The organism is Enterobacter sp. Ag1, from assembly GCA_000277545.1.
Classification (GTDB): domain Bacteria; phylum Pseudomonadota; class Gammaproteobacteria; order Enterobacterales; family Enterobacteriaceae; genus Cedecea.
Genome location: AKXM01000010.1, coordinates 1 through 86,290 on the forward strand (window position 1 = coordinate 1; position 86,290 = coordinate 86,290).

General features: G+C 53.7%; 78 protein-coding genes, 6 tRNA genes, 1 rRNA gene and 1 other RNA gene. 20 read left to right on the forward strand and 66 right to left on the reverse strand.

Translation table 11 applies throughout. The features are described 5' to 3' along the window. From A936_RS05460 to pepQ, 5 genes are all read right to left on the reverse strand, one after another. Nucleotides 1–1,447 (reverse strand): 16S ribosomal RNA (locus A936_RS05460); the annotation flags it as partial. Nucleotides 1,448–1,811: 364 nt separating this feature from the next. Further along, complete coding sequence (gene hemG / locus A936_RS05465) at nt 1,812–2,345, reverse strand: menaquinone-dependent protoporphyrinogen IX dehydrogenase (protein WP_008455436.1); 534 nt, start codon at nt 2,343–2,345, stop codon at nt 1,812–1,814. An 11-nt stretch (nt 2,346–2,356) separates the two neighbouring features. Beyond that, entirely contained in the window at nt 2,357–3,808 is a 1,452-nt protein-coding gene (trkH, locus tag A936_RS05470; protein WP_008455438.1) for a Trk system potassium transporter TrkH, read from the reverse strand. 41 nt (nt 3,809–3,849) lie between these two features. Then, nucleotides 3,850–4,464 (reverse strand): IMPACT family protein, encoded by a 615-nt coding sequence (locus A936_RS05475; protein WP_008455441.1) that lies wholly within the window; start codon nt 4,462–4,464, stop codon nt 3,850–3,852. Next, on the reverse strand, nt 4,464–5,795 hold the full coding sequence (gene pepQ / locus A936_RS05480; protein WP_008455443.1) for a Xaa-Pro dipeptidase: 1,332 nt from the start codon (nt 5,793–5,795) through the stop codon (nt 4,464–4,466). Before pepQ ends, A936_RS05475 begins: the two co-directional genes overlap by 1 nt. Nucleotides 5,796–5,985: 190 nt before the next feature. Here pepQ and fadB point away from each other — a divergent pair, with 190 nt between their 5' ends. Then, nucleotides 5,986–8,175: a fatty acid oxidation complex subunit alpha FadB gene (gene fadB / locus A936_RS05485; RefSeq protein WP_008455445.1), complete on the forward strand. Its 2,190-nt coding sequence runs from the start codon at nt 5,986–5,988 to the stop codon at nt 8,173–8,175. 9 nt (nt 8,176–8,184) lie between these two features. Continuing rightward, nucleotides 8,185–9,348, forward strand: a complete 1,164-nt coding sequence (gene fadA, locus A936_RS05490) for an acetyl-CoA C-acyltransferase FadA (protein ID WP_008455446.1) — start codon at nt 8,185–8,187, stop codon at nt 9,346–9,348. A gap of 119 nt (nt 9,349–9,467) precedes the next feature. Here the strand turns inward: fadA and fre are convergent, their stop codons facing one another. Together fre and ubiD are read right to left on the reverse strand one after the other, a co-directional pair. Continuing rightward, complete coding sequence (gene fre, locus A936_RS05495; protein ID WP_008455448.1) at nt 9,468–10,169, reverse strand: NAD(P)H-flavin reductase; 702 nt, start codon at nt 10,167–10,169, stop codon at nt 9,468–9,470. 47 nt (nt 10,170–10,216) lie between these two features. Then, the gene (ubiD, locus tag A936_RS05500) at nt 10,217–11,710 is read right to left on the reverse strand and encodes a 4-hydroxy-3-polyprenylbenzoate decarboxylase (protein WP_085938888.1); all 1,494 of its coding nucleotides are present in this window, start codon (nt 11,708–11,710) and stop codon (nt 10,217–10,219) included. A 180-nt stretch (nt 11,711–11,890) separates the two neighbouring features. On the opposite strand from ubiD, the gene rfaH reads away from it, so the two are divergent. Beyond that, nucleotides 11,891–12,379, forward strand: a complete 489-nt coding sequence (rfaH, locus tag A936_RS05505) for a transcription/translation regulatory transformer protein RfaH (protein WP_008455452.1) — start codon at nt 11,891–11,893, stop codon at nt 12,377–12,379. A 46-nt stretch (nt 12,380–12,425) separates the two neighbouring features. Here rfaH and hemB read toward each other — a convergent pair whose 3' ends face one another. The 10 genes from hemB to udp all read right to left on the reverse strand — a co-directional run bounded on the left by hemB (nt 12,426) and on the right by udp (nt 21,420). Beyond that, the gene (gene hemB, locus A936_RS05510) at nt 12,426–13,448 is read right to left on the reverse strand and encodes a porphobilinogen synthase (protein WP_008455454.1); all 1,023 of its coding nucleotides are present in this window, start codon (nt 13,446–13,448) and stop codon (nt 12,426–12,428) included. Beyond that, nucleotides 13,445–14,245, reverse strand: a complete 801-nt coding sequence (gene tatD, locus A936_RS05515; protein ID WP_008455455.1) for a 3'-5' ssDNA/RNA exonuclease TatD — start codon at nt 14,243–14,245, stop codon at nt 13,445–13,447. Before tatD ends, hemB begins: the two co-directional genes overlap by 4 nt. Before the next feature lie 43 nt (nt 14,246–14,288). After that, nucleotides 14,289–15,071 (reverse strand): Sec-independent protein translocase subunit TatC, encoded by a 783-nt coding sequence (gene tatC / locus A936_RS05520; RefSeq protein WP_008455457.1) that lies wholly within the window; start codon nt 15,069–15,071, stop codon nt 14,289–14,291. A 2-nt stretch (nt 15,072–15,073) separates the two neighbouring features. Further along, nucleotides 15,074–15,631: a Sec-independent protein translocase protein TatB gene (gene tatB / locus A936_RS05525; RefSeq protein WP_008455460.1), complete on the reverse strand. Its 558-nt coding sequence runs from the start codon at nt 15,629–15,631 to the stop codon at nt 15,074–15,076. Between the two features lie 3 nt (nt 15,632–15,634). Next, complete coding sequence (tatA, locus tag A936_RS05530) at nt 15,635–15,889, reverse strand: twin-arginine translocase TatA/TatE family subunit (protein ID WP_008455463.1); 255 nt, start codon at nt 15,887–15,889, stop codon at nt 15,635–15,637. A gap of 77 nt (nt 15,890–15,966) precedes the next feature. Beyond that, entirely contained in the window at nt 15,967–17,607 is a 1,641-nt protein-coding gene (ubiB, locus tag A936_RS05535) for a ubiquinone biosynthesis regulatory protein kinase UbiB (RefSeq protein ID WP_008455465.1), read from the reverse strand. Next, nucleotides 17,604–18,209 carry a ubiquinone biosynthesis protein UbiJ gene (gene ubiJ, locus A936_RS05540; RefSeq protein WP_008455467.1) on the reverse strand — a complete coding sequence of 202 codons (606 nt, stop codon included), beginning with the start codon at nt 18,207–18,209 and terminating at the stop codon, nt 17,604–17,606. The genes ubiB and ubiJ overlap by 4 nt, the downstream gene beginning before the upstream one ends. Before the next feature lie 12 nt (nt 18,210–18,221). Then, on the reverse strand, nt 18,222–18,992 hold the full coding sequence (gene ubiE, locus A936_RS05545; protein ID WP_008455469.1) for a bifunctional demethylmenaquinone methyltransferase/2-methoxy-6-polyprenyl-1,4-benzoquinol methylase UbiE: 771 nt from the start codon (nt 18,990–18,992) through the stop codon (nt 18,222–18,224). Between the two features lie 91 nt (nt 18,993–19,083). Then, a complete protein-coding gene (gene rmuC / locus A936_RS05550) occupies nt 19,084–20,517 on the reverse strand; it encodes a DNA recombination protein RmuC (protein WP_008455472.1) in 1,434 nt (477 codons plus the stop codon). Nucleotides 20,518–20,658: 141 nt separating this feature from the next. Continuing rightward, nucleotides 20,659–21,420, reverse strand: coding sequence for a uridine phosphorylase (gene udp, locus A936_RS05555; protein WP_008455474.1), 762 nt, complete (start codon nt 21,418–21,420; stop codon nt 20,659–20,661). A gap of 254 nt (nt 21,421–21,674) precedes the next feature. Here udp and A936_RS05560 point away from each other — a divergent pair, with 254 nt between their 5' ends. Then, nucleotides 21,675–22,502, forward strand: coding sequence for a dienelactone hydrolase family protein (locus A936_RS05560; protein ID WP_008455475.1), 828 nt, complete (start codon nt 21,675–21,677; stop codon nt 22,500–22,502). 69 nt (nt 22,503–22,571) lie between these two features. Here A936_RS05560 and A936_RS05565 read toward each other — a convergent pair whose 3' ends face one another. From A936_RS05565 to metE, 3 genes are all read right to left on the reverse strand, one after another. Continuing rightward, nucleotides 22,572–22,853, reverse strand: a complete 282-nt coding sequence (locus tag A936_RS05565) for a hypothetical protein (protein WP_157141381.1) — start codon at nt 22,851–22,853, stop codon at nt 22,572–22,574. A gap of 1 nt (nt 22,854) precedes the next feature. Further along, a complete protein-coding gene (locus A936_RS05570; protein ID WP_034807956.1) occupies nt 22,855–23,433 on the reverse strand; it encodes a hypothetical protein in 579 nt (192 codons plus the stop codon). A 209-nt stretch (nt 23,434–23,642) separates the two neighbouring features. Beyond that, nucleotides 23,643–25,904 (reverse strand): 5-methyltetrahydropteroyltriglutamate--homocysteine S-methyltransferase, encoded by a 2,262-nt coding sequence (metE, locus tag A936_RS05575; protein WP_008455483.1) that lies wholly within the window; start codon nt 25,902–25,904, stop codon nt 23,643–23,645. 117 nt (nt 25,905–26,021) lie between these two features. On the opposite strand from metE, the gene metR reads away from it, so the two are divergent. After that, nucleotides 26,022–26,975 (forward strand): HTH-type transcriptional regulator MetR, encoded by a 954-nt coding sequence (metR, locus tag A936_RS22615; RefSeq protein ID WP_008455485.1) that lies wholly within the window; start codon nt 26,022–26,024, stop codon nt 26,973–26,975. On the opposite strand, the gene A936_RS05590 is transcribed toward metR, so the two are convergent. The 3 genes from A936_RS05590 to pldB all read right to left on the reverse strand — a co-directional run bounded on the left by A936_RS05590 (nt 26,863) and on the right by pldB (nt 29,706). Continuing rightward, the gene (locus A936_RS05590; protein WP_008455487.1) at nt 26,863–27,762 is read right to left on the reverse strand and encodes a carboxylate/amino acid/amine transporter; all 900 of its coding nucleotides are present in this window, start codon (nt 27,760–27,762) and stop codon (nt 26,863–26,865) included. The genes metR and A936_RS05590 overlap by 113 nt on opposite strands. 111 nt (nt 27,763–27,873) lie before the next feature. Continuing rightward, nucleotides 27,874–28,680: a sugar/pyridoxal phosphate phosphatase YigL gene (gene yigL, locus A936_RS05595; protein ID WP_008455489.1), complete on the reverse strand. Its 807-nt coding sequence runs from the start codon at nt 28,678–28,680 to the stop codon at nt 27,874–27,876. A 33-nt stretch (nt 28,681–28,713) separates the two neighbouring features. After that, complete coding sequence (pldB, locus tag A936_RS05600; RefSeq protein ID WP_008455491.1) at nt 28,714–29,706, reverse strand: lysophospholipase L2; 993 nt, start codon at nt 29,704–29,706, stop codon at nt 28,714–28,716. A gap of 100 nt (nt 29,707–29,806) precedes the next feature. Between pldB and rhtB the strand changes: the two genes are divergently transcribed. Continuing rightward, on the forward strand, nt 29,807–30,427 hold the full coding sequence (rhtB, locus tag A936_RS05605) for a homoserine/homoserine lactone efflux protein (RefSeq protein ID WP_008455495.1): 621 nt from the start codon (nt 29,807–29,809) through the stop codon (nt 30,425–30,427). On the opposite strand, the gene rhtC is transcribed toward rhtB, so the two are convergent. The 3 genes from rhtC to pldA form a co-directional block, all read right to left on the reverse strand. After that, the gene (gene rhtC, locus A936_RS05610; RefSeq protein ID WP_008455497.1) at nt 30,428–31,048 is read right to left on the reverse strand and encodes a threonine export protein RhtC; all 621 of its coding nucleotides are present in this window, start codon (nt 31,046–31,048) and stop codon (nt 30,428–30,430) included. It lies immediately after the preceding gene. A gap of 64 nt (nt 31,049–31,112) precedes the next feature. Beyond that, complete coding sequence (gene recQ / locus A936_RS05615; protein WP_008455499.1) at nt 31,113–32,942, reverse strand: ATP-dependent DNA helicase RecQ; 1,830 nt, start codon at nt 32,940–32,942, stop codon at nt 31,113–31,115. Between the two features lie 63 nt (nt 32,943–33,005). Continuing rightward, complete coding sequence (pldA, locus tag A936_RS05620) at nt 33,006–33,872, reverse strand: phospholipase A (protein ID WP_034807964.1); 867 nt, start codon at nt 33,870–33,872, stop codon at nt 33,006–33,008. 167 nt (nt 33,873–34,039) lie between these two features. Between pldA and yigI the strand changes: the two genes are divergently transcribed. The 3 genes from yigI (at nt 34,040) to A936_RS05635 (ending at nt 36,881) form a co-directional block, all read left to right on the forward strand. Next, the gene (gene yigI / locus A936_RS05625) at nt 34,040–34,510 is read left to right on the forward strand and encodes an acyl-CoA thioesterase YigI (RefSeq protein ID WP_008455502.1); all 471 of its coding nucleotides are present in this window, start codon (nt 34,040–34,042) and stop codon (nt 34,508–34,510) included. A 52-nt stretch (nt 34,511–34,562) separates the two neighbouring features. Beyond that, entirely contained in the window at nt 34,563–35,456 is an 894-nt protein-coding gene (rarD, locus tag A936_RS05630; RefSeq protein ID WP_008455504.1) for an EamA family transporter RarD, read from the forward strand. A 633-nt stretch (nt 35,457–36,089) separates the two neighbouring features. Next, complete coding sequence (locus A936_RS05635) at nt 36,090–36,881, forward strand: hypothetical protein (RefSeq protein WP_157141382.1); 792 nt, start codon at nt 36,090–36,092, stop codon at nt 36,879–36,881. Nucleotides 36,882–36,946: 65 nt separating this feature from the next. On the opposite strand, the gene corA is transcribed toward A936_RS05635, so the two are convergent. The 8 genes from corA to lptM all read right to left on the reverse strand — a co-directional run bounded on the left by corA (nt 36,947) and on the right by lptM (nt 43,889). After that, on the reverse strand, nt 36,947–37,897 hold the full coding sequence (corA, locus tag A936_RS05640; protein ID WP_008455508.1) for a magnesium/cobalt transporter CorA: 951 nt from the start codon (nt 37,895–37,897) through the stop codon (nt 36,947–36,949). Nucleotides 37,898–38,062: 165 nt separating this feature from the next. Then, nucleotides 38,063–38,119 (reverse strand): YsgD/CorL family protein, encoded by a 57-nt coding sequence (gene ysgD / locus A936_RS23950; RefSeq protein WP_353591484.1) that lies wholly within the window; start codon nt 38,117–38,119, stop codon nt 38,063–38,065. A gap of 149 nt (nt 38,120–38,268) precedes the next feature. After that, nucleotides 38,269–40,431, reverse strand: a complete 2,163-nt coding sequence (uvrD, locus tag A936_RS05645) for a DNA helicase II (RefSeq protein WP_008455510.1) — start codon at nt 40,429–40,431, stop codon at nt 38,269–38,271. A gap of 69 nt (nt 40,432–40,500) precedes the next feature. Then, nucleotides 40,501–41,217 (reverse strand): 5-amino-6-(5-phospho-D-ribitylamino)uracil phosphatase YigB, encoded by a 717-nt coding sequence (gene yigB / locus A936_RS05650; RefSeq protein ID WP_008455513.1) that lies wholly within the window; start codon nt 41,215–41,217, stop codon nt 40,501–40,503. Next, nucleotides 41,217–42,122 carry a tyrosine recombinase XerC gene (xerC, locus tag A936_RS05655; RefSeq protein WP_008455515.1) on the reverse strand — a complete coding sequence of 302 codons (906 nt, stop codon included), beginning with the start codon at nt 42,120–42,122 and terminating at the stop codon, nt 41,217–41,219. The genes yigB and xerC overlap by 1 nt, the downstream gene beginning before the upstream one ends. Then, nucleotides 42,119–42,823 carry a DUF484 domain-containing protein gene (locus A936_RS05660; protein ID WP_008455517.1) on the reverse strand — a complete coding sequence of 235 codons (705 nt, stop codon included), beginning with the start codon at nt 42,821–42,823 and terminating at the stop codon, nt 42,119–42,121. Before A936_RS05660 ends, xerC begins: the two co-directional genes overlap by 4 nt. After that, nucleotides 42,820–43,644 carry a diaminopimelate epimerase gene (dapF, locus tag A936_RS05665; protein WP_008455518.1) on the reverse strand — a complete coding sequence of 275 codons (825 nt, stop codon included), beginning with the start codon at nt 43,642–43,644 and terminating at the stop codon, nt 42,820–42,822. Before dapF ends, A936_RS05660 begins: the two co-directional genes overlap by 4 nt. A gap of 38 nt (nt 43,645–43,682) precedes the next feature. Then, nucleotides 43,683–43,889, reverse strand: coding sequence for an LPS translocon maturation chaperone LptM (lptM, locus tag A936_RS05670; protein WP_008455520.1), 207 nt, complete (start codon nt 43,887–43,889; stop codon nt 43,683–43,685). A 284-nt stretch (nt 43,890–44,173) separates the two neighbouring features. On the opposite strand from lptM, the gene cyaY reads away from it, so the two are divergent. Continuing rightward, on the forward strand, nt 44,174–44,494 hold the full coding sequence (gene cyaY, locus A936_RS05675) for an iron donor protein CyaY (protein WP_008455522.1): 321 nt from the start codon (nt 44,174–44,176) through the stop codon (nt 44,492–44,494). On the opposite strand, the gene cyaA is transcribed toward cyaY, so the two are convergent. Then, nucleotides 44,495–47,044 (reverse strand): class I adenylate cyclase, encoded by a 2,550-nt coding sequence (gene cyaA / locus A936_RS05680; RefSeq protein WP_008455525.1) that lies wholly within the window; start codon nt 47,042–47,044, stop codon nt 44,495–44,497. It lies immediately after the preceding gene. Between the two features lie 287 nt (nt 47,045–47,331). Here cyaA and hemC point away from each other — a divergent pair, with 287 nt between their 5' ends. Genes hemC through hemY form a run of 4 tightly spaced genes read left to right on the forward strand, consistent with a single transcriptional unit; the run spans nt 47,332 to nt 51,418 of the window. Next, entirely contained in the window at nt 47,332–48,273 is a 942-nt protein-coding gene (gene hemC, locus A936_RS05685) for a hydroxymethylbilane synthase (protein WP_008455526.1), read from the forward strand. Continuing rightward, nucleotides 48,270–49,016, forward strand: a complete 747-nt coding sequence (hemD, locus tag A936_RS05690; RefSeq protein ID WP_008455527.1) for a uroporphyrinogen-III synthase — start codon at nt 48,270–48,272, stop codon at nt 49,014–49,016. The genes hemC and hemD overlap by 4 nt, the downstream gene beginning before the upstream one ends. A gap of 18 nt (nt 49,017–49,034) precedes the next feature. Next, nucleotides 49,035–50,219, forward strand: coding sequence for a uroporphyrinogen-III C-methyltransferase (gene hemX / locus A936_RS05695; RefSeq protein ID WP_008455529.1), 1,185 nt, complete (start codon nt 49,035–49,037; stop codon nt 50,217–50,219). Between the two features lie 2 nt (nt 50,220–50,221). After that, the gene (hemY, locus tag A936_RS05700) at nt 50,222–51,418 is read left to right on the forward strand and encodes a protoheme IX biogenesis protein HemY (RefSeq protein ID WP_008455532.1); all 1,197 of its coding nucleotides are present in this window, start codon (nt 50,222–50,224) and stop codon (nt 51,416–51,418) included. A gap of 686 nt (nt 51,419–52,104) precedes the next feature. Here hemY and A936_RS22620 read toward each other — a convergent pair. The 18 genes from A936_RS22620 to trxA form a co-directional block, all read right to left on the reverse strand. Then, a non-coding RNA gene (locus A936_RS22620) (RtT sRNA) lies at nt 52,105–52,218 on the reverse strand. Between the two features lie 34 nt (nt 52,219–52,252). Beyond that, a tRNA-Pro gene (locus tag A936_RS05705) sits at nt 52,253–52,329 on the reverse strand. 33 nt (nt 52,330–52,362) lie between these two features. After that, nucleotides 52,363–52,449: transfer RNA gene (locus A936_RS05710), tRNA-Leu, on the reverse strand. A gap of 15 nt (nt 52,450–52,464) precedes the next feature. Continuing rightward, a tRNA-His gene (locus A936_RS05715) sits at nt 52,465–52,540 on the reverse strand. Between the two features lie 60 nt (nt 52,541–52,600). After that, nucleotides 52,601–52,677: transfer RNA gene (locus tag A936_RS05720), tRNA-Arg, on the reverse strand. A gap of 114 nt (nt 52,678–52,791) precedes the next feature. Next, on the reverse strand, nt 52,792–54,177 hold the full coding sequence (gene thrP / locus A936_RS05725) for a bifunctional threonine/serine APC transporter ThrP (RefSeq protein WP_008455535.1): 1,386 nt from the start codon (nt 54,175–54,177) through the stop codon (nt 52,792–52,794). Between the two features lie 256 nt (nt 54,178–54,433). Continuing rightward, nucleotides 54,434–55,174 carry a lipopolysaccharide N-acetylmannosaminouronosyltransferase gene (wecG, locus tag A936_RS05730; protein ID WP_008455538.1) on the reverse strand — a complete coding sequence of 247 codons (741 nt, stop codon included), beginning with the start codon at nt 55,172–55,174 and terminating at the stop codon, nt 54,434–54,436. 11 nt (nt 55,175–55,185) lie between these two features. After that, nucleotides 55,186–56,541, reverse strand: a complete 1,356-nt coding sequence (gene wzyE / locus A936_RS05735) for an ECA oligosaccharide polymerase (protein WP_008455540.1) — start codon at nt 56,539–56,541, stop codon at nt 55,186–55,188. Further along, on the reverse strand, nt 56,538–57,617 hold the full coding sequence (locus A936_RS05740) for a TDP-N-acetylfucosamine:lipid II N-acetylfucosaminyltransferase (protein ID WP_008455542.1): 1,080 nt from the start codon (nt 57,615–57,617) through the stop codon (nt 56,538–56,540). Before A936_RS05740 ends, wzyE begins: the two co-directional genes overlap by 4 nt. Then, complete coding sequence (wzxE, locus tag A936_RS05745; RefSeq protein ID WP_008455544.1) at nt 57,614–58,864, reverse strand: lipid III flippase WzxE; 1,251 nt, start codon at nt 58,862–58,864, stop codon at nt 57,614–57,616. The genes A936_RS05740 and wzxE overlap by 4 nt, the downstream gene beginning before the upstream one ends. Nucleotide 58,865: 1 nt before the next feature. Next, nucleotides 58,866–59,996, reverse strand: coding sequence for a dTDP-4-amino-4,6-dideoxygalactose transaminase (gene rffA, locus A936_RS05750; RefSeq protein WP_008455546.1), 1,131 nt, complete (start codon nt 59,994–59,996; stop codon nt 58,866–58,868). A 4-nt stretch (nt 59,997–60,000) separates the two neighbouring features. Beyond that, nucleotides 60,001–60,678, reverse strand: a complete 678-nt coding sequence (gene rffC, locus A936_RS05755; protein WP_008455548.1) for a dTDP-4-amino-4,6-dideoxy-D-galactose acyltransferase — start codon at nt 60,676–60,678, stop codon at nt 60,001–60,003. Nucleotides 60,679–60,684: 6 nt separating this feature from the next. Continuing rightward, entirely contained in the window at nt 60,685–61,947 is a 1,263-nt protein-coding gene (wecC, locus tag A936_RS05760; RefSeq protein WP_008455550.1) for a UDP-N-acetyl-D-mannosamine dehydrogenase, read from the reverse strand. After that, nucleotides 61,944–63,074, reverse strand: coding sequence for a non-hydrolyzing UDP-N-acetylglucosamine 2-epimerase (wecB, locus tag A936_RS05765; RefSeq protein WP_008455552.1), 1,131 nt, complete (start codon nt 63,072–63,074; stop codon nt 61,944–61,946). Before wecB ends, wecC begins: the two co-directional genes overlap by 4 nt. A gap of 62 nt (nt 63,075–63,136) precedes the next feature. After that, nucleotides 63,137–64,183, reverse strand: a complete 1,047-nt coding sequence (gene wzzE / locus A936_RS05770) for an ECA polysaccharide chain length modulation protein (protein WP_008455554.1) — start codon at nt 64,181–64,183, stop codon at nt 63,137–63,139. 22 nt (nt 64,184–64,205) lie between these two features. Beyond that, nucleotides 64,206–65,294 carry a UDP-N-acetylglucosamine--undecaprenyl-phosphate N-acetylglucosaminephosphotransferase gene (wecA, locus tag A936_RS05775; RefSeq protein WP_008455556.1) on the reverse strand — a complete coding sequence of 363 codons (1,089 nt, stop codon included), beginning with the start codon at nt 65,292–65,294 and terminating at the stop codon, nt 64,206–64,208. Nucleotides 65,295–65,546: 252 nt separating this feature from the next. After that, entirely contained in the window at nt 65,547–66,806 is a 1,260-nt protein-coding gene (gene rho / locus A936_RS05780; protein WP_008455558.1) for a transcription termination factor Rho, read from the reverse strand. A 361-nt stretch (nt 66,807–67,167) separates the two neighbouring features. Beyond that, a complete protein-coding gene (gene trxA / locus A936_RS05785) occupies nt 67,168–67,497 on the reverse strand; it encodes a thioredoxin TrxA (RefSeq protein ID WP_008455560.1) in 330 nt (109 codons plus the stop codon). A gap of 131 nt (nt 67,498–67,628) precedes the next feature. Between trxA and rhlB the strand changes: the two genes are divergently transcribed. After that, on the forward strand, nt 67,629–68,897 hold the full coding sequence (gene rhlB / locus A936_RS05790) for an ATP-dependent RNA helicase RhlB (RefSeq protein WP_008455563.1): 1,269 nt from the start codon (nt 67,629–67,631) through the stop codon (nt 68,895–68,897). Between the two features lie 6 nt (nt 68,898–68,903). Continuing rightward, a complete protein-coding gene (gene gppA / locus A936_RS05795; protein ID WP_008455565.1) occupies nt 68,904–70,388 on the forward strand; it encodes a guanosine-5'-triphosphate,3'-diphosphate diphosphatase in 1,485 nt (494 codons plus the stop codon). A 1-nt stretch (nt 70,389) separates the two neighbouring features. On the opposite strand, the gene rep is transcribed toward gppA, so the two are convergent. Continuing rightward, the gene (gene rep, locus A936_RS05800) at nt 70,390–72,411 is read right to left on the reverse strand and encodes a DNA helicase Rep (RefSeq protein WP_008455567.1); all 2,022 of its coding nucleotides are present in this window, start codon (nt 72,409–72,411) and stop codon (nt 70,390–70,392) included. A gap of 83 nt (nt 72,412–72,494) precedes the next feature. On the opposite strand from rep, the gene ppiC reads away from it, so the two are divergent. Continuing rightward, on the forward strand, nt 72,495–72,776 hold the full coding sequence (ppiC, locus tag A936_RS05805) for a peptidylprolyl isomerase PpiC (protein WP_008455569.1): 282 nt from the start codon (nt 72,495–72,497) through the stop codon (nt 72,774–72,776). 29 nt (nt 72,777–72,805) lie between these two features. Here ppiC and A936_RS05810 read toward each other — a convergent pair whose 3' ends face one another. The 3 genes from A936_RS05810 to ilvC all read right to left on the reverse strand — a co-directional run bounded on the left by A936_RS05810 (nt 72,806) and on the right by ilvC (nt 75,185). Further along, nucleotides 72,806–73,183, reverse strand: a complete 378-nt coding sequence (locus tag A936_RS05810) for a hypothetical protein (RefSeq protein ID WP_008455572.1) — start codon at nt 73,181–73,183, stop codon at nt 72,806–72,808. Next, on the reverse strand, nt 73,180–73,620 hold the full coding sequence (locus A936_RS05815) for an Rrf2 family transcriptional regulator (protein ID WP_034807977.1): 441 nt from the start codon (nt 73,618–73,620) through the stop codon (nt 73,180–73,182). Before A936_RS05815 ends, A936_RS05810 begins: the two co-directional genes overlap by 4 nt. Before the next feature lie 89 nt (nt 73,621–73,709). Beyond that, entirely contained in the window at nt 73,710–75,185 is a 1,476-nt protein-coding gene (ilvC, locus tag A936_RS05820; protein WP_008455576.1) for a ketol-acid reductoisomerase, read from the reverse strand. A 165-nt stretch (nt 75,186–75,350) separates the two neighbouring features. On the opposite strand from ilvC, the gene ilvY reads away from it, so the two are divergent. Then, nucleotides 75,351–76,244 (forward strand): HTH-type transcriptional activator IlvY, encoded by an 894-nt coding sequence (gene ilvY, locus A936_RS05825; protein ID WP_008455578.1) that lies wholly within the window; start codon nt 75,351–75,353, stop codon nt 76,242–76,244. Here the strand turns inward: ilvY and ilvA are convergent. The 6 genes from ilvA to ilvL all read right to left on the reverse strand — a co-directional run bounded on the left by ilvA (nt 76,241) and on the right by ilvL (nt 82,800). Then, nucleotides 76,241–77,785: a threonine ammonia-lyase, biosynthetic gene (gene ilvA, locus A936_RS05830; RefSeq protein ID WP_008455579.1), complete on the reverse strand. Its 1,545-nt coding sequence runs from the start codon at nt 77,783–77,785 to the stop codon at nt 76,241–76,243. The genes ilvY and ilvA overlap by 4 nt on opposite strands. Before the next feature lie 2 nt (nt 77,786–77,787). Beyond that, nucleotides 77,788–79,638, reverse strand: a complete 1,851-nt coding sequence (ilvD, locus tag A936_RS05835) for a dihydroxy-acid dehydratase (protein ID WP_008455582.1) — start codon at nt 79,636–79,638, stop codon at nt 77,788–77,790. A 73-nt stretch (nt 79,639–79,711) separates the two neighbouring features. After that, the gene (locus tag A936_RS05840; RefSeq protein ID WP_008455584.1) at nt 79,712–80,641 is read right to left on the reverse strand and encodes a branched-chain amino acid transaminase; all 930 of its coding nucleotides are present in this window, start codon (nt 80,639–80,641) and stop codon (nt 79,712–79,714) included. Between the two features lie 19 nt (nt 80,642–80,660). Further along, nucleotides 80,661–80,918, reverse strand: coding sequence for an acetolactate synthase 2 small subunit (gene ilvM, locus A936_RS05845; RefSeq protein ID WP_008455586.1), 258 nt, complete (start codon nt 80,916–80,918; stop codon nt 80,661–80,663). Then, nucleotides 80,915–82,561 carry an acetolactate synthase 2 catalytic subunit gene (ilvG, locus tag A936_RS05850; protein ID WP_008455587.1) on the reverse strand — a complete coding sequence of 549 codons (1,647 nt, stop codon included), beginning with the start codon at nt 82,559–82,561 and terminating at the stop codon, nt 80,915–80,917. Before ilvG ends, ilvM begins: the two co-directional genes overlap by 4 nt. Nucleotides 82,562–82,701: 140 nt before the next feature. Continuing rightward, on the reverse strand, nt 82,702–82,800 hold the full coding sequence (gene ilvL, locus A936_RS22625) for an ilv operon leader peptide (protein ID WP_071530467.1): 99 nt from the start codon (nt 82,798–82,800) through the stop codon (nt 82,702–82,704). 353 nt (nt 82,801–83,153) lie between these two features. Here ilvL and A936_RS05855 point away from each other — a divergent pair, with 353 nt between their 5' ends. Beyond that, nucleotides 83,154–84,674, forward strand: a complete 1,521-nt coding sequence (locus A936_RS05855; RefSeq protein ID WP_008455589.1) for a YifB family Mg chelatase-like AAA ATPase — start codon at nt 83,154–83,156, stop codon at nt 84,672–84,674. Nucleotides 84,675–84,698: 24 nt separating this feature from the next. Here the strand turns inward: A936_RS05855 and A936_RS05860 are convergent, their stop codons facing one another. Continuing rightward, nucleotides 84,699–85,037, reverse strand: coding sequence for a MaoP family protein (locus tag A936_RS05860; protein WP_008455591.1), 339 nt, complete (start codon nt 85,035–85,037; stop codon nt 84,699–84,701). Between the two features lie 119 nt (nt 85,038–85,156). Here A936_RS05860 and hdfR point away from each other — a divergent pair, with 119 nt between their 5' ends. Beyond that, complete coding sequence (gene hdfR / locus A936_RS05865; protein ID WP_008455597.1) at nt 85,157–85,981, forward strand: HTH-type transcriptional regulator HdfR; 825 nt, start codon at nt 85,157–85,159, stop codon at nt 85,979–85,981. Between the two features lie 79 nt (nt 85,982–86,060). On the opposite strand, the gene A936_RS05870 is transcribed toward hdfR, so the two are convergent. Both A936_RS05870 and A936_RS05875 read right to left on the reverse strand, forming a co-directional pair. Then, a tRNA-Trp gene (locus tag A936_RS05870) sits at nt 86,061–86,136 on the reverse strand. A gap of 51 nt (nt 86,137–86,187) precedes the next feature. After that, nucleotides 86,188–86,264 (reverse strand) — tRNA-Asp (locus A936_RS05875). Nucleotides 86,265–86,290: the final 26 nt, after the last annotated feature.

Here is an 86,290-nt window from a genome sequence, read left to right on the forward strand (position 1 = left end):
GGTTAAGCTACCTACTTCTTTTGCAACCCACTCCCATGGTGTGACGGGCGGTGTGTACAAGGCCCGGGAACGTATTCACCGTAGCATTCTGATCTACGATTACTAGCGATTCCGACTTCATGGAGTCGAGTTGCAGACTCCAATCCGGACTACGACGCACTTTATGAGGTCCGCTTGCTCTCGCGAGGTCGCTTCTCTTTGTATGCGCCATTGTAGCACGTGTGTAGCCCTACTCGTAAGGGCCATGATGACTTGACGTCATCCCCACCTTCCTCCAGTTTATCACTGGCAGTCTCCTTTGAGTTCCCGGCCGAACCGCTGGCAACAAAGGATAAGGGTTGCGCTCGTTGCGGGACTTAACCCAACATTTCACAACACGAGCTGACGACAGCCATGCAGCACCTGTCTCAGAGTTCCCGAAGGCACCAATCCATCTCTGGAAAGTTCTCTGGATGTCAAGAGTAGGTAAGGTTCTTCGCGTTGCATCGAATTAAACCACATGCTCCACCGCTTGTGCGGGCCCCCGTCAATTCATTTGAGTTTTAACCTTGCGGCCGTACTCCCCAGGCGGTCGACTTAACGCGTTAGCTCCGGAAGCCACGCCTCAAGGGCACAACCTCCAAGTCGACATCGTTTACGGCGTGGACTACCAGGGTATCTAATCCTGTTTGCTCCCCACGCTTTCGCACCTGAGCGTCAGTCTTTGTCCAGGGGGCCGCCTTCGCCACCGGTATTCCTCCAGATCTCTACGCATTTCACCGCTACACCTGGAATTCTACCCCCCTCTACAAGACTCAAGCTTGCCAGTTTCGAATGCAGTTCCCAGGTTGAGCCCGGGGATTTCACATCCGACTTAACAAACCGCCTGCGTGCGCTTTACGCCCAGTAATTCCGATTAACGCTTGCACCCTCCGTATTACCGCGGCTGCTGGCACGGAGTTAGCCGGTGCTTCTTCTGCGAGTAACGTCAATCACCAAGGTTATTAACCTTAATGCCTTCCTCCTCGCTGAAAGTACTTTACAACCCGAAGGCCTTCTTCATACACGCGGCATGGCTGCATCAGGCTTGCGCCCATTGTGCAATATTCCCCACTGCTGCCTCCCGTAGGAGTCTGGACCGTGTCTCAGTTCCAGTGTGGCTGGTCATCCTCTCAGACCAGCTAGGGATCGTCGCCTAGGTGAGCCATTACCCCACCTACTAGCTAATCCCATCTGGGTTCATCTGATGGCAAGAGGCCCGAAGGTCCCCCTCTTTGGTCTTGCGACGTTATGCGGTATTAGCTACCGTTTCCAGTAGTTATCCCCCTCCATCAGGCAGATCCCCAGACATTACTCACCCGTCCGCCGCTCGTCACCCAGGAGCAAGCTCCCTGTGCTACCGCTCGACTTGCATGTGTTAGGCCTGCCGCCAGCGTTCAATCTGAGCCATGATCAAACTCTTCAATTTAAAAGTGTTTGATGCTCAAAGAATTAAAACTGTTTATAAAATCAGTAGTCACTCTTCAAGACTTGATATTTGTTTGCATCCGGAGATGCTGAGATATCAATCCTGCGAGTGCCCACACAGATTGTCTGATAAATTGTTAAAGAGCAGTGCTACTTTCTCAGTAGCGCGGGCTGTGCATATTACGCTTTCCCGCTGCGTAGTCAAGCATTTATTTTTCGCTTCACTCCGCCTGACGCGCCGCTTTGCAAGCCGTTGTTCCGTGTCAGTGGAGGCGCATTATAGGGAGTTCTTCGGCGGTGACAAGCGTTTATTTAAAAAAACTTTCTGACCGCATTCTTTTTCGCCAACCCGCTTATTTACAACGCTATTTGGTGCTTAACTGTGCAGTTTCACGGGCAAATCGGGCTACCTGCGGCCAATCGGTATAAACCACTTCTTTACTTGTATCCGTTTCACCGCCGGTCATTTTCATAATTAAGCGGATCATGAAGCGGTCCAGCCAGCCATAACGCGGGTAACGCAATGCACCGGCAAACACGGCACAATGATCGGGCTGCCAAACCGAGTTAAGCAAAAACTTGCGGGTATAAAGATTCGTCTGCGGTGAACGCTTCTCTGGTTTACGGGCAACAAGATTGACCGCGAAAAATGCACTCGCGCGCTCCTTCAGCTGCAGCTGATACTTTTTCACGAACGCCTCAACAGAGGCATGGAAATGTCCGTAGCGAATAGAAGCACCAATGATCACCCGGTCGTAATTAGCCCAGGCAAGTTCCTCGCAGCGATGGAGATTGACCACATCGCTCTCCACGCCCAGCTCTTTCAGTTCAGAAGAGATATAAGAAGCAATCTCACGAGTTTGACCATCTCGGGTCGAAAACAGAATTAAGGTTTTCACACAGGCTCCGGTTACTCGCGCCAGAAAGTAGGCGTGAACAGTACTAGCAGGGTAAATACTTCAAGGCGGCCAAACAGCATATTCACGATCAGGATCCATTTAGCCACGGGATTCATGCTGGCAAAGTTATCGGCAACGACGCCAAGGCCCGGGCCCAGGTTATTAAGCGTTGCAGCAACAGAGGCAAAAGCAGAGAAGTCATCGACGCCGGTCGCGATGATAGCCAGCATACTGACGATAAACACCAGCGCATAAGCAGAGAAGAATCCCCATACGGCTTCAAGAATTCGTTCCGGCAAGGCCCGGTTCCCAAGCTTGATGCTGTAAACGGCATTCGGGTGTACCAGGCGTTTCAGCTCGCGGTTACCTTGTTTAAACAGCAGCAGGATACGAATCACTTTCAGGCCACCGCCGGTAGACCCGGCGCAGCCGCCGATGAAGGCAGAGCAGAGCAGCAAAACCGGCAAGAATAGCGGCCAGCGAGCGATGCTGTCCGTGGTAAAGCCCGCGGTGGTCGCCATCGACACGACCTGGAAGAAAGCCTGGTTCAAAGTCTGCCAGGCTGACTGGTAGGTATTATGGAACCAAAGCACCAGAGTACAGACCAGAACCAGCGAGAGCTGTACACCGATAAACATCCGAAATTCCGGATCGCGCCAGTACACTTTGAGGCTACGCCCGCTCAGCAGGGAGAAGTGCAGACTGTAGTTACAGCCAGAGATCAGCAGGAAGATAGCAATAATGGTATTGATGGTTGGGCTATTGAAGTAACCCACGCTCGCATCATGTGTCGAGAAGCCACCAATCGCAATAGTAGAGAAGCTATGTCCGATAGCATCAAACGCCGGCATCCCCGCGAACCAAAGCGCCAGCGCGCAAGCAATCGTCAGCAGGACATAAATGAGCCACAGCGTCTTTGCCGTTTCGGCGATACGCGGGCGCATTTTATTATCTTTAAGCGGCCCCGGCATTTCTGCCCGATACAGCTGCAACCCACCGACGCCAAGAATAGGCAAGATGGCCACAGCCAGGACGATGATCCCCATCCCGCCGAACCATTGCAGCATTTGCCGATAGAAAAGAATCGCATGAGGTAAAGAGTCCAGCCCCACCAGCGTTGTCGCGCCGGTCGTTGTCAGGCCAGAAAAGGATTCAAAAAAGGCGTCTGTTACCGTCAGATTCGGCCGCTCGGCAAAGACAAACGGCAGCGCACCCACGCTGCCCAGCACAGTCCAGAACAGCACAACGATCAGGAAGCCTTCCTTCGGTTTGAGATCCCTTTTCTCACGGCGATTTGGCCACCACAGTAAAGAACCTATCGCCAACGCAACAAAAAAGGTTTGCGTAAAGGCGCGGCCGGCACCGTCTCGATAGATTAGAGCCACTAAGCCGGGGAGTATCATGGTTCCGGAAAAGAGGATAACCAACAGGCCAACGATTCGGGTAATGGCGCGAAAATGCATTTCAGCCGCTTCCTTAAATATCTATAAATAACGAGGTGGGATTATTGTTCAAACGGCAATAAATGCAACGCACCGCGGCTAAAGTCACTCAGCCTGGCGTTGAAGGCAGCCACCTGGGTTTGCGGCAACGCTACGCGCATAGCAACAATGGCCTGGAAGTCGCTTTCCACAATAAGACCATCGCTTTGCTTGAGTAGCGCTTCCACACCCGCCAGCTGCGAATAGTCGCAATGCAAAGTATATTCGGTTAACGGCACTTTGAGCACTGTAGAAAGCTGGTTTAACGCCAGCTGTACGCCGCCGCCATAGGCTTTCACCAGGCCACCAGTACCCAGCTTCACCCCACCGTAGTAGCGCACCACCACCGCAGTGATTTCACCAATACCTTTTCCCATCAGTTGGGCAAGCATAGGTTTCCCTGCGGTGCCTGCAGGCTCACCATCATCCGAGAAACCTAGCTGCTGCGAGTCATCCGGCGCGCCAGCAACCCACGCCCAGCAATGGTGACGAGCGTCCGGGTGTTCAGCCCGGATTTTCTCAACAAATGCTTTAGCCGCTATTACCCCATCCGTATGGGCGACAAAGGTAATAAAGCGGCTTTTCTTGATCTCCTCGCTGACCGTGACGGGCTCGGCAGGGATTGGCCAACTTTCCATTACGCGAGCTTCAGGTTACGCGTCATGTTTTCGATGCTGTTTTCATAGATAACGACGTTATCTTCAATGCGGATGCCGCCAAACGGCTTCAGCGCCTCAATACGCTTCCAGTCGAAGTGTTTGCTGTACTGCCCTTCACGCCACGGTGCCAGCAGCGATTCGATAAAGTACAAACCGGGCTCAATGGTCAGCACCATGCGAGGTTCCAGCACGCGGGTACAGCGCAGATAAGGATGCTGCGAAGGTGCAGCCAGATGCGTCCCGGTATCGTCCTGCATAAACCCGGCTACATCGTGAACCTGCAACCCAAGCGGATGCCCGATGCCGTGCGGCATGAACGGGGTAGTGATCCCGGCTTCCAGCATCGCCTCTTCACTGATGTCGTTCACCAGCTTGTGGCGACGCAGCAGCTTAGCCAGACGCTGATGGAACTGGATGTGGTAATCGGTATAGCGCACACCGGACTTCATAGTGTCGATCAGCGCCAGTTGCTCTTCGTTCACGTCTTTAATCAGATGAGCGAAATCGCTGTCGCTTTGGGTCGTCCAGGTCCGCGTCAGGTCGGCGGCATAGCCGTTATATTCAGCGCCAGCGTCCAGCAGGAAGCTCCGAATTTCGGCAGGGACGCGATGATCCAGCTTAGTGTAGTGCAGCACCGAAGCATGCTCATTGAGCGCCACGATATTGCCATACGGCACATCGGTATCGCGGTGTCCGGTCGCCGTCAGGTAAGCGATGTTAATATCGAATTCGCTCATGCCGGACAGGAACGCTTCGTGCGCAGCGCGATGGCCGACGACTGCCGTTTTCTGTGCTTCGCGCATGCAGGACAGCTCGTAGTCCGTTTTATAAGCGCGATAATAATGCAGATAGTCGATAACCCCTTTCGGGTTGATGTTGGCTGGCGTGATATCCAACTGTAATGCACGCTCTGGCACCGGGCCAATGTAGCCAATATTGCTGCGTGCGGCAGGCAGTTGGCTGCCGATACCGTCGGCTTTTGGCAGCGCAATCACTTCAATATCGTCGGTCCAGAAGGATTCCGGCAGCGGCTCCACGTTGTGCCAGTAATCCACCGGCAGATAGAACCACAGCTTCGGCTTATTCACGCCATCCACCAGCAGCCAGCAGTTAGGTACCTGGGTCACCGGCACCCAGGCTTTGAACTGCGGGTTTACTTTAAACGGATAGGCATGATCATCGAGGAAGACATTGAACAGCTCCCCGGAGTGAATAAGTAATGCATCAAGGTTAAAACGCGCCAGAACGTTGCGGGTACGCTCCTGTAGCGTTACCACATGATCTTTATACAGCGCGGCCAGTGATTCCATAATTTATCCTTCTGTTTTTGTCTCTGTTCGCATCGCATCTTAGCATACCGGACAAACCGCCGAGTTATTTCCGCCGCCTGTGATCGAGTTTGCAAATATTTAAAGAGAAATTTGCATTTCATTAACATCAATTCCACACTCCGCTTGATCTGGTACGACCAGATCCCATTGCTGGATTCAGGAGACTGACATGCTCTACCAAGGTGAAACCCTACATCTCGACTGGCTGGAAGACGGCATCGCCGAACTGGTTTTTGATGCCCCCGGCTCCGTCAACAAGCTGGATACAGCGACCGTCGCCAGCCTCGGCGAAGCGCTGGCCGTACTTGAAAAACAGCCTAACCTCAAAGGCCTGCTGCTGAGTTCCAGCAAATCCGCCTTCATCGTTGGCGCCGACATTACCGAATTCCTGTCGCTGTTCCTGGTCCCTGCCGAACAGCTGACCCACTGGCTGCAATTTGCCAACAGCGTGTTTAACCGCCTGGAGGACTTGCCCGTCCCAACCATCGCCGCGGTGAATGGTTACGCGTTGGGCGGCGGATGCGAATGTGTACTGGCAACCGATTACCGTCTGGCAACGCCGGATACCCGTATTGGCCTGCCGGAAACTAAGCTAGGCATTATGCCGGGCTTTGGCGGTTCCGTTCGTCTGCCGCGTTTATTGGGTGCCGATAGCGCGCTTGAAATTATCACCGCGGGCAAAGACGTTGGCGCAGCAGAAGCGCAAAAACTTGGCCTGGTTGATGGTGTGGTAAAAACCGAAAAACTGCGTGACGGCGCACTGGCAGTCCTCCGCCAGGCGATCAAAGGCGAGCTTGACTGGCAGGCAAAACGCGCCCCGAAACTTGAGCCGTTACGTTTAAGCAAAATCGAAGCCGGTATGAGCTTCACCATTGCTAAAGGCATGGTGGCGCAGATCGCCGGGAAGCATTACCCAGCGCCAATGACTGCGGTAAAAACCATTGAAGCTGCCGCCGGTCTTGGCCGCGATGAAGCCCTGAAGCTGGAAACCCAAAGCTTTGTGCCACTGGCTCGCTCCAATGAAGCCCGCGCGCTGGTCGGCATCTTCCTGAACGATCAGTTTGTCAAAGGCAAAGCGAAAAAACTCACCAAAGATATCGAAACGCCTAAACACGCGGCCGTACTCGGCGCGGGTATTATGGGCGGCGGCATTGCTTATCAGTCCGCCTGGAAAGGCGTGCCGGTCCTAATGAAAGACATTAACGAGAAGTCGCTGGCGCTGGGCATTAATGAAGCCAGCAAGCTGCTGAACAAACAGCTTGAGCGCGGCAAAATTGACGGCATGAAGCTGGCACAGGTGATTTCAACCATTCAGCCAACGCTGGAATACGCAGGGTTCGATCGTGTAGACGTTGTCGTTGAAGCCGTAGTTGAAAATCCGAAAGTGAAAAAAGCGGTGCTGGCAGAAACCGAAGATAAGGTTCGCCCTGATGCCGTGCTGGCTTCCAACACCTCAACCATCCCGATTAGCGAACTGGCAAGCGGGCTGAAACGCCCGGAAAACTTCTGTGGGATGCACTTCTTCAACCCGGTGCATCGCATGCCGCTGGTTGAAGTCATTCGCGGAGAAAAAACCTCAGACGCCACCCTCGCCAGAGTGGTGGCATGGGCAAGCAAAATGGGTAAAACCCCTATCGTGGTCAATGACTGCCCGGGCTTCTTCGTCAACCGCGTGCTGTTCCCCTACTTTGCAGGCTTTAGCCAGTTGCTGCGCGACGGCGCGGATTTCCGCCAGATAGACAAAGTGATGGAAAAACAGTTCGGCTGGCCGATGGGCCCGGCTTACCTGCTGGACGTGGTCGGAATTGATACCGCCCATCACGCACAGGCGGTCATGGCCGCAGGCTTCCCGCAGCGTATGAACAAAGATTACCGCGACGCAATCGACGTTCTGTTTGATGCCGGACGCTACGGCCAAAAAACCCAGCAGGGCTTCTATCGTTTTAAAGAAGACAGCAAAGGCAAACCGCGCAAAGACCAGGACGAAGCTGTTGATGGCCTGCTGGCAGACGTGAGCCAGCCTAAGCGCAGCTTCAGCGACGAAGAAATTATCGCCCGCATGATGATCCCAATGGTCAACGAAGTGGTTCGCTGCCTCGAAGAAGGCGTGATTGCCAGCCCGGCAGAAGCCGATATGGCGCTGGTTTACGGCCTCGGTTTCCCTCCGTTCCACGGCGGCGCGTTCCGCTGGCTGGACACCCTGGGCAGCGCGAAGTATTTCGACATGGCGCAGCAGTACCAAAACCTCGGCCCGCTGTACGTCGTGCCTGAAGGCCTTCAGGCCAAAGCATCACGCAACGAGCCGTACTATCCCCCGGTCGAGCCAGCCCGCCCGACCAGTGACCTGAAAAGCGCCTGAGGAGTGAACATGGAAAAGGTTGTTATTGTTGATGCCATCCGTACGCCGATGGGCCGCTCGAAAGGCGGCGCGTTCCGCAACGTTCGCGCTGAGGATCTGTCGGCGCATCTGATGCGCAGTATCCTGTCCCGTAACCCGGCACTCGAAGCCGCAGCACTGGACGATATCTACTGGGGCTGCGTCCAGCAGACGCTTGAGCAGGGTTTCAATATTGCCCGCAATGCATCGCTTCTGGCGGAAATTCCTCATTCAGTGCCAGCCACCACGGTGAACCGCCTGTGCGGTTCCTCCATGCAGGCGCTGCACGATGCAGCACGCATGATTCAAACCGGCGACGCGCATGCTTGCCTGATCGGCGGCGTGGAACACATGGGCCACGTACCGATGACCCACGGGATTGATTTCCACCCTGGCCTCAGCCGCAACGTGGCAAAAGCTGCGGGCATGATGGGCCTGACGGCTGAAATGCTTTCCCGCTTACACGGCATCAGCCGTGAAATGCAGGATCAGTTTGCCGCGCGTTCCCATCAGCGCGCCTGGGCTGCCACAGAAGCCGGGCACTTCAAAGCGGAAATTATGCCGACCAGCGGTCACGATGCCGACGGCGTTCTGAAGCGTTACGACTACGATGAAGTGATTCGCCCGGAAACCACGGTTGAAGGGCTGGCGGCGCTGAAACCTGCTTTTGATCCGGTCAATGGCACCGTCACCGCAGGCACATCTTCGGCGCTGTCCGATGGGGCATCCGCGATGCTGCTGATGAGCGAAACTCGCGCCAAAGAGCTGGGCCTGAAAATTCGCGCACGCGTTCGCTCGATGGCCGTCGTCGGCTGCGACCCGTCCATTATGGGTTACGGCCCGGTGCCTGCATCCCGACTAGCGCTGAAAAAAGCGGGCCTGACCGCTCAGGATATAGACCTGTTTGAGATGAACGAAGCGTTTGCCGCCCAGATCCTGCCGTGCATTAAAGATCTGGGGCTGATGGATAAGATCGACGAAAAGATCAACCTGAACGGTGGCGCGATCGCGCTTGGCCACCCGTTGGGCTGCTCCGGCTCGCGTATCAGCACCACGCTTATCAACCTGATGGAGCGTCGCGACGCGCAGTTTGGCCTGGCTACCATGTGTATTGGCCTGGGTCAGGGCATCGCGACCGTATTTGAACGCGTTTAATAAAAAACGAAACTGAGTTTAGTTGCCGTGTTTCCCGCCTGTCAGGGGCGGGTTTTTTATATCTGAAAGATAAAAAAAACCACCGACGATGCGGTGGCTTATTCTGACGACGAACGGCCTTAAATAAAGGAGAAAGCGTCGCCGAACATATGTTCAACCAGCGCCCCGCGCTCGTTGCAGAACAGTTCACGGGCAATTTTCGCCATTTCGAAACGACCTGCGATATAGATATCGTGCCCGCTCAGTGAAGCGTGATCCTGCATAACGGCGGTGAGTACAGTCCCGCTCCGGCCACGCCAGCCTTCTTCCGGCTGCTCAACCACGGCTTCAACACGCAGATTAGGATGCTGCAGGGTCAGCCCTTCCAGCTCGGCCAGGTCGTAAAGATGCTTCTCTTCACGGCCGCCCCAATAGATTGCAATTTCACGCTCTGGGTTACGCGCCAGCGCCGTCAGCAGAATAGAACGAACGTAAGAGAACCCCGTGCCGCCGGCAATCAGGATAAGAGGACGGTCTTCATCTTCGCGCAGCCACGCATCACCGTGTGGCATATCAACCACAATTTCCTGCCCTTTCAGAATACGGTCCATTACCGCCATGGCATAGAGGTTGAGCTCAGAGGCACCAATATGTAACTCAATGAACTCACGCTCGCTCGGCGTGGAAGCCATAGAGAACGGGCGCTTATCCCGCTCATCCATCACCACCATCAAATACTGCCCGGCCTGGAATGAGAAATCGCCTTCCGGCAGCAATCGAACGCGATATACCGTGTCGGTTATCGCTTCTACCGAGGTCACTTTACAGCTTAAGGTTGTCATGCGTCCCCTCTGTCGGGTCAATAATGCTAAACCGTAAAGGTCGCCACTCAGGCGCCTTTGTCGTTATCAAAAATAGCCAGTTCATCCCAGATTGCATCAATACGCGCGCATACCTCAACATCTTTCTTGATTGGGCGCCCCCATTCACGCTGGGTTTCGCCCGGCCATTTATTGGTGGCGTCCAGTCCCATTTTAGAGCCTAGCCCGGAAACCGGGGAGGCAAAATCCAGATAGTCTATCGGCGTGTTATCCACCAGCACCGTATCACGGGACGGATCCATACGCGTAGTGATCGCCCAGATGACATCGTTCCAGTCGCGTGCATTGACGTCGTCATCACACACAATAACAAACTTGGTGTACATGAACTGACGCAGGAACGACCAAACCCCCATCATGACTCGCTTGGCATGTCCGGCATACTGTTTTTTAATCGTCACTACCGCGAGTCGGTATGAACACCCTTCCGGCGGGAGATAGAAATCAATAATCTCCGGAAATTGCTTTTGCAGGATGGGTACCAGCACTTCATTAAGCGCCACACCCAGCACCGCAGGCTCATCCGGCGGGCGGCCAGTGTAGGTGGAATGGTAAATCGCATCCTGCCGCTGGGTGACGTGGGTTACGGTGAATACCGGGAAGCTATCCACTTCGTTGTAGTACCCCGTATGGTCGCCATACGGGCCTTCCGGTGCCATTTCACCAGGCTCAATGTAACCTTCCAGCACAATTTCTGCACCTGCAGGAACTTCAAGATCGTTGGAGATACATTTCACGACCTCGGTTTTGGTCCCGCGCAGCAGCCCGGCAAAAGCATATTCGGAAAGCGTATCCGGCACCGGCGTCACCGCCCCAAGAATGGTTGCGGGATCTGCGCCAAGCGCGACGGAGACAGGGAAGCGCTCACCCGGGTGAGCCTCACACCATTCCTGGAAGTCCAGCGCACCGCCGCGATGAGACAACCAGCGCATAATCAGCTTGTTTTTGCCGATCAGCTGCTGGCGGTAAATCCCCAGATTCTGGCGCTCTTTATGCGGACCACGGGTGACCGTTAACCCCCAGGTAATCAGCGGGGCGACGTCTTCCGGCCAGCAGCGCATGATCGGAATGCGATTAAGATCGACCTCATCCCCTTCCCAAACCTGCTCCTGGCAAGGTGCATTACGCAGACGTTTAGTCGGCATATTCAGAACTTGTTTGAACTGCGGCAGCTTATCAAACAGGTCGCGGAAGCCTTTTGGCGGCTCCGGTTCTTTAAGGAAAGCCAGCAGTTTCCCGACTTCACGCAGGGCAGTAACGTCCTCCTGCCCCATGCCCATCGCTACGCGTTTCGGCGTTCCAAACAGGTTACATAGCACCGGCATGGTGTAGCCTTTCGGGTTTTCAAACAGCAAAGCCGGGCCACCGGCTCGCAGCGTGCGGTCGGCAATTTCGGTCATTTCCAGATTCGGATCGACAGGCAATGCGATACGTTTGAGTTCGCCCTGCTGCTCAAGCAGCGCAAGAAATTCGCGTAGGTCGTGGTATTTCATGCAATTTATCGTGACGTCGGATTTGGCCGTCATTATACGGACTTCACCGCCACCATGCTGTATTTTTGTTAAATTAGCGTGAAACTGGCCGCCTGCTGGCCGCCCCCGGACAGGTTATACTGAAGCTGTGTATCTCTGCGAAGGACGTTTTGTTATTCTGACGCGCTGAAGCGGGCGAAAAGAGAAATTATGCAATCCTGGTATCTTCTTTACTGTAAACGTGGTCAATTACTGCGCGCCAAAGAGCATCTTGAGCGCCAGGAAGTTAATTGTCTTACACCAATGATCACGCTGGAAAAAATGGTGCGTGGTAAAAGAGCTGCGGTCAGCGAGCCTCTGTTCCCTAATTACCTGTTTGTCGAGTTCGATCCAGAATCCATCCATACCACCACGGTGAATTCCACCCGTGGCGTCAGCCATTTTGTTCGCTTCGGCGCGCAGCCGGCAACGGTTCCGGAAACAGTGATTCATGAACTGATGCACTATCAAATAGAGAATATCCTCGACCCAGAAACGCCGTATCCCGGCGATAGCGTGGTGATTACCGAAGGGGCCTTCAAGGGATTAGAAGCCATCTTCGCTGAACCAGACGGTGAAGCTCGCTCAATGTTGCTGCTGAATTTACTGAATAAGCAGGTGCAGCAAAGCATCAGGAATACCGACTTCCGCAAGGTTTAATGCAAAGAGGCCAGCAAATGCTGGCCTCTTTCTTCCTGAATCGCAACTAGCGCTGCATCTGCTCATCGTGCAGCCATTGGGCAACACGTTTTGAGAAATACGTCAGCACGCCATCCGCGCCAGCACGCTTAAAGCACATCAAAGATTCCATAATGGCCGGTTTTTCGGCCAGCCAGCCGTTCTGAATCGCAGCCATATGCATGGCATATTCACCGGATACCTGGTAGGCAAATGTTGGCACCCCAAAGGTGTCTTTCACGCGGCGCACAACGTCGAGATAAGGCATCCCAGGTTTCACCATCACCATGTCGGCCCCTTCCTGCAGATCTTGCGCCACTTCCTGCAAAGCTTCGTCGCTGTTAGCCGGATCCATCTGGTAAGTCTTCTTATTGCCGCCCTTCAGGTTACCGGAAGAGCCAATGGCATCCCGGAACGGGCCGTAGTAGCAGGAAGCATATTTTGCGGCATAAGACATGATCTGGGTATTCACGAAGCCATCAGCTTCTAACCGGTCCCGGATAGCGCCAATACGTCCATCCATCATATCGCTAGGCGCGACAATTTCGGCCCCGGCTTCAGCATGGGAAAGGGCCTGACGAACCAGAATCTCGCGAGTGACGTCGTTGATCACATAGCCATCAGCGTCAATGACACCGTCCTGCCCGTGAGTGGTGTAAGGGTCCAGGGCAACGTCAGTCAGCAACCCAAGCTCAGGCACAGCATCTTTCAGCGCACGCACAGCGCGCTGTACCAGGCCATTTGGGTTATAGGCTTCTTCCGCATGCAGCGATTTCCCGTCGCTTTCAATGACCGGGAACAAAGAGAGCACAGGGACGCCCAGCTTCGCGACCGCCTCTGCTTCTTTCAGCAGTTGATCGATAGTCATACGATAAACCCCCGGCATAGACGGCACTTCCTGCTGCTGGTTGTGGCCTTCCATGACAAACACAGGGTAAATAAGGTCGTTTACCGTCAGCTGGTTTTCAGCCACAAGACGACGGCTGAAGTCATGACGACGTACGCGGCGCATACGACGCCCGGGAAACGTACCGGGAAATGCATAGCTCATTTAACTTTCTCCTGATTAAAACCCAGTCGGAATAACCGACGAGCATTGTCATCTGTTACCTGCGCAAGCCAGGCCGGGTCTTCACCGCGCCATTCGGCGACCTTATTCAGGATATGGGGCAGATAACAGGGTTCGTTGCGGCGGGATGCAGGTTTTGGTTGTAGATCCCGGGGCAACAAATAGGGCGCATCGGTTTCCAGCAGCAGTTGCTGAGCGGGGATAACCGGAAGTAACTCTCTTAATGCCAGGCCGCGGCGCTCGTCGCTAACCCAGCCGGTAATGCCGATAAACAGTCCGCGAAGCAGGCAATCGCGGGCTTCCTCTTCAGTTCCGGTAAAGCAGTGCAGCACCACGCCGGGCAGTTGATCCAACCAGGGGTCAAGTAGCGCAAGAAAACGTTCATGTGCATCCCGGCAGTGTAAAAATACCGGCATCATCAGCTCCGCGGCCAGCGCCAACTGCGCGGTGAAAGCGCGTTCCTGCTCTGCAGGAGTAGAAAAGTTACGGTTAAAATCCAGACCGCATTCGCCGATAGCGACGACCTGCGGGGCCGCCGCTAAACGGCGGATGGCACCCGCAGTTTCGTCATTCCACTGGCTGGCATCATGGGGATGCACTCCGGCGGTGGACCAGCAGTTTTCATGCTGCTGCGCCAGGCGTAACGCTTGTTCACTTTCATGGAGGTTGGTACCGGTCAACATCATGCCACTCAGGCCAGCCTGCCATGCGCGAGCGACCACATCCTCGTGATCTTTTGCGAATTGAGAACTGGTTAAATTCACGCCAATATCAAACATCTCTCCCTCCAAACGACAACCGCCCCTGAGGGCGGTTATTTCATTACTGCTCTTTTTCCGAGCGCGTCTCTTCAGATTCAGGCTCATCATCTTCATCGCCATTACGCCCTTTTCCGACGTAGAAGCGGGAGAAGAAGACACCAACCTCAAACAGGCAGTACATTGGCACCGCCAGAAGGGTTTGCGAGAAAACATCCGGCGGCGTTAACAGCATGCCGACAACAAAAGCCCCAACCAGAATATAAGGGCGCTTCTGTTTCAATGATTCCGGTGTTGTCACCCCCATCCAGCACAGCAGGATAATGGCGACGGGCACCTCAAACGCTACGCCAAAGGCCATGAACAGCGACATCACAAAGTCGAGATATTTCGTGATGTCCGTCGAGACGACCACCCCTATTGGCGCAGTTTTTGTCAGGAAACCAAAGGCAAGCGGGAAGACCACAAAATACGCAAAGGCAATGCCGATATAAAAAAGCAGCGTGCTGGAGAACAGCAGCGGCATCACCAGCTTACGCTCATGCTTGTACAATGCAGGGGCAACAAAAGCCCAGATCTGGTACAGAATGACCGGCGCGGCCAGGAACACCGAAACGTAAATGGTTAATTTTATCGGGGTAAAGAACGGTGACGCGACATCGGTCGCAATCATCGTTGAGCCCAACGGCATATGTTTTATCAGCGGGGCGGAAACCACCTGATAGATGTCATTGGCGAAATAGACCAGCGCCAGGAAAATCACCAGCACGGCGATCATGCTGTTCAGCAGACGCTTACGCAGCTCGATCAGATGGCTAATGAGCGGTTGGGTATCTTCAACAGCCATAGTTACGATTTTTCACCTGGAAGTTGCGTTGGAGTGACAACGGGTGCAGCCTCGGGCAAAGGCTTCACCTGAGGCTCGACAGCAGATTCGACGACGTTTTCGACCGCCAAGGGTGCCGGTGTCACCGTCTCTGAAGGTACGGCATCAGGCGCAGCCGCCTGATGTGCCGCATTGGCTGGCGTGGCACCGTCATGACTTAGCTGTTCATCCTTAACCAACGGGTTATGGATGGTATTCGCTTCGTCGCTGTTCTTTTCAGGATCGTGCTGGGTATAGGAACGCTTCATCGACTCAGCGGCCTGGCGCAGTTCGTCCATTGACGCCTTCAGTTCAGGCGTCAAATTATCCATACTGGCTTTCTCGACCTTTTTCAGGCTGTCCTGCAGTTCCTGCAGCTTCAGTTCCTGAGCGAGTTCGTTCTGCACCGTGGTAGCCAGAGAACGCAGTGCGCGCACCCAGCCAACAACTGTTTTTACCGCCACCGGCAAGCGCTGCGGACCCAGAACAATCAGGCCAATCACAAACACCAGTAGCAGTTCGCCAAAACCAATGTCGAACACGGTTTATACCTGCTCTTTATCGTTGCTTTTCGCTTCGTCTTTTTTCACGTCGCTCGGTTTTTCAGAGAGGGATTTCGCTGTGAAATCAGCATCCTTCTCACCATTTTCTTTCTCTTTGCCGTCGTCGTCGCTCATGGCTTTCTTAAAGCCCTTAATAGACGCGCCAAGATCTGAACCTAAAGAGCCCAGCTTCTTGGTGCCAAACAATAAAACAACGATAACAACAATGATTAGCAATTGTGGCCAACTGATGCCCATACCTACTCCTGAATAAAGATGTTAAGGCAATGAGAACCGCTATTATACGGCAATCACCCGTTAATTCCGATTAAAGTTCAGGCAGAGCGCCGCCAGCCAATCAGCCAGACAACGATTCCCCCCGCCATCAACCAGGCAGGCATAAAGTCCCACTCAGGTTTGTTGATCAGCAGCAGCGTCCCGCTCAATATAAGCGTGGCACCGATGCCGAACAGGTAACGCGACTGTCCCTGCCGCACGTGATGAAGTTGCAGGTCGCGCTGAATTTTATCAACGCTAAGCTGTAATTGCTTGCCCTGGCGCAAACTGTTGTACACCAGTTCCGGCAATTCCGGCATTTTTTCCACCCAAAAAGGCGCTTTTTCTTTGAAAGCACGTACCAGAGCAGGAATACCAACCTGATCTTTGATCCAGCTTTCCAGGAAAGGTTTTGCCGTTTTCCACAGATCCAGCTGCGGATAAAGCTGCCTACCGACGCCTTCGACGTATAAAAGGGTCTTCTGCAGTAAAACTAACTGCGGCTGAACTTCCATGTTGAAACGACGCGCGGTATTGAACAGGTTCAGCAGCACATGGCCAAAGGAGATCTCCGCCAGCGGCTTCTCAAAAATAGGTTCACACACGGTGCGAATCGCAAACTCGAACTCTTCGACATTCGTATCTGCCGGCACCCAGCCAGAGTCCACATGCAGCTCGGCTACCTTGCGGTAATCCCGGTTGAAGAAGGCAATAAAGTTTTCTGCCAGATAGCGCTTATCGTCTTTGTTCAGCGAGCCCACGATACCGCAGTCGATACCAATGTATTGCGGATCTTCCGGGTGGTCGTAGCTCACGAAAATGTTGCCCGGATGCATGTCCGCATGGAAGAAGCTGTCGCGGAAGACCTGCGTAAAGAAGACCTGCACGCCACGTTCGGCAAGCAGCTTCATGTTGGTGCCCTGAGCTTCGAGCGCAACGGTGTCAGAGACCGGAACCCCGTAAATCCGCTCCATCACCATCATGTTCTCGGTGCAGTAGTCCGAATAAACCTCTGGCACATACAGCATCGGGCTATTTTCGAAGTTACGCCGCAGTTGGATGGCGTTCGCCGCTTCACGCAGCAGGTTTAACTCATCGATCAGCGTTTTTTCGTATTCACGCACCACTTCCAGCGGGCGGAGACGACGGCCATCCGGCAGCAAACGCGGCACCCAACGGGCGAGACGATAGATAAGCTTCATATCGGCTTTGATCACCGGCAGGATATCAGGCCGAATGACCTTAATCACGACCTCTTTGCCGCTCTCTTTCAGGCGTGCGGTATGCACCTGAGCAATGGAGGCAGAGGCCAGAGGCTTGATGTCAAAATCGTCGAACCAACTTTCAACGGGAATGCCGCCCATCGCCAGTTCAATCTGTTTCTTCGCCAACGCACCGTCAAAAGGCGCAACTCTGTCCTGCAACATAGCCAGTTGGTCAGCAATGATCGGTGGGAACAGATCGCGACGGGTAGAAAGCATCTGACCAAACTTGATCCAAACGGGACCGAGCTCCTGCAGCGCAAGGCGTAGACGTTCTCCCAAAGGCTTATCACGGTGACGATTCGGCATCCAGAACAGGCAACGCCGCCACAAACGTAACGGCAGCGTAATGCGCATTTTGGGAATCAGTTCATCAAGGCCATAGCTCAGAAAGGTACGGACAATGAAATAAAGGCGGCGAATTTCTCCTGGCGTCATTTGCCCTCCAGCTTATCCAGCCGTTTGCTGAGTGCGTCCGCCGAGCGTGCCAGCGCTTCGGTTTCCTCTGCAAACCAGGCCACTTCAAGTGAGCCAGGCGCAACGCGCCACTCTTCGGTGAGCGCTTCTCCCAGATACTGCTGATTGCGGCTCAATCCTTTTTTCAGCAGCTTTCCGCCATGACGCGCAAACTTACTGATACCTTCAGAGGCAATATCGCCTATATACGGAGCCAGCAGTTCCGCAGGATCAAACTCCGCGAGATCCATCAGCGATGCCAGATTTTGTACAACCTGAATGTCACCTGCCACCTCAAGTTCACCGCTGCGAATCAGAGCGGTAAGTTGCTGGCGATCGCGCAGTTTCGGCAGCACGCCGATATGGGTTGTGACGCTACAATCCGCCTCACCTTCCCACTGGCTCAGTACGTCCAGCTGTTGTTCACTGAACACCAGCACCAGCGGCGCTGAAAATTCTTTCAGGCTAACGCGCAATGTCTTGCCCTGCAGGCGTTGACGCGCGGATTTCAGGCTACGATCGCGCCAGAGGAAGGTGTTCAGCACACCTTCGATTCCGGCAGTCATCAGCGACATAAATGGCATCGCGGCTCCCTGTTAGAATTTATAGCCACGGTGCAGGGCGACAATCCCACCGGTCATATTGTAATAGGTGGTGTTTTCAAACCCAGCTTCTTCCATCATGCCTTTCAGCGTTTCCTGATCCGGGTGCATGCGAATGGATTCTGCCAGGTAGCGATAGCTTTCGCCGTCCTGAGCGACCATTTCACCGATGCGCGGCAGAATGTGGAACGAATACGCGTCGTAGGCTTTGTTCAGCGGCTCGAAAGCTGGTTTGGAGAACTCAAGCACCAGCAGGCGGCCACCGGGTTTGAGAACGCGGAACATAGAGCGCAATGCAGCGTCTTTATCCGTGACGTTACGCAGGCCAAAGGAGATGGTGATGCAGTCAAAGGTGTTGTCCGGGAATGGCAGCGCTTCGGCGTTAGCCTGCACGTATCTGACGTTCCCCACAATGCCGATATTGCGTAGCTTTTCACGCCCCATTTTCAGCATCGAATCGTTAATATCGGCCAATACGACTTCACCGGTCTCACCAACCAGGCGAGAAAATTTCGCCGTCAGATCGCCCGTACCGCCCGCAAGATCCAGCACGCGCTGGCCACGACGTACGCCACTGCAGTCTATCGTGTAGCGTTTCCACAACCTGTGGATACCAAAAGACATCAGGTCGTTCATTACGTCGTATTTCGCCGCAACAGAGTGGAACACGTTCGCCACCATATCGACCTTTTGCTCTTTAGCTACGGTACGGAAGCCAAAGTGCGTTGTTTCCTGGGATCCGGACTCCTGGGATTCATCAACCATCTCAATGCCTGCTTAATAAAGAAAATGTTCGGGAAGTGTAACAGAATGGGCGTGAAAGCCCTATGATTCAACCGTGCTACTCAGCCTCAGTTTAACGCTCTTCACCCGTGCGCGATGAAGACAAAGTATCGAATTCAGCCTCAGGTTCTTCGCCCGCATGGCCCAGTCGAGCCGAATCATCCTCATCTTCCTGACGAGCGCGCTCGACCAGATCTGGATTCATCTCACGTTTGACTTCTACGCCAAGTCCGCGAAACGCATCCGCCTGAACCAGGATATTCCCACGGCCGGATGAAAGTTTTTTCATCGCCTGCCGGTAGTTATCCTGCGCCTTATCGAGACTTTGCCCAATCGCAGACATATCATCCACGAACAGGCGCATTTTATCGTACAGACGCCCCGCCCTGTCGGCGATTTGCTGGGCGTTACGGCTTTGATGTTCATAGCGCCACAGATTGGCAATAGTGCGCAGCGCCACCAGCAGCGTCGTCGGGCTCACCAGCATAATGTTATTTTTCAGCGCTTCGCTAATCAGTTCAGGCTGCCTGTCGATAGCCAGCAGGAAAGCGGGCTCAACGGGAATAAACATCAACACATAGTCCAGCGAACGTAGCCCCGGTAGCTGTTGGTAATCTTTGCGCCCCAGCAGGCGAATATGGCTGCGGATAGCGGTGATGTGCTCATTCAGCGCACTTTCACGCGTGAGTTCATCTTCACCATTGAAGTAACGCTCATAGGCCACCAGCGTCATTTTTGCATCAATAACAACGTCTTTGCCCTGAGGCAGGCGGACGATAACATCCGGCTGCATACGACTGTTGTTTTCAAGCTGGATGTTCACCTGAGTCTGGTATTCATGCCCTTCACGCAGGCCAGAAGCTTCCAATACCCGAGTTAACACCACTTCCCCCCAGTTACCCTGAGTTTTGTTGTCGCCCTTCAGTGCTTTGGTGAGATTGAGCGCCTCTTGCGCCATTTGTGCATTGAGCTGCTGCAGGTTACGGATTTCGTGCGTCAACGTATGCCGTTCGCGTGCTTCCTGGCCAAAACTCTCCTGGACCTGGCGTCGGAAGCCATCGAGCTGTTCTCGAAGTGGGGAAAGCAACACGTTAAGGCTTTGGCGGTTCTGCTCTTCAACCTTACGCCCGCTTTGCTCAAAAATACGGTGGGCAAGATTCTCAAACTGCTCGTTCAGGCGCTGCTCGCTGTTAAGCATTTGGCGATGCTTGTCTTCAGCATTGAGTCGGGTTTGCTCGAGCAACGTGGTCAGCTCACGAATATCTGCTTCCTGCCCGCTGTTAATTTCCATTTGAGCACGGACCTCACGGTTAAGCTGGTCGCACTCATCTCGCCAGTGCTGGTTTTGCTGAAGCTCCTGCCGCGCGGCTGTAAGCTCACCGTAGATTTCACGCTGTTCTTCATGCAAAGCCGCCAACCGCTGTGCCGCACGCAGACTGGCGACAAGCCAGCCGGTCAGCAAGCCCACCAACCCGATGCCCAGCCCAAACAACAGTGAAATATCCATGCTTCCCCCAAAACGATACCAACATCGGCAAAATAAAATTCTGCTGTATAAATGTCCAGATGAAAAGGGATTTCCCGGAAGGGAGCGCGCAAAGCATAAAAAAAGCCGGCGAGCGCCGGCCTTATGATCGGAAAAGCAAAACTACAGCAGGCGACGCGCCGCCTCGACCACGATTTTCACCGCGTGACTTTCCGTTTTCTTCATGGTTTCCGCGTTAGGGATCTCTTGCTGAGTACGGTTCACGATGACCCCGGCAACCATACCCGCACGCAGACCCTGGCTGGAGCACATGGTCAGCAGCGTGGCGGATTCCATTTCATAGTTCATCACGCCCATTTCCTGCCACTCTTTCATTGAGCCTTTGAAGCGGCTAACTACGCGGCCGGAGAGCGTGTCGTAACGCTCCTGACCAGGGTAGAAGGTGTCGGAGGATGCCGTCACGCCGATGTGCGTCGTTGCGCCCACGGCTTTTGCCGCTTCAACCAGCGCGGTAGTACATGCGAAGTCTGCCACAGCCGGGTATTCCATTGGCGCGAAGTGCAGGCTGGCACCATCCAGGCGAACAGATGCGGTGGTCACGAGCACATCGCCGACGTTGATGTTCGGCTGAATCGCCCCGGTAGTCCCGACGCGCAGGAAAGTGCGAATGCCAAGCTGTGCCAGTTCTTCAACGGCAATAGAGGTAGATGGGCCGCCGATACCGGTAGAACAGATGATAACCGGCTTGCCGTCGAGTTCAGCACGCCAGGAAGTGAATTCACGGTGGGAAGCCAGCTTAACCGGCTTGTCCATCAGCGCGGCGATTTTTTCCACACGCTCAGGATCGCCAGGGACGATGGCAAGCGTAGCCCCTTGCAGGTCATTTTTAGTGAGGCCGAGATGGAAAACATCAGACTTGGACATAACAGACTCCTCTGTTGAGTAGGTTTCAGGAGAAGCAAAGCGACACTTTACAGAACCCCTGAGCATAATTTCGTGATGACGCTCACTTTGAATGAAACAAATTACATTATTTGTATATTCATATGCGATCAGCATCACAATTAAGCATCAATCGGGCTATTTTTTGACCTTTGACGGCGTTTTTTGCCCACCAGATTTGCTACTAATCCTGGCTATAGTTATCACACTGCGCTAATGCTGGTTCGGAGAAAACCATGAAACAAAAGCAAACAACACATAACACACCGGGCGAAGGTTTCGCACCGGCGGCATCCCCCATCGCCCCCACCGCTTTGCTAACGCCGGACGACACTATTCTTTCTGGGGAAACGTCAATTCCAAGCCAGGGCGACAATATGCCGGCTTACCACGCCAGGCCCAAAAATGCCGATGGCCCGCTGCCGGTTGTGATTGTCATTCAGGAGATTTTTGGCGTACACGAACATATCCGCGATCTCTGCCGTCGACTGGCGCTTGAAGGCTATCTGGCCATCGCCCCGGAGCTTTATTTTCGCCAGGGAGAACCGGGAGATTTTGCCGATATCCCCACGTTGTTAAGCGGCCTGGTCTCAAAAGTGCCGGATAACCAGGTGCTGGGCGACCTTGATCATGTGGCCAGTTGGGCGTCACGCAACGGCGGCGATGCGCATCGCCTGATGGTCACCGGTTTTTGCTGGGGCGGGCGAATTGCCTGGCTTTATGCGGCGCACAATCCACAGCTGAAAGCGGCCGTCGCCTGGTACGGCAAGCTGACGGGTGAGAAAACGTTGAACTCTCATCACCACCCGGTAGATATCGCCGTCAATCTTAATGCGCCAGTGCTAGGTCTTTATGGTGGTAAGGATACCGGGATTTCTCAGGAAAGCGTTGAGACCATGCGCCAGGCACTAAGAGCGGCCAATGCCAGGGCGGAAATTATTGTCTACCCGGAAGCCGGACACGCTTTTAACGCTGACTACCGCCCGAGCTACCATGAAGCGTCGGCCAAAGATGGCTGGGAAAGGATGCTGGCGTGGTTTAAACGGTACGGAGTAAGGAAGTAAAGCCGGTCGGTTACCCCGGACTGCATAACATAACGGGCCGTCCGTCACGGACCGTTATATCCCTGACATCTAAAAATCGTATTCGTTAATCACATCTAGAATACTTTTTTCATTATGGTAGCGAGTTCTCAAAGCACCCTGCTGCGATTTTGCTTTACCACAGATAACATTAACCTGTTTTTCAATATCCTTTTGCTGCTCTTTTGGCAAGTTCGAATCCCATTCACCAGATAAATGCTGGCAGTCATCTGCATTTATTAGAAACTCAGTAACGTCTTTTGGATATTTATCCGCAGCCTGAGCGCAGGAAACCAAAAAGAATAGCGCACAGAAAATTAGGCTTTTATTCATTTTATCGACCATCCGTTGACCAATGAGGTTTATCGTTAGCACCGCCGTGATACTTTATCACATCAAAGCTTTTCCCTACTTCATGTAATTGAGTATTCATGCCATCACGGGGCATTGTTTTGATAATAACAGTCTCACCTTTATTATCTTTAATTTCCAGGTTACCCATCCACGACAGCGTCATATCAATAGCATTGCCTTCCGTATGTCGGCTCCTTAACGCCGGAGCAACGTTGAGATTGGACATGCCATAAGCCCGGACCATCGATTTTGCCGCATTAATGCTTTTATTTCTGTCAGCCTTTCCGTTCGCACCATTATGCACCCATTCAATTTCCACACCCGATTTTTCAGGAATATTGGCAGGTTCAACCATGCCTCGTGCCAGCTTCCAGGACCAGTGCATTAAATATGCCCTTTCCGGCGGACGTAACGTCGCCGAAATAGTTACCCTGACGCCAGCATCTTCAAGGCTTTTTAGAAAATTATTTACATTTGCCCGGAATATTGAACTCAGGGTTTGCGTGTCACTACTTCCCTGGAATCGACTAACCCAGCTTTCACCGCTTAGCTGCTTCATAAGTATCCTTTTATTTCACAAAAAAAGACAAACTGCGCAGTAAGCTTCTCAAGAAAAAATTCAGCGTGACAAGGTGAATGTTGGATAAATACGACTTTCAGAAAAGAGTAAGGGCATTATTCCTGGCATTAGCATGCATTAGTGAACAGGGAGATGAGGGCGTGATTTTAACTGTGTGAAAAACGGAGGCTCTCACCTCCGTTTTAGTATTAAGCCTCGCGCAGGTTGTGTGCCGCTTGCACCATGTTTGCCAGCGCCGCACGGGTTTCTGGCCAGCCACGGGTTTTCAGGCCGCAGTCCGGGTTAACCCACAGGCGCTCTGCCGGAACAGATTCCGCTGCTTTCTTGAGCAGAGCTTCAATCCATTGCACATCCGGAACGTTTGGAGAGTGGATGTCGTACACGCCCGGCCCGATTTCATTCGGGTATTCGAACTCTTTAAACGCCTCCAGCAGATCCATATCGGAACGGGAAGTTTCGATGGTGATCACGTCCGCATCCAGCGCCGCAATGGAGTCCATGATGTCGTTGAACTCGCAGTAGCACATGTGGGTATGGATTTGGGTGTCATCTCGCACCACGGCGGCGTTCAGACGGAAGGCCTCCACGCCCCACTCCAGATAAGCCTGCCAGTCGGACTGGCGCAGCGGCAAACCTTCACGCAGGGCGGGTTCATCAATCTGGATGATACCGATACCTGCGGCTTCCAGATCCGCTACTTCGTCACGCAGGGCCAGCGCAATCTGCTTCGCGATAGTCTCCCGGGAAACATCTTCACGCGGGAAGGACCAGCAAAGAATCGTCACCGGACCGGTCAGCATGCCTTTAACCGGTTTGTCGGTCAGGGACTGCGCGTATTTGGCCCACTCAACGGTGATCGGCTCCGGACGGCTGATATCACCGATAACAATCGGAGGTTTCACGCAGCGGGAACCGTAGCTCTGCACCCAGCCGTTCTGAGTAAAGACGAAGCCATCCAGATGTTCGCCGAAATACTCAACCATGTCGTTACGCTCAGCTTCGCCATGCACCAACACGTCAAGGCCCAGACGTTCCTGCTCAACAATCGCCTGCTTAATGTGTTCGGCGATACCGGTGCGATAGTTGCTCGCGTCCAGCTTGCCTTTTTTGAAGTCCAGGCGCAGGCCGCGAATTTCAGTTGTCTGCGGGAAGGAGCCAATGGTCGTTGTTGGCCAGGCCGGCAGGTTGAAGCGTTCACGCTGGGCTGCTGCACGGGCAGTGTAAGCATTCTGGCGCTGGCTGTCCTGGGCGGTAATTTTAGCCAGACGCTCGCTGACAGCGGCATTGTGTACACGTTTGGACTGACGACGAGCCTGAATCGGGGCGCTCCATTCAGCAATTTTGGCGGTATTCCCACTGTTTAATGCTTCAGTCAGTAAGGACAGCTCAGCACACTTCTGCAGGGCAAAAGCAAACCAGCTTTTAACTTCGGCATCCAGGCGAGTTTCTACGCTCAGGTCAATTGGGCTGTGCAGCAGGGAGCAGGAAGATGCCACCCACAGCTCACGTTTACCCACCAGGTCTTTTAACTGAGCATATTTCTCCGTCAGATCGGCACGCCAGACGTTACGGCCGTTGATAACACCCGCCGACAGCAACCAGTTTGCAGGCAGTTTCTTATGGATGTCATTCACGTCATCTTTGCCATGCACAAAATCAACGTGCAGACCCTGCACCGGCAGCGCGGTGATGGTGTTCAGGTTTGGCCCCACGCCTTCGAAGTAGGTGGTAAGCAGCAGCTTCACCCGGCCGGTCAGCGCGTCGTAAGCCGGTTTGAAGGCATCCAGCCATGCTTTTGGCAGCTCCAGCACCAGCGCAGGCTCATCGATTTGTACCCACTCAACGCCACGCTTCGCCAATTCGGCCAGCACCTGCTGGTAGACCGGCAAAATATCTTTCAACAGGCTCAGGCGATCAAACTGTTCGCCTTTCACTTTGCCCAGCCACAGGTAAGTCACTGGCCCAAGCAGGACAGGTTTCACCTTATGGCCCAGCGCAAGCGCCTCGTCGACTTCTTCCAGCAGCTGAGTCCAGGTCAGTTTGAACTGCTGCCCCTTAGTAAATTCCGGCACCATGTAGTGGTAGTTGGTATTGAACCATTTGGTCATTTCTGCGGCAGCAGCAGGCTCGCCGGTTGGTGCCCGGCCACGGCCGATGCGAAACAGCGTATCGATATCGACGCTGCCGTCTTTGTTCTGATGACGAGCCGGTACGTTACCGAGCAGCAGGCTGGTGGTCAGAACATGGTCGTACCATGCGAAATCGCCCACCGGCAGTAATTCGACGCCGGCTCGTTTTTGTTGGTCCCAGTGGCGGGCACGCAGTTCGCGGCCAACCGCCAGTAATTCTTCGCGGGAGGTATTCCCTGCCCAGTAGCTTTCTTGTGCTTTTTTCAACTCGCGCTTAAGGCCGACGCGAGGGAACCCCAGGGTGTGATTATGGATTGTCATGGTCTTTCCTCTATTCGGTGCGATGTATTTAGCCATCCAGATGTTTACACTTCTATAATCAGCAGGTACTGTATAATCCTCAAGCGCAATTTGTTCATGCCGAAGTGAAGGACTTTCATGATCGAGATTAAACACCTGCGGACGCTGCAAGCGTTACGACACAGCGGTTCGCTGGCCGCCGCTGCTGCCGCCCTGCATCAGACTCAGTCGGCCCTCTCTCACCAGTTCAGCGATCTGGAGCAGCGGCTCGGCTTCCGCCTGTTTATCCGTAAAAGTCAGCCACTTCGCTTTACGCCGCAGGGGGAGATTCTGCTGCAGCTGGCGGAACAAGTGTTGCCGCAGATTGGCCGCGCCCTGCAGGCCTGCAATGAGCCGCATCAAACCCGGCTGCGCATTGCGATTGAGTGCCACAGCTGCATTCAGTGGCTGACGCCTGCGCTGGAAAATTTCCGCCAGCACTGGCCGCAGGTGGAGATGGACTTTAAATCCGGCGTTACGTTTGATCCGCAGCCTGCGCTGCAGCAGGGCGAGCTGGATATCGTTCTGACATCGGATATTTTGCCGCGCAGCGGGCTACATTATTCGCCGATGTTTGATTTTGAAGTGCGCCTGGTGATGGCGACCGACCACCCATTGGCGAAGAAAGAGAGCATTGAGCCTGAAGATTTAACGCTTGAAACGCTGCTTATTTACCCGGTACAGCGTGAGCGTATGGATATCTGGCGTCATTTCCTGCAGCCAGCAGGGGTTAGCCCGTCGCTGAAAAACGTCGATAACACGCTGCTGCTGATTCAGATGGTATCGGCGCGGATGGGGATTGCCGCCCTGCCGCATTGGGTGGTGGAAAGCTTTGAGCACCAGGGCCTGATTGTGACCAGAACCCTGGGTGAAGGTTTATGGAGCCGCCTCTACGCCGCGGTACGTGACGGCGAACAGCGCCAGCCGGTGACCGAGGCGTTTATTCGCTCGACGCGTCAGCACGCCTGCGACCATTTACCGTTTGTGAAGAACGCGGAGCGACCCATCGGCGATGTACCCACAGCGAGGCCATTATCACCGTTCCCCCAATAATAAAGCTCGGCCAGTGGGGCTGCTCCTGCCAGATGGCAAGATTCACCAGCAGCCCGGCCGGGACGTGCACGTTGTTCATGATGCCGAGCGTGCCGGCGTCCACCTGAGTTGCGCCGTAGTTCCACATAAAATAACCCAACCCGGAAGCGACAACGCCAAGCCAGACCAAAATCCCCCACTGTAGCGTCGTGGTGGGGAGTTTTTGCGGATTGCCAAGCGCAAACCAGGCAACAACGGCGACAATAAACGCCCCCAGATAGAACCACGAAAACGCGCAGTGCTGCGGCATCGGGTGCGTTTCCATCAGGCGCTTGTAGCCCACCATGCCGATAGCGAAGCAGATGTTCGCCCCTTGCACCAGCAGCAGGCCGATCCAGAAGTGATCGCTGACTTTATCGTAACGAATAATCGCCGCGCCAATCACCGCCAGCCCCGCACTCAGCGCATAGCCCCAGCGCAGTTTATTGCCGCTCAGCAGGTCGTAAATCAGCGTGACGTACAGCGGCGTCATTACCGTGAAAAGCAGGAATTCGGATACCGTGAGATAGAGGTAAGCGCGGAAGCTGAAGAGGTACATCACGCCAAGCTGTAGCGCGCCCACCAGCATGTACAGCAGCAGGGTTTTGAGCGGGTAACCTTTAAAACGCAGGAACGGCAGAAACACCAGCGCCGCCAGGCCAACGCGCATCAGCACCGAGAAATAGCTGTCCACATGCCCGGCGAGGTACTCCCCAATCAGGCTAAACGAGAAGGCCCACAGAATCGTGGTAATGATGAGTAATGGCACAATGAGCAATCCACAACGAACAAGATTGCGCCATTGTACTGAGAGGAGGCTACATCGGCTTAACTATTTAGTTGACGAATGGACATTTATTAACCACTCGTCATTTGCCGATCACTCAGTCTTGAGGAACAGCTTACGCAGATAATGCGGCACGGCGTTGTCGCCGTTGGTGCCAATCACTTCCAGCTCCGGCAACAGATCTTTCAGGCGCTGGTGAGCGTTGCCCATGATGCAGCCCTTACCGGCCATGCTCAGCATCTCGGCGTCGTTCATGCCGTCGCCAAAGGCAATGCAATCCTTCAGGCCGTAACCCATCGCTTTCGAGACCGCTTCCAGCGCGTGCCCTTTGGAAACACCGCCCGCCATCACTTCCAGGCAGGTCAGCGTCGAGAAGCTGACGTTCACGCGGTCACCCCAGCGGGCGTTGATCGCCTGTTCCAGCGGCAGCAGCGTGTCGTGATCGTCGCAGGTAAAGAATACTTTGCTGACGCCGTCGGCTTCCAGCAGGCCCGGTTCAAACAGGGTGTAGCTGAATTTTGCTTCCTGGAAATACTTCATCTCTTCCGGGCGGTGGCGGTTCATAAACCACTCGTCGCCTTTGTAGACGTTGGTCACGATGTCCGGGTTGTTATGCACCACGCCAAACAAGTCCTGAGCGATGTCGTGGTCGAGATCGTGAGAGAAGAACAGGTTGCCGTCGGTATCGTGCACGCGAGCGCCGTTCGAGGTGATCATGTACGCCTTGATCTCAAGATTGTCGCGAATTTGCGCCACATCGATATGGTGACGGCCGGTGGCAAAAACAAAGTTAACGCCTTCAGCGGTGAGCAGTTTTAACGTTTCTTTCGCGTAAGCGGAGAGGAAATGATCGGGAGACAGCAAGGTGCCATCTAAATCTGAAGCAACGACGTGGTACATAGGGATATTCAGCCTCTGGAGAGATATTTTCAATTAGTTATGCCGGTCGAAAAACTCAAGCACGGCAGACAATGCTCTGGCTCGCATAGCGTCCTTCTCAAACAGGATCTCGTGATACGCGCCTTCAATGACGTAAGGTGTTTCCCCCTCACAAGGGTGGCCCGCCGCGGCCATAATTTCGCAGAATTGCTGGTGCGCGCGGTTATCGACCACTCGCTCCTCTTCCGCCTGGAGTAAAAAGATCGGCGTGGTGATGGCAGTGGCTCCTGCTAACACCTTTTCTCCGGCGAGGATCCCTTCTCGTACCCAATGGAACGTTGGCCCGCCTACCCGTAATGCTGGCTCATCAGCATAAAAACGCAGGCTGCGGCGGTACCGCTCTTCGCTGTGGGTCAGGACGTTAACGCTAAACGGCAGCGCGCGCCAGCGGCCCGTCCCAATGGCGTATCCTTCCCGAATACGTGGATGCCCTTCGGCCCAGTCAAGAATATGACGCACCATCCATTCCGGCCAGCGCAGGATAATACCAAACATCGGGGCGCAGAGCGCGACCGCATCAAAAGCGCCCGGGGCTTGCTGTAACCATAACGCGGCAATGGCGCCGCCCATCGAATGGGCCAACAGGTAGCGTTTACGCCAGTGCCCTGACGCCACTTCCTGCTGGTAAAAACGGTCAAAATCTTCGACATAGTCACTAAAGTTGACGACGTGGCCACGGTGGGTGTCCGACAGCATGCGTCCTGAACGCCCCTGCCCGCGGTGGTCGATGATCAACACATCAAACCCGCTGTGGAACAGGTCATACGCCAGCTCAGCATATTTCACGTAGCTTTCTATTCTACCAGGGCAGACCACAATCACGCGATCGTGCTGCGGTGAACAGAAGCGAACGTAGCGAACCGGCACGTCGTCCACGCCGGTAAATTCGCGCTCTTCCCGCTTGCGCCAGAAGTCCGTCAGTGGACCCGTGGCAAAAGCAGCAAATGCGCCTTCGCGTTCTAACCATCCATTTTTATGCTGAGACATAGGGGTCGGCATCAGGTATCTGTGGTTTTTTTATGGCCCGTGGCACGCTTATCAACAATAGCGTATTGTGGCATAAAAGCGCGCGTTCAGGGAGTTTCGCATGACCTTCGAGTGGTGGTTTACCTATCTGCTAACCACAATAATTCTTAGCCTTTCCCCCGGCTCCGGCGCCATCAATACCATGACTACCGCTATCAGCCACGGCTATCGCGGTGCGGCAGCGTCAATTACCGGACTGCAAACCGGGCTGGCGCTGCATATTGTGCTGGTCGGCGTTGGGCTTGGGGCCCTGTTTTCACGCTCGCTGCTGGCCTTTGAAGTGCTGAAGTGGGCGGGCGTTGCCTATCTTATCTGGCTGGGCATCCAGCAATGGAGAGCCGCTGGTGCACTGGACTTAAACACGCTGGCCACCACGCAACCGCGCAGCAAACTGTTCAAGCGAGCGGTGTTTGTTAACCTGACCAACCCGAAGAGCATCGTGTTTCTGGCCGCGCTGTTCCCGCAGTTTATCGTCCCGCATCAGCCCCAGGCGATGCAGTACGTTGTGCTCGGTGTTACCACAGTCGTCGTCGATATTATTGTGATGATTGGCTATGCGACCCTGGCCAAACGGATTGCCGCCTGGATTAAAGGGCCGCGCCAGATGAAAGCCCTGAACCGGGTCTTTGGCTCGCTGTTTATGCTGGTTGGCGCACTGCTTGCGGGAGCGCGCCAGGCCTGATTATCGGGAGATGATCAGGTGAATACCAAACCCGGTGAACAGAGCGCCAGCCATACCGTCTATCCATTTGGCGAGGCGCTGATAGCCGCGACGCATTTTTGGTAAGGCGAACAGGCTCGCCACGATAGTGAACCAGGCGAAGGTTTCAATCGCGATCAGCACAAACAGGCCCCAGCGCTCGGCGCTGCCCACGTTGTCGCCAACAAAAAGCGAGAACACGCTGCCGAAGTAGATAATCGCTTTCGGGTTAGCCAGGTTCGTCAGCAGCCCTTTCACAAAGCTCTTGCCACCGCTCGCCAGCTCGATTTTTGGCGCTTCTTCGCTTTTAACTTCTTTCTTGAATGCGCCGCGCAGCATCTGATAGCCCATCCAGCAAAGATACAGCCCGCCGCCGACCATGATGATGTTATGCAGCCAGGCCATTTTTTCGAGGATAAGATGCAGGCCTAGCAGCGCCACGCCTGCCCAAACCATGACGCCAGCGGTGATCCCCAGCACGCCCATCATCGCCTCTTTGCGAGAGCGGCTTACGGCAGTCTGGGAAACAAAGAAAAAGTCAGGCCCCGGGCTCATCAGGGCAACGATGTGCACCAGCGCCACGGTCAGAAATAGCATTAACATAGGGAATAGCTCGCGTGCAGATAATTCGAAGAGTCATTATCCTGCCACTTTTCTTCGCGGCAGGCTACTCTTCATCCACGCCGTCAACGTGGTCGCGGATAAGCGTCATAAACGGGCGGCCAAAGCGCTCAAGTTTGCGCGTCCCCACCCCGTTAATGCCCAGCATCTCGCCGGGCGACAGCGGCATCTGTTCCGCCATTTCAATCAGCGTCGCATCGTTGAATACCACATAAGGCGGGATGTTTTCTTCATCCGCGATGGATTTGCGCAGTTTTCTGAGTTTGGCGAACAGCTTGCGATCGTAATTACCGCCAAAGACTTTCTGACTGGCGCGCGGCTTGATGGCGACAACACGGGGCACCGCCAGCATCAGCGGCTCTTCACCACGCAGGTAAGGACGTGCCGCTTCCGTGAGCTGCAGCGCTGAGTGCGCGGCGATATTTTGCGTCACCACGCCGAGGTGAATGAGCTGGCGGATCACGCTGACCCAGTGCTCCGTCGTGTGCTCGCGGCCCTCGCCGTAAACCTTCAGCTTATCGTGGCCAAGGTCGCGGATACGCTGATTGTTAGAACCACGCAGCACTTCAACCACGTAGCCCATCCCAAAGCGCTGGCCGACGCGGTAAATGCAGGACAGCGCTTTTTGCGCGTCCATCAGACCATCATAGCGACGAGGCGGGTCGAGGCAGATATCACAGTTGCCGCAGGACTGCTGGCGGCCTTCGCCGAAGTAGTTCAGCAGCACGAGACGGCGGCAGGTTTGCGCTTCGGCAAACGCGCCCATGGCGTTGAGCTTATGGCGCTCGATATCCTGCAGCTGTCCCGGTGCTTTTTCTTCAAGGCATTTACGCAGCCAGGCCATATCCGCCGGATCGTAAAACAGCATCGCTTCCGCAGGCAGGCCATCGCGCCCGGCGCGGCCCGTTTCCTGATAGTAAGATTCAATGTTGCGGGGGATATCGAAGTGGGCGACAAAACGCACGTTCGGCTTGTTGATGCCCATGCCGAAAGCGACGGTCGCGACCACGATTTGCAGATCGTCACGCTGGAATTTCTCCTGCACGTCACCGCGCACCTGGTGCTCCAGGCCCGCGTGATAAGCGCCGGCGCTAATACCTTTGCTTTGCAGTCGGGCGGCAATGTCTTCCACTTTCGCCCGGCTGTTGCAGTAAATAATCCCGGACTTACCGCGCTGTTCCTGAATATAGCGGGTGAGCTGATCGAGCGGCTTAAACTTCTCCATCAGCATGTAGCGAATATTCGGCCGGTCGAAGCTGCTGATTTGGATAAACGGGTCGTGGAGCCCGAGCAGGCGCACGATATCGAGCCTGGTGGTGTCGTCCGCCGTGGCCGTTAATGCAACAAAGGGGACGGCAGGCAATCTTTCGCGAAGCTGACCAAGGGCGGCATATTCCGGGCGGAAGTCGTGCCCCCACTGCGAAATACAGTGGGCTTCGTCCACCGCCACCATCGAAAGCTGCCAGTTGCTGAGATGGTCAATAAAATTGTCCATCATCAGGCGTTCAGGCGCGATATACAGCAGACGAATTTGCCCGGTACGGCAGCCGGTCATCACCTCCAACTGCTGTTCACGGGTTTGGGTCGAGTTAAGACAGGCCGCCGCCACGCCGTTCGCCAGCAACTGATCGACCTGGTCTTTCATCAGGGAAATCAGCGGGGAAACCACCACGGTCAGGCCGCCAAATACCAGGGCAGGAATTTGATAACACAGGGATTTACCACCGCCGGTCGGCATCACTACCAGGCAGTCACGCCCCTCCAGCACCGTGTCGATGATGGTTTTCTGACCCGGACGGAACTGTTGGTACCCAAAGGTATCCTGCAGAACCTGTCTCGCCAGCGACGCCTGATTGATTACTTCCGCCTGTGCCACGCTATCCCCACTACCTAAAATTCAGGCGCCATTTTCAGCGCCTGGAAGAGAAACTGCAATGCTTTAGAAAAGATCGTTTAGCATAACGCCTACGCCAACCCGTGTCTGGTTAAAGTTGTAATCGATGAGCGATTCACCGTAGCCGCTATAGACCTGGGTATAGAAGCGAACGTTTTTCGAGATCGGGTAACTCACGCCAAATTCTGCCCCACCGTAGCCACTATTCCAGTTGTATTGCCCCTTCACGCTGAAAATCGCATCGCCCAGCGCATAGCCCACCTTAAGCTGGTAGTAGCCCATATATTTGGTGATGTCCGGGTTGTCCTCTACGCTCCCCACTACGTACCAGGGTTTGACTTCCACCTGCCAGTCGCCGTGTTGTGCCATCAGGCGGGTGTACAGGCGGTTCCAGCCGCGCGAGGTTGGGTCAGAACGACCGTTTGAATCGTGGTTATAGCCAAACTCGACGTCCCGCAGTGTCCAGCCCGCAAACGTTGCCTCCGTTGCGAAACCGAGGAATAGCTGAGGCTCATAGTTGGTTTCACGAAACGGGGAGGATTCATTGCGGTTGGAAAGCTGCCACCAGGATTTCTGGGTATAGGAGGCGGCCAGCACGGAGTTATCCCCCAGAATTCCGCGCCAAAGCGGGAAGGCCAGGCTGAGCTGGAACTTCACCTCATCTTTGCGCGCATTGCTGGCCCAGTCATAAGAGCTGATTGCCTCTTTGTTCATATCGCTGGTCCAGGTGTACAGCAGGTAATTCGTGTCGTACGGGTACAACGTGAAAGGGTTGTCGTGTTCCTGCAGCAGATTGGCAATGATGCTGCCTCGCACCGCGGGCTTGTCGTGAATCTTATCGATGGTGGTTTCTTGTGCGAAGGCGGTCAAGGGCAGCATCGCGGCTACTCCCCACCCCAAAGGTTTCAGCATTAGTCCCGTTCTCCATAACAAAAAGTGTCTAAATATTTATCGCCAAACATTTTACAGCAGGATGGGCCAAAGCACGTCTCTGCGGTTCCGAAAGTGGAAAGCAACAATTGAGAAGCATAAACTACACACTTTGTTAACTTACTCGTTATTTGTTCGAGGAATGAACGATGTCTTCCCCCGTATTGACCACAGAAGCCGCCCTTAAGCTGGTGGGCGAAATCTTCGTGTATCACATGCCGTTTAACCGCGCGCTTGGCCTGGAGCTGGAGCGCTACGAAAAAGCGTTCGCCCAGCTGAGTTTTAATAATCAGCCGATGATGGTGGGCAACTGGGCACAAAGCATCTTGCACGGCGGCGTTATTGCCTCCGCGCTGGACGTGGCGGCTGGCCTGGTCTGCGTAGGCAGTACGCTGACTCGCCACGACACCATCACCGAAGACGAGCTTCGTCAACGTCTGTCCAAAATGGGCACCATCGATTTGCGCGTGGATTATCTGCGTCCGGGCCGCGGAGAGCGCTTCACGGCCAGCAGCAGCCTGTTGCGCGCCGGTAACAAAGTTGCGGTAGCGCGAGTAGAGCTGCATAACCAGGACCAACTGCACATTGCCAGCGCAACGGCTACCTACATGGTAGGGTAAGGATGTAAACCCTGTTATTATTTGCTCACTATTTTTTTGCTGAGTTTTCTTCATGGATCCGAAACAGACACGTCAGGGGATCTTGCTTGCCCTGACGGCCTACTTTATCTGGGGCATCGCACCGGTATATTTCAAACTGATTCACTACGTACCGGCGACAGAAATTTTGACCCACCGCGTTATCTGGTCATTCTTCTTTATGCTGGCGCTGATCACTGTCTGCCGCCAGTGGCCGCAGGTGAAACGCTCCTGCCAGAACCGTAAAAAGATCCTCGCGCTGGCGTTAAGCGCCGTGTTGATTGGCGGTAACTGGCTGCTTTATATCTGGGCGGTGAATAATCAGCACATGCTGGAAGCCAGCCTGGGTTACTTTATTAATCCACTGGTGAACGTGCTGCTGGGGATGCTCTTTTTGGGTGAACGCTTCCGGCGGATGCAGTGGGTCGCTGTCTTGCTGGCCTTCTGTGGCGTGCTGGTTCAGCTCTGGACTTTCGGCTCACTGCCGATCATCGGCCTGGGTCTGGCCTTCAGCTTCGCTTTCTATGGCCTGATCCGCAAAAAGATTGCCGTAGATGCACAAACCGGGATGCTGTTTGAAACGCTGTGGCTGCTGCCGATCGCGGGCATTTACCTGTTTGGCATCGCCGACAGTGCCACCAGCCATATGGGGATGAACCCGTGGACGCTGAACCTGATGCTTATCGCCGCCGGGGTGATCACCACGGTGCCGCTGCTTTGCTTTACTGCCGCCGCGACCCGCTTGCGCCTTTCCACGCTGGGCTTCTTCCAGTATCTGGGGCCGACGCTGATGTTCCTGCTGGCGGTGACGTTCTACGGCGAAGTGGTAACTGAAGATAAGCTGATTACTTTTGGCTTTATCTGGGCGGCGCTGGCGCTGTTTATTGCCGATGCGATTTATACCCAGCGGCGTCTGCGTAAGGTATAAAATACGCTAACCGTTATAGCCTCAATTTTTTTAGTAATGTGCCTGTGAAGCAGCAGGCACAAATCAATATACGGAGTAGTGACGTAGAAGCATTCATGCTAATGTAAAAAATTAATGGATTAATAATATTTAAGGACAATGGATGTTTTCATCATCGAGTGTTTTTTATATATTCCTTGCAGTTATAGCAATTATCTATACAACTCCTTTTATTTATACACCAATCACTATTTACGGCGCATTTAAGAAAAAAGAACAAATTACATTCATCAAAATAATATTATCTGCCAATGTTTTAATAATAGTTAACATACTCTATTATTTTTTCTCACCAAATAGTTTGCCCTATAGCTCCCATACGATTTTTTTTATCACCATGAGTCTGATAACTTTCCTTCCAGCCTCTTTGTCATTGTTAATTAACCTACCCAAAAAAGTTGGCATTTATACGTACATAATACTGTTTAGCTTATCACTTTGTGTATATAATTTTTATTGCTTTTCAGAAAAATTAAAGCAAGATCACCGCGCAATGGTTTTTTCTGCTTTGGAACAAGGGAATATAAAAAACTTCAACAAGTATTTAATGATGAATGCTCAAATAATAGTATCACTTTTGATTATCTATACGAAATGGCTGAGGTTGAAACTTATCCTGCAAAATCGTTTGCCTTTATGCTGGACTGTATGGCTGGAAGCACCGAAACGAAACATGTCCCATTTCAGTTTATAATCTTTTACAAAAACGCATTACTTCGTGAAAATACAAACACAGCACTATTAAACCTACTCTACGCCGATTATTATCATAAACTCAATGAAAGTGATAAAAATAATCTTGTAGAAGAAATCATTTCCGAAATAAACAACCGCTATTCAGCTAAAAATACATTGTTCGTAGAGCGCCTTAACTTCCTTATCAAAAAACATCCAGAATTAACTAACTACATAAAAACAGATGAGCAAGATATCATAAACGCAATAGATTACGGCAATATAAACTTTATTAATTACGCCCTCCCATATCATTCTACTAAAAATGAAAACCTGCTTTTGGCAACAAGTGTCTTAATCCATGCAGATGAAAAAATTATGAAAAAGATTGAGGAAAATAAAAACGTTCTAAATATCGAGCTGTTGAGCTCAGATCATCACGTTTGGAGGGACAGTAAAATAGATCTATTAAGCTACATATTCAGATATGGTTCAGAAAATTTAATCATCTGGTTACTCGCCCAAGGAATGGATGACACGGCCACATTTGATTATCAGACGAGTTATTTCAACCCTACAAATAATCAAAATGAATACTCTTGTAGAAATTACCTGATGGATCACATTCGTGACAATCCCGAAATAAGTCGTGAAAATGAATGGTCAATTCGCACAGTACTAGAGCTGAGAAGCAACTGCCCCTCAAGATAATCGGAAAGACAAGATAATAAATGCTATCGACAGATGCGGCTTTCAGGACGAAAGCCGCAACCGGTTTAAAGCCAGTTCTTACGCTTAAAATAGAGATAGGGCGCTAAGCCCGCGAGCATCATAAAGATGATCGCGCCGGGGTAACCAAAGCTCCACTTCAGCTCAGGCATAAACTCGAAGTTCATCCCGTAGCTGGACGCCACCAGCGTTGGCGGCAGGAAAACAACCGAAACTACCGAGAAGATTTTGATGATGCGGTTCTGCTCGATGTTGATGAAGCCCATCGCCGCCTGCATCAGGAAGTTAACCTTCTGGAACAGGGATTCGTTATGCGGCAGCAGCGATTCGATATCTCGCAGGATTTCGCGAGCCTGCTCCAGCTGGCTGCCCGGCAAACGTGCCTTACGCACCAGGAAATTCAGCGCGCGCTGGGTATCCATCAGGCACAGACGAACCTTCCAGCCGATATCTTCCAGCTCCGCCAGCGTCGAAAGCGCGGCGTCGTATTCGTCGCCCTGATGCCCTTCCATGATTACACGGCTCAGCTGTTCCAGGTCGCTATAAATGTTTTCGATTTCATCCGCCAGCTGTTCGATTTTGGTTTCAAACAGATCCAGCAGCAGCTCCCACGCGTTGCCGTCCGCCATGGCCTGATTGCGGGCGCGCATGCGGTAAAGGCGAAACGCAGGTAGCTCACGTTCACGCAGCGTGTACAAGCGGCCTTCACGAATGGTAAAAGCGACCGTGCTGTTACCGGCGTGGTCATCGGCATCTTCAAAGAAGAAAAAGGAGTGGATGTGAAGGCCGTCTTCGTCCTCAAAAAAACGCGCGGACGCTTCGATGTCTTCCAGCTCTGGTCGGGTTGCCAGGCTTTGACCAAGTTCCGTTTGCACTCGCTCTCGCTCGCTCTCTTCCGGCTCGACGAGATCGACCCATACCGAATTGGCAAGGGTATCCGTCTCGTCCAGCTCAATGCGGGCAAGGCGATTATTTTCCAGTTGAAATGCGCTCAGCATGACCGGGACTCCCAATGCAAAAAAAGATCAGGGACAATTCGGTTGGCACACAGACAGAAACAATAGAGGTTTCAGACCATTAAACAGTCTGACTCAAGGGGCGACGGAATGAAAATACACGAGGTCGCTGACAACCACGAAGGCTATCAGCATCAGAGGATAGCCTTAGAAGTTGTACCTGGATGACAGGTTATTGAGCCAGCATCTACTGGGTGTGTCCAAGGCGAGTGTCCTCTTAGCGTATTCGTGCGCGCATGTTACGCCACCACTAATATGGCGTCAACACGCAACGGGACACGGCTGAACAAGTTCATGCCAGTGACATATTAAGGGTAGCCCACGCACTAAAAATTGTAATTAGTTTCTGTAGGTTACACGGTTTCCAGGCGCGCATAAGCGGCAACTAACCACTTGATTCCCTGCCCCTGGAATGCCACCTGGAGGCGGCTGTGCTCCCCGCTGCCTTCCAGGTTCACAATGGTCCCTTCGCCGAACTTAGGATGACGCACGCGCTGCCCCAGGCTAAAGCCAGAATCGTTCTGGGCGAGAGGAGTCCCCATCCGCTGATGGCTGACCGGACGGCTGATACTTGCGCGCAGGCGAACTTCTTCCACGCAGTTTTCGGGCAGCTCGCCGATAAAGCGAGACGGACGATGGTAGGCTTCTTTCCCATACAGGCGGCGCGTTTCCGCATAGGTCAGCGTCAGCTTTTGCATTGCGCGGGTTACGCCCACGTAGGCCAGACGGCGCTCTTCTTCCAGGCGCCCACCCTCGTCGAGGGACATCTGGCTCGGGAACATGCCTTCCTCCATCCCCACGATAAATACCTGTGGGAACTCCAGACCTTTGGCCGAGTGCAGCGTCATGAGTTGCACGGCATCCTGCCAGGTATCTGCCTGGCCTTCCCCCGCTTCCAGCGCGGCATGGGAGAGAAACGCCTGCAGCGGCATCAGATCTTCGTCTTCGTCGTTGTAGCTGAACTGGCGCGTGGCCGTCACCAGCTCTTCTAAGTTCTCAATTCGGGTCTGGCCTTTCTCGCCTTTTTCCTGCTCATACATGATGAACAGGCCTGAATCTTTAATTACCCGGTCGGTCTGGACGTGCAGCGGCATATCCGCAGTTTCATGGGCGAGCGCGTCAATCAGCTCCATAAAGCGCTGCAGCGCGGAGGCCGCACGACCAGCCAGTGCTTTTTCCTGCAGCAGCAGGCGGCAAGATTGCCACAGTGTTAGCTGCTGGTCACGCGCGGTCTGTCGCACAACGTCGAGCGTGCGGTCACCGATACCGCGGGTTGGCGTATTCACCACGCGTTCAAAGGCAGCATCGTCGTTGCGGTTGGCCATCAGGCGTAGATAGGAGAGCGCGTCTTTGATTTCCTGACGTTCGAAGAAGCGCATCCCGCCGTAAATACGGTACGGCATACTGCCCTGCAGCAGCGCCTCTTCCAGCACGCGCGACTGGGCGTTACTGCGGTACAGAATGGCACATTGCTCCAGCGCACCGCCGTTTTCCTGCCAGGTTTTAATGCGGTTAACCACGAAACGGGCTTCGTCCAGTTCGTTGAAAGCGCAATAGATTGAGATAGGTTCGCCGTCGCTGCCGTCGGTCCACAGCTCTTTACCAAGGCGGCCAGAGTTATTGGCAATCAGGGCGTTGGCCGCGTTCAGAATGTTGTTCGTCGAGCGGTAGTTTTGCTCCAGACGAATCGTTTGTGCCCCCGGGAAGTCATTCAGGAAGCGCTGGATATTTTCAACCTGCGCCCCGCGCCAGCCGTAGATCGACTGGTCATCATCGCCGACGATCATCACTTTGCCGGTGTCCCCGGCCAGCAGGCGGATCCACGCATACTGAATGCTGTTGGTGTCCTGGAATTCGTCCACCAGGATGTTGGTGAAACGCTCGCGATAGTGATTCAGGATATGTGGTTTGTTCAGCCACAGTTCGTGGGCGCGCAGCAACAGCTCAGCAAAATCCACCAGCCCGGCGCGGTCGCAGGCTTCCTGATAGGCCTGGTATACCTTCTGCCAGGTTTGCTCCACCGGGTTACCGTAGCTTTCAACGTGATGCGGGCGCAGACCTTCGTCTTTTTTGCCGTTGATGTACCACATCGCCTGGCGCGGCGGCCACTGCTTCTCGTCCAGGTTCATCGCTTTAATCAGGCGCTTCAGCAGGCGCAGTTGATCTTCGCTGTCGAGGATTTGAAAGTCCTGTGGCAGGTTGGCGTCCATATGGTGCGCGCGCAGCAGACGGTGTGCCAGGCCGTGGAAGGTACCCACCCACATCCCGCCCTGGCTGGTGCCCATCAGTTGACCGATGCGGTGGCGCATTTCCGCCGCCGCTTTGTTGGTAAAGGTCACCGCCATGATCGAGTAAGGCGAGCAGTTTTCGACCGTCATCAACCACGCAATGCGGTGCACAAGCACACGTGTCTTACCACTGCCCGCCCCGGCCAGCACCAGCATATTGCTGCGCGTGGCGGCAACCGCTTCGCGCTGTTTGTCGTTGAGGCTGTCGAGCAGGTAAGAAACGTCCATTGGCACCGCCGAAAAAGAGAAAGAGTTGGCTCAGCCAACTACTGGTGATTTGTACAGAGTTACTGTTGATTATATCAGCGCGAGAAGGGATGCCAACCGCGAAATCTCCAGATGCGGTAATAAACGGCTGTCATCTATACGCATCAGGTCGCCTTCGCGCAGGTTAATCCAGCAGGCTTGCATTCCGCAGCGCACGGCACCCGCCACGTCGGTGGTCAGGTCATCGCCGACATGCAGGATTTGCTCCAGCGGCACACCTAAACGCTGCGCAGCGGTATGATACATATCGCTGAAAGGTTTAGCCCGCCCGTCCGGCCCGGCCCGCAGGATGAATTCGAAGTAGTTATCCAGCCCGAAGAGGTGCGGCTCTGCGTTACCGTTGGTGATCGCCACCAGCGGCCATTTTTTAGCAAGCTTTGCCAGCGTGTCGTGCGTTTCCTGTGGGATGTCGATGCGGCTGCGCCATTTTGCGAAGTTCTCCATGGCGGCACCGGCACCGGTAAAGGCCTCTTCCGCACTAAGTCCGGCATCCAGCATCATTTGCTCGACGGCACGGCGACGCCATTCGGTGACATCATGATAAATGTCCGGCTCTTTCACGCGAAGCGCTTCACGGCTGCGGTGAAAATCCAGGGCGGAAAACGCGCTGAGCTTTGGGTGATAATTCTGCACAAAGGCCAGCGACTCCTGAGTGGTGCGCAGGATCACCGGATGGTTATCATAAAGCGTATCGTCGAGATCGAACGTCAGAGCAGCAATTTGCCCGAGCGGGCGGTAAAAATGCATTACGATTTCCCCCGTTTGGCGCGTGGATGCGCGGCATCATACACCGAGGCTAAATGTTGAAAGTCGAGATGGGTATAGATTTGCGTAGTGGACAGGTTAGCGTGCCCAAGCAGTTCCTGAACGGCGCGCAAATCGCCGCTGGATTCCAGCATGTGGGTGGCAAACGAGTGGCGCAGTTTATGGGGATGCACATGGCTGCTTAGCCCCTGCTTGATACCCCATTCGCCAAACCGCTTTTGCACATTGCGGGCGGATATTCGCTTTCCCGTCTTCGCCAGAAATAACGCATCGTCGTCCGGGCCAAAAAGTTCGCGCAAATCCAGCCAGTGTTCAACCCAGGTCACTGCGCTCCGGCCAACGGGTACGCGTCGCTCTTTGCTCCCTTTCCCCATCACCCAGACCTCTCCGGTAGAAAGATCTATATGACCACAGTTCATGTTCACCAGTTCGGAAAGACGCAGGCCAGCGCCGTACATCACTTCCAGCATTGCCCGATCGCGCACGGCCAGCGGATCGTTCAGATCGATATCCAGCAGATGGTTCACATCATCAACTTCGATGTTTTTAGGCAAATGTCGACCGGCTTTTGGCGTGGTGATGCCTTTGGCGGGATTAGCTTTCAGCTCTCCCTGGCTAACCATCCAGTCAAAAAAGCTGCGTAGTGCCGAAAGTCTTAACGCGAGGCTGGAGGCCTGTAGGCCTGCCCTGCGGCTACGCACGGCCAGTGAACGCACGGCTGCGGCATCGCATTGCTGCCAGCTGGTGAGCTTCATCTCTTCGGCAATGTGAATAATCGCCGTGAGCTGGCGCTGGTAGTTCAGGAGAGTGAGCGGGCTGAGCTGACGCTCAACCTTGAGGTATCGCAGAAAACCATCAACGTGAGATGTTAATACGGAAGTGGTCATGCCCGTTCAATCCAACGCTCCAGCAAGTCCGGCAGCATCAGCGCCAGCTCGTGCAGCAGCTGCGTGCCCTGCCCCTGTTGATAATGTTGCGGGTCGCGGCTGCTGAACAACAGAACGCCAAGATCGCCCTCGTTGCCCATCAGCGACAGGGCAACGGAACCAATGGCTTTTGCCTGCGGCAAGACCAACAAAAGTTCCGGGCCATTAAGCGGGCCGAGGTAGTGCTGGCTTTCGCCAAGACGCTGAATACGCAGCGGCTCAAAAGCCTGGCGGTTCAGCGCGAGATGCGTGAAGTCTGACGGAGCGCCGATACGCCAGCGGTCAGCAAAAAGCCGGATGTTCGCCCCGGCAAGACCCATGTCCCGCGCCCAGCGATGCAGCCGGTTCAGCATTTCCTGCAGGCTGGAAGCCGAAGCCAGTCGCCCCTGAAGCTTCAGTAGCCGATAGAACAGACCTTCGTTGGCGCTCGCCTGCTCCATCAGCAGCGTCATGTTCTCTTCGAGGTGGTTGATGTGGTTACGGCTGCGGGCCATATGCCACTCCACCAGCGAAACGCTGCCGCGCACCGGGTGAGGAACCTGCATGCTCTCCACCTGGTGGGCATTGCGAATAAAGAAATCGGGGTTGCGCTGTAAATACTCGGCAACCGCGACATCGTTAAGCTCAAGAAGGGCTTCTTGCTGTTCCTCGGCATTCTTCATAGATGTATAAATCCATCATAGACGTGGGCCGCCGGGCCGGTCATGTAAAGCGGTGACCCTGGCCCTTTCCAGGCGATATCAAGACGGCCGCCAGGTAGCTCAACGCGTACCTGCTCCGCCAGTAATCCTTGTTGAATTCCAACCGCCACTGCTCCACAGGCGCCGCTGCCGCAGGCTTGAGTTTCGCCCGCACCGCGTTCGTAAACGCGCAGGCGAATGTGTTCGCGGCTCACCACCTGCATGAAGCCGATGTTGGCTCGCTCAGGGAAGCGTTCATGGCTTTCCATCACTGGGCCCAGGCTTTCAACCGCGGCGGTTTCGATGTCATCGACCTGAATAACGCAATGCGGGTTCCCCATTGAAACGACGCCGCACATAATGGTTTGTTCGGCGGCACGCATAATATAGGTCTTTTCTGCTTTGTTTGCCCGGAACGGCACCTGGGAAGGATCGAAGTTAGGCTCGCCCATATTAACGCGCACCATCTCATCTTCCGTCACGCTCAGTACCATCCTGCCATTGGCGGTACTGACGCGAATTTCACGCTTATTGGTCAGCCCTTTCAGGCGCACAAAGCGGGCAAAACAGCGCGCGCCGTTACCACACTGGGAAACTTCACTGCCATCGGCGTTAAAGATCCGGTAATGAAAGTCGAGATCGGGATCGTAGGGAGGCTCAACGATCAGCAACTGATCGAAGCCGACGCCAAGATGACGATCCGCAAGCCGACGGATCAGCTCCGGAGAGAAATAAACATTCTGCGTCACCGCGTCGACGACCATAAAGTCATTACCAAGGCCATGCATTTTAGAGAACTGCATCTTCTGCTCCATTAGCGCGGTTACAAAGCACGATTTAGCTAGTAAACAACCTGAGTCGGCGCATCATCAATGCCGCGACTGTTGCGGACGGGTGCCGTCTGGACAGGTTGCTCTGGGGTTGCGCTGTGCGTTGTCGGCGTCGCTTTTTTATCAGCCGGAGGGAAATAAAGAGGCCCCTTCAGGCCGCAGCCGGTGAGGCTGACGAGCGTCAGTGCCAAAGCTAGAGGGCAGAAAATCTTCTTCATTATCGGGTAGCCTGTGATTCACTATTCTGCCGTCTATCATCGCAGGTGAACCCTGAAAAGCAATACTCTTCATCACCCAGACCGCTGAAAATCACCTGGCAGTAAATCGGGCAAGAAAATAATCGCTGCTACCTGGCCCCTTCTCATCGCTGACGCAGGTTGTCTTTCAAAAGGTGGCACAGATAAAACGGATGAGTATTACGGCCCTGAATGATCCCTGAGCCGCAGTTTCTAATTACCGGCGATGCTCTTATACTGCCCTGAAATCCCAACAGGAAGCAGACATGAACGACAGCGAATTTCACCTTTTAGCCGATAACCTGTGGCGCACGATTGAAGAGCGCCTGGACGACTGGGACGGCGATAGCGATATTGATTGTGAGATCAACGGTGGCGTGCTGACCATCAGCTTTGAAAACGGCAGCAAAATCATTATCAACCGCCAGGAGCCTTTGCATCAGGTGTGGCTGGCCACCAAAAGCGGCGGCTACCATTTCAACCTGAAAGGTGACGAATGGATATGCGACCGTAGCGGCGCAGAGTTTTGGCAGTTGCTGGAAGAAGCGAGCACGCAGCAGGCAGGTGAAGCGGTTAGCTTCCGCTGATTACGGCTGGTACTGCTGCAGCAGCGGCGCTGAGTTGTCGTCCTGATTAACCGGCGCGGCTGTTGTGAGTGACTGGGTGCGGAACGGAATGACCTGCACCCGCCCATCCGTTTTCACAATCTGATAGAACTGCGGCAGGTTGAAGTTGATGAAGCTTGAGCCGTAGGTGAAACGATCGTGGGACGAGGAGTAGAAGCGGCTCACGTCGCGCACCAGCTCTTCTTTGCTGCCTTCGCAATGATGATAAACTTCCGCCCGGTTGCTTTCATCCAGGATATAGATGTTGAAGCCCTGGTCTTCACTGGCTTCTTCAAAGAAGAACTGAATAATCCCTTCACTGGCAAAGCCATCCACCACCGCCGGCAACTGTACCTGGTTAGTGCCAACCTGCACCGACAGGCCATGCAGCTTGTTGTGCGAGATGGCACCATAAAACTCAACGGCGTTTTCCAGTTTTTGTACCGAGACATTCAAACGCTCGAAGAACAGGCCCCATGTCTGCCCGGAGACGCGCAGCGCTTTAAAGCGGCCCGGCTCCTGGCGCGTGCTGGAAAGGCGGAACTCGATGCATTCAGACACCAACTGCTGTACGCGAGTGCGGATCAGGCCACGCAGGTGCTGACTGTAGCAGAAGACTTCCACGCTATCCGGCGGTGCGGCGTCCTGGTGCATTTTCCCAAGAATGGTTTTCAATGCCTCGATCATCGCCTGCTCGCCGTTAAAGTGCAGGGTACGCACTTCGTTCCACGAGTTGCGATACAGCAGGTCAACGCTGCCAATCAGGCACTGCTGCTGCTCGCCGAAGCTGAACACATCCAGCTTACGGAAATCGAAATGCACAACCTGATTGCGGAAGGCGGCCGTCGGGTCATATTCAAGGTTGACGATAATCGCCAGATGGCGAATCTCGCACGGGCTATACAACGCTTTTGGCGTCGGTGCCGGGAGCCGCAGCGGGAAGTGATGGGAAACATCCGCCACCATCTCCTGCAGCTTCGGTAAATCACAAATACCGTTGCCCTTAATAAACAGGCGGGTACGCGAGGTCAGCAGGCCGTTAAAGTAGGCCCACGCCACCAGCTTATTAAGATAACGGTTATATTCCAGCGGTTGATGGCTGACGATAGAGTCCATGTTCGGTGCGCGGTTGTAGAGATACCAGCCAGAGCGGTTCGCACGGCCAAGCGGCACATGGATAAAGGTCAGGTTCGGTTCAGACAGATCCGGGGAAATCTGCGGGTTTACCAGCGTGACTTTGCCCGGCAGCGCTTCAAACGCAGCGTACAGCTTACGCGTTAACACGCCGATGTCCTGCGGACTGGCGGACACACTCAGATTGTTGCGGCGCGCAAAGCGGATCAGATTGCGGTAGCTTTGCATCATCGCGTCAAGCAGTTCGTTGTGCGCCTCGCGGACCTGGTCGATTTTCCAGTTTGCACGGTTGTCCAGCATCGCCAGACGCGCTTCGTCCCAGCCCCAGCTCTTCACCAGTTGACTAAGGACTTCGCGGCGCCAGCCAACACAGGCACGCTCACGTGAAAGTTTTTCGCAAACTTTCAGATAGAAACAGCGGCGAACCAGGTCCAGACGCGCATGATCTTCGATTTGCGTCAGGTACTCGGTGACGCGTTCCAGCATCATGCAGTACGGATCGAGGCCAAAGGAGACAATTTCGCCGTCGTGCAGGCGCTGTTTAATGTCTTTTGCCAGCAGGCGCGTGTTCGGATATTCCCAGGAATACGCCTCCAGCAGCAGCGTTTTCAGCACGGCTTTATACGGCGAGTCGATGCTTTTATAGAGCTGCCACAGGCTGGCGCCAAAGTACTCTTCAGCAGACAGTGAACTTAATCCACCGAGATCTAGCCACTCGTTCGGCGTCAGGACACCCTGCGCATAGAGGCTCATCACGTAATCGTCGTAATGCTCTTCTTCATCGCCCGGCACCATGTTCCACAGAATGCGCTTCCCGGCCAGACGTACCGCAGTACGGTAAAATTCGTCCAGCAGCAGGATATGCTGGGTAGAACCGCAGTCTTCGCCGCCCAGGCTGCCGCTTTCGTTGTGGCGGAAGCGGTTTTCATCAATCAGGAAGAAACTGACCTCAACGCCAAGGGAGGCCGCCCAGCTTTCCAGCAGGCTACATTTGCGCTGCAGCAGTTGGCGCTCGTCGTTATCGAGCCAGGCCTGGTGGCAAACCCAGATATCAAGGTCAGAAGAGCAGCTCTGCCCCACGGAGGAGGTGCTGCCCATAGAATAGAGGCCGGTGATCGGCAGTTCGCCCGCTGGCGTCTCCTGAGGCGGCATACCGCGCTGCAGTTCGAGTTCGTCCAGGTAGTGGCGTTGGGTTTCATCAGGCGTGTAGAGGCAAATGCCGCGGGGAACGTTACCGTCAAGGTAACCCGGCATCAGCGGGTGATGATAATGTAATAACGTTGGCAGTAGACTGTAGACCTGTTGGAAGGCAGGCCCCATAGCAGCAAGCGCACGATCTACGCGCAGTTGGTTGATGGCATCCAGTCTCTGTTTAAGTGTCTCAATATAGAGGTACAAGACGTATCGCCTGATGGTTTCAGTATTACGAAAAAACCCGTTTCCTGGTTGTTGTCCCCATTATTATAAACGATCGGGACAGCAATTGCTGGAAACGTGATCAATTTAACACCTTGCCTGTTGACCGTAAAGAAAGATGCGCTACCAAAGTGGTAGATGCCCTGGCCACAGGCTGTTTCTTCCATAATACGAATCACGTCCCTCTGTTGCCGGAAAAACCGCCGAACCTGACAGCCTTCCGCTAAGAGTGGTAGGATGGTCAGTGGACGATAATTACGGTAACAAGCATGTTAGACAATATACTCAGAATTGCCACTCGCCAAAGTCCCCTTGCACTTTGGCAAGCACATTATGTTAAGCAACGTCTTGAAGCTTTTCACCCGCAGCTCACCGTTGAACTGGTGCCAATGGTCACCCGTGGCGACGTCCTGCTGGATACACCGCTTGCCAAAGTCGGCGGCAAAGGGCTGTTCGTTAAAGAGCTTGAGCTGGCAATGCTGGACGGACGCGCGGACATCGCCGTCCATTCCCTGAAAGATGTGCCGGTGGCATTCCCTGAAGGTCTGGGGCTGGTCACCATCTGCGAGCGCGACGATCCCCGCGACGCTTTTGTTTCCAATCATTATCAAACGCTGGATGAGTTGCCTGCCGGCAGCATTGTGGGCACCTCAAGCCTGCGCCGTCAGTGTCAGATAGCCGAGCAGCGTCCAGATCTGGTGATTCGTTCCCTGCGCGGCAATCTTGGCACCCGCCTTGGTAAACTGGATAAAGGCGAATACGATGCCATTATTCTTGCCGTTGCCGGGCTAAACCGCCTTGAGATGCAGGATCGCATTCGCTACGCCTTACCGCCGGAAGTGTCTTTACCCGCGGTCGGCCAGGGCGCCGTCGGCATCGAATGTCGCCTGGACGATGAACGCACCAAAGCACTGCTCGCGCCGTTGAATCACCATGAAACCGCCGTTCGCGTGAGCGCCGAACGTGCGATGAATATGCGTCTTGAAGGTGGCTGTCAGGTGCCAATCGGCAGCTATGCAGAGCTGAAAGATAACGAGCTTTGGCTGCGCGCATTAGTTGGCGCGCCGGACGGTTCCATTATGGTTCGTGGTGAACGTCGAGGTAAGCCAGAAGATGCCGTGGCCATGGGTGTTTCACTGGCTGAAGAGCTGTTGAATAACGGCGCGAGGGAAATCCTCGCCGACGTTTATGATGGAGACGCTCCCGCATGACGATCCTCGTCACCCGCCCCTCCCCAGCCGGGGAAGAGTTAGTGAGCCGACTGCGCACACTCGGGCAGGTGGCTTACAGCTTCCCGCTTATCGAGTTCTCGCCCGGCCGGCAACTATCGCAGCTTCCGGCCCAGCTTGCGGCGCTCGCGCCAGGCGATCTGGTCTTTGTCCTCTCACAGCACGTCATTGACTATGCCGCCCCACTTTTGCGCCGTAACGGCATCCCGTGGCCGGGCAATCTCAGTTGGTTCGCCATCGGCAGAACGACAGCGCTGGCTTTCCATACCGTCAGCCATATTCCTATTCGTTACCCACAAGATCGGGAAACCAGCGAAATCTTGCTACAATTACCGGAATTACAAAATGTTGCTGGTAAGCGCGCATTGATTTTACGTGGTAATGGCGGGCGTGAACTGTTGGGCGAAACGCTGGAAGCGCGAGGTGCAGAAGTTAGCTTCTGCGAATGCTATCAGCGAAGCGCTATTATTTACGATGGAACAGAAGAAGCCCACCGTTGGCACGCCCGGGGGATCTCAACGCTGGTCGTGACCAGCGGCGAAATGCTACAGCAGCTTTATACGCTTACGCCTGACTGGTATCGCGAGAACTGGTTACTTCGCTGTGAGTTACTTGTTGTCAGCGAGCGTTTGGCAAGGCTTGCCAGGACATTGGGTTGGCAGAATATTCGGGTCGCCGCGAATGCGGACAATGACGCGCTGCTTCGCGCGTTACAACACACCTAACAATAACAGGACGCCACAATGACGGAACAAAATACTTCCTCCGCCATAGTTGAGGAAACCACACCCGCGGCGGAGACGCCATCACACGCCGAGCCCGTGACGAAGAAAAATCGTTCCGGCATTGCCGGTATTACGCTGGGGGCCATCGCGATTGCCATTGCCCTGGCATTAGGTGGCGGACTTTATAGCTATGGTAAGCATCAGGCATCCACTCAGACGGCCACCAGCGATGCGCTGGCAAATCAGCTGATTGCCCTGCAAAAACAGCAAGAAGAACAAAAAAGTGAATTTGAAGCGGCGCTAAAACAGCAGACGACCGCACTTAGCGACGCCAACAAACAGCAGGCAGCGCTGGCACGTCATCTGGACGAAGTGCAGCAAAAAGTCGCGACTATTTCCGGTAGCGATTCCAAAACCTGGCTGCTGGCACAGGCCGATTTCCTTGTGAAACTGGCCGGCCGCAAGCTGTGGAGCGATCAGGATGTCACCACGGCCGCTGCGCTATTGAAGAGCGCTGACGCCAGCCTGGCAGATATGAACGATCCAAGTTTGATCACCGCTCGCCGCGCACTGACCGACGATATCTCTACGCTGTCTACGGTAACACAGGTCGACTACGACGGAATTATCCTCAAGCTCAATCAGCTCTCTAACGGCCTGGATAATTTGCGTCTGGCCGACAACGACAGCGATGATTCCCCGATGGATTCTGACAGCAGCGAGCTGTCAGGTACGATTACCGAATGGCGCCAAAATCTGGTGAAAAGCTGGCACAGCTTTATGGATAGCTTTATTACTATCCGCCGCCGCGATGAAACCGCGGTTCCGCTCCTGGCGCCGAATCAGGATATCTACCTGCGCGAAAACATCCGCTCCCGCCTGCTAGTCGCCGCGCAGGCGGTGCCACGCCATCAGGAAGACACTTACAAGCAGGCGCTGGATAACGTTTCAACGTGGGTTCGCGCCTACTACGACACCAATGATTCCGCCACCAAAGCGTTCCTTGACGAGCTTGATGGCCTGAGCCAGCAAAGTATTCATATGGATATTCCGCAAACGCTGCAAAGCCAGGCCCTGCTTGAAAAGCTGATGCAGACTCGGGTTCGCAATTTGCTTGCTCAGCCGGCAAGTCCTGCGGCCAATGATGCGCAGCCAGAAGCGGCCCCCGCTCAGCCGGCACCTGCCGTAAGTCAGGGGGAATAAATATGATTAAAGTCTTATTGCTCTTCCTGCTGCTGATTGCGGGCATCGTGCTGGGCCCAATGCTGGCAGGCCATCAGGGCTATGTTTTAATCCAGACCGATAACTACAACATTGAAACCAGCGTGACCGGATTAGTCATTATTCTGATTCTGACCATGCTGGTGTTGTTCGCCATCGAATGGGTATTGCGCCGCATTTTCCGTACCGGTGCCCGTACCCGTGGGTGGTTCCTGGGCCGCAAACGCAGCCGCGCCCGCAAACAGACCAAAGCCGCATTGTTGAAACTGGCCGAAGGCGATTATCAGCAGGTTGAGAAGCTGATGAGTAAGAATGCCGATCACGCCGAACAGCCGGTGGTTAACTACTTGCTGGCTGCCGAAGCCGCCCAGCAACGCGGGGATGAAATTCGTGCAAACCAGCATTTAGAGCGCGCCGCCGAACTGGCGGATAGCGATCAGCTCCCGGTCGAAATCACTCGCGTTCGCCTGCAGCTTGCCCGCAATGAAAACCACGCCGCACGCCACGGCATTGATAAGCTTCTGGAAATTGCGCCGCGCCATCCTGAAGTACTTCGCCTGGCCGAGCAAGCTTACCTGCGAACCGGCGCATGGAGTTCCCTGCTGGATATTCTGCCGGCCATGGAAAAAGTGCAGATTGGGGATGAAGCCCACCGCGATGCGCTGCAACAGCAGGCGTGGATCGGCCTTATGGATCAGGCGATGGCCGGACAGGGTAACGAAGGCCTCAAAGCCTGGTGGCGTAATCAAAGCCGTAAAACGCGCCACCAGACCACGCTGCAGGTCGCCATGGCAGAGCATCTTATTGAGTGCGATGATCACGACGCCGCCCAGGAGATCATCCTTGACGGGCTGAAGCGTCAGTATGACGATCGTCTGGTACTGCTGATGCCGCGTCTGAAGTCAGGTAACCCAGAGCAGTTAGAGAAAGCATTGCGCCAGCAGATCAAAACGCAAGGCGATCGCCCTTTACTGCAGAGTACGCTTGGCCAGTTGCTGATGAAACACGGTGAATGGCAGCAGGCATGTGATGCATTCCGTGAGGCCATTAAACAGCGCCCGGATGCCTACGATTACGCCTGGCTGGCAGACTCTCTCGACAAATTACATAAGCCTGAAGAAGCCGCCCTCATGCGTCGTGACGGTCTGTTGCTCACGCTGCAAACTCCCTCTAACAGCTGATCATCGGGGCGGAGCTCTACCGCCCTTTTCTTTTTCCCACGCAAAAAAAAACACCTGCCACAGGGCAGGTGTTAAAACAGGTCTGTTTGACAACTAAGTGGTGCTTCACTCAACGTTATGTCCAGGGTGTTCGATGAGACCCCATGGGGGCGACATCTGTCGGTGGACGATAAGCACCGTAATCGGCTCTGCGTCATTCCTTGGTTTATGAAGCCGAAGCAAACATAAGAAGTGGAATGAGCATCTACGCAGGTATTATTGCACAATACATGCCAGGTTTGCATGCAGAAACGGACTCAACTACCAAAATTAGTATTTTCATAGTATTAGCACCACAAAGCTTTCTCCCCCGGGCTTTCCCGCCGGCCTGCACCGGCAGAAATAAATTGTCTCCTCCAGGAGACAAACTGTGGCTTGAATAAAAAAACCAAATAAAAACATGAGATTAAATGTCTCCATTTGAAGACATAAAATCACCCAATTGTCGCACCCAGGCGACAATTGCAGCGGCAGAATGACAAGGGTGGATTTGCGACCGCGGGAATTTGCGAGGGGAGACATCCCCTGCGGGCCGTGCTGAAGCAACGTTGCCTCGCTACGCTCGGCTCAAACCTCCTTCGAAGGTTCTCATCCTCTGTAAGCTTAAAATGCAAAAAGGCCAGCTCGAAAGCTGGCCTTTTCTAAAGTGGTCGGCGAGAGAGGATTATTCCCCTAAGGGCCGTTGCTGAAGCAACGTTGTCTCGCTACGCTCGGCTCAAACCTCCTTCGAAGGTTCTCATCCTCTGTAAGCTTCAGATGCAAAAAGGCCAGCTCGAAAGCTGGCCTTTTCTAAAGTGGTCGGCGAGAGAGGATTCGAACCTCCGACCCACTGGTCCCAAACCAGTTGCGCTACCAAGCTGCGCTACTCGCCGAAATACTGCTTATACTGCTGATTAATTTAGGTGTGGTGCGAAGAGAGGGACTTGAACCCTCACGTCCGTAAGAACACTAACACCTGAAGCTAGCGCGTCTACCAATTCCGCCACCTTCGCATACATCTAAATTAATGGGGTGGCTAATGGGACTCGAACCCACGACAACTGGAATCACAATCCAGGGCTCTACCAACTGAGCTATAGCCACCACTGTAAAACTTTCACGCGGTACATGATACCACCGCAGCTCTAGCGCCATTATAATAAATGGTGCGCCCGACAGGATTCGAACCTGAGACCTCTGCCTCCGGAGGGCAGCGCTCTATCCAGCTGAGCTACGGGCGCGTAGCGCCGTTGCGGGGTCGGATAATACGGGCTTCGTGCTCAGCTGTCTAGTGCTTATTTCAATAAAATACTCGCAAAACTGCGCGTTTGGTTATGCTTTGTGCATCCTGATGCTTATCCGTTCAGTTTTTCACTAACGGCATGCTTATTCAGGCCAAACACCTTATAAACCAACGTCACCGCAGCCAGGAAAACAACGCCGACCGTCAGCGACATTCGCGTATCTTCATTCAAGCCCATCCCCACAAGCACACACGCCAGGAACGCCATGGTCAGGTAGTTAGCCCACGGGAATAAAATAGATCGGAACGGGTGGCTGGCAATGGCTTCCCGGTGCGCCTTACGGAAGCGAATCTGGCTAATCAGGATCACAAACCACGGCACCATGCCCGGTAATACGCTGGCGCTGTAGACATAAACGAAAACGCGCTGCGGATTTGGAATGATGTAATTCAGACAAGAACCGAGCAGCAGAATACCGATAGAAACAGCTACCCCAACGACAGGCACGCCGCTACGGGAAACTTTCGCCATTTTGGCCGGGAGCTGGCGGTTTTTCGCCAGGGCATACAGCATACGCCCACAGCTGTACATACCGCTGTTACAGCCAGACAATGCCGCCGTCAAAACAACAAAGTTAATAATCCCTGCCGCCGCGGTGATGCCTATTTTCGCGAAGGTCAGTACAAACGGGCTACCTGTAGTGCCGATTTGGTTCCATGGGAAAATAGTGACGATAACGAAAATCGCGCCCACATAGAAAATCAGAATACGCCACAGCACTTTCCCTACGGCACTGCGTAAGGTGACCTGCGGGTTCTTAGCTTCGCCGGCGGTAATACCAATTAACTCCACGCCCTGATAGGAAGCCACAACAATACACAACGCGGTCAGGAATCCTTTCCAGCCGCCAGCAAAGAAGCCGCCGTGCTCTGTAAGGTTGCTAAAGCCAGTCGCCTGACCATGATTTCCAAAACCGAAAAAGATAACGCCCAGGCCAACGACAATCATCACGATGATGGTTGTCACTTTAATCATTGCAAACCAGAACTCGATTTCCCCGTAAAGGCGCACTGCCGCAAGGTTTGCCAGCGCCACAAGCCCTACGGCAAAAATGGCGGGCAGCCACTGAGGAAGATCCGGGAACCAGTATTGGACGTAGACACCAATCGCTGTAATTTCGGAGATGCCAACCGCCATCCACATAAACCAGTAAGACCAGGCCGTCAGATAGCCGAAAAAGGGGCTCATATAGCGGTGCGCATAGACGGCAAACGACCCGGCTACGGGTTCAAGGAACAACATTTCTCCCATTGAACGCATAATAAAGAACACGAACAGGCCCGCAATAATGTACGCCAGCAGTACCGACGGTCCGGCCCATTTGAGGGTACTGGCAGCGCCCATAAACAGGCCAACACCAATGGTCCCTCCCAGGGCGATAAGTTCGATGTGTCGAGCTTCCAGCCCGCGCTGCAGCTCTGCTTTTTTCTCTGCCATAAATCCTCTGTATTGTGTTTGCTTTACTCCGGTTTTTACCGGTTATTGTGTTTGGTTGTTGCCAGACTCAATAACAGGCCATGCAGCGTCGGCAAGAGATTTGCTGGCGCAACATCACTACGGCACTGCATCGAGTGGGCGCAATGGTTCCGTATTTTTTACAAAATTACAAATAACTGCGTAACAAACTGGAATAAGTCTGGTTGAAAATCGTGCAGAGAAAGCAAAACGCGCCCGGATGAGCGCGTTGAAAGGTTTAAAGCTTGCCGGTCAGATGCCAGCGCTGATAGCGTAGCAGCCTGAGTTGCCGTTTAATGCGGGTCGGCTGTGAAAGCAGGCGGTATAGCCATTCCAGACCTAAGTTTTGCCAGACTTTAGGCGCCCGCTTTACTCGTCCGGTAAATACGTCATATGTACCACCGACGCCCATATAAAGTGCCTGAGAATGCACTTTCCGGCATTCTTGCATTAAGATTTCCTGGCGCGGAGATCCCATCGCTACCGTGACAATCGCCGCCCCACTTTCATGGATGCGCTCAAATAGTGCTGGCCGCTGCTCGTCCGTAAAATAACCATCCTGAGTGCCGACAATATTGACCTGCCAAAGCTGTCTGAGCTTAGCTTCGGTCTGCGCAAGAACGTCGGGCTGGCCACCCACCAAAAATACCGGGGTCCCTTCCTGACCCGCCCGTACCATCAAGGCTTCCCACAGATCGGCCCCCGCTACGCGATTAACCACAGCTTCAGGGTATTTTTTCCGGATGGAGCGAACGACGCTGATGCCGTCGGCGTATTTGTATTCCGCTGCCGCAATCAGGCCGCGAGCTTGCTCATCGTCTTCTGCCGTCAGCACTTTTTCAGCATTAATCGCCACTAACGTCCCCTGGCGCAATCGCCCCCCCGCATAGAGATAATCCAGCGCATGCTGCATATCTCGCCATCCCAACAGGTCAAGACCACGAAGAGTATAAAAAGGGGCTTCAGTAGAGTTGTTCATGAATATCCTTGTCATGCATTTTGCGCGTCGACTGCGGACACGCGGCGCAAGCGCTGATGAATAAGCCCCGCGCTTTCAAATAGCCAATAAAGTAATTTTGCCACGACAAGGCAGGCGCCAAAAATGACCAGGAAGAACACCACGCGTGAAACAAAAGAGTCCAGCCCCTCACGAGCCAGAACGATCATATTGAAAATCGCCCCGAAGCAGAACGCATAGATTATTGCCGCTTTATAGCGATTACTTTCTCTGTTCGCCAGCTCATACAGCCAGTCAAACCATTTGATAATCAAGCCGACGACAACTGCCCCGAGTGGGATAAACCACACGCCGCCCATCACCACCAGCGAGCCTATCAGCGTTGGGGAAATGGCCAGTCCCGAATGGTTGTTCAGTACCTGCCAGGTGAAATAGTTCGCGGTATTCAGCACCGTGCTAGGACGATCTGGCCAGACCCAACTGGGGATAAATACGTAGAAATCCCGAATAATAGGTGCGAGCCCCTGGAATTCAATCTTGTCGTAATTTTGCAGCAAGAGACCCAGATTCTCCCACGGAGAGAACGTATCTCGGGTCAAATAAAGGAAGGTATAAAACGCTTCGTCACCGCTGACGTTCAGGCCGTAGCGCTTAAGCGCCAGCCAGAACATCCCGACGATCCCTAGCACACCCGCCGCCGCCAGCATCCAGAGAGAGATCCACCCGCGAATAATGCCGATAAACAAGAAGATGGCGAAGGCGATGATGATGTTGGCACGCGTCCCGCCGACAATCATGTACGTTAACAGGCCGAAACCCACAGTACTGACCAGGAAGAAGATCCAGGCCCGGCTGTCCTGACGCAGGAAGTACACCACCAGCATGGCTGGTATAAAGAAATAGAAGAAGCGCTTAAGCGCTACGCCTGACACTTCACTGGAGAAAATTTGGCTGTAAGAATGCAGCTTAAACAACAGGAAGCCGTTATGGGCAAAGAAGATGCCGACGCTGACCAGAGCCACTAACACCAGCATCAGCCACGTCAGGTTCGTCTCAACGCGATTCATGGTAAATAGCGGACGCCGCTCCATGTGCCCTGCCTTCGCCCTAAGCCGCGTTTTATAGGTCACATAGTAAATGCCATAGAAACAGGCCGCTGCGAGCTGAGCCTGCAACAGCACGTCCGCAGGCACCACCGATACCCCAAAACGAAACACTAGGGTACAGGTAAACGGAAAACCGAAGAAAAAGGTCAACAGATAAAGCAGTGAAAAGAAGACGTTGAAGTTAAAGCGCACGCGGCGAAACTCTTGATACGTCAACAATCCGATAAACCCGACCGACAGGAACCAGACAACAAATAACCCGCCAAATTGCGTCAGACTCATTTTTGCTCTCCAGCCGCGGTGCTAAGCGCGCGATGCCACCCATCGATATAGTTAGGGTTAAAGAAAGCGATGCTTTGTTTATCCAGTAAGCGTAGCTGGCGCTGAGCTTCCCGCACCGTCGCCTCATCCAGGATATCCTCGGTAAAGAGCACCGGAATATGCTGCTCAACCATGTCTTGCCAGAAAGGATTTTTCCGGTTCAGCACGCAGGGGATCCCGGCCTGAATCAGTAAGCAAAGCGTGCCGATACCCTGCTGGCGTGCAAAGATAAAATAGCCGAGATCGCACTGACGCAGCAGAGTGAGGTAATCATTGAATTCGATTTTTTCCGTCAGCACGTCAAAGTTTTCCGGGCTAAATAAACCGCTGCCAGCCTGCTTTACTTCTGCAATATAAGCTTCGTTATTTGTCGGGTATCCCATCGGCACAACAATGCGCACCGTGTCGCCAAATTGCTGATGAATAGCCTTCAGTGCATCAACATGCTGGTTGCTGCGGTCACCAGAGTTGCCCACGAGTAACGTCAACTTTCCGCTGCGTTGCCGATCAACAGCCATTGTATTGAGGCCAGGATCCATACGCGTTGGGAAATACAGCAGCTCGCCAGGCACCTGTGGGTGCCGCTGGTGAAAATAGCTTAAATCCCCACGCGTGGCGTAAACGCGCCCAACTAGGCCTTGGGCAAAACGGCGTAACTGGTAAAAAAGCCGAAATTTGATGCTGCGTGAAACCTCATAAAGATCGGCTCCCCAGATATGCCAGTTCACCTGCTCCGGCTTTAGTCCCCCGGTTAGCAAGGCAATCCAAAGACTGCCGTTAAACTGCCCGTGAAAAAAGAAACGCTGCTGTCGGTTAGCTCGAGCTTTTGCCACAATTTCTGCGGCAATAGCCTGCTTTGAAGGGCATAGAGAGATCGACAGCGCCGGAAAAGCGGACAACAAAGAGCGATCCTCTGAAACCACGATAAATTCTCGTGCATGAGGCGTCGTGGCGGCCAGAACGTCGTTAAAAAAACGTAATACCGTCTGATTATGATGCGGGATATCAGATCCCAATACGTGAATCAGTGTTGTCATGCTCGTCTACGATAAATAAGAAATACGCCACAGCAGAGCGCAAAATAAACAATATAGGTCGCCATATAAGCCTGAGCTGCGCCCAGCGCACCATGAGCAGGTATTAACCAACGCGAAAAGCCGGTTAACAGCATAAACTGACTGATTTCAGTCAAAATATAAAAGCGCAGTGACGCCTTCGCGATAACCAAATAGCCAAACACATAGGCGCCTACCTTCAGTACATCCCCCACCAGCTGCCAGGCAAACAAATCACGCATGGCGATAAATTTTGGCGAAAACAGTAGCCAGATGGCGAAATCACGCAGCAGCCAGACTGTCAGGCTTGCGGCTGCCACGGCGGGCAGAACAAACTTTAGCGAGCGCACAATTTCACGCGTGATGGAGCTTTTTTCTTTCAGACGAGCAAGCGTTGGCAACAGGTAAACGCTAAAAGATGCCGTAATGAACTGCAGATAAGCATCTGAAATACTGCTTACCCCTTGCCAGATACCGACTTCGTCCCAACTGTAATGTTCCGCCAGCAGGTTTCGCATCATCACATAGGCCACGGGGAGCGTGACTGAGGTGATCAGCGCCATGAGCGTAAACTTGCCAAGATGGCTGGCCAGCAGCTTATCCCAGCTCGGTCTCAAATAGCCCAGCGGAACATGTTCACGCCTGACCAGCATAAGCACCGCAGGAACGACGACCAGAGCGGGGACCAACGCGAGACCTAACAGCGCCCCCTGGTAACCGCCGAAGCGATAGCAAGCATAATAAGCCAGCACGCCAACAACGCTGCCTGCAATTAACGCAAGTGCGTTACCCGCCGCATCACGAAACCCCTTCATAATGGCCAGCGACAGGTTTGCCCAGGCAATGCCCATCTGAACCAGTGCCACCAGACGCACCAGGTTCTGGTAGTCCGCATGACCAAACAATCCAAGGCTTATCGGTCCCGCGGCCAGAACGAAAATCACGGCCAGCAGCGACGAAAAACCCAACACCATCGCCGAGGAGGTGCCAAGTACCCGCTTTAACTGCTCTGGATTGTCATGATGTTCAGCAACGTATTTGGTGACACCGTTAAAAATACCCGCACCAGCAAGCACGCCGAGCACGGTCACCATCTGACGAAAATTACCGGCCAACCCCACCCCAGAAGGGCCAAAGGCAACGGCCAGCATTTTGACCACCAGCAAACCGGCACCAATTTTTACCAGCGTGGACCCGGCGGTCCACAGTGACGCTTTAGCTAACGACATCTCAGGCGAAGTAGCTTTGCAGCGTATTGATGACGGTGCGTTGGTTCACTGGCGGCAAGTTATAGAAAAGCGGCAGGCGAAGCAAACGCTCACTTTCACGAGTGGTGAAGCGATCTTCCCCGTGGAACCGACCAAATTTCTCACCGGCCGGGCAAGTATGCAGCGGAATGTAGTGGAACACCGCCAGGATCTCCGCTTCTTTCAGGTAGGAAATCAGCGCGCTGCGGTCTTCAATATCGCGCAGCTTGATGTAGAACATATGGGCATTCTGCACGCAATTTTGAGGAATAGTCGGAAGTTCGATACGCCCGGCTTTTGCTAACGGCAAAAGAGCGTCGTGATAGGTTTGCCACAGCTTCAGACGCTGCTGGTTAATCTGTTCTGCCGCTTCAAGCTGCGCCCAAAGATAAGCCGCCTGCAGATCGGCCATTAGGTAGCTTGAGCCAATATCACGCCAGGTGTATTTATCCACCTGACCGCGGAAGAACTGACTGCGGTTGGTGCCTTTCTCACGAATGATTTCTGCCCGCTCGATTAAAGCAGGGTCGTTAATGAGCGTCGCGCCACCTTCCCCGCCCGCGGTGTAGTTTTTCGTCTCATGAAAACTGAAACACCCGATGTGGCCAATTGCACCCAGCGCGCGGCCTTTATAAGTCGACATCACGCCCTGAGCGGCATCTTCCACCACAAACAGGTTATGTTTTTTGGCGATGGCCATAATGGTATCCATTTCACAGGCCACTCCTGCGTAATGGACCGGCACGATAGCTCGCGTTTTTTCAGTAATTGCCGCTTCAATTTTTGTTTCGTCGATGTTCATGGTATCAGGGCGCACGTCCACAAAGACGATGACGGCCCCTCGAAGCACAAAGGCATTAGCCGTCGAAACAAAGGTGTAGCTCGGCATGATCACTTCATCGCCAGGCTTGATATCCAGCAGGATAGCGGCCATCTCCAGCGAAGCTGTACAAGACGGCGTCAGCAGCACTTTCTTGCTGCCAAAACGTTGCTCCATCCATTGCTGGCAGCGGCGAGTAAATCCCCCGTCTCCGCACAGTTTGCCGCTGCCCATAGCAGCCTGCATGTATTCAAGTTCAGTACCAACGACCGGCGGAGCGTTAAATGGGATCATTTTTTCACCTGTATAACCAGAAGGCGGAGCTTTCTATGGTGGCACCGCTTTTAATGTAGCGACGCAGCGCGGCGGTATTACTCACCTGAGTTGCCACCCGCAGGGTTTGCAAACCACGCTGACGACACCAGTCTTGCGCAGCAGCCATCAGTTCCTCGCCCAATCCTCGTCCAGCAAGCAGGCCAATTCTGGCCTCGACATCATTTAACTGCCGTAACGTCACAAAGCCCTGGGGCTCATCGCCGTTCTGCCGCAACAGGCACTGGTGATCGAACGTGCCAAGGACGGCGTTTTCAATCCATTGCGCATAGAAACGGCCGCTGTCCCCGGCCTTATACCAGGGCGTACGAAAGCGGCTTTGCGTGAATACCTGAGAAGCCGCCTGGCGAAGCGAAGGGATATCATTCGGCTGGGCGATATCGACGGGAATATTTGCATTTTGCGTGCCAACAGAAAGGGCCAAATCCACTTCACCTTCGACAAGCTGGAAGCCAAGCTGCTGCAGACCATCCAGCCAGTCGGTACGATGAGAGGGAATTTTTGCCTGGACGCGCGACCAGGTATTTAACTGATCTTCCTGCAGCGCGGGGGCTTCCTCAGAGAAGCGAACCGCGCAGCTGTTTACGTCAAAGAAACGATTTTCCCAGTCCAGAGGATTCAGGGTGCCGTGAATTGGGCTCATAGTCAGTTATCGCCAAACACCTTTGGTGTCGACAATCCACGGCTGATGCACCTTATCAGCAGGAACAGCTTTAAATTCTTTATGATCAACCAGCATCACCAGCACATCAGCCTGTGCAAGCGCGACGTCTGCCGAAGTTAATTCACAGTGGCCGACAAGCTTCCCTGGTAACTCGTGGATATTGGGTTCCACCACCAGCGTTTTACCGCTGTGCCATTCGGCCAGTATCTCGGCAATTTCCATTGCCGGACTTTCACGTAAATCGTCGATGTTGGGTTTGAAAGCAAGACCGAAGCAGGCGATGGTTAATTCGCTGGCGCGGCGGCCTGTTTCAGCCAGGCAATCGGCTATCGCAGCTTTAACCTGATTAATGACCCAGAACGGCTTGCCGTCGTTCACTTCACGTGCGGTGCGGATAAGACGAGCCTGCTCCGGATTTTGCGAAACGATAAACCATGGATCGACCGCAATACAGTGCCCGCCAACGCCGGGCCCAGGCTGCAGTACATTCACGCGAGGATGGCGATTGGCCAGGCGGATAAGTTCCCAGACGTTAATCCCCTGATCGGCACAAATCAGCGAGAGTTCGTTAGCAAAAGCAATATTAACATCGCGGAAGCTGTTTTCCGTCAGTTTACACATTTCGGCTGTGCGAGAGTTGGTGATAATACATTCGCCTTTAAGGAAAATATTATACAACTCGCTTGCGCGGGCAGAACATACCGGCGTCATACCGCCAACGACGCGATCGTTTTTGATAAGCTCAACCATCACCTGCCCCGGTAAAACGCGTTCCGGGCAATAGGCGATATTGATATCCGCAAGCTCCCCTACCTGTTGAGGGAAGCTCAAATCCGGACGCAGGGCAGCCAGCCATTCCGCCATTTGCTCCGTCGCGCCAACGGGAGAGGTTGATTCCAGCACGACAAGCCCCCCTTTCTTAAGTACGGGCGCAATGGATTCTGCAGCCGCTTTCACATAAACCATGTCGGGTTCATGATCGCCCTTAAAAGGGGTTGGCACAGCAATCAGATAAGCATCGGCCTCGACGGGCTGCACGGTAGCGCTCAGGTATCCGCCCTCAACGGCAGATTTCACCACTTTGTCTAAATCAGGCTCAACGATGTGAATTTCACCTCGATTAATGGTGTCCACCGCCCGCTGGTTAATGTCCACGCCGATGACTTTTCGCTTGCTGGAGGCAAACGCGGCAGCGGTAGGCAGGCCTATGTAACCAAGGCCAATAACAGAGATGGTGGCAAAACTCATGATCTCACCTGATGTTGTTTTAAGGCATTCAAAATACGGCGGCAGGCTTCTCCATCCCCGTAAGGGTTATGGGCACGGCTCATCGCCTGGTATTCTTGCTCATCGCTGAGCAGTCGAGTGACCTCTGCCACAATTCGCTCTTCATCAGTCCCCACCAGCCGCACAGTGCCGGCGGCAATAGCTTCAGGACGCTCAGTGGTTTCACGCATGACTAACACTGGCTTCCCAAGAGAGGGTGCCTCTTCCTGAATACCACCGGAATCGGTCAAAATAAGCCAGGCGCGATCCATGAGATAAACAAACGGCAGATACTCCTGAGGCTCAATCAAAACAACGTTATCAACGTGCCCCAAAATTCGTCTTACCGGCTCACTGACGTTTGGATTCATATGAACCGGATATACGATTTGCACATCGCTGTTTTGTGCGGCAATTTTTGCCAACGCGTGGCAGATACGCTCAAACCCTTCGCCGAAACTTTCCCGACGGTGTCCGGTGACCAGAATCATTTTTTTTCCGGCATCGAGGAAGGGATGTTTCGCCTCTATTTCCTGGCGTACAGATTCCTGAGTCAGGACGCGATCTCGCACTGAGAGCAAGGCATCAATAACGCTATTGCCAGTCACGAAGATTTTTTGTTCGCTGATATTTTCTTTCAGCAGGTTCTGACGCGAGTTTTCCGTCGGTGCAAAATGCCAGGAAGCAAGATGTCCAGTTAATGTACGGTTTGCTTCCTCCGGCCACGGGGAGTAAAGGTCGCCGGTACGTAACCCCGCCTCAACGTGTCCAACAGGGATCCGCTGGTAGAAGGCAGCAAGGCTTGCAGCAACGGTCGTGGTTGTATCGCCATGAACCAAAACAACGTCCGGCTTAAAGGATTCCAAAATAGGCTTCAGCCCTTCCAGAATTCGGCAGGTAATTTCCGTCAAGCCCTGCCCCGGTTTCATAATGTTTAAGTCATAGTCTGGTGTAATGGAAAAGAGGTGTAATACCTGATCCAACATCTCACGATGCTGTGCCGTTACACATACTTTCGCGTCAAAAAACGCGTCTTTTGCCAACGCATCCACCAACGGCGCCATTTTAATAGCTTCCGGGCGCGTGCCAAAAACGGTTAATACTTTCACGGTGATTCTCTTATGTTGAATAAAGTGGAGGCATTCCATCGCTCCTCCACAAGATAAAGGGCCTACGCGGTCTTTGGACGGCGAGCTAAAGCTACTCCAGCACCAACCAGTGCCCCAACCGCACCCCACATAATCAGCAGGAATGCACGACGAGGGCTGTCACGCTTAACTGGCTCTTCTGGCGTGCGTAAATAGCGATAGTTTTGGAAACGAGTATCGACGGTTGGTCCGACATTCAGCGTGTTCAGCATCGCCCGGTTTTGATCGTAATCGATATCAAAATCAGGGCCCACGGCCTGAAGGCTTTCCAGGCGTGCCTGCAACATAGGGCGGCCCAGCATGAACATTTCTGAATCCGGAAGTTCTTCTGCGGGAACATTCGTTTCGCTGCGGGTGATATTTTGCTGTTGAGCGATTTTCAACGCCTGCTCAATGCTTTTTACTTTGCGATCGTAGATAGAGTGCGCGACAGCCTCCTGCCGTTTAACCTGCGCTTTCATCTGAACGGTACGGGCCGCCCAGGCCCCGGTCAACTCTTCGTTCAGGTGGCTAGCCGCGCGCTGGCTTGCAAAAGCAACGTATTGCCGTAAAAGATTGTTGGCATCTGCAGCGGTTTCAGCCACCAGTTTGACGCTGTCGTTAATATTGCGCGCGCTGTCACCAGGGGTGTACTGAATATTGTCGACAATCTCATCCAATAGCGCGGCATCCGCTTTACTGTTACCGACCTGACGCTGCTTGTAGTAATCCGTCTGTAGCCAGAAATCTCTGCGGGTATCATACGCAGAAAGCTGCACAACGAATTCTTTATAGGCTTCGTCCATGACCGAAGGCTGATCCGCCGTCGCCATATTCGCTTTCACATCGAGGTTGCGCAGAAACTGTTGCTGAGAATAGTAGCCCCCCAGCATATTGACCGTTGGACGATCAGTGATAGCCGTTGCACTCCACTCTTGTTTCGCTAAAAAGGTGTAAATCAGCGCAATAAGGGCAAACACAAAGGCAATTCCGATAATCCAGAATTTGCCCTGCCACAGCGTACGGAACAGGCCGCGGATATCCAGCTCGTTCTCTACCACCGGGTAATTACCTGGCATATGCTCTTTCATCGCTTCCCCAATTCAAGTCAGACTAAATGTTTACGTTGTTTCTTCGAGTGCGACGTTTATGGCGCCTGATAAAACGAGCGACTTTCCAGGCTCGTTTAATACAAAAATCGTATAGCACAAATGCTAGCAAGAACAATGCCAACATCAGCCATTCTGGAACAAAGTGCACATATTCACCGGCAACGCCGATACCAGCAAGCAGCGCTGCGGCCAGGGTAATCAGCACAAAAGCCTGCCTTGAGGTAAATCCCGCCCGCATGATCAAATGATGAATATGCTGCCGATCCGCGGAGAACGGGCTCATACCTTTGCGCAACCGTCGATACATAATCGCAATCATGTCCATCAGCGGAATCGCAATAATCCATAACGCGGTGACCGGGCTGATAGGATGTGTTTTACCCTGGGTGGTTTCCAGCAGGATCCAGATAATCGTAAAACCGAGCAGCGTACTGCCGGCATCGCCCATAAAAACTTTATAGCGCCGCCCCAACAGGCCAAGGTTCAAAATGATATAAGGCAAAATGGCAACGATCATCGCGAAACACCACATCGCCAGGCTGTGCTGCCCATCCAGCAGAAGGATGATGCCCATGGCCGCAAAAGAAACCGAAGAGAGTCCCCCCAACAACCCATCAATGCCATCCACCATGTTGAAAGCGTTGATTGCCGCCCAAACCGCAAACAGCGTCAGGAAGTAACCAAAAGGCCCCAGCACCAATTCCCAGGGGCCTAAAATATAGCCGAGGCTACCAAGGTAAAGATTGCCGATGACCATCATGACAATCGCAATAATTGCCTGCACCGCAGCACGAATTTTCACGCTAATGTCGTAACGATCGTCCAGGGCACCTACCAGTACCAGCGTGCCGGCACATAACAGGTATAGCCAAAGATGCGGGATATAATAATTGCCGATCAAAAAAGTAAAGCAAACGCCGGCAAATACGGAAATACCGCCCACCAGCGGGACCGTCCCCTGATGGCGTTTACGGAAATTGGGTTTATCAACCAGGCCAACGCGGCGGGCAACTTTGCGCGCACAAAAAAGGAATGCAGTAGTGAATAAAAAAATGAGGATCAGGTCAGTTCCAGCGGTGAGTAGATTCACAGTGCAGGCTCTCGGAAAAATGGAAGACCAGACGCAACAACATATTTAAATCTCCCTGCAAGACAGGTATTAGTCACAAATTCCTCCCTGAAGCTGCAGCAAATAATACAGGCAAACAAAATAATCAAAGATGATGACGCAGTATCCACTGCCATCATAAAGCTGGCTATAGGAATTAGCCGCGTACATATCGTATAGAGCAGAAACGAAAAACGCCACGACTAAGCGTGGCGTTCCCCGAGTTTTTGTTGCTTACGAGCGCTTCATCATGTCGAAGAAGTCATCGTTTGTTTTGGTCATAGCCAGCTTATTGATGAGGAATTCCATGGCATCAATTTCACCCATTGGATGAATGATTTTGCGGAGAATCCACATTTTCTGCAGCTCTTCCTGCGTGGTAAGCAGCTCTTCTTTACGCGTACCGGAACGGTTGTAATCGATGGCCGGGAAGACGCGTTTTTCAGCGATCTTACGGGACAGATGCAGTTCCATGTTACCGGTACCTTTAAACTCTTCGTAGATGACTTCATCCATTTTAGAGCCGGTATCGATAAGCGCGGTGGCGATAATAGTCAGGCTACCGCCCTCTTCCACATTACGTGCAGCACCGAAGAAGCGTTTTGGACGATGCAGGGCGTTCGCATCCACACCACCAGTCAGGACTTTGCCCGATGCCGGAACAACGGTGTTGTAGGCACGAGCCAGACGAGTGATGGAATCGAGCAAAATGATAACGTCTTTCTTATGTTCAACCAGACGTTTCGCCTTCTCGATAACCATTTCGGCAACCTGAACGTGGCGAGAAGCCGGCTCATCAAAGGTAGAAGCAACAACTTCACCTTTAACCAGACGCTGCATCTCGGTGACTTCTTCTGGACGTTCGTCGATCAGCAGCACCATCAGTACACAGTCTGGGTGGTTATAGGCAATGCTCTGCGCGATGTTCTGCAGCAGCATGGTTTTACCGGCTTTTGGCGGTGCCACGATCAGACCACGCTGGCCACGACCAATTGGCGAAGCCAGATCCAGTACACGTGCGGTTAAGTCTTCGGTAGAACCGTTACCACGCTCCATACGCAGACGAGAGTTTGCATGCAGAGGCGTTAAGTTTTCGAACAGAATCTTGCTACGGGCGTTTTCCGGCTTATCGTAGTTAACTTCGTTAACCTTCAGCAGCGCAAAGTAGCGTTCGCCTTCTTTTGGCGGACGAATCTTACCGGAGATGGTATCCCCTGTGCGGAGGTTGAAACGGCGGATTTGGCTGGGAGAAACGTAGATGTCGTCAGGACCGGCGAGGTAGGAGCTGTCTGCGGAACGGAGGAAACCAAATCCATCCTGCAGTATCTCCAGCACACCGTCACCAAAGATATCTTCGCCACTCTTAGCGTGTTGCTTCAGGATGGAGAAAATGATGTCCTGCTTGCGCATGCGGGCTTGGTTTTCCAGCCCCATATTTTCGCCGAGAGTAATCAGCTCAGAAACCGGCGTATTCTTTAATTCGGTAAGATTCATAATGGTGGGTTCTTAAACTCGGGGTAAATCTCGAACTTAGTTTCGTGAATGGTATGGCAGGGTCATCCATGCCTGTTTAATGGCTACCACACATGTCTGATCGCTGCCTGGTCATAGGAAAAACGCAGAACTGAAACGACGAGACGGAATGGGTGATAAGCCCGAATTCGGTTATGCGTCCGTTGTGATTGCTGTAAAAGAGAGTTGATTTGACAGCGAACGGGAAGCATTAAGGTAATACAAAGATTCAAACTTAAGGGCAAGTTTAAAGCGAAGTCATAGGTAACTTAGCATGTGTGACGCCGGGCGTCCAGCAGCTCGCAAAAAAATGCAAGTGCGGCACGCACCGGCTGAGATTCCATTATGCCAGATTGGCGTCGAGGAACTCTTTTAACTGGCCTTTAGACAGCGCACCCACTTTGGTCGCAGCGACTTCGCCATTTTTGAACAGCAACAGGGTTGGGATACCGCGGATGCCGTACTTCGGTGCCGTGCCCGGGTTCTGGTCGATGTTCAGCTTAGCTACGGTGATTTTGCCCTGATATTCATCAGCGATCTCGTCGAGAATCGGGGCGATCATTTTGCATGGACCACACCACTCTGCCCAGAAATCAACCAGAATCAACCCTTCAGCTTGAAGCACGTCCGTGTCGAAACTGCCGTCAGTCAGGTGAATAATTTTATCGCTCATGTTCAACTCCACAGGATTATGTCTACCTTGTTGGTGTAGCATTAACCAACTTGGGGTGACTTTATTTCACCCGGTTTATTTCAACGGATGTGCTTTCGTAAAGCAATAGTAAACTGATATTCTACCACACTATGAGCAAAACACATTTGACCGAAAAGAAGTTTTCCGACTTCGCCCTGCACCCTAAGGTGATTGAAGCCCTTGAAAATAAAGGGTTCCATAACTGCACCCCAATTCAGGCACTGGCACTTCCGCTGACTCTGGCGAATCGTGACGTTGCAGGGCAGGCGCAAACCGGTACAGGCAAAACGATGGCGTTTCTGACGTCCACGTTCCACTATTTACTTTCTCACCCGGTTCCAGAGAACCGTCAGGTGAATCAACCGCGCGCCTTGATTATGGCGCCAACCCGCGAGTTAGCGGTACAGATTCACTCTGATGCGGAACCGTTAGCTCAGGCGACTGGCCTGAAGCTTGGCCTTGCCTATGGCGGCGACGGCTATGACAAACAGCTGAAAGTGCTGGAAAGCGGCGTCGATATTTTGATCGGCACCACCGGCCGACTGATTGACTACGCTAAACAAAATCACATTAACCTGGGCGCGATTCAGGTTGTCGTCCTGGATGAAGCGGATCGCATGTACGATCTCGGCTTTATTAAAGATATTCGTTGGCTGTTCCGCCGCATGCCGCCGGTCACCCAGCGCCTGAATATGCTGTTCTCAGCCACACTTTCCTACCGCGTACGTGAACTGGCTTTCGAGCAGATGAACAACGCGGAATATGTGGAAGTTGAGCCCGAACAGAGAACCGGCCACCGCATTAAAGAAGAGCTTTTCTATCCTTCTAACGAAGAGAAAATGCGTCTGCTGCAAACGCTACTCGAAGAAGAATGGCCGGACCGTGCCATCATCTTCGCTAACACTAAACATCGCTGTGAAGATATCTGGGGCCATCTGGCTGCCGATGGTCACCGAGTTGGTTTGCTAACCGGCGATGTCGCGCAGAAAAAACGCCTGCGTATTCTGGAAGAGTTTACTCGTGGCGATCTGGATATTCTGGTCGCAACAGACGTGGCAGCTCGCGGTCTGCACATCCCAGCTGTGACGCACGTATTTAACTACGATCTGCCGGACGACTGTGAAGATTACGTTCACCGCATCGGCCGTACCGGTCGTGCCGGGGCAAGCGGTCATTCCATCAGCCTGGCATGTGAAGACTACGCGCTGAACCTGTCGGCGATTGAAACCTATATTGGCCACGCCATTCCGGTAAGCAAATATAACGCTGAAGCACTGTTAAATGAGTTCCCACCGCCAAAACGTCTGACCCGTAGCCGCCCTGGCAACGGTCCACGCCGCGGTGGCGCTCCTCGTGGTAATCGTCGTCGCGCAGGTTAATAATCTATGCTAAGTACCGCCTCACTCTATGCAGCAATTGATCTGGGTTCTAACAGTTTTCATATGTTGGTTGTGCGTGAGGTGGCAGGAAGCATACAAACCCTGACCCGCATTAAGCGAAAAGTTCGCCTCGCTGCTGGCCTCAACAGCGAGTGCGTTCTCTCCCCGGAGGCCATGGAGCGTGGCTGGCAATGCCTGCGCTTATTTGCCGAACGACTCCAGGATATCCCTCAGAATCAAATTCGCGTCGTGGCTACGGCCACGCTGCGTCTCGCCGTTAATGCCGATGTTTTTTTGCAAAAGGCGCAGGAAATCCTGGGTTGCCCGGTGCAGGTTATTCGCGGTGAAGAAGAAGCCCGCCTGATTTATCAGGGCGTTGCCCACACTACAGGCGGCGACGATCGCCGCCTGGCCGTTGACATCGGTGGTGCAAGTACCGAGCTGGTAACGGGCACCGGGGCGCAAACAACCTCGTTATTCAGCCTCTCAATGGGCTGTGTCACATGGCTGGAGCGTTTCTTTAGCGACAGAAACCTCGCTCAGGAAAACTTCGCCGCGGCAGAAACGGCGGCTGCAGAAGTGCTCAGCCCGGTCATTGCCGAGCTTAAAAGCCACGGCTGGAAGATTTGTGTTGGCGCGTCTGGAACCGTGCAGGCGCTGCAAGAAATCATGATGGCGCAGGGGATGGATGAACGCATTACCCTGGCAAAACTTCAACAGCTAAAACAGCGAGCGATTCAGTGCGGCCGGCTGGAAGAGTTGGAAATTGAAGGCCTTACGCTTGAGCGCGCGCTGGTTTTCCCAAGCGGCCTGGCCATTCTCATCGCCATCTTCCAACAGCTTGATATTGAATGCATGACGCTTGCAGGCGGCGCGCTGCGTGAAGGTTTGGTCTATGGAATGCTGCATCTTGCGGTGGACCAGGAGATTCGCCAGAGAACGCTACGTAACGTTCAGCGCCGTTTTATGGTAGATACCAGCCAGGCGGCTCGCGTGGAGCAGCTTGCGCAGAATTTTGCTTCACAAATCGCAGAACCGTGGGGGCTGGATCCCCTCAGTCAGCAGATGCTGGCGAGCAGCGCCCTGTTGCATGAAATTGGCTTAAGCATCGATTTTAAACATGCCCCGCAGCATGCGGCCTATCTGGTGAGAAATCTGGATTTGCCGGGCTACACGCCCGCGCAGAAAAAATTGCTGGCAACGCTGCTGCTTAACCAGACCAATCCCGTCGATCTCTCTTCACTCCACCAGCAAAACGCAGTCCCGCCGCGCGTGGCGGAAAGACTCTGCCGTCTTTTACGTCTGGCGATTATTTTCGCAAACCGCCGCAGAGACGATATCCTGCCCGAGATTAAACTGCAGGCCGACGGCGAAACCCTGCATCTGGCATTGCCCGACACCTGGCTTGCCTGTCACCCTCTCGGTGCCGAACTGCTGGAACAGGAAAAACTCTGGCAGAGCTATGTTCACTGGCCGCTCAGCGTCAATTAATCTAGCTTTTACGCGCTTTGGCCAGCATCTCGCGGATGTTGGCCACATTACTCTGCCCTTTTTGCATCCGCTCTTCGGCAGAAACCACTTTCCGCTCAGTTTCCCAGCTTAAATCGTCCTGTGGCAGCTCCATCAGGAACCGGCTTGGTTCAGGCCGTATCAGCTCGCCATACTGCCGGCGCTCCCGGCAAAGCGTAAACGTCAGCTCTTTTTGCGCCCGGGTAATCCCCACGTAAGCCAGACGACGCTCTTCATCCACGTTATCTTCGTCGATGCTGCTTTGGTGCGGCAAAATCCCTTCTTCCATGCCCACAAGGTAGACGTAGGGAAATTCCAGCCCCTTAGAAGCATGTAGAGTCATCAACTGAACCTGATCGGCCTCTTCTTCGCTTTCACCACGCTCCATCATGTCGCGCAGGGTAAAACGCGTCACCACCTGGATTAACGTCATCGGCTCATTCAGGTCATTGCCTTCAAGCATCTCGGTCATCCAGCTGAAAAGCTGGTTAACGTTTTTCATCCGCATTTCGGCAGCTTTTGGGCTGGGCGAGGTTTCGTACAGCCAGCTTTCGTAGTCGATGCCGTGGATCAGGTCTCGCACGGCGGCCACCGGTTCGCGCTCGGCAAGCGTTGCCACGTCCCGCAGCCAGTGGGTAAAACGCTGCAACGCATCAAGGCCGCGCCCGCTGAGCGTCTGGCTTAACCCCATATCGAAGCTGGCAGTAAACAGACCTTTATTGCGCTGCATCGCCCACTCGCCAAGCTTTTGCAGCGTTGCCGGGCCAATTTCGCGCTTGGGTGTATTTACAATACGCAGAAATGCGCTGTCATCATCCGGGTTCGTCAACACGCGCAAATAGGCGAGCAGATCTTTAATTTCCGGACGAGAGAAAAATGAAGTACCGCCGGAGATACGATACGGGATGCGGTTTTGCATCAGCATCTTTTCGAACACCCGCGACTGGTGGTTGCCGCGGTACAGAATCGCGTAATCTTTATAGTTGGTTTTATTAATAAAGTGGTGGGCGATAAGCTCGCCGGTGACGCGTTCGGCCTCATGCTCTTCATGATTAGCCGTCACGACTTTCAATTCTGCGCCGTGTTCAAGTTCAGAGAAAAGCCGCTTCTCAAAAACGTGCGGATTGTTGGCGATCAGAATATTGGCCGCATTCAAAATCCGGCGGGATGAGCGGTAGTTCTGCTCAAGCTTGATGACTTGCAGCGCCGGAAAATCTTTGCTCAGCAGAACCAGGTTTTGCGGATTTGCCCCTCGCCAGGAATAGATAGACTGGTCATCGTCGCCTACAACGGTAAAGCGCGCCCGCGCGCCAACCAACAGTTTCACCAGCTCGTACTGGCTGGTGTTGGTATCCTGATATTCATCTACCAGCAGATAGCGAATACGGTTTTGCCAGCGCTCCCGGACTTCTGCATTGCGCTGCAGCAGCAGCGTTGGCAGCAAAATCAGATCGTCAAAATCCAGCACGTTGCAGGACTTCAGGTGCGTGTCGTAAAGGCCGTAGCAATGGGCAAAAATACGATCCCGTTCGCCCTTCGCCTGCGCGGCGGCCTGCGCCGGAGACAACAACCCGTTCTTCCAGTTGGAGATGGTTGAAATCAGCTGTTGAAGCAGCACCTTATCGTTTTCTAACAGGCCTTCAGTTAGCTCTTTTAGCAGCGCGGTCTGATCGGTATCGTCAAACAGCGAGAAGTTAGATTTCATACCAAGCGCCGCGTACTCGCGCTTGATAATCTCCAGCCCAAGCGTGTGGAAAGTCGAGATCATCAACCCCCGTGCCTCTTTGCGCCCCAGCGTCTGCGAAACGCGCTCTTTCATTTCGCGGGCGGCCTTATTGGTAAAGGTCACCGCCGCGATTTGGCGCGCCTGATAGCCACTTTCGCGAATCAGATGCGCAATTTTATTGGTGATAACGCGCGTTTTACCCGAGCCCGCCCCGGCCAAAACCAGGCAGGGTCCGGTGACAAATTCGACGGCTTGTTGTTGGCCAGGGTTTAAACGCATACGGTCACTCAATGAAAGTCAGGAGGGGACAAAAACAGCGTGGTAGTATAGCGAGCGTAATCAACATGACTCAAGGCACTATCATGGCAAAAACCGCAGCAGCACTGCATATCCTTGTAAAGGAAGAAAAACTGGCTCTGGACCTTCTGGAGCAGCTTAAAAACGGTGGCGACTTCGAAAAACTGGCGAAGAAGCACTCTACCTGCCCATCCGGCAAAAAAGGCGGCCATTTAGGTGAATTCCGTCAGGGGCAGATGGTTCCTGCGTTCGATAAAGTGGTCTTTTCCTGCCCGCTGCTGGAGCCTTACGGCCCGCTGCACACTCAGTTCGGCTACCACATCATCAAGGTGTTGTACCGTAACTAAGCCAAAGGCCGGGATATCCGGCCTTTTCTTTACTTTGTCGACTGCAGCGTCTGCTGGGCTTCATGCTTCAGCAAATGCGTGCCGACCGCCATCTGGAACACTTTAAAAATAATGCCGTTCACGAAAGTGGTCAGCGTGAGGGTAATAAACGCCGTCATAATCCAGTCGATCACCGGCATCCCGCTGTGCAGCAAATAGGGACGGTAAATCAGCATTCCGGCAAACACGACCCAGTGGCTAAGGCAGTAGAAACATTGAAAGAGATGGCCCAGCATCGCATGCTTTTTCGCCGTCCAGCCGCGTAACCCTGCAAACAGTTCAGTTTGCGTTATCGTCATCGAAATACTGGCGGCGGCCAGGGCGATCATCAGACAAACTGGCAGATCCGTGGTTAAGGTTGAAATCATTCCTCATGCCCCTTTTCATTGAAATAGCTAATAAATTCGCTCCCGATATCTTGTAATGTCAGGCTTTTAAACCGCGCCAGTACCAGCTCTTCAGCCGCGGTAAACGTCTCGGACATCACTCGATTTACCCCCTGCTCCACCAGGCATTGCGGGTTTTCATTGCGGTTACCTAGCGCAAACAGACCCGGCGATCCCAGCGCCAGATAAATATCCAGCAGCGTCACTTCGCTAGCCGGGCGGCAGAGTCTCCAGCCGCCGTGGTGACCTTTGGTTGAGCAGACGATGTTGTTCTCGCGCAGACCGGCGAGCACTTTACGAATAAACGCCGGATTGCCGTCGATAAAGGCGGCCATTTGTTCCGATGTGAGCGGTTTGTCCATCTGCTCCAGGTGAAGCAGGATGTGCAATGTTGCTGAGAAGGAGTTATTTATTTTCATGTAACTTACAATATTACATAAAAAGAGAGACGGCAAGATAACAGGCACAAAAAAAGGCGCCGAAGCGCCTTTTTCATTTCAAAAACACATTAGCCAGCAACAGCGATGCGTTTCATATCGGTCATGTAGCCACGCAGTTTTTGACCCACTTTTTCGATTTCGTGGCTGCGAATGGCTTCATTGACGTCACGAAGTTGAGCGTTGTCTACCGCAGCGGCTGGGATCTCTTTACCCAGATCGCCCGGCTGCAGCGTGGTCATGAACTCTTTCAGCAGCGGTACGGCCGCGTAGGAGAACAGGTAGTTACCGTACTCAGCGGTATCAGAAATAACCACGTTCATTTCGTACAGGCGCTTACGAGCAATGGTGTTAGCAATCAGCGGCAGCTCGTGCAGGGACTCATAGTATGCCGACTCTTCGATGATGCCAGCGTCAACCATGGTTTCGAAGGCCAGCTCAACGCCTGCTTTCACCATGGCAATCATTACCACGCCTTTGTCGAAGTATTCCTGCTCGGAAATCTTACCTTCAAACTGCGGTGCAGTTTCGAAAGCGGTCTGGCCGGTCTCTTCACGCCAGGTATGCAGTTTCTTATCGTCGTTAGCCCAGTCAGCCATCATGCCGGAGGAGAACTCACCGGAGATGATGTCATCCATGTGTTTCTGGAACAGCGGAGCCATAATGGTTTTCAGCTGCTCGGACAGCGCGTTGGCGCGGATTTTTGCCGGGTTGGACAGACGGTCCATCATCAGCGTGATCCCGCCCTGCTTCAGCGCTTCGGTGATGGTTTCCCAGCCGAACTGAATCAGTTTTTCTGCATATGCAGCATCAGTACCTTCAGCCACCAGCTTGTCGAAGCACAGCAGAGAACCGGCCTGCAGCATACCGCACAGGATAGTTTGCTCGCCCATCAGGTCAGATTTCACTTCCGCAACGAAGGAAGACTCCAGCACGCCCGCACGGTGGCCACCGGTGGCCGCAGCCCAGGCTTTGGCAATCGCCATACCTTCGCCTTTCGGATCGTTTTCAGGGTGAACTGCGATCAGCGTTGGCACACCAAAACCACGTTTGTATTCTTCGCGCACTTCGGTGCCCGGGCACTTAGGTGCTACCATCACCACGGTGATGTCTTTACGAATGGTTTCGCCGACTTCAACCACGTTGAAACCGTGGGAGTAGCCCAGCGCCGCGCCGTCTTTCATCATCGGCTGTACGGCCTGAACAACGGAAGAGTGCTGTTTGTCTGGCGTCAGGTTAACAACCAGATCCGCCTGTGGGATCAGCTCTTCATAAGTACCCACTTTGAAGCCATTTTCGGTCGCTTTACGCCAGGATGCACGTTTCTCGGCGATAGCTTCCGCACGCAGGGCATAGGAAACATCCAGCCCGGAGTCGCGCATGTTCAGACCCTGGTTAAGACCCTGAGCGCCGCAGCCGACGATGACGACTTTTTTACCTTTGAGGTAGCTTGCTTCATCGGCGAATTCATCGCGCCCCATGAAGCGACATTTACCCAACTGCGCTAACTGCTGACGCAGGTTCAAAGTGTTGAAATAATTAGCCATCGTAGAACTCCGTATGTGTCGTGTTGTGCTTATTGTAAGGGCTCTGCAGCCGTGTCGTGCTGCCTAGAATGAACCCACTATATGACAGGAAATGCGTTGCTTAAATTGATATATTAACAACATCGCGTTGCAATTATTGCAATGCAAAAACGAGGCTTGATGACCATGGATTTACGCGATCTGAAAACCTTTCTGCACCTGGCTGAAAGCCGCCATTTTGGGCGTAGCGCGCGCGCCATGCACGTCAGTCCCTCCACGCTTTCGCGCCAGATCCAGCGTCTGGAGGACGACCTCGGGCAACCTCTGTTTTTGCGTGATAACCGCACCGTGACGCTGACTGAAGCCGGCGAGCAATTACGGCTGTTTGCCCAGCACACGCTGCTGCAATATCAGCAGATGCGCCACACGCTTGGCCAGCAAGGTCCTTCCCTGAGCGGAGAGCTGCATCTGTTTTGCTCGGTGACCGCCGCATACAGCCATTTGCCGCCCATTCTGGACCGCTTCCGGGCTGAACATCCTTCCGTTGAAATTAAGCTGACCACCGGCGACGCCGCGGATGCGGTAGAAAAAGTCGACTCCAACGAAGCCGATCTCGCCATTGCCGGAAAACCAGAGTCCCTTCCGCCTGGCGTGGCTTTCTCAATGCTGGAAAATTTATCCGTGGCCTTGATCGCCCCCGCTTTGCCTTGCCCTGTCAGGGCGCAGGTAAGCCAACCGGAGCCAGACTGGGCCAAAATTCCGTTTATCATGCCCGAGCAAGGGCCCGTTCGGCGCCGTATAGAACTGTGGTTCCGCCGCCAGAAAATCAGTAACCCGGTAATCTACGCTACCGTCGCCGGCCACGAAGCCATGGTGTCAATGGTGGCGCTGGGATGTGGCGTCGCGCTGATCCCGGAAATCGTGCTGGAAAACAGCCCGGAACCGGTGCGCAACCGCGTGCTGGTTCTGGAACGTAACGATGAGAAAGCGCCGTTTGAACTGGGCGTTTGCGTACAAAAAAAGCGGCTCAATGAGCCGCTTATCAGCGCCTTCTGGAAGCTTTTACCCGGCAGCCATTAACCGGCCAGGAAGAAGCGGAACGCCGGGTTCTGGGTTTCGTCGTGACATTCGTAACCCAGTTCGTTGAGCCGGGTTTCGAAGTCCGGCTCATTTTCACCCAACTCAAACGCCGCCAGAACTCGCCCGTAGTCGGTGCCGTGGCTGCGGTAGTGGAACAGAGAAATGTTCCAGTGCGTTCCCAGCGTGCTCAGGAACTTCAGCAGCGCCCCCGGCGATTCCGGGAATTCAAAGCTGTACAAGCGTTCGCGCAGCGGCTTCGAAGGTCGGCCGCCCACCATGTAGCGAACGTGCAGCTTCGCCATTTCGTCGTCAGAGAGATCGACCACACCGTAGCCGCCTTCGCTGAGCTGAGCGATGATCTCTTTACGCTCTTCCAGCCCGCGGGTCAGTCGCACCCCAACAAAAATGCAGGCATCGTCAGAGCTAGCGTAACGGTAGTTGAACTCAGTGACCGAGCGACCGCCCAGCAGCTGGCAAAACTTCAGGAAACTGCCTTTTTGCTCTGGAATAGTGACCGCCAGCAATGCTTCTCGCTGCTCGCCCAGTTCACAGCGCTCCGAGACATAGCGTAGCCCGTGAAAATTCACGTTTGCGCCAGACAGCACATGCGCCAGGCGTTCGCCACGAATGTTGTGCTGCTGGATGTACTTTTTCATCCCCGCCAGCGCCAGCGCGCCGGAAGGCTCGGCGACAGCACGCACATCCTCGAACAAATCCTTCATCGCCGCGCAGATGGCATCGCTGTCCACGGTGATGATGTCGTCCAGGTATTCCTGGCACACGCGGAAGGTTTCGTCGCCGATGCGCTTAACAGCAACACCTTCGGCAAACAGCCCTACGCGCGGCAGCTCAACCGGGTGCCCGGCATCCAGCGCCGCCTTGAGACAGGCAGAATCTTCGGCTTCAACCGCAATCACTTTGATCTGCGGCATCAGTTGCTTGATCAAAACCGCTACGCCAGCCGCCAGGCCACCGCCGCCAACCGGCACGAATACGCGATCGATGTGCGCATCCTGCTGCAGCAATTCCAGCGCAACCGTACCCTGCCCGGCGATGACTGCCGGGTGATCAAACGGAGGCACGTAGGTGAAACCTTGCTGCTGAGAAAGTTCGATGGCTTTGGCCTTTGCCTCATCGAAATTCGCGCCATGCAGCAACACTTCGCCTCCGAAGGCCCGCACAGCATCGACTTTGATATCCGCAGTAGCCACAGGCATAACGATCAGCGACTTAATACCCAATCGAGTGGACGAAAGCGCGACGCCCTGAGCGTGATTTCCCGCAGAAGCGGTGATCACGCCACTGGCTTTTTGCTCGCTGTTCAGGCCAGCAATCATCGAATAAGCCCCGCGCAGCTTGAAGCTATGCACAGGCTGGCGGTCTTCACGCTTAACCAGAATGACGTTATCAAGGCGCGAAGAAAGCTTTTCCATTTTTTGCAGCGGCGTTACCTGCACAACTTCGTAAACCGGCGCGCGCAATACCGCGCGCAGATACTCTGCTCCGCCGGGGGCATCGGGTAGCGGTTGTGACTCAGCCATAATTAGCCTCCAAGCTTGCTTTTATCACGCACGGCACCTTTATCCGCACTGGTGGCGAGGCTGGCGTAGGCGCGCAGGGCGAAGGAAACCTGGCGCTCACGATTGCGAGGAGTCCATGCCGCTTCACCGCGAGCTTCCTGCGCTTCACGACGTGCAGCCATTTCCTGATCGGTAAGCTGCAGCTGAATACCGCGATTAGGGATATCAATGGCAATCATGTCGCCGTCTTCAATCAGGGCGATATTGCCGCCGCTCGCGGCTTCAGGAGAAACGTGGCCGATCGACAGACCCGAGGTCCCGCCGGAGAAACGGCCGTCGGTGACCAGCGCGCAGGCTTTACCCAGCCCCATAGATTTCAGGAAGGTGGTTGGGTAGAGCATTTCCTGCATGCCTGGCCCGCCCTTTGGCCCTTCGTAGCGAATAACAACCACGTCACCTGCAACGACTTTACCGCCGAGGATGGCTTCTACCGCATCGTCCTGGCTTTCATAAACTTTGGCCGGGCCGCGGAATACCAGGCTGCCTTCATCCACGCCAGCGGTTTTAACAATACAGCCGTTTTCCGCGAAGTTGCCGTACAGAACGGCCAGGCCGCCATCTTTGCTGTAGGCATTTTCCAGTGAGCGAATGCAACCGTTAGCGCGATCGTCATCCAGCGTGTCCCAGCGGCAGTTCTGCGAGAAAGCCTGAGTAGTACGAATGCCCGCCGGACCCGCGCGGAACATCGTTTTCACCGCCTCGTCTTTGGTCAGCATGACATCGTATTGTTCCAGCGTCTGCGGCAGGGAAAGGCCAAGCACGTTTTTCACTTCGCGGTTCAACAATCCGGCGCGATCCAGCTCGCCGAGGATCCCGAGTACGCCTCCGGCACGGTGCACGTCTTCCATATGGTATTTCTGGGTGCTTGGCGCGACTTTACACAGCTGTGGAACCTTGCGGGACAGCTGGTCAATGTCGGTCATGGTGAAGTCGATTTCAGCTTCTTGCGCGGCGGCCAGCAGGTGCAGAACGGTGTTAGTGGAGCCGCCCATGGCGATATCCAGAGTCATGGCGTTTTCGAACGCCTCTTTGCTGGCGATGCTGCGCGGGAGCGCGGTGGCATCATCCTGCTCGTAATAGCGCTTGGTCAGTTCAACAATGCGTTTACCCGCGTTCAGGAACAACTCTTTGCGGTCAGCGTGCGTCGCCAGCAGTGAACCGTTACCCGGCTGAGACAGACCTAGCGCCTCGGTCAGGCAGTTCATGGAGTTGGCAGTGAACATACCTGAACAAGAGCCGCACGTTGGACACGCGGAGCGTTCAACCTGCTCGCTTTGCTCGTCAGAAACTTTCGGGTCCGCACCCTGAATCATCGCATCGACCAGATCCAGCTTGATGATCTGGTCGGAAAGTTTAGTTTTCCCGGCTTCCATCGGGCCGCCGGAGACGAAGATCACCGGAATGTTCAGGCGCAGCGAGGCCATCAGCATCCCTGGGGTGATTTTGTCGCAGTTGGAGATACAAACCATGGCATCGGCGCAGTGGGCGTTCACCATGTACTCAACCGAGTCGGCAATCAGCTCGCGGGACGGCAGGGAATAGAGCATACCGCCGTGCCCCATCGCGATACCGTCATCCACCGCAATGGTGTTGAACTCTTTCGCTACGCCGCCGGAGGCTTCGATTTGCTCGGCAACCAGTTTACCCAGGTCGCGCAGGTGAACGTGGCCCGGTACGAATTGGGTAAAGGAGTTGACGACCGCAATGATCGGTTTGCCAAAATCGGCGTCGGTCATCCCCGTTGCGCGCCACAGCGCGCGGGCACCCGCCATATTGCGGCCGTGAGTTGTAGTGGCGGAACGATACTTAGGCATGCTTTATTTACTCCAGTCTGTCGGGTAGCAGGCGGTCAGTTGCCGCCCGCCTGATTATATTTTTGTTTAAAACTTACGGGTTTACCTGATCTAACCAGCCCCACTTGTCTTCGGTTTCGCCGGTGAACAGGCCAAAGAATGCCTGTTGAATACGTTTGGTGACCGGGCCACAGCGGCCTTCGCCCACCTGAATGCGGTCTACGCTGCGCACCGGGGTGATTTCGGCGGCGGTACCGGACATAAAGACTTCGTCGGCCAGGTACAGAGACTCGCGCGACAGCACCTGCTCACGGACTTCAATGCCCAAGTCTTTTGCCAGCTTGATGATTGCATCGCGGGTAATCCCCGGCAGCGCTGAAGAGGTAAATGGCGGGGTGTAGATCACGCCGTCTTTTACTTCGAACAGGTTTTCACCCGCGCCCTCAGACAGGAAGCCGTTCACATCGAGCGCAATCCCTTCCTGATAGCCGTGGCGGCGTGCTTCGCTGCCGACCAGCAGAGAAGAAAGGTAGTTACCGCCCGCTTTGGCCGCGGTAGGAATGGTGTTTGGTGCCGCACGGTTCCAGGAAGAGACCATTGCATCAATCCCCTGATCCAGCGCTTCAGCGCCCAGATAAGCGCCCCACGGGAAAGCCGCAATGATCACGTCGGTGGTATACCCTTCCGGCGGATTAACGCCCATACCTACGTCGCCAACAAAGACCAGAGGGCGAATGTAAGCGCTGGTGAGATTATTTTTACGGATAACCGCACGGCAGGCTTCCATCAGCACATCCACGCTTTGCGATACCGGGAAGCGATAGATTTTTGCTGAGTCACGCAAGCGCTGCATGTGTTCACGATGACGGAACACCACTGGCCCTTTGTGCGAGTCGTAGCAACGGATGCCTTCGAAGACCGAAGTACCGTAGTGCAGCGCGTGGGACATGACGTGAACTTTCGCTTCTCCCCACGGAGTCATCTCGCCATTGAACCAGATGTAATCAGCTTTCTTGGTCGTCATTGTTCTCTTCCTTTTACGCTCAGGCGCGGATTTGTTGTGATGTTTGTGGCTGGATTTCAACGCAGGCAACGTCAACCAGCTTGCTTAATTGAGTAAACAGTAATTCGACTGGCCGCAGGCTAGCAACGGTCAATTCAATATTAATATTGTCGGTATTCCCCGCCGCGGCCATATTCATCGCGCAGATCTGGAATCCACGATGGCGCACTACGCGTAAAACACGTTCTAACGTTTCCGGACGGAAGCGAGCCTGCACTGCGAGCTGATGTTGCATCATGATAATTTCTCCAGCATTTGCGAGTTACTGGCACCGGGCGGTACCAACGGCCAGACGTTTTCGTACTCATCGATCGAGACGTGAAGCATGTACGGGCCGTCGCTGTTCAGCAGGGCGTCTAACGCGGCTTCTACCTGGTCTTTACGGGTGATGTGCTGACCTGGAATGCCAAAGGCGCTGGCCAGCGTGAGGAAATCAGGGTTGTCGGTCAGGGTGGTTTCACTGTAGCGCTCTTCAAAAAACAGCTGCTGCCACTGTCTCACCATGCCCAGGCGTTGGTTATCGAGCAGCAGGATTTTGACCGGCAACTGTTTGCGCTTGATGGTGCCTAATTCCTGAACGTTCATCATGAAAGAGCCATCGCCGGAGACGCAAATAACCGTATCTTCCGGCCTTGCAACCTGAGCACCAACGGCGGCGGGTAAACCAAAGCCCATCGTGCCAAGCCCGCTGGAAGTGATGAAGTTCTCCGGGCGAGTGAAGGTCATGTGCTGTGCGGTCCACATCTGATGCTGGCCTACGTCGGTGGTCACAACGGCTTCTGCTGATTTGCGCTCGGAGAGCTGCTTCAGCAGCAAGGGGGCATAGATAGCCTGACCCGGATGATCGTAGCGCCACTGGTGTTCTTCGTTCAGGGCGGCGACATGCTGCTGCCAGGAGGCAATGTGCAACGGCTGTTGCAAGGCCGGTAAAAGCTGATTCAGTGGCCCCTGCAACGCGACATGCGCCTGGCGCAGCTTGCTCAGCTCCGCAGGATCGATATCCATGTGGATAACTTTGGCGTGCGGAGCAAAGGTATTCAGCTTCCCGGTGACGCGGTCATCGAAACGGGCTCCAACGGCCAACAGCAGATCGCATTCCTGAACGGCGAGGTTCGCCGCCTTGGTGCCGTGCATTCCCAACATACCGGTATAAAACGCATGGTCGGCCGGGACTGCACCCAGCCCTTTCAGAGTGACTGTGGAAGGCATACCCGTGACGGAAATAAACTCACGGAGCGCTGGAACCGCCTGCGCCATCCCAACGCCGCCGCCAACGTAAAGCATCGGCTTTTTGGCCTGAGCGAGCATTTCACGGGCCTGCTGCAATTCAGCCAACGGTAGGTGAGCATCATCTTCAACGGCAGATAACCAGGCCTCAGGCTCACCAATAGCCAACTGAATATCTTTTGGAATATCGACCAGAACGGGGCCTGGACGGCCAGAATTAGCAATCTCAAAGGCCTCGGCAAGGACACGCGGCAATTCATCAAAGGATTCGACGAGGAAACTGTGTTTCGTGCAGGCAAGCGACAGGCCGAGGACGTCAACTTCCTGGAAAGCGTCAGTCCCGATCAAAGGTGCAGCCACCTGGCCGGTGATGGCAACCACAGGAACAGAATCTAAAAGTGCGTCAGCAAGGCCAGTTAACAGATTTGTCGCACCGGGGCCAGAAGTGGCAATACACACACCGGTTTTGCCCGTTGAGCGGGCATAACCAATAGCTGCCATGGCTGCACCTTGCTCATGGCGACACAGTAGATGTTCCACACCACCGTCGTACAACGCATCGTACACCGGCATAATCGCGCCGCCAGGATAACCGAAAACTGTTTCAACACCCTGCGCTCGCAACGCATGTACTACCCACTGTGCACCATTCATAGTTAGTTCCCCGTCTCATCACCGGAGAAACAGCATTTTATTCTGCAACACATACTCTGTTCCTCGCTTCACATTCTTCAGTCAACAAAAAACCCCCGGACCTTTCGGTGCGGGGGTTCTTTTCGATTCAGGCTTGATTTTTAAGCCTTTCTTTCTCCAAGTGCAGCCCCGCACGGTGGGATAATAATCACCACCACGCTAATCACGACCAGGCTAATCACTCGTAGAAGGGCTGTCATTTTCTGTATGTTCTAACGTCTAGTTCGAAGTAATGCCTACAGAGTTATCACAGAGTTGACGTAAAGCACAATATTTTTTTATGACGAAAAGATCGCCGTTGAAATTAATTAGCATAAAAACTATTTAATTTCAGTGCATAACGAGAAAGTGAAAATAATTCATAAAACTGGTCTGCTGAGGGTATTTTCTGCGTAATACCAGTAAAAAGTTATTGTTCTGCGATCGGCTTCGCAGCCAGAGCTGTAAAAAAGAAAGCGGATAAAAAAGTCAGGGAGGTACTTCCCGGTGCATAAAACGAACAATATTTAATCTTTTATTGGCGCGGCAGAATGAAGTTTTTCACGGAGGAAAAATGTCACTGTCGGTTGTCTATACCAGAGCAGCACTCGGCGTTCACGCCCCACAGGTTACGGTTGAAGTGCATATCAGTGCTGGTTTACCAGGGCTTACGCTTGTCGGCCTGCCTGAAACTACCGTGAGAGAAGCCCGGGATCGAGTCAGAAGCGCATTGATCAATAGCGGCTACACATTTCCAGCGCGTAAAATCACTATTAACCTTGCTCCGGCAGATCTTCCTAAAGAAGGTGGCAGATACGATTTGCCGATTGCTCTGGCGCTGCTGGTTGCCTCTGAGCAGCTAAATACGCCCAAGCTGGCCAAGCTTGAGTTTATCGGCGAGCTTGCGCTGACCGGGGAGCTACGTGGGGTTTCTGGGGCCATATCATCCGCTATGGAGGCTTTGAATGCGGGGCGAGAAGTCGTGGTTGCCGCAGAAAATGAAGAAGAAGTAGCCCTGATCGCTAAACCGGGCTGCTTTGTGGCCACGCATCTGACCGAGGTATGCGCCTGGCTGGAAGGAAAACACGACCTCCGCACCCCGGTTAGCCCTGCGCTGTGGCAAGCTGATAGCCTGGAAGACATGAACGAGATTATTGGGCAAAGTCAGGGAAAACGAGCGCTGGAAATTGCGGCGGCTGGCGGGCATAACCTCTTACTGATAGGCCCACCAGGAACGGGTAAAACCATGCTGGCGAGCCGGCTCAATACGCTCCTTCCTCCTTTGAACGATGTTGAAGCATTACAGAGCGCAGCCATTCTGAGCCTGGTACAATCTTCGCATCTTCATCGCCATTGGCGTCAGCGTCCGTTCAGGGCTCCCCATCACAGTGCCTCGTTAACTTCCGTCGTGGGCGGCGGGGCTATCCCGCAGCCAGGAGAAATTTCGTTAGCGCACAACGGCGTGTTATTTCTGGATGAATTACCTGAGTTTGAGCGCCGCGTACTGGACTCGCTTAGGGAACCTATTGAATCAGGTGAGATTCATATCTCTCGCACCCGGGCAAAAATCACCTACCCCGCGGATTTTCAGCTTATCGCGGCGATGAATCCCAGTCCTACAGGGCATTATGAAGGCAAACATAACCGTGCCACGCCCCAGCAGACTTTACGCTATATGAATCGACTCTCGGGCCCTTTTCTCGACCGCTTCGACCTCTCAGTGGATATCCCGCTTCTCCCGGCAGGAATGCTGAGTAAAACGAACCATCAGGAAGAAAAAAGCGAGAGAATAAGGGAAAGGGTAATAGAGACACGCGACAGGCAACTCTCCCGGCAGAACAAGCTGAATGCCCGACTCAGCAATCATGAGATCCGCGAACACTGTGAACTTGTGCCGAATGATGCAGTTTGGCTGGAGGAAACATTACTCAAACTGGGCCTGTCGGTCAGGGCATGGCAACGTCTTCTGAAAGTCTCTCGTACCATCGCGGATATCGAGCATTGCGAGAGTATTACTCGGGCACATCTCCAGGAAGCACTGAGCTATCGAACTATTGATCGGTTGCTCCTGCATTTGCACAGACTGGCAGAATAAAAAACGGGGCTTTCGCCCCATTTTTTAATCATCACTATCGCTGTAGTCTTCAACCGTATCCATCTGCGGTTTACCGCCAGACAGGGTATGAAAACGTTTTGGACGCTTAATACGCGACATGTACTTGCTCCAGACACGTTCCGCTTCAGTAGCAGGCTCGCGCACACCACGGCATACGGCAACAAACTGCACTTCTTCTTCAGTGCCTGGTTCGCGCTTACCGAGATCCAGCTCATTGAACGCAAAACCATGACGTTCTAACAGCTGTGCCTCTTTGATGGTGAAATCACCATGACGAGCAAACCCACGTGGATAATGTTTATTGTCGAAAAACCGATTAGTCGTCGTAAAGCTTTCCGCCATCCTACACGCTCCTGATTTTCTTGGTCGAGCTATTTATGGCGCGGAGTATTAGTTACGCTTGACAGAGTGTAAAACAAAACATTTAAATCATAACGACAAATTATTTTTTGGAGTAAGCCGTGGACACCGAATTACTTAAAACCTTCCTGGAAGTTAGCAGAACACGGCACTTTGGTCGCGCTGCAGAAGCACTTTATTTGACGCAGTCTGCGGTAAGCTTTCGCATCCGACAGCTCGAAAATCAGCTTGGTGTAAACCTTTTTACCCGCCACCGCAATAACATACGGCTGACAACTGCCGGGGAGCGCCTGTTGCCCTACGCAGAAAACCTGATGAATACGTGGTTAGCAGCGAAAAAAGAGGTATCACATACTTCTCAGCATAATCAGCTCACGCTTGGTGCCAGCGCATCGCTTTGGGAATGTATGCTTTCTGAATGGCTCATTGCGCTTTATCAACAGCATAATGGCCTGCAGTTCGAAGCACGAATTGCACAACGTCAGTCACTCGTTAAACAGCTTCATGAGCGCCAGCTGGATTTATTGCTCACAACTGAAGCGCCAAAAATGGACGAATTTGCCAGCCAGTTGCTAGGTTACTTCAGCATGGGGCTTTATGGTCCTGCCGCGGAAAGCCGTAAAGCTTCACTCAACTATTTACGCATCGAGTGGGGTGCGGATTTTCACCAGCATGAGGCCGAGCTCATTGGAAGTGATGATATTCCGGTATTAACTACCAGTTCAGCAAAAATAGCCTGCAAGCTGATCTCTGAACTTAACGGTTGCACCTTCCTGCCGATTGAGTGGGCAAAAGAACAGCCCGGGATCTGGCCTGTCCCCGAAAGCACAACGCTTTCCAGACCATTGTATGCTGTCTGGTTACAAAACACGGACAAACAGAGTGTTATCAAAGAATTATTGAAGACACCATTAAAGGCGCAGTAATGCGCTTTTAATAGCTAAGAATATAAAGGAGAGGAATTTTGGACAAAAAAAATCCTTTGCCTAAGCAAAGGATTATATATGGCAGGGGCGGAGAGACTCGAACTCGCGACACCCGGTTTTGGAGACCGGTGCTCTACCAACTGAGCTACGCCCCTAAATTTTCCTACTATTAAGCCTGCTTAAAGAGCAGGCTTAATTTTAATAAGTGGCGGAACGGACGGGACTCGAACCCGCGACCCCCTGCGTGACAGGCAGGTATTCTAACCGACTGAACTACCGCTCCACCGAATTTTTCTACAACCACCGGTT

What these genes read in the sequence shown, in the direction of transcription:
- trkH (WP_008455438.1), bottom strand. Translation starts at nt 3,808, where the DNA reads ATGCATTTTCGCGCCATTACCCGAATCGTTGGCCTGTTGGTTATCCTC.
- A936_RS05475 (WP_008455441.1), bottom strand. Translation starts at nt 4,464, where the DNA reads ATGGAAAGTTGGCCAATCCCTGCCGAGCCCGTCACGGTCAGCGAGGAG.
- pepQ (WP_008455443.1), bottom strand. Translation starts at nt 5,795, where the DNA reads ATGGAATCACTGGCCGCGCTGTATAAAGATCATGTGGTAACGCTACAG.
- fadB (WP_008455445.1), top strand. Translation starts at nt 5,986, where the DNA reads ATGCTCTACCAAGGTGAAACCCTACATCTCGACTGGCTGGAAGACGGC.
- fadA (WP_008455446.1), top strand. Translation starts at nt 8,185, where the DNA reads ATGGAAAAGGTTGTTATTGTTGATGCCATCCGTACGCCGATGGGCCGC.
- fre (WP_008455448.1), bottom strand. Translation starts at nt 10,169, where the DNA reads ATGACAACCTTAAGCTGTAAAGTGACCTCGGTAGAAGCGATAACCGAC.
- rfaH (WP_008455452.1), top strand. Translation starts at nt 11,891, where the DNA reads ATGCAATCCTGGTATCTTCTTTACTGTAAACGTGGTCAATTACTGCGC.
- hemB (WP_008455454.1), bottom strand. Translation starts at nt 13,448, where the DNA reads ATGAGCTATGCATTTCCCGGTACGTTTCCCGGGCGTCGTATGCGCCGC.
- tatD (WP_008455455.1), bottom strand. Translation starts at nt 14,245, where the DNA reads ATGTTTGATATTGGCGTGAATTTAACCAGTTCTCAATTCGCAAAAGAT.
- tatC (WP_008455457.1), bottom strand. Translation starts at nt 15,071, where the DNA reads ATGGCTGTTGAAGATACCCAACCGCTCATTAGCCATCTGATCGAGCTG.
- tatA (WP_008455463.1), bottom strand. Translation starts at nt 15,889, where the DNA reads ATGGGCATCAGTTGGCCACAATTGCTAATCATTGTTGTTATCGTTGTT.
- ubiB (WP_008455465.1), bottom strand. Translation starts at nt 17,607, where the DNA reads ATGACGCCAGGAGAAATTCGCCGCCTTTATTTCATTGTCCGTACCTTT.
- ubiJ (WP_008455467.1), bottom strand. Translation starts at nt 18,209, where the DNA reads ATGCCATTTATGTCGCTGATGACTGCCGGAATCGAAGGTGTGCTGAAC.
- ubiE (WP_008455469.1), bottom strand. Translation starts at nt 18,992, where the DNA reads ATGGTTGATGAATCCCAGGAGTCCGGATCCCAGGAAACAACGCACTTT.
- rmuC (WP_008455472.1), bottom strand. Translation starts at nt 20,517, where the DNA reads ATGGATATTTCACTGTTGTTTGGGCTGGGCATCGGGTTGGTGGGCTTG.
- udp (WP_008455474.1), bottom strand. Translation starts at nt 21,420, where the DNA reads ATGTCCAAGTCTGATGTTTTCCATCTCGGCCTCACTAAAAATGACCTG.
- A936_RS05560 (WP_008455475.1), top strand. Translation starts at nt 21,675, where the DNA reads ATGAAACAAAAGCAAACAACACATAACACACCGGGCGAAGGTTTCGCA.
- A936_RS05565 (WP_157141381.1), bottom strand. Translation starts at nt 22,853, where the DNA reads ATGAATAAAAGCCTAATTTTCTGTGCGCTATTCTTTTTGGTTTCCTGC.
- A936_RS05570 (WP_034807956.1), bottom strand. Translation starts at nt 23,433, where the DNA reads ATGAAGCAGCTAAGCGGTGAAAGCTGGGTTAGTCGATTCCAGGGAAGT.
- metE (WP_008455483.1), bottom strand. Translation starts at nt 25,904, where the DNA reads ATGACAATCCATAATCACACCCTGGGGTTCCCTCGCGTCGGCCTTAAG.
- metR (WP_008455485.1), top strand. Translation starts at nt 26,022, where the DNA reads ATGATCGAGATTAAACACCTGCGGACGCTGCAAGCGTTACGACACAGC.
- yigL (WP_008455489.1), bottom strand. Translation starts at nt 28,680, where the DNA reads ATGTACCACGTCGTTGCTTCAGATTTAGATGGCACCTTGCTGTCTCCC.
- pldB (WP_008455491.1), bottom strand. Translation starts at nt 29,706, where the DNA reads ATGTCTCAGCATAAAAATGGATGGTTAGAACGCGAAGGCGCATTTGCT.
- rhtB (WP_008455495.1), top strand. Translation starts at nt 29,807, where the DNA reads ATGACCTTCGAGTGGTGGTTTACCTATCTGCTAACCACAATAATTCTT.
- rhtC (WP_008455497.1), bottom strand. Translation starts at nt 31,048, where the DNA reads ATGTTAATGCTATTTCTGACCGTGGCGCTGGTGCACATCGTTGCCCTG.
- pldA (WP_034807964.1), bottom strand. Translation starts at nt 33,872, where the DNA reads ATGCTGAAACCTTTGGGGTGGGGAGTAGCCGCGATGCTGCCCTTGACC.
- yigI (WP_008455502.1), top strand. Translation starts at nt 34,040, where the DNA reads ATGTCTTCCCCCGTATTGACCACAGAAGCCGCCCTTAAGCTGGTGGGC.
- rarD (WP_008455504.1), top strand. Translation starts at nt 34,563, where the DNA reads ATGGATCCGAAACAGACACGTCAGGGGATCTTGCTTGCCCTGACGGCC.
- A936_RS05635 (WP_157141382.1), top strand. Translation starts at nt 36,090, where the DNA reads ATGGCTGAGGTTGAAACTTATCCTGCAAAATCGTTTGCCTTTATGCTG.
- corA (WP_008455508.1), bottom strand. Translation starts at nt 37,897, where the DNA reads ATGCTGAGCGCATTTCAACTGGAAAATAATCGCCTTGCCCGCATTGAG.
- uvrD (WP_008455510.1), bottom strand. Translation starts at nt 40,431, where the DNA reads ATGGACGTTTCTTACCTGCTCGACAGCCTCAACGACAAACAGCGCGAA.
- yigB (WP_008455513.1), bottom strand. Translation starts at nt 41,217, where the DNA reads ATGCATTTTTACCGCCCGCTCGGGCAAATTGCTGCTCTGACGTTCGAT.
- xerC (WP_008455515.1), bottom strand. Translation starts at nt 42,122, where the DNA reads ATGACCACTTCCGTATTAACATCTCACGTTGATGGTTTTCTGCGATAC.
- A936_RS05660 (WP_008455517.1), bottom strand. Translation starts at nt 42,823, where the DNA reads ATGAAGAATGCCGAGGAACAGCAAGAAGCCCTTCTTGAGCTTAACGAT.
- dapF (WP_008455518.1), bottom strand. Translation starts at nt 43,644, where the DNA reads ATGCAGTTCTCTAAAATGCATGGCCTTGGTAATGACTTTATGGTCGTC.
- lptM (WP_008455520.1), bottom strand. Translation starts at nt 43,889, where the DNA reads ATGAAGAAGATTTTCTGCCCTCTAGCTTTGGCACTGACGCTCGTCAGC.
- cyaY (WP_008455522.1), top strand. Translation starts at nt 44,174, where the DNA reads ATGAACGACAGCGAATTTCACCTTTTAGCCGATAACCTGTGGCGCACG.
- hemC (WP_008455526.1), top strand. Translation starts at nt 47,332, where the DNA reads ATGTTAGACAATATACTCAGAATTGCCACTCGCCAAAGTCCCCTTGCA.
- hemD (WP_008455527.1), top strand. Translation starts at nt 48,270, where the DNA reads ATGACGATCCTCGTCACCCGCCCCTCCCCAGCCGGGGAAGAGTTAGTG.
- hemX (WP_008455529.1), top strand. Translation starts at nt 49,035, where the DNA reads ATGACGGAACAAAATACTTCCTCCGCCATAGTTGAGGAAACCACACCC.
- hemY (WP_008455532.1), top strand. Translation starts at nt 50,222, where the DNA reads ATGATTAAAGTCTTATTGCTCTTCCTGCTGCTGATTGCGGGCATCGTG.
- thrP (WP_008455535.1), bottom strand. Translation starts at nt 54,177, where the DNA reads ATGGCAGAGAAAAAAGCAGAGCTGCAGCGCGGGCTGGAAGCTCGACAC.
- wecG (WP_008455538.1), bottom strand. Translation starts at nt 55,174, where the DNA reads ATGAACAACTCTACTGAAGCCCCTTTTTATACTCTTCGTGGTCTTGAC.
- wzyE (WP_008455540.1), bottom strand. Translation starts at nt 56,541, where the DNA reads ATGAGTCTGACGCAATTTGGCGGGTTATTTGTTGTCTGGTTCCTGTCG.
- A936_RS05740 (WP_008455542.1), bottom strand. Translation starts at nt 57,617, where the DNA reads ATGACAACACTGATTCACGTATTGGGATCTGATATCCCGCATCATAAT.
- wzxE (WP_008455544.1), bottom strand. Translation starts at nt 58,864, where the DNA reads ATGTCGTTAGCTAAAGCGTCACTGTGGACCGCCGGGTCCACGCTGGTA.
- rffA (WP_008455546.1), bottom strand. Translation starts at nt 59,996, where the DNA reads ATGATCCCATTTAACGCTCCGCCGGTCGTTGGTACTGAACTTGAATAC.
- rffC (WP_008455548.1), bottom strand. Translation starts at nt 60,678, where the DNA reads ATGAGCCCAATTCACGGCACCCTGAATCCTCTGGACTGGGAAAATCGT.
- wecC (WP_008455550.1), bottom strand. Translation starts at nt 61,947, where the DNA reads ATGAGTTTTGCCACCATCTCTGTTATTGGCCTTGGTTACATAGGCCTG.
- wzzE (WP_008455554.1), bottom strand. Translation starts at nt 64,183, where the DNA reads ATGAAAGAGCATATGCCAGGTAATTACCCGGTGGTAGAGAACGAGCTG.
- rho (WP_008455558.1), bottom strand. Translation starts at nt 66,806, where the DNA reads ATGAATCTTACCGAATTAAAGAATACGCCGGTTTCTGAGCTGATTACT.
- trxA (WP_008455560.1), bottom strand. Translation starts at nt 67,497, where the DNA reads ATGAGCGATAAAATTATTCACCTGACTGACGGCAGTTTCGACACGGAC.
- rhlB (WP_008455563.1), top strand. Translation starts at nt 67,629, where the DNA reads ATGAGCAAAACACATTTGACCGAAAAGAAGTTTTCCGACTTCGCCCTG.
- gppA (WP_008455565.1), top strand. Translation starts at nt 68,904, where the DNA reads ATGCTAAGTACCGCCTCACTCTATGCAGCAATTGATCTGGGTTCTAAC.
- rep (WP_008455567.1), bottom strand. Translation starts at nt 72,411, where the DNA reads ATGCGTTTAAACCCTGGCCAACAACAAGCCGTCGAATTTGTCACCGGA.
- ppiC (WP_008455569.1), top strand. Translation starts at nt 72,495, where the DNA reads ATGGCAAAAACCGCAGCAGCACTGCATATCCTTGTAAAGGAAGAAAAA.
- A936_RS05810 (WP_008455572.1), bottom strand. Translation starts at nt 73,183, where the DNA reads ATGATTTCAACCTTAACCACGGATCTGCCAGTTTGTCTGATGATCGCC.
- A936_RS05815 (WP_034807977.1), bottom strand. Translation starts at nt 73,620, where the DNA reads ATGAAAATAAATAACTCCTTCTCAGCAACATTGCACATCCTGCTTCAC.
- ilvC (WP_008455576.1), bottom strand. Translation starts at nt 75,185, where the DNA reads ATGGCTAATTATTTCAACACTTTGAACCTGCGTCAGCAGTTAGCGCAG.
- ilvY (WP_008455578.1), top strand. Translation starts at nt 75,351, where the DNA reads ATGGATTTACGCGATCTGAAAACCTTTCTGCACCTGGCTGAAAGCCGC.
- ilvA (WP_008455579.1), bottom strand. Translation starts at nt 77,785, where the DNA reads ATGGCTGAGTCACAACCGCTACCCGATGCCCCCGGCGGAGCAGAGTAT.
- ilvD (WP_008455582.1), bottom strand. Translation starts at nt 79,638, where the DNA reads ATGCCTAAGTATCGTTCCGCCACTACAACTCACGGCCGCAATATGGCG.
- A936_RS05840 (WP_008455584.1), bottom strand. Translation starts at nt 80,641, where the DNA reads ATGACGACCAAGAAAGCTGATTACATCTGGTTCAATGGCGAGATGACT.
- ilvM (WP_008455586.1), bottom strand. Translation starts at nt 80,918, where the DNA reads ATGATGCAACATCAGCTCGCAGTGCAGGCTCGCTTCCGTCCGGAAACG.
- ilvG (WP_008455587.1), bottom strand. Translation starts at nt 82,561, where the DNA reads ATGAATGGTGCACAGTGGGTAGTACATGCGTTGCGAGCGCAGGGTGTT.
- ilvL (WP_071530467.1), bottom strand. Translation starts at nt 82,800, where the DNA reads ATGACAGCCCTTCTACGAGTGATTAGCCTGGTCGTGATTAGCGTGGTG.
- A936_RS05855 (WP_008455589.1), top strand. Translation starts at nt 83,154, where the DNA reads ATGTCACTGTCGGTTGTCTATACCAGAGCAGCACTCGGCGTTCACGCC.
- A936_RS05860 (WP_008455591.1), bottom strand. Translation starts at nt 85,037, where the DNA reads ATGGCGGAAAGCTTTACGACGACTAATCGGTTTTTCGACAATAAACAT.